Source organism: Pseudomonas sp. HY13-MNA-CIBAN-0226 (genome assembly GCF_040310305.1).
Lineage (GTDB): Bacteria > Pseudomonadota > Gammaproteobacteria > Pseudomonadales > Pseudomonadaceae > Aquipseudomonas > Aquipseudomonas gregormendelii.
This window is the reverse complement of sequence record NZ_JBEOPS010000027.1, coordinates 1-88,585: the sequence shown is the minus strand read 5'-3', so window position 1 is coordinate 88,585 and position 88,585 is coordinate 1. Positions and strand designations below refer to the sequence as shown.

The window sequence follows — 88,585 nt, the reverse complement described above, 5'->3', positions numbered from 1 at the left end:
CTTGAAATACAAAACGCCCGATGCGGTGCATCGGGCGTTGGGGTGAAACAGATGTAAACCTATTTCAGGACTAGACACCGCGAGCTGTTACCGCCCGATCGCCCGTGCCGCATCCGCAGTGTACTGGTCCGGCGTGAATTTGCCTTCGTTGAGGATCGGACCTTTCTTCGCCTCGTTGGTCATGCCGTAGCCGGTATATTGGCCGGAGTTCAAGTCCATGAAGAACTGCGAACCAGCCTGCCAGCCACTCATGTCAGGATGGTAGTAATAGTTGACCATGGCGTGTTTCCACAGCTGCCCACGGGCATCGTAGTTGTCGGCCATCACCGAGTTCCAGGTGTCTTCGTCGATGAACAGCACACGTTTGCCATAGACATGACGGAAGCCTTCCTTCAAGTCGGCTTCCACCACCCACACGCGGCGCAACTCGTAACGCATGAAGTCAGGGTTGGGATGATTGGGTGTCAGGAGGTCGGCATACTTGACCGTCCCGGTATTAGGCTTGAACGCGTTGGCCGGGGTATAGATCTCGCGCTTGCCGATCAGTTTCCAGGAGAAACGCTCCGGTGAACCGTTGAACAAACGGTCCTCGTCGACGGTCATGGTGCCGTTGGTGCCGATCATCGGCTGATCGTAACCATAACCCGGCAGTTGCCGCACGCGCCTCGTCGATGGGCTGTAGGACCAGGCCTGACGCGCATCGGTGCCATAGTTGTAGGGTTCATGGGCAATGCTGAGGGTGCCGTTGTCCCGGGCCGGTTTCAGGGTCATGTTGTTACTCATGGCCGAGAGTTTCTCTTCGGTGCGGGAATCGGTGGTGGGTGAGTTGGCCAACGACAGGTTGCGCGCGTAGGCACGACCCCAGCCAATGCTGCCATTGGGCAGGACCGAGGCCAGGTCGGAGGTTTTTTCCTCCGTGTAGGCTCGGGCCGGAAGTTGGTGGTTCCACAACACTTCCACGCCGCTTTTGGGGATCGGGAACGGCACCTGGCCAATCCCGGTGAAACCGTCGCCGTCGTTGACCAGCTTGGCGTGCAACGCGTTGTCCATCGCACGGCGGCAGACGTAATCGGGGTAACGAAAATCCCGATGGCCTGGGTAAATATTCATCTTGTAGGTGGTCGGGTACTTCTTCAGCAGTGCCTTCTGGCCTTCGGTCAGGTGCGCCTCGTACTGGCTCATGTTCTGCGCGGTGATCACCAGGATCGGCTTCTCCGCCGCATAAGGATCAACTGGCTGGTCCCCGGAAAATTTCACATGGTTCCAGCCCGGTACTTCGCCCAGGTACTTGCCGGTGTAGGGTGGAATCGTGCCCTCGGCGTTGCCGGCTTGCTCGGCGCCGACACAGGTCAGCTCCTTGCCCAGCTTGGCCGCTTCCTGAGGTGACACTGCGGCGTGCGCATAAACCATCAGCCCGCTATTGGCTGTGACTGCGACCGCGAGCATGAGACCGGTTGTTGTTATTTTCATGTAATGCCTCCTACGCTGATAAGGCTGTGTGAGATGGACCCATTGTTCGTGTTCTGGCGGTCCCGACATCGTCCGGAAAGACTAAGGTGCAATCAGACGCCCAACTTTTCTTGCAGCTGTGCCTTGAGCACCTTGCCGGTGGCATTGCGTGGTAATGGTTCAAGTACCCGATAGACCTGGGCCGGGACTTTGTAGGCGGCCAGGCGCTCGGCAATGAATGCGCAGACTTGTGCCTCCTGGGGCAGCGTCGAAGCCTGGCCGTGGACGGCCAACCCCACCGTCTCCCCCAGCAGCGGGTCGGCAATGGCAAATGCCGCCGCTTCGAGAACCCCGGGTAAATCGAGGACACACGTCTCGATTTCCGCGGCGGAAATTTTCTCGCCACCACGGTTGATCAAATCCTTCACCCGGCCGGTGATGTAGAGAAACCCTTCCTCATCGAGGTAACCGATATCGCCGGTGTCGAGCCAACCGTCGTGCAGGCTTTGCGCAGTGGCTTCGGGCAGGTTCCAGTAGGCGCTCATCAAGGTTGGGGAGCGCAACCAGATCACCCCACGAGTCCCGGCCACCTGGGGCTGGCCAGGGCTTTCGCCGATATGAATATCGACTATCGGCAGCGGCCAGCCAGCGGTCTGCGGCTTGTACACGAACGGATCACCACCGATGGCAGCGCCGATCCCGTTGCTTTCGGTCAGGCCGTACCCGGCACCGCCAATCACGTCGGGCTTGAGCTTGAGCATGTTGTCCAGCACCCCGGCGGACGAAGCTGCACCTCCCAGTCCAAGACCGAAGAGGCTGGCGGTGTGCTCGCCGCCAAAACGTGGCGAAGCAAGCAGTTGCTGCATCATCACCGGTGCCCCGTTGAACTGGGTGCAACGCTCATCGCGAATGAGGTCGATGGCTTGTTCGACATCCCACTTGTACATCAGCATCAAGCGCCGGCCGCCGCGCAGTGCCGACAGGAACTGCGCATGCAAGCCGCTGACATGGAACAGCGGTACTGCCGCCAATGTGGTAGGTGCATAGCCACTGTTGATCACCACGCCGATACGCTCGGGTGAGCTCATGGCGCAAAACGCACCCTGGAAATCCAGGGCATACAGTGCCTGGCAGATTGCCCGGTGACTGGACACGGCGCCCTTGGCGCGGCTGGTGGTGCCCGAGGTGTAGAGGATCAGTGCTGGCGCGTCAGGATCGATTTCCAGCGTGGGTGCCGGCAATATCGGGGCGTTGATCAAGTCTTCGAATCGCAGGCAGTACTCGGGCGACGAAGCTTCCTGCGCCCCGACGACTATCGTGCCTCGCTGCTCACGGGCCAAATCTTCATGCAGGGTATTTAACCGTGCTTCATCACACACCAGCAGGCGCGAATCGCTGTCTTGCAGCGCGTACTGCAGTTCGTCGCGCAGCCCCCAACTATTGAGCGGCACACACACCGCACCACAGCGCACGATCGCGGCGAACGCCACGAGCCACGCTGGCTGGTTACGCATTGCGATGGCCACGCGCTCGCCGGGCTGCAGTCCGAAACGAGCCACCATTTGCCCGGCCAGTCGATCAACCTGATCGAAGAACTGGTTGAAGGTCAGGCGTTGCGCTTGCCAGACCAGGAATTCACGGTCACCGTGGACCCGACCGGCGTCGAAAACCTGCGTCAAATCGCGCGCGGCGTGCCGGAAGTAACGTGGAGCGCCGTCATCGGACGTCACCACCTCAAACGGCGCACCGGGGGCGATCAGTTGTCGCCACGCGGTTTGCCAGCGTTCAATGCTCATTTGTGTATCTCCAGAACAACCGAGAGACCTGTGGGAGCGGGCTTGCCCGCGAAGAGGCTGGCACATTCAACATCCTCATTGCCTGACACTCCGCGTTCGCGGGCAAGCCCGCTCCCACAGGGTTTCAGGCGTGGGCGCAGTAGCGTTCGCAATGGAAATCCCGATCCCCCAGGCAGCTCTGCGCCACACGAACGCGCTTGAGGTACAGGCCGACATCGAGCTCGTCGGTAACGCCTATGCCGCCGTGCATCTGCACGGCTTCATTGGCGACTTTGAGCGCGGTGTCGCCGGCTTTCCATTTCGCCAGGCTGACCAGTCGAGCACGTGCCCGAGCGTCATGACCGGCGTCATCCAGGGTCGCCAAAGCGGCCATCAGGGCGCTGCGGCTCAGCGCAAGATCGATGTACATTTGCGCAGCGCGGTGTTGCAGCGACTGGAAAGTGCCAATCGGCGTATCGAACTGCACCCGGGTCTTGAGGTACTCCAGGGTGGTTTCGAACAGTTGCTCGGCCATCCCCAACAGCTCCGCCGCGAGGCAGGTGCGGCCGCGATCCAGTGCGGTTTCCAGCACGGCCCAACCCTCATCCAGGTTGCCCAGCAAGGCATCGCTGCCCACGCGCACCTCGTCCAGTCGCAGGCGGGCGCTGTTGCGCGAATCGATCACCCCCAAGGCGCTGACGGTCACCCCCGGGCTATCGGCCGGCACCAGGAACAGACTGATACCTTGAGTGTCGCCTGGCTGGCCGCTGGTGCGGGCCGCCACTACATAGGCATCGGCGCCCAGCCCGTCGATCACCCAGAATTTGTCGCCCTGCAGGCAATAGCCCTGTCCATCGGCCTTGGCCGCCAGGGCGATGTGGCTCGGGTTGTGGCGAGAACGTTCGTCCACGGCCAGGGCCAGGCGCTGCTCACCACCGATCACAGCTTGCAGCCAACGTGTCTGTTGCGCCGAGTTGCCCGCCAGAAGAACCAATGACCCACCGAGTACCACACTGGACAACAGCGGCGTGGCGGACAGATTGCGCCCTACGGATTCGAAGATTGGACCGAGCCCCTTGCAACCGAAATCCAGACCGCCAAAGTCTTCCGGAAAAGGAATCGCGCTCCAACCCAACTCCACGGCTTCACGCCACAGCTGCGGTTCGAAGCCAAAAGCTACGGCCTCATCGCGCAATCGGCGCTGGGCACTGACCGGGCTGCGGGCGGCGAGAAAGTCCCGGGCGCTGTCGGCCAGCAAACGCTGTTCATCGCTATAACGCAGGCTCATGCAGCAACTCCTTTTTTGGCGTCCGGCAAGCCCAGCACGCGCTTGGCGATAACGTTCAACTGGACCTCCGAGGACCCGCCGGAAATGGTCAGCGCATAACTGTTCAACCAGGAGCGGGTCACCGCCAGTTGCTGCTCGCTGAACGCACCACTCTCCCAACCAAAGGCGTGCCCGGCCATGGCATCGAGCAGCACTTCGAACTTGTCGCGCTCCTGCTCGGTGTGCACCAGTTTCATGATCGACATCAGGCCGCCGATGTCGTCGCCGGCCCGCGCCTCCTCACCCATGCGCTGCACGGTCAGGTTGTAGGCCTGTTCATTCATCGCACAGGCCGTGGCCCGGGCCTGCAGGGCATGTTCGCCCTGGGTCTGTGGCGCCGGCACGTACTCGCGCATCAGCGCCAGCAGGTCGAAGTGCGACGGCAGGCTGAACTCACCGAACTTCGACATCGCCTTGCGTTCGTGCTGCAGCAGGTATTTGGCCAGAGTCCAGCCGCCGTTCAACGGCCCGATCAACTGGCTCTTGGGGACTTTCACCGCGTCGAAGAACACCTGGCAAAATGCCGATTTGCCGCTGATCAAATCGATCGGCTGCGGCTTGACGCCCGGGCTGCGCATGTCCAGTACGATCAGGCTGATGCCTTCGTGTTTCGGTGCACTGAAATCGGTGCGTACCAGGGCATACATCCAGTCGGATTTGTCGCCGTAGGAGGTCCAGATCTTGCTGCCGTCGACGATGAAATGATCGCCTGCATCGCGAGCGGCCATTTTCAGGCTGGCCAGGTCGGAACCGGCGTTTGGTTCGGAGAACCCCTGGCACCAGCGCACTTCACCACGGGCAATGGGAGGCAGCAGATCGCGTTTCTGTTGCTCACTGCCAAACGCCAGCAGCACCGGCCCGAGCATCCAGATACCAAGGTTGATCTGTGGCGGCCGGCACTTGATGCGGCGCATCTCGCTTTCGAGCACCGCCAGTTGCTCGTCACTCAGCCCCGCCCCGCCGTATTCCTCAGGCCACTCGGGACAGAACCAGCGCTTGTCGCGCATGCGTTCAAACCACAGTCGTGCGTCTTCGCACGGAAACTGCGGGTTCTGGCTGCCCCACACGACATCGCCTTCAGCCATACCGGTGCGCATTGACAGCGGGCAGTTAGCCTCCAGCCAGGCACGAGTGTCGTGCCGAAATTGCTCGATAGTGCTCATGAAAGTCCCCTTCGACCCGCGCCGGAACCGGGCCGAGTACGTTTTTGTTGTTGATGGACCAGCGTCAGCGTTGGGTGCGCGGCATGCCGAGGCCAAACTGGGCGATCAGCTCACGCTGGATTTCATTGGTGCCGCCGCCAAAGGTCAGGGTCGGTGAGCTGCGCAACTCGAATTCCAGCTCTCCCTGCAGCAGGGTCGCTGCCGAGCCACTGCGCATTGAGCCGTTGGCGCCGAGGATCCCCGCCAGCTTGCGCAGGATCTCGATGGCCGACTCCGAGCCGAACACCTTGGTGGTCGAGCTCAGCGCCACGTCCATCCGATCGCGGTCCAGGTCGGCAGCAATGCGCATATTGATCAGGCGCATCGCTTCCAGGCGCGCGTAACACTCGGCCAGCGAGCTGCGCACCCAGGCCTTGTCCATCGCTCGACGGCCCTGTTCGTCACAGGCCCGCGCCCACAGATAGACCCGGCGAAACAGCGCCACGACCTTGTCCGACCAGGTGCCAAGGCCGAGACGTTCGTGGTTCAGTTGCGAGGTGATCAACTTCCAGCCGCCGTGCAACTGGCCCACCAGCATTTCGTTGGGCACCCGTACGTTGTCGTAGTAGGTGGCCGTGGTCGGAATGCTCGTGGTGGGGATCAGGGTATGAGAGAAACCCGGCGTCGTAGTGTCGACGATCAACAGCGATATGCCTTTATGCCTCGCCTGAGTCGAATCGGTCCGGGCCGCCAGCCAAACGAAATCGGCCGATTCGGCACCTGAGGTCCACAGCTTGTTGCCATTGACCAGGAAGCCTTCGTCGTCCTGGCGGGCACTGGTTTTGAGCACGGCCAGATCGCTGCCAGCGTCGGGTTCGGAGTAACCAATGGCAAACATGATTTCACCGGCCGCAATGCCAGGCAGAAAACGTTCCTTCTGCAGCTCGCTGCCATGGGCCATCAAGGAAGGGCCGACGGTGCTGATAGTGACGAACGGCAGTGGCGCGCCGGCGATGTTGGCTTCTTCAAAGAAGATCAACTGTTCGGTGGCCGCGTAACCCTGGCCGCCGTGGGCCTTTGGCCAACCGACCGCGAGCCAGCCGTCGCGGCCCATCTGGCGGATGGTCTGGCGAAATAGATCACCGCCTTCCTTGCCCCGCAACTGGTCGCGCATGTCCGGGGTCATCAAGGCCTGGAAATAGTCCCGCACCTTATGGCGCAGGGCATGTTGTTCGGGAGTGAGGTCAACGAACATCTGCTGCTCCTTAGGCTGCGCCGAGAATCAGGCCGCTGGTGGGTACGCCGGTGCCGGCGGTGACTAGTACGTTTTGCACATCCGCCACCTGGTTGACTGCCGTCCCACGCACCTGGCGGACCGCTTCGGCGATCCCGTTCATGCCGTGGATGTAGGCCTCACCCAGTTGCCCGCCGTGGGTGTTGATGGGTAGCTTGCCGCCACGGGCGTGATGCCCGGCGCGGATGAATTCCTTGGCTTCACCCCGTTTGACGAAGCCGAACTCCTCCAGCTGTGGCAGCACGAACGGAGTGAAATGGTCGTAGATTACTGCCGTCTGGAAAGACTCCGGGCCGAGGCCTGACTGGCGATACAACTCGCGGGCCACCACGCCCATTTCCGGCAGCCCGGTGATGTCGTCGCGGTAGAACGAGGTCATGCTCTGCTGGCCGTGGCTGATGCCTTGGGAGCCAGCCTTGATGGTCACCGGTTTCTGCCGAAGGTCACGGGCGCGCTCGGCGGAGGTAATCACCATCGCCACGGCGCCGTCGGACTCCTGGCAGCAATCGAGCAAGTGCAGCGGCTCGCAGATCCAGCGCGAGGCCTGGTGTTCTTCCAGGGTGATCGGCTTGCCGTGGAAAAACGCCTGGGGATTGGTCGACGCAAAATCCCGCGCGGCCACAGCGATCCGGCCAAAGTCTTCGCTGGTGGCGCCATAGGTGTGCATGTAGCGCTGGGCGAACATCCCGACCCAGGCTGCCGGCGTATGGAAGCCGTGGGGCATGTACCAGCCGTAGTTGACGTTGTCGAATATCGGCGAAGCTGCAAAGCCGTAGTTGCCGGTACCGAAGCGGTACCAGGAACGCTCGTTCATGGCCCGGTACACCACCACCACTTTCGCCACCCCGGTGGCTACCGCCATCGCCGCGTGCATGACCGGCCCACAGGCAGCGCCGCCGCCATGGGGCACCTGAGAGAAGAATTTGACGTCCTTGCACCCCAGCAGACGGGCAATTTCGTACTCCGGGACCTTGTCCACCGAGTAGGAGCTGAAGCCGTCTACCTCCGACGGATCGATGCCGGCATCCTTGAGCGCACTCAAGGTGGCCTCCATGGCCAGGCGCAATTCGGTGCGTCCGGAGTTCTTGGAAAATTCGGTCGCGCCCAGACCAACGATCGCGGCACGCCCGGAAATCGATGAATCAGTCATCTGTGTCTCTCCGGCTGTCAGGGCAGGACCAGCGCGACCGTGCCGGTCACGTGGTTGCCCATGGAATTTTTGCCGCTCAAAGTGATTTCCACCGAGCGGGTGTCCGCATCGACTGCGCTGACGCTGCCACTGAACGTCATGCAGTCGCCGGGATAATTCGGTGCGCCGAGTTTGATTTTCAGTGCGCTGAATTGCGCCAGCGGCCCGGCCCACTGTTCGATGAATCGCTGCACCAGGCCATTGGTGGTGAGGATGTTCATGAACACGTGGGGCGAACCCAGGGCTCGGGCCGCCTCCGCGTCGTGGTGACCGGGAAAGTAGTCACGGGTGGCAATCGCACCACCGTTGATCAGGGTCACCGTGATCGGCACCGCAAGCTGCGGCAGTACTTCGCCGGGGCGCACGTCTTCAAAGCGCTTGGTGTTCTTCGAGGTCATATTTCCATCCCAGCTTGTCGTTATCGTTGAGCCAGTCGCCCAGGCGTTCCAGGTTTGCCGCCGAGCCACCCAAGGCAAGGGACAAGCCGCGACTCCAGTAGAGAAAACGGTGGATCGGGTACGTCAGATCGACGCCGATGCCGCCATGTACGTGCTGCGCGGTGTGACCAATGCGGTGCCCCGCTTCACAGGCCAGCCAGGCAGTGGCCAGCGCTTCACTGGGCGCCGGCATATCGGCATCGATGCGATAGACCAGTTGCCACAAGGTCGTACGCAAGGCTTCGACGGCGATATGGGTATCGGCCATGCTCATCTGCACCGCCTGGAAGCTGCCGATTACCCGTTCGAACTGCCGACGCTCGCTGACGTAGGCCACGGTGCGGCGGATCTGCTCTTCGCTGACACCCAGCTGCAAGGACGCCAATGCCGCTGTGCAGCGAAGTTCAAGCCAGGCGACAGCTTCAGCCGGTAACAGCGAGGTGGCGCTCACGGTCAAACCCTGGATGTGTAAGTCGGCCACCGCTTCGCCGTGGGTCAGCACCGCCGACACCCGTCGTATCTCGGGCGCCGAAAGGTCGAGCAGCAGCAAGCGCGGCTGGTTTTCGGCTTCTACCAACACCAGCGCCGCCTGGGACTGATCACCCAACGCCAAGGCTGCAACCCGGCCGTCGATCAACCAGCCGTCGGCGCAAGCACGGGCTCGTAGTTCGATGCCGAGCGCACTGCTCAAACCATCGACAGACAGACTCAGCAGCACCTCGCCGGATGCCGCCCTGGCAACCCACCCTCCATTGTCGACGGCGTCAAACCGGGCCAGGGTCGCAGCGGCCAGTTGATGACGCCACAAGGGCACCTGGGCCAGGGCCTTACCCTGGGCTTGCAGCACCAGCATCAACTCAGTCATGCCCAGGCCGCTGCCACCGTGCTCTTCGGGGATTGCCAAGGCATGCAGGCCGGTCTCGACACACAACGTCCACAACGGCGCCATCATCGCTTCGCCGCTGGTGTCCCACTGGCGCATGTAGTCATCATGGCAATGGTCGACAAACAGGCCATCGGCCATTTGCGCAATGGCGCGCTGGTCTTCGCTCAATTCGAAATCCATGGTGGCTCCTATGCCTCTACCGGCCGGAATAACGGCAGGGTCTGTTGGTCATCGAAGGACTGGAACTCGACCTGCAAACGCTGGCCGATCTGCAGTTGCTCGCGCTCGATGCCGACCAGCCCGGCGATCAGGCGCACACCCTCCTCCAGTTCGATCAGGCCAATCGGGTTGGGGTAATCGAACGGCGGCACTTCGGGGTAGTGCATCACCACGAATGAATACAAAGTGGCGCGACCGCTGGCCTGCAGGGTGTCCCAGTCGAAGCTGTGGCACTGGATGCAAACGGGTGCCGGTGGATGCCGCAGGGTCTGGCAGGCCGTGCAGCGCTGGATCAACAACTGCCCCTTCTCGCAGCCTTCCCAGAAAAACCGCGTGTCGTCGCTGATTCCCGGCAACGGGCGCTTGGCCTTGACCGGTGCCGCTTCCACCTTGGCTGGAGCCTGGGCGTTCGCCGCACGGAACTTGAATACGCGAAACAGCAACTCCCCCACCGGCTCGTCGCCGCCGGCTTTTTCCACGAAGTGGCTCATTATCAGAGTGACGAAGAAGCCGGTGCCCAGGGCGGTGGTTTTCTCATCGCCAACTGAATCCAGGCGCGTGGTGTAGTAGAGTTTTTCCCCCAGGCGCAGCGGGCGGGTGAAGCTCAGCTCGGAGTTCACCGCCACTGTGGAGGCATAGCCGTAGGCTTCCATTTCCTTGAGCACCTCGTAAGGGTTCTCAGTGGTGGAGCCGGGCGGATAGTTATTGGCGTGCAGGCCTTCCATGGTCCAAACCTGCAACATCGCAGGCGGCGCGATCAGGCCCTCATGTTCGGTACCCAAGGCAAAGCCCGGGTCGGTGTACAGCGGGTTGTCCACGCCCATGACTTCGCACCACTGGCGAATCATCGGGGCATTGACCTCGTCCCAGGCATACACCCGGCCGTACTGGCGCCCTACCAGGGCGCGCACATTGGATAGCAGTTGTGGATCAGCCAAAGTCGTCTCCTTCACATTGAAGGCGGCTACCGAACCCGGTTGCCGCATTAGGTCGATCAGGTGGGCAGAACTTGCGCAGCACCGAGAAACGCCGGGCGTTCACCACCGCCATGCAGCAACAGGTTGCAACCACTGGCATAGCTGGCCAGCGGTGATGCGATGTAGAGGCATGCGTTGGCAATGTCCTCGGCCACCGCCATGCGTGCAGCCGGGATGCCGGCAGAGACGGCAGCGATACCGGCCTGCGTGCCGTAGTGCAGATGCGCCTGCTCGGTCAGCACCAGCCCCGGGCTGACTGTAACCACCCGCACCTTGGGGCCCCACTCCACCGCCAACGATTGCACCAACGCCAGCACGCCGGCCTTCGCCGCGCCATAAGCGGCCGTACCTGGCGAGGAACGCAGCGCACTGATGCTGCCGATAAAAATGATGCAACCACCCTGCACCTGTGCCTGCATCAGGCGATTGGCGTGCTGGGCGACATTGAGTGGCGCGATGAGATTCAGCCCGATAATGCTTTCATGAAATCTGGGCGAGGCCGTGGCGGCGTCGGCGGCAGGACTGCCTCCGGCGTTGTTGACCACCACATCGAGGCGTCCGAAATCTCGCTCGATGGTGGCGAATAGTCGTTGCAGGGAATCCTGGTCACGTACATCGGCGGCAATGAAGGTCGCATGCTTGCCTCCCGCTGTCGGCACCTGCTCAGGTTCGCGCCGGGCACAGACAATCACCCGTGCGTTCGCGGCCAGAAATCCAAGCGCGATACCAGCGCCGATGCCCTTGGTGCCACCGGTGATCAGCACCACCTTGCCGCTGTAATCAAGACCCGAATGCAGCTCCATCATGTGCTCCTTTTCTACTGACAAGAGCCACTCTAGGGACGAACCGCAGGCCAAACTACGTCTGAACGGACGATGAAAATTCAGCGCCGTGAACAGGACACTGGCGCCATTGATACCCTCTCTGGTCTTCGAGAATGCCCATGTCCGACTCATCTGCTGCACCGGTTCTGCTCGAACGCCCGCTGCCCGGCGTCGCCCTGCTGCGGCTCAACCGCCCCCAGGCGACCAACGCCTTGAGCCTGGAATTGCAGGCGCTGCTGTCGCGCTATTTCAGCCAGCTGGCAATTGATCCCGAGGTGCGGTGCATCGTCCTTACGGGCGGTGACAAGGTGTTTGCTGCCGGTGGCGACATCACCAGCATGGCCGGGGTCGGCCCCATCGATATCTACAAGCGCCACACCGAGCGGGTCTGGGGGCCGATCCAGCACTGTCCGAAACCAGTGATTGCGGCCGTCTGCGGCTACGCCTACGGCGGTGGTTGCGAACTGGCGATGCACGCCGACCTGATCGTTGCCGGACGCAGCGCGCGCTTCTGCCAACCGGAAATTCGTATTGGCATCATGCCCGGCATCGGTGGCACCCAACGGCTGGTGCGGGCGGTAGGCAAGGTCAAGGCGATGCGCATGGCACTCACCGGGCAACCGATCAGTGCCGAGGAAGCCTGGGTAGCCGGGCTGGTCAGCGACCTGGTGGACGATGACCAGGTCCAGGCCCACGCACTGGAACTGGCACGCGTCATCGCGGGGATGCCGGCGTTGGCCGCCGAGCAGATCAAGGAGGTGATCCTGGCGGGCATGGACGCCCCGCTGGAAGCCGGCCTGGCGCTGGAGCGCAAGGCCAATGCGCTGCTGTTTGCGTCACGGGATCAGAAGGAAGGCATGCAGGCATTTATCGACAAGCGTCCGGCCCGGTTCGAGGGGTACTAGACGCTCGTCTGTCGGCCTCATTTCTATAGCTCTTGCGATCCCCCGTAGGAGCTGCCGAAGGCTGCGATCTTTTGATCTTCCATTCGGCCCTATCAATCCGATCCAGCGCCCAGTCCTCTGTCAGCTCGAAGAACAAAAAATCAAAAGATCGCAGCCTGCGGCAGCTCATACGGAGTGAACATCAGAAGTGGGTTTCAGGAGGCGCTAGATACTCATCACCATCTGCCCACTATCAACGCGCAACTCTACCCCATTGATCGCCCGGGCTTCGTCGCTTGCCAGGAACAACACGCTGGCTGCCACGTCTTCCGGGCGGCACATGCGGTTCATCGGGTCGCTGTCGATGGTGAGGCGGTTGGGGTCGACGCCTTCCGGGAAGCCGCCGCGGGTCATATCGGTGAGTACCCCATCGGGGTGCAGGGTGTTGCAACGGATGCGGTACTTGCGCCGTCGGCACATCACCGCCACCGAGCGCGACAGCGCCGCCACCGCCCCCTTCGAAGCGCTGTAGGCCAGGTAATCGTCGCGCCCGGCCAGGGCCGCGATGGACGACAGGTTGATGATCGAGCCACCGCTGTCCTTCATCAACGCGATGCCTTCGCGACAGCCCAGGAACACGCTGTCGGCGTTCACGCGCATGACTTTGTGCCAGTCAGCCAGACTGGTTTCTTCGATCGATCCGGCGATCAGGATACCGGCGTTGTTGACCAGGATATCCAGGCGTCCGTAGCGCTTGCGCACATGTTCGATGACCTGGCGCCACTGGTCTTCGTTGCTGACGTCGTGGCGGATAAAGGCGGCCGTCGGCCCGATTTCCGCTGCCAAAGCCTGGCCGGCCTCGACGTCCAGGTCGCTGATCAGTACCTGGGCACCTTCGGCTGCCAGCAGGCACGCGCTGGCGGCGCCGATGCCCTTGGCGCCGCCGGTGACCAGCGCCACCTTGCCGTGAACCCGTCCATTCTTGCTCGTTTGCTCGAGGGGCATCATGGGGTCTCCTGTGCGTGGGTGTTTTGCGGTTGCTGGTTGTATGCGCGGACGACGGCGGCGCCGGCTCGACGGCCGGAGAACACGCAGTCCGCCAGGGACAGGCCACTGATGTACAGGTGCGACGGTATGCCCAGGGCGCTGCGTCCGGCGGCGTACAAGCCGCTGATCGCCTGGCCTTGCTCGTCCAGCACCGCGCCGCTGCGCTCATCCACGCGCAATCCACCCAGGGTCAGGGCGCCCAGGGGAAATACCGGATTGGTCACGGAGATATCGCAGGCATAGAACGGCCCTTGTTCAAGCACCTGGCGCCCACCCTCGGACTTGCCGAACGGCTCCGGCGCCTCGCCACGGGCGGCGGCGTTGGCGGCCAGCACAGAGTCGCGCAGCACGTTGGGGTCCATGGACGTCGCACTGGCCAGCTCAGTCAGGCTCTTGCCCTTGCGCACCTTGAACAGCATCAGGGCCAGGGCCGGAAAACTCTGGAACCACCAGTAGCCGCCGAACAGCGCTTCGCGGATGGCTTTCTTGCGCAACGGCGCATCCAGCACCAGCCACGCCTTGCCCCCCTGCTCTTCCATCAAGGGCTGGCCGAGGGTGGCGCCGTAGACTTCTTCGTTGCAGAAGCGCAGCCCCTCGCGGTTGACCACGATGCCTTTGTGCCAACTGTACGGCGGGTTGATGAAGCGCCACGCCGATACTCGCTCAAGCCCAGCCCCCTGACCACCGACACTGGCACCCAGCCGCAAGCCGCTGCCATCGCAGCCGGTGGCGCCGACCTTGAAATTGCGCCGGAATTTCGGCGCGTGCTGTTCGAGCAATTGGCGGTTGAAGATGAAGCCACCAGTGCTCAGGATCACCCCGCGGAGCGCTCGCACCCGGCGAGGCTTGGCGAAATCCCGTTCCAGTTGGCAGACCTTCTTGCGCAGTTTGTTGCAATAGCCAGGGACGAAGTTCTGCAGACGTTCGGCGCGGGCGGACAGTCGGGCATGCAAGTGGGCTTGCTTGCTGCCTTTGGGCATGCACCAAAACTCGGCACCCAGTACCTGCCCCTGGGCATCGGTGACCAGTCGTCGCGCCGCCGCCTGCAACAGCGTTCTCGCTCCGGCCTTCAGGCACGCTGCTTTCAGGTGGGAAAAAAGTACCGCCCCGCCCTGCCCCTTGCCCACGGTGCGATGCCCTCGTGGCGCAGGCGGCAAGGGGCCACCGTGGTCAGGCACCAATTCGTTACCCGAGTAATAGAGGAAGTAGCCGTCGGGCGGATAAGAAGTCTTTCCCCCGCCCGGTGGCATCTGGTGGGCGTAGGACGCGCCGTGGCTTTCCAGCCACTGGAGGTTGCTCACGCTGTCGGCGCAGAAGCGCCGCAGCGTGTCATCGCTGACTACGGAGCGGGTTTCGTGCTTGAGGTAGTCGAACATGGCTTGGGGACTGTCGTTGAAGCCCGCCGCCTGTTGATGGCGCGTGCCGCCCCCGGCATAGACCACCCCGCCGCTTTTGGCGCTGGCACCGCCGCCGGTGAAGCGGTCGGCGATCAGCACGTCGGCACCCTCGGCCCGAGCTTCAAGCGCCGCGCAGGCACCGGCAGCACCCCAGCCGACGACCAGTACATCGCATTGTTCGTCCCAGGTTACGCTGTTGCCATCGGCCACCTGCAAGGATGGCATTACGTCGGTGCTGGGGACGTTATCCGTCATTGACATCACGCCTCCTGCAGCTGACGGGCCAAGTGGTTGGCGGCGACATAACCAAAGGTCATCGCCGGCCCGAGGGTGCCACCGGCTCCCGGGTAGCTGGTGCCCATCACCGAGGCAGAGCAATTGCCAATGGCGTACAAGCCGGCGATGGTCGATCCGTCATCGCGTACCACCTGGGCATGTTCGTTGGTCAACAGACCGCCCTTGGTGCCGATGTCACCGGCGTCCAGGCGCATGGCGTAGTAAGGCCCTTTGCGCAGCGGCGCCAGGCAAGGGTTGGGCTTGATGTTGCAGTCGCCGTAATAGCGGTCGAAGACATTGCCGCCACGGGCAAAGTCGATGTCCACACCGCTTTCTGCGTAGCCGTTGACCTTGGCCACGGTGGCTTCAAGGCCAGCACCGTCGACGCCGATCTGCCGGGCCAGGCCGCTCAGGGTGTCGGCTTTCCAGTACAGGTTGTTGAGCCACTCTTTGCGCAGGCGGCTATCGGGCATGACCTGACCAGGCATCAATGGCCCCATGGCGTAGTTGAAACGGAAGTGCGCGTCGAAGATCACCCAGGCCGGCACCGATCTCCCGTCGGTACTCTGGTTGTCCCGATGCATGGCGTCGACGAACTCCAGATACGGTGCCGCTTCATTGACAAAGCGCTGCCCCAGACCGTTGACCACGATAGCGCCGGGGAACGCACGCTCGGCGAAGATCCCCCGGGGCTTGTCCTCTCCCGGCACGGCAATGGTCGGCGCCCACCAGGCCCAATCCATCAACGCGGTGGCGGCGCCTTGCGCCATGCCGGCTTCGAGGGCGGCCCCAGTGTTGTTGCCAGGCGGTGTCGCGCTCCAGGCCTTACGGGTGGGCTTGGGCAAGTACTGGTCGCGCAGCGCCTGGTTCTGTTCAAAGCCACCCGAGGCAAGGATCACCCCCAGGCGGGCCTGCAATTGCAGCTCGGCACCGTCACGCATCACCGTGACACCGCTGACCCGGCCGCTTTCGGTGACCAGGCCACAGAAATCGGTGTTAAGCCAAAGCGGTACGTTGCGGTCCATCAGCGAGCGGCGCAGGGAGGCCACCAGCGAACTTCCCAGGGATGCACGGCGGTCCATCTTGCTTTTGCGTCGCCATTTGAAGTCCAGCTTGTAGCGCAACATCAGCTTCATGATCAGCAAGCGCCAGCCGAAACTGCGGGCCATGGCTTTGTGTGCATCGCGCGCAGTCCAGGCGATGCGCCCCATCAGCAGGGTTGAAGGCGACGGTTTGCGCAGGTTCGCGAGTTCCTCGCCCAACAGGCTGGTATCGAAAAACTCCGGGTCCAGTGTTCGTCCACCGGCCAATGCCCCGGGCAGGTGTGGATAGTAATCAGGGTATTTCGCCGCCACCGCGTAGCGCACCCGGCTTATACGGGTGAGCTGTTCGATCATCTTCGGCGCGTTGTCCAGGTATGCGCGCAAGCGAGTGTCGTCGACATGCTCGCCCGCCGCCGCTTGCAGATAGGTCAGGGCCGTTGCGTAGCTGTCATTGCCGTTCATGCGAGCGAAATAGTGGTTGTTCGGAATCCAGATACCGCCGCCGGAGATCGCCGACGTGCCGCCGTACTGGTCGCTTTTCTCCACTACCAGCACCCGCATACCCTGGTCGGCGAGAAACACCGCCGAAGTCATCGCACCTGCGCCCGAACCGACGACGATCACGTCATAGTGGGTCTGAGACTGAACTTGAGCCGTCATTGTTGTTATGCCATTAGCTGAGGTCAGAAAGAAACCGCCGACCACGCAGGGTGCGCTGGCGGAGTGCAGCCCATGATCAGGGCTGCGGGGGGATTGGCTCATCGTCAAATTGGACTAGGGGTTGCCTGTGGAGGCGAGTCAGCTCGCGTTAGCGGTGGATCAGTCAACAGGATGTTGAACTTCAGCGCCCATCGCCAGCAGACTGGCTCCCACAAAGGTGCGGAACTGCAAGGGCGTGGAACTAAAAGGTGGCACGCCTGGCGACCCACGGATGGGCTTGTTCCAGCTGGTTGGACAGGCGCAGCAGCACGTCTTCGCCACCCAGGCGCGCAGTGAACATCATGCCCACCGGCAGGCCGTCGTCACTCTGGCCAAGCGGCAGAGAGATCGCCGGCTGGCCGCTTACGTTGGCGAGTACCGTGAAGCCGGCGCTGCCCATAGCGTTGTGGGCGTAACTGTCCCAGGGCTGGTCCAGGGACAACAGCCCCAGCTTCGGCGTCAGGCTACCGGTGACCGGCGACAGGATCACGTCGTAGCGTTCGAAATGGTGTTCCATGGTCGCGCCGATGCTCTCGAACGATTGCCGGGCGCGGTACAGATCCTCACCACTGGTATCCTTGGAACGTTCCAGATTCACCAGGGTGATTTGCTCCAGGTCCTGCGCCGTGGCAGCGCGTCCGAGCACCTGCTCACGGTCGTGGATCAAGGTTCGCACGGCCGTCCCGATCACCATGCCATGGGCGCCGAACAACTGGCGGGGATCGACCCTCAGCTCCAGCTCGTCGATCTCATGCCCCAGCGCCAGCAGTTGCTTGATGGTCTGTTCCAGAGTCGCGGCAATCGCCGGTTCAAGCGGCGCGCCGGTCAACGATTGGCGCACGACAGCCACGCGCAACTTGCCCGGTTCGCGTTGCAACTCTTCTACGTAGGGTCGGACCAAGGGCGGGCACCAATACGCACTGCCGGCCTCATGGCCCTGGCCGACATCAAGGAACAGTGCGGTATCGCGCACCGTGCGTGAGACGACGTTGGCCACACTGGCGCCAAACCAGCTCTCGAAATGCAGCGGTCCGCTGGGGGTTCGATACCGGCTGGGCTTGAGTCCGACCAGGCCGCAGTACGAAGCAGGAATGCGGATCGAACCGCCGCCATCGGTGGCATGGGCCACGGGCACGATCCCCGCCGCCACCGCTGACGCCGCGCCTCCGGAAGAACCGCCGGCGCTCATGGCCAGGTTCCAGGGGTTACGCGTCTGGCCCCAGGCCAGGGATTCGGTGGTGGTGGTCAAGCCGAACTCAGGGCATGTGGTCTTGCCGAATGGCACCGCACCGGCCTGCTCATAACGGGAGATCAGGACACTGGTGCGGCTGGCCGGTGGTGAGTCCTTGAACATCCGGCAACCGTTGCTGGTAATGGTGCCCTGCAAGGAAGTGTTGAGGTCCTTGAGCAGCAGCGGCACTCCGGCCAGGGCGCCCCGATTTTCAGTGCCCGCCGCGCGACGCTGGGCCAGCAAGGTGCGAGCGTAACCTTCATGCAGCATGTTCACTGCATTGACCTTGGGGTTGGCTTCGTTGTAGCGAGCCAGGGCCGCCGCCATCAGGTCCTCGGCACTCAGTTCGCCGCTGCGGATCGCCTGGCTCATCGCCCAGGCGTCCAGGCCCTGGTAGTCGCTGGCCGAAATCCCCGCCGCGCGGACGTTTGCATAGCGCCCCAGAAGCCCGACGCCAACAGCCACGGCACCGGCCTTGAGTACGCTGCGACGGGGCCAGCCGGCTTCAGAGGTTGTCGAAGGATTGAGCGGTGAGTGTTCGTGATTAGCCATGATAGTGATGACGCCCTGATTGATCATTATTAGTCGGATGTAACACCGGCCAGCATGGCCGCCAGGTAGTGCTCACCGTAGGGCGGCAACAGGCCCCACTCGCGGCGCGGGTCGTGGGCCGAAGCCTTGAACACCGTGCGCATGTGACTGAATTCAAGAAATCCTTCGCGACCATGGTAATGGCCCATGCCCGACGCGCCGACACCGCCAAATGGCGCATCGTGCAGGGCGGCGTGCATCATCACGTCGTTGAGGGTGACCCCGCCGGACAGGGTGTGTTCCAGCACGTGGCGCTGCTCCTGCGCATCTTCGCCGAAGTAGTAAAGCGCCAGCGGACGTGGCCCTGCATTGATTTGCGCGATGACCTGATCGAGGTCGTCATACCCCAGCACGACCATGGCCGGACCAAAGATTTCCTCTTGCATGATCGAGCTCTCCGGGGCCGGATCAACCACCACCCGCAGCGGGCGACGGCGGTCCTGGGTGTCCACGGCCAGGGGTTCGGGCAGGCATTCGACGCGCGCACCGCGTGCCTGCGCGTCCTCGACCAGGCTCTCGACCCGCTGCAGATGTCGCTGATTGACCACTGCTACCACATCCGGGTTGCCCGCTACGGTTGGGTTGAGATCGCGATAGGCGCTGCGCAAGGCTTCAAGGAAGGATTCGAGGCGGGCCTTGGGTACGTGCACCAGGTCCGGGTTGATGCAGATTTGTCCACCATTACTGGCCTTAGCCGCGGCGATGCTGAAAGCGGCCTTGTTCAAGTCGGCGCTGGCAGAGACGATTACCGGCGACTTGCCACCCAGTTCCAGGGTTACCGGCACCAGGTTTTTCGCAGCACTGCCCATTACCTGCCGGCCAATCGCCGTGCTGCCGGTGAACACCAGGTGGTCGAAGGGCTGGCTGCTGAAGGCCTCGCCCAGCTCCGGCCCGCCGTTGACCACTGCAACGACCAACGGATCGAGGTGTTCAGCGCACAGATCCGCCAACAGTCGAGCGGTGCGTGGCACCACCTCCGAGGGCTTAAGGATGGCCCGATTGCCGGCCGCCAGAGCCGATGCCAACGGGCTGAGCAAGGTATACAGCGGAGCATTCCACGTACCGAGGATGCCTACCGTGCCCTTGGGTTGGTACATGACCCAGGCGGTGGCGCCAAGCTGGTCATAAGGGCTGAACATCTGACGGGGTTCGTCCGGCATCCAGTCCTGCAGATGATCGCGGGCATGTTTAAGCGAGGCCAGTGCGCCCAGCACATCATTCATCAATGAGAAACCGGCAGGCCTCCCGCCGAAATCCTGGTCAATGGCCTGAGTCAATGCGGCGTGGTTGTGGACCAGCAAGTCGATGACCTGCTGCAGGCGCTGGCGTCGGGTTTCGCCGCTGACTCTCCCGGCACTGGCGAAAGCACTCTTCTGTCGCGCCAGCAGGCTGGAAAGGTCTTCGACGCAAGACGTGGCTGAACTCATTGTTATCCCCTTGCAGGTCGGCTCATTGGCCGTTAAGCGCCCCATGCGCCTGGCGCCACCCTAGCCTTGCGGACATCTGCGCCGCCTCGTCCAATCGGACGAGCCCCTGCAATAGTGTTAGTCCGTTGAGACGATGTTGGGCATTTGCAAACGCCCAATACTGGCCATACGAAAACTCCACTCCATGAGGCCAGTCATGGCAATGCAAAGCATCAGCTTCGATCCCCAGGCATTCCGCGCCGCGCTCGGCACGTTCACCACCGGGGTCACGATCATCACCACCCAGACCGAAGACGGCTCTCCGGTTGGCATCACCGCCAACAGTTTCAACTCGGTGTCGCTTAACCCGCCGTTGGTACTCTGGAGCCTCTCCAAGCAGGCACGCAGTCTGCCGATCTTCAGCAGCGGCAAGCATTGGAATGTGCACGTGCTGTCCACGGAGCAGGAGACACTGTCGGGACGTTTTGCCACTCAGGGCGAGGACAAATTCGCCGAGATCGAACTCGACAATGGCATCAGCGAGGCACCGCTATTGCAAGATTGCACGGCGCGTTTCCAATGCCGCACGGCGTTCCAGTACGAAGGCGGTGACCATGTGATCTTTGTCGGTGAGGTACTCGCCTTCGATCACAGCGACCGCGCGCCGCTGGCGTTCCAAAGCGGCCAGTACGCCCTGGCAACGCGTAAGCCACGCAGCGAACTGCGACTGGCGACCACCCCGCCACCGCCCGAGTGCAGCTATACCGAGGACTTGCTCGGTTACCTGTTGGGACGTGGGCACTATCAAGTGCTGAACGTCTTGCGCAAGCTATTGAACAGTCAGCAGCTGGACGAACAGACGTTTTTTGTTCTTTCCATACTGTGTATCCGCGACAACCTCACCCTTGAGGAAATCAACACCTTTGTGAACTACACAGGCCGCGAAGTCACCCTGGCCAGCATGCGTTTTCTCGAACGCCAGCGCCTGGTGGCGTTCGAGGGCTCGGCAGAGTCCTTGCGGTTTGTCCTCACGGCCCAGGGCCGCGAAGTTTCGCTGCATCAAGTCGCTTTGGCCAAGGCCGTGGAAGAAGATCTTGCCGTCAAGCTCGGCGCGGCCGACGCTCAAGCCTTGAAGGTGTTGCTCAAGCGCCTGATCGTCGTAAGCGACCCCGGCCTGCCGGATCTGTGGGCACCACGTTGACTGCCCGCGCAGGTTTGTTGCCACCGGCCAGGGTCGGCTGGGGCAGCCATGGGTTGCTGTTGTTGCTGGCGATGGTATTTGCCGACAATTTCGTCGGTCGACAAATACTGGCGGTCATGGTCGAACCGATCAAATCCGAATTTGCGGTCAGCGACACCGCCATCGGGTTGATCTCGGGATTGGCGTTCGCGGCAGTCTATGCACTCATGGGCCTGCCAGCGGGTCGCCTGGTGGACCGCATGCCACGTATACGGCTGCTGGCAATGTCCTGTTTGCTCTGGGCCTTGGCGACCATGGCTTGTGGCCTGGCCGGCAGCTTCCTGGCGCTGGCCTTCGCGCGCATGCTGGTTGCAGTCAGCGAGTCGCCGACAACTTCGGCCTCGCTGTCGTTGATCGCAGACCTGTACCCACCACAACGGCGTTCATTTGCCATCAGTTGCTTTACCGCCGCACCGACCTTCTCCTCGATCATCGGGTTAAGCATCGGTGCCTGGGTGGTGGAGCACTATGGCTGGCGCAGTGCGTTCATTGCCCTTGGGGTGCCGGCGCTGGTGTTCAGCGCCATCCTCGCGCTTTTCGTACGCGACCCTCAACGCGGTCGTTGGGATGTTACACAGTCCCACACCCCTCACGCCCTGCTGGGCATGGGCGCTGAAGCGCGCAAGCTGTGGGCGCTGCCAGCGTATCGTTGCCTGATCCTCGCAGGTGGACTGACCACACTCAGTTCCTATGCCATTGGCATGTGGAACACCAGCTTCCTGGTGCGCTCACACGGCCTGTCCCTGCAACACGCCGGATTGCTGGCAGGAGTGATCTGCGGAATTTCGGCGGGAATCGGTGGTTTGTTCAGCGGCTGGTTGAGTGACCGCCTGTGCCGGCGCAATCCACACTGGCAAGTTTCAATCCCGATTTTCGGCCACTTGGCGGCTATCTGTGCGCTGGTCCCCTATCTGCTCTGGTCCGACTCCCTGCTGGTGCGCCTGGGTGATGTGCCGATTCCAACCGCCATGCTCTGGTGCGCGCTTTACGCATTCTTTGCCGTCTGGTGGGTCGCCCCGTCCTACAACCTTGTCACCCAACTGGTGCCACCCGGTCGACGGGGTAGCGCCATGGCTTTACAAACCATCGTCAGCACTTTGCTCGGCGTCGGTATCGGGCCACTGGCAACCGGCTTGATCAGCGATATGTTGCTTCCGCTGTTTGGCCAGGAGTCACTGCGATATGCGCTGCTGTTGGTGAATCTGCCGGTCATCTGCTCGGTGCTATTGCTGATGCGGACCGCGAGCCATGCGTCAAGCACGGGTTATGGCCACGGGGGTTAAGCTGAGCTGTGCGAGCAATTCGTCCGAAGACATGACATCGGCATATTCATCACCCAGTATTGCCAAAGTCAGTGCCTGAACCGTTGTCGCGTCCCAGCACTCCCCATGCGCCCCGACGACAGGCACGGCGGTCGTAGCGTCTGAGGGAAGGATGATCCTGTAGCCAAGGGCTTTCCCCGCACGAACGGTGGCGTCGATACTGTTATGAACCACCACCCCCGTCAGCACTAAGCGCTTCACTCGCATCCTGGTCAGCACGGCATCCAGTTCGGTACCAATGAACGCGCAGTTTTCCTGTTTGGTGATGACCGGTTCTCCCTGGATCGGGGCAACTTCTTTCTTGATGCCATTCCATGGGCCATGCACGTAATAGCTGGACGCAGGCGCCTGTTCATCGTGCTTCACGTGCAAAACGGGCCAACCGTTTGATCGCCATAGGCCAAGCAGGCGCTGGATCACTGCCAAGTACCCAGGATTGTTTTTTCCATCCCAGTTTGGGCGATCGATCGCGTCCTGAACGTCAAGGATGACAAGGGGGATCAGGCTGATTTCATCCTTCATGTGATGTCAGTCCCTTCAAGTGGAGCGCGAGTCGGCTGCCGGCCACCGCACCGCCTTGGATTGCTGGTCAATATACGTGCACCACTGCTCGGAGCTTCGATCAGGGACGTTTGCCCTGCCCCGCACCTCCAGCTTGAATTCGATCACGGATTTCCATTCCTCAGAGCCTATATCCGGCCCGTGCCCTTGCGCATCGGCGGTCAGCAGTTTCTTGTCGATCGACTGGTACCATGCCTCAGAGCACGGCGATTGCGCCTGGACAAAACCTGCGGCGCCAACAAACAACAATGCCAGATACTTGCTCATGTGCAGTCCTTTTTGATCTCGCCAGGTACCCAGTTTTCACCAGATTCGCGCCAAAAGTGTAAACCTGGATACCTGTGGACGCACGTCACCTTGAGCCTGTCTCTAAACGGTTGCGCGGCTCACTCCACCAAAAGGCCTTGCTCGTCCTCACATCTCCACCTGAGTCCCCAGTTCGATCACCCTGTTGAGTGGCAATTTGAAGTACTTCAGATTGCTATTGGCGTTCTTCAGCAGAAACGCGAACAGACCCTCTCGCCAGCGTGCCATGCCCATGCGCTTCGTTGGGACCACCGTCTCACGGCTGAGGAAATAGGTCGTGCGCATCGGGCTGAAATCCAGCTCATTCAAATGACAAAGACTTAAGGCGGTAGGCACGTCCGGCTCTTCCATGAAGCCGAAGTGGAGGCTGACCCGGAAGAACCCGTCGCCATAGGCTTCAACTTCAAACCGCCTATCTGCACTCACTCGAGGACTGTCCTCGGACACTACGGTGAGCAATACCACTTGCTCGTGCAGCACTTGGTTATGCAGCAGATTGTGCAAGAGTGCATGGGGAACCGCATCGGCCCTGGCCGTCAGGAAAACCGCAGTCCCCTGCACACGATGCGGCGGCTGTGAACGGATACTGCTGATGAACAGCGGCAAAGGCAGCGCGGTCTCATCCAGCCGCTCGACGATGATTTTCCGCCCGCGCTTCCAAGTCGTCATCAAGATAAACAGACCAATACCGGCGATCACCGGGAACGCGCCGCCCTGGAAAATCTTAGGCGCGTTGGCAGCGAAGTACAGGCTGTCGACCAGCAGAAACCCGATCAGCATGGGTATCGCCAGCCACCGAGGCGTTTTCCAAAGGAGCAGCACGACAGCCGAGGACAAGATGGTGGTGATCAACATGGTGCCCGTCACCGCGACCCCATAGGCAGCGGCCAAGGCACTGGACGACTCGAACCCGATCACCAACAGCACGACACCGACCATCAGCGCCCAGTTGACCGTGCCGATGTAAATCTGCCCCTGCTCCTGGCTGGAGGTGTGCTGGATAAACATGCGAGGGACGTAACCTAGCTGGATAGCCTGGCGCGTCAGGGAGAAAGCGCCGGAGATCACGGCTTGCGACGCGATGATGGTTGCCAGGGTGGACAGCGCGACCATCGGCAGCAGCGCCCAGCTCGGCGCGAGCAGATAGAACGGGTTGCGCACCGCTTCCGGGTTTTCCAGGATCAGGGCACCCTGGCCAAAATAATTGAGCACCAGCCCCGGCAACACAAGAATGAACCAGGCGCGGGAAATCGGTTTGCGACCAAAGTGGCCCATGTCGGCATACAGCGCCTCAGCGCCAGTCAATGCCAGCACGACGGCGCCCAAAATCGCCACACCCATTCCCGGATGAACCACGAAGAACTGCACTGCCCAAACAGGGTTAAGCGCTTGCAGCACTTCGGGACGCTGCAAAATACCGTGGATCCCGAGCGCGCCCAATACCACAAACCACAGCACCATAATCGGACCAAACAAGATGCCGATGCGGGCGGTGCCGTGTTTTTGTATCAGGAACAGCGCCACCAGCACGACCACTGACAGGGGCACCACCCAATGTTCTATGCCATCAAAAGCCAGCTGCAGCCCTTCAACCGCCGACAGCACCGAAATCGCCGGGGTAATCATGCTGTCCCCGTAAAAAAGTGCCGCCCCGAACAGGCCGAGCAGCACCAGTACCTTGCTCATGTGGGGATAAGGGCTGGCCGCGCGGCGGGCCAAAGCCGTCAATGCCATGATGCCGCCTTCGCCCTGGTTGTTGGCACGCAGGATGAACAGCACGTATTTGATCGAGACGACCCAGATCAGTGACCAAAAGATCAACGACAGGATCCCCAGCACGCCGTCGTGGTTTACCTGAACGCCGTAGTGGCCGGAAAACACTTCTTTAAGCGTGTAGAGGGGGCTGGTGCCAATGTCGCCATATACCACGCCGACAGCGGCGACGAGCATGCCCACTCCTGACGTTTTGGATGGGTAATTTTCGTTTGCAACGGTCACTGTCTCACTCAAGGGGCGCTTCTCTCAATCATCGGGGAGTACTGCACGCCTTCCTTGCGCAATGCCTCTGCTCCAGGCCTATCGGGAAGGAAAGGCCTGGGCGATTAAAAAATCGCCGCCAGTATCGTGTCCGGCAAAAACGCTGACTGTAAAAAAAACGTAAAAAAATTTCGTCAGCCACCGCCTTTGCAGCGTCACCCCAATGATCGAAGGCGGACAGCATTTCTTCCTGACTGGCATTGCGCACCCATGGCGCGTCGCTTGGCCAGGTGGGATCAGGGTGCCCATCCCTGGGCGTGACCTTTTCTACTGCGGTACGGCTTGTTTGGATGAAGTTGTTCGACGGCTCGCAGAGTTCTGGATCAGGAACACCAGAATAGCGATGGCACCGATCAGACCGGGTACCGCAAAGATGAGAAAGCTTGCCTGTAACGGCAATGAAGAAGCATGCAATGCGCCCCCCAGCAATGGACCGATGATGGCGCCGGTCCGACCGATACCCATGGCCCAACCCAGCCCTGTAGACCGAATATGCGCTGGGTAGTACTGCACCGTGCAGGCGTTAGCCAGGATTTGCGTGCCAATGGTGCACGCCCCTGCAATGGCGATGAGCAAATACAGGACGGGTAAAGGTGCTTTCAGCGCCAGCAGGCTCAGGGCGATCGCCCCGCAAGTGAAAAAAGCGAACAACACCTTGGCGATGCCAATCCGGTCTCCCAGCCAGCCTCCGGCCACTGCACCGATGATCGCGCCGCCGTTGAGCGCCAACAGAAACGCCAAGCTGGAATTCAGACCATAACCGGCGGCAGTCATCAGTTTCGGCAGCCAGGAGCTCAATGCATATACCATCAGCAAGCAACAGAAAAACGCCAGCCACAGCATCAGGGTATTCAACTTGCGCCCGTCCTGGAACAGTTGCGCAATGGACACCGTCGTCCCTTTGGCGACCATCGGGTTCAACTGGTCACCGGCGGTGGGTGCATATGACGGCGTAGTGTGTGCCAGCAGTCTTTGGGCCTCGACGGTCTGCCCGGTGCGCAGCAGGAAATCCATCGACTCCGGCAATTGCCGAATCAGAAACGGCAAGGCCAACAGCGGAATCAGCGCCACATAGAACACCGCCTGCCAGCCCCATTGGGGAATCAGCACCATGCCCAGGCCCGCTGAGAGCATCCCCCCTAGCGAATAGCCACTGAACATGATCGCCACCAGGGTGCTGCGGGATTTCTTCGGTGCGTACTCGTTCATCAGCGCGACCACGTTGGGCATGACGCCGCCGATCCCCAGGCCAGCGATGAATCGGCACAAGGCGAAGGCCTCGGGGCTCCGGGCCAGACCGTTCAGGGCTGTGACTACGCTGAAGATGGCAACACACATCATGATGGTTTTACGTCGGCCTATGCGATCCGACAATGAACCGAAAAACAATGCCCCCAGCATCATGCCCACCAGCGCGCAACTGCCCAGCGCCCCGGCCTGCAACGAACTCAAGCCCCACTCGGCCATCAGTGAGGGCAACACGACCCCATAGATGACCAGGTCATAACCGTCGAAAATGATGATCAGTGCGCACCAGAACAGCACGCGGGCATGGAAGGCATTAAAACGCGCCCCGTCAATCAGGGCCGAGACATCAATCGTACGCATGGCATCGCTCTTCTTGTCATTGTTATAGAGCCGGAGGATCTGTCGCCCCCCGGAAATCGCGCGGTGTCCAATGGTGTTAAGCAGAGCATTGAGCACTGGACATGGGTTCGATGATGGGCAAACCCGCGCCCGTGATAAATGCAGCCAGGTGAATAGGTATTATTTCGAACGTGAATAAACCTCGGACGAAACAAAAGCCCCACTGATATCCAATGGACGCGCCCCTCTGGCACTTGTTAGGCTTTGGCTCTTGCAGCGGCCATTTCAGAGCGGTGCAGACCCCAAGGGTGGGCAAAGATTTACGGCCCTTATGAGCACGCAATCTGCACGAGACGTTATGGAATTACGTGAACTTGATCTCAATCTGCTGCTGGTATTCAACCAGTTGCTCATCGACCGCCGGGTATCAACGGCGGCCGATAGCCTTGAGTTGACCCAGCCCGCTGTGAGCAACGCGTTGAAGCGCTTGCGTGTCGCTTTGAATGACGAGCTGTTCGTTCGCACGTATCAGGGAATGGAGCCCACGCCCTACGCCCTGCAGTTGGCTGAGCCGGTGGCCATGGCCATCCAGACCTTGCGCGATGCGCTGAGCCGTCAGGACACCTTCGACCCGCGCAACTGCAATCGCCGATTTACCATGGCGATGACCGACATTGGCGAAATCTACTTCATGCCGCGGCTGATGGACGCCCTGGCTGAGCGCGCGCCGGGATGCTCGATCAGTACCCTGCGCAACACCTCCAATACCCTGGCCGAAGGCTTGCAGAACGGTGCAATTGACCTCGCAGTCGGCTTGCTTCCACACCTGCAAGCCGGATTTTTTCAGCAGCGCCTGTTTCACCATCGCTATGTCTGCGTATGCCGCAAGGACCACCCCGCGACCCGGGAGCCGCTGACGCTTGAGCGTTTCTGCAGTTATGGCCACGTTCGGGTCGTCGCGGCGAACACCGGTCACGGTGAAGTAGATACGTTCCTGGCGCGGGCCGGCATCGAGCGCAACATACGCCTGGAGGTTCCGCATTTCGTCGCCGTCGGCCACATACTTCAACGCACCGACTTGATGGCCACAGTGCCTGAACGATTTGCCAGCAGTTGCGAACAACCCTTCGGGCTCGCAGTTTTACCGACGCCAGTGGAACTGCCCAACATCGAAATAAACCTGTTCTGGCATGCGCGCTATAACAAGGATCCCGCCAATCGCTGGCTGCGCCAGCTGATGTTTGAGTTGTTTTCTGATTAGTGGCTGACAATCACCCGGCCGGTTATGGATGGCCGCGTTAAAAACGCAAAATCTCCAACGTAGCGCGCAGCCCCGTGGGCGTGCGGTTTTCCAACCGGACCTGCCCTCCCAGGCGATCGGCAATCGCCTGGACGATGTTCAGCCCCAGACCCGCGCCCTGATCATTGCCGCGGCTGTAGAAGCGTTCGAACAGCCTGTCGCGATCTTCCTCATTGATCCCCGGCCCCTCATCCTCAACAGACAATTGGTAGTGATCGCCCTGTTTACTCAGCCTGACAGTGATCAAACCGTGCTTAGGCGAAAAGTTGGCGGCATTGGTCACCAAATTGTTCAAGGCGATGTCGATGGCGGCGGGATCGACCCTGACGGGGCCGATGTCGTCGCTGACATCGAAGGCCAGTTCCAGCCCCTTGTTCAACAACCAGGGCGTCAACTGCACCAGGCTGGCACGCACGGTGGCCGCCAGATCAATGGCCGGTGATGGCGGTATCGCTGATTGCGGTTCAAGGCGGGCCATGGTCAGCAATTGGTTGACCAGTCGGGTGGTACGGTCCACGCCGGCGATCAAATGTTCCAGGGACTCACGGCGATCCTCTTCGCTCCCCGCCTCCATCAGGTTCTGTGCATGGACCCTGAGCACCGCTAACGGCGTACGCATCTCATGGGCCGCATCAGCGATAAAACGCCGCTCGCGCCCCATGACTTCCTGGATCTGCGCGAGCATGCGATTGAGCGCCGCTTGCATCGGTTCCAGCTCGCTGGGCAGCGGGGTCAGTTGCAGCGGCTCCAGCGAGCCGCTATGCCGAGCCCGCAGCGTGGCCGCCATGTCGGCCAGGGGCTTGAGGCCCCAGCCAATGGCCATCCACACCATCGCTGCCAGAATCAGGCTGCCCAGCACATTGGGCAACAGGGTATGGCGCAGGATCCGGTCCACCAGGTCCGAACGCACATCGTCCCGTTCACCCACCCAGATCCGTAGATCCGTCTGTTTGTCCTCCAGCATGAAGGCGCGCCAGTGGCGGTTGTTCAGGTCCACCACATCACTGAAGCCTGGGGTGACTGGCGGTGTGCCAAAAGACGGTGCACTGGCGGTGTGCACCAGCACCTGGCCCTGACGATTCCAGACCTGAAAGGCAATTTTGCTTTCATAGGGATGGCCATCGACCTTGGGCACCGCCTCGCCCAAGGCCTTATTGAACGCCTGGTACAGTTCGGCGTGTTCCTTGCTGGCCAGCGGCATGCGCATCACGCCCTGCAGCAGCCGGGCGTTCTGGGCTAGCTGGGCGTCGTAGACTTCGGCGATTTCGTGATTGCTGTCGTTCCAGTTGAACACGGTGATCACTGCCAGGCCGGCGAGCATCAGGCCGATGATCAGCGTCAGCGTGCGACGCCGGATGGAGGTCATCGACGTTCCTCCACCAGGTAACCAACTCCGCGAATGGTACGGATCAGGTCAGTGGAGAACTTTTTGCGCAGGTGATGAATGTGCACTTCCAGCGTGTTGCTTTCGGCCTCTTCGTTCCAGCCGTAGAGCAACTGCATCAGGTGATCGCGGGTCATGACCCGGCCCGGTGGCGAGAGAAGTTCGTGGAGCAGTTGATACTCCTTGGGCGTCAGTGCCACCGGTTCACCCATATAGCTGACTTGCTGCGTGCCCGGATTGAGGCTGATGCCAGCGTGTTCGATGAGCATCTGCGCACGCCCGGCGCTGCGCCGCAGCAAGGCCCGCAGACGCGCCTTGAGTTCGGCCAGATCGAAGGGCTTGATCAGGTAATCGTCGGCACCGGCATCCAGCCCGGCGATACGGTCTTCGGTGGCGTCCCGCGCCGTAAGAATCAACACCGGCAGGTTGGAGCCGCTGTCACGCAGGCGGCGCAGCACTTCCAGCCCGTCCATGCGTGGCAGGCCGAGGTCGAGCACCGCCAGGTCGAAGGATTCGCTGAGTAGCGCGTGCAAGGCACTGCTACCGTCCTGCAACCAGTCCACGGTGTACCCTTCGCGGCCGAGGGCCTGATGAATGCCTTCACCCAGCGCCACGTCATCCTCAATCAGTAATAAGCGCACACGGACTCCTGTCAGTCTATTTTCTTGTTCACGTCCACCAGCAGCGCTTCGATCTCTTTGCGCCGTCCGGCGTCGGCCAGTTCCCGTCCTGGCCTTGGGGCAGCCTGCAGGGCTTTTTGCAGCGCACCCCGGGCTTCGCTGTAGCGTTTTTGACGGTAGAGGTGATCGCCCCAGAAGTACAGACTATCGATGCCGTCAGGGTTCAGTTGCAAGGCCTGCTTGAGCAACTGATCGGCCCTGTCAGCGTCACCGAAACCGATCGGCCAGCCTGGCACACGGTCGTACAGTGCGCCGAGGCTGGTGTAGGCCGAGCCTTGCAAGGCTTTGGGGTCCAGGGCCAGGGCTTTCTCCAGATCGACTTTTGCATCCTTGACCTTGCTCAATGCTCCGAGCCCGCCCTGGGCACCGGCCCAACTGCTGGTGACGATTCCGGACCAGATCCAGGCTTCGGCCACGGACTGGCGGTCGTGCGTGAACGCCGACGCCTGGCCGGCCAGCTTTTCAAAAGCGGCGGTACGTTGATCGGCGGGCATTTCATATTGAATGTGTGCCCAGCTTTGCTGGATGCCACTGAGACGTTGTTGATCGGCGGCATCAAGCGCCCAGGCGTTTGCGCTCAAGGCGCCCATCAGCAGGCAGGCGAAGATTTTTTTCATGGCTTGAGGTTCTCGTTATCAGGCTTCTGACTCAGACGACGGATCAGTGGCAGCTGCTTGCGCAGGCCGCGATCCACCAGGTTGGGCAACAGGCTGTTCAGGCCCACGAAGAAGCGTTCCGGCCAGCCCAGGTACAGGTCACGGTGGTCACCGGCAATGGCGTGCATCACCGCCGAGGCAACTTTTTGCGGATCATCGACGTTGGATTTGAGGGCATCATTCAACGCCTGCGCTGCCGCGCTGTTCATGCTGGTGCGGGTGGCTCGTGGTGCGACGTACAACACCCCGACCCGGGTGTCGGCGAGCTCACGACGCAGGGCTTCGGAAAACCCCCGCAGGGCAAACTTGGTGGCGCAATAGCTGGCGTAGCCGGGGTAACCGATCGAGCCATAGGTCGAGCCGACGTTCACCACCATGGCGCTTTCAGCCTGCTTGAGCAGCGGCAGCAGCAACCTGGTGAGGCAGATCGGCGCGCTGACGTTCACCGCCAGCATGGCGTTGATGTCGCTGTCATCGAGCTGTTCAAGCATGGCGAAGTGATTGATCCCGGCGGCGTTGATCAGCAGGTTCAGACCCCCGATGCCTTCGGCGGCGGCCAGTACTTTACGGCGGTCGGTGAGGAACGTCAGGTCGGCGCCGACCCAGGACAACTGCTGTGGGTAGCGTTCCAGTAAAGGCACCAGCGGTTCCCGGTGCCGAGCCACGGCCAATACCCTGGCGCCACTGGCGCACAGGGCCGTGGCGATTGCCAGGCCGATGCCGCCACTGGCGCCGGTCAGCACCACGCGGGCTTCAGACAGGCGCATGGGGGGTCTCCCCGTCGCGCGGCAAGCCGCGGAACATATCGGTGTACAGCGCGTACACCACTTTGGAGGCATGAATCACGGCAGCCTGGTCAGACGGATCATCAAGGGTGTTCATCAAGCGGCGATAGGTCTGCATGTGCTCGATATCCAGCGAGCCATGGGAGCTGAGGTAACTGAACGCGCTTTGCGGCAAGTCCAGGCGTTCGCGGATGCTCTCGGCGGCGTGGGTGGCCAGGGCGATACTGGTGCCTTCCAGCACATTGACCATGCCAAACAGGCCCACCGGATTGCCCCGGGCAATCAGGTCGTAGAGGTAGCTGACCATCAATTCGATCGGCAAGGAGGGACGACCGTCGCGCACCGCCGCCTTGTCGCCACCGCAGGCTTCGATATCGTTGAGAATCCACTGTTCGTGGCCGTATTCGTCTTCGATGTACTCGCACACTGCTTTGCGCAGCCATTCCAGACGCGACGGCAGGCGTGCACCGCAGGCCATCATCAACGGCACGGTATGGCGCACGTGGTAATAGGCTTGCGCCAGGAAGGCCCGGTAGCTCTCCAGGCTGACCTTGCCCTCCAGAGCATCGCGAATGACCGGCAGGTTGAACAGCGCGTGGCGTTCGTGTTGAGTGGCTTCTTGCAGGTTGTCGAAAAAACTCATGACGCAGATTCCTCTGAAAAAAAAGCGTTAGTCAGTTGCGCGCGGTACTGCTCGACGATGGCGTCCCGGCGTGGTCGGCCATTGGCAGTCAGCAAGCCGTTGGCGGAGGTGAACGGTTGAGCGAGACGGGTCCAGTGGTGAACCTGGGCGTAATTGGGCAAGGCCGCGTTGGCCTGAGCCACGGCGGCGGCCAACTCCGCGTCTGTGCAATCGAGGCGATGAGGCCAAAGCAGCGCGTGATTGCCCGGCATGGCCTCGCCGTAGACAAAGGCCTGGGCGATATCGCGGCGTTGAGTCAGTTCGGACTCGACCCATTCGGGGTTCACATTGCGGCCATAACTGGTGACGAACTGGTGTTTCTTGCGTCCCTTGAGGTACAGAAAGCCCTCGGCGTCGAATTCACCGAGATCGCCGCTGGGCCACCACTCATCGCAGTGCTCAGCCTGGCCGAGGTAACCCAGCAGGGTCGAGCCCTTGATCAGCACTTCGCCGTCGTCGGCCAGACGGATCTCCACGTGGGGCAGAGGCCGCCCGACGCTGCCGGCGCGACGTGCCTCTGGCCGGTTCAGGCACACCACCGACGCGCACTCCGACAGCCCGTAGCCTTCATAAACCGGCAGACCGGCCCGTCGCGCCCGGTGCAGCAAATCTTCACTCACCCGGGCGCCGCCCACTGCGGCAAAACGCAACGAGTAGGGGCTGAAGGCTTTTTGCTCGGCGGCGCTGACCAATAACAACAGCAACTGCGGCACCAGAATCACACTCTCGGGCGCACGGGTGGCCAGGCAACCGAGCAGTCGCGGCACATCCACACCGCTGGCCCCCTCGATACCGAGGGTTTTCTGGCTGGGCAGGCTCAGCTTCGCACCGGCGTACAGCGCCGCATAGCAGCCGATGTTTTCCAACAGGATCGCCAGTGGCAAAAGCGCAAGGTGATGCTGTAGATCAGTGGGCTTGCTTGCCTGATCGAGTTCGCGGGCGACCCGCAGGATACTTTCGGCACTCAGGCACACGCCTTTGGGAGTGCCGGTGGTGCCCGAGGTGAAGGTCAGTTTGGCGGTGCCCTCGGGCATTCGGTTCGGGCCGTTGAAAGTGCGCCGCCAGAATTCACCGTTCTTTTCGTAGCCGCCCGTTTGCAGTTCCGCTTCCAGAGCCGGCTCGGCAATCACCAGGGCAGCCTGGCTTTGCTTGAGACAATGTTTACGTTGAGCTGGCGTGAAGAAAGGGGGCAACGCCAGGCAGGTCAAGCCTTCGAACAACACGGCCAGGTCCCACAGCATGGCGTCGACACCATTGTCCAGGGCCAGTGCAACAACCTGGACGTTTTCATCCCGTAGACGCTGCTGGCGGTACATCACTTCCGCGTAGAGCGTCGCGTAGTCCAGCTTCAGGTGATCCCCCCAAATAGCGATGGCATTGGTCTTGCGTTCGGCATGGGAGCGCAGGGTCTGTTTGAAACGCTCGATTTCAGGCGACATGGCTGGATTCCTCGATGGACGCTGGCAACCCCAATCGGCTGAACATCCCTATGTTGCGCAAATGAATGAAGCCGGCGCGGATGTTGCCAACGTGCACCCAGGGTTTGCTCTCGTAGTAGCTGCCCCAGCTGTGGCGGTCCTCGCCCAAACGCGCGGGATCGGCGGCGCAAAGGGTCACGGGCTTCAAGCCCAGACGGTGAAAGCTGTTCACCAGGCCGATGTTGCCGGTGAACGCCACCCATTCCAGGCCGCCCATGGCCAGCAGATAGGTAATGGCGATGATGCTCATGCGTGCACTGCCAGTGTCGCTGGCGGCCAGGTTGCCCACTTCAACGATGCCCCTGCGGGCGACTTCACAGTCGGCAGCGGCACTGATCAGCGGGTCGACCGGCTCGTCCAGGTAGCGTTCCAGAAACAGCGGTTCACGGCTCGCCAGGCGCACGCCGGCCACTGCACACAGTTCACCTGAGGCGTTGTTCATGCCGAACAGCTCCGGCATGAAGTGACGGATGTCCGCGCCGTGGGCCCTGCGGAAGCGTTTCTGGATAAAGGCTTCCAGGACGGGGCGCAGGGGCTCGTCCGGCAGAGCGCGGGCCAGACTCAGCTGCGGGGTTTCGGCTTGGCCGAAATGCAGGGGCAGAGCGATGTTCCAGTCAATATCGGGCATTGGAAGACGCCTCCCGGGAAAGTGTGGGAGAAGTATCCGAGGCATTTCTTAACGGAGTCTGAAGGTGGCCAAAAGATCGGCAGGGGCAGTCTTCAGATTGCCTTAAGACTGGATAGGCAGGCTGGCGTCATTCCGTTCGCTTACCGAACGAAACCGGACCGCGCAAATGATTGTGCAGCCACACCAACGTCCAAGAGGCCTGTTATGACTCGCGATTTACTCGCTCACAACCGCTACGCAAAACTCTCGATCACCTTGCACTGGCTGATGCTCGGGCTGTTTGTCGGGGTCTATGCCTGTATCGAGATCAGGGGCTGGCTGCCGCGCCAGCACCCGTTGAAAGGACCACTACTGGGTACCCATGCGCTTTTTGGACTGGCGATTTTTTCCTTGGTGTGGGTGCGCTTACTCGGTCGTTTACAAAAACGTCCGCCCATCACGCCTCGCCCCCCCGCGTGGCAGACTGCGCTGGCCCACCTCACCCACCTGGCGCTCTATGTGCTGATGATCGTCACGCCCCTGCTCGCCTGGCTGATGCTCAGTGCCGCCGGTAAACCAATACCGTACTTTGCTTTTACCCTGCCCTCGCCTATCGCACTCGATCCTGATTTGGCGAAGCAATTCAAAGAATGGCATGAATGGCTGGGTAACGCCGGGTACTGGCTGATTGGCGTGCACGCCTGCGCCGGGATTTTCCACCATTACTGGATGCGCGATAACACCCTGACCCGGATCCTGCCCAAGCGCTTTGTGCGCTAGTGTCTGACGGCAATCATTCCAACCTTCAGCACTACTGAACCGCTGACCTGGTCCAGCCAGGGCAACGGCTTGACTCCGCTTGGCCTGTCAGGTGCAGAAATCGAGGGCGCCTGGCCTTCATCGCCCTGGTGCACGACAACGGACAATTGATTGAGGTGGGCGTCAGTCGTTATGCGGCCACGGGTGAACAGCAATGTGAATGCGCCATTACGGTCGCCGATGAATGGAATCACCTGGGACTGGGTACACTGCTGATGGAACATTTGATCAAGGCGGCGCGCCACAACGGTTACCGGCAGATGTATTCGGTCGATTCCGCCAGCAACGCGCCCATGCGTGACCTCGCCAGATCGCTTGGGTTTGAAACTTACACTGACCCTGATGACCGCCACCAGGTCATTCATCGTCTGCAACTGTGAACCGTCGCCCCGCGATCTTTCGGCCAACGGTTGATCAGGATTGATGGGTTATGTGAAGGGCGACTTGATCTCTATCAGCTTGCGTAGAGGCCTCATTCAGAGCAACCAGATCCCAGCCCACATAGCCAGTGTGAGCAGGACCTGACCCGGAATTACGTAAAGGGCGAACCGGCTTCCACCACTGACCCACGCCACCGCGCATTTGCTCAGCGAATTACTGCTGATGGCGATCAGTACAGGCACGGCAATGGCGTCGAATGGCAACTGACCCGATTTGGCCAGGGAGGCAATCGACGCCGTCGAAGCATGGGCATCGGCGAAACCGGTGAAGGTCGCCGTCACCATCACCCCCGCTTCCCCGTAGTACCTGAGCATCACCGAGGACAGGAAAGTGATGCCGGTCACGGTCAGGGTCACCACCAGCGCCAGCTTGAGATTGAACGCACCGCCGACCTTGATCGGCTGGCTGGCGTTCGTCGCGGTTTTCGGAAACATCAGGCACAGGCCATACAGGGCGGTAGCAAGCGCGCCGCATACCAGTGGACCGAAAACCGGCCGCAGCAGACCGGTGTCGACCGCACCCAGGATCAGGCCCGCTTGAACGAAGGTCGCGAGGTTGGACCAGATCGCGGCGGCGCTCAGGAGCTTGACGTTGACCGGCTCCCTGGCGGCGATATGGCCCATCGCGGCGATTGTCACAGTACTGGACGCGAATCCGGAGGCAATGGCGCTGATCGCATAGCCATAGCGGGTGCCCAAGGCACGAACCGCGACATGCCCCACTGCCCCAACCACCATCAGCAGGACGGTCAGGGTACAAATGGTACGCAGGTTGATCGCCCCATACGGACCGATATAGCGATCAGGCGCCAGCGGCAGCACCACCAGGGCGGCCGTCAGCAGGACCAGTGCGTCGCGCATTTCGCCATCGGTTAACTGGCTGCGGGCGAAGTGGTGCAACTTCTCGCGGTAGGCCAGCAATCCGGCCATCACCACCGCCATGGTCACCGCCAGTTGTGGCTGACTGCTGCAGAGGGCCCCCAGTACCAAGACGGTGAGCAAGGCCACTTCACTGGTCACCCCCGGGTCGTCGCTTAAGCTGCGCCAGTAGGCGACCGTCACCAGCCCCCCAAGGGTGATCGCCAGGGCCGCGACCAGCAGGCCGCCAGCCACCTGCATCGCCCCATAGCCCAGCAGCGCGGTAATCGCGAAAGTGCGCAACCCGGCGCAGGCACGGCTTTGCCCCTCGCCTTTGTGCCGCTCGCGCTCAAGACCGATGAGCAGGCCAATTCCAAGCGCAGCGGCGGCTCCCGTGAGGCCCGGGCTCTCGATCATGAGGCGCTCATTCGCCTGGGCAAAGCACGTTCGATCCTCACGGTGTGATCGCCACTTTCATCACCCCGTCCCGCTGGTGGGCAAACAGGTCATAGGCGGCTTCAATATCATCGAGTTTGTAGCGGTGCGTCACCAGGGGTGACAGATCCACGCCCCCGCTGTTGACCACCGCCATCAGGCGACGCATGCGCTCCTTGCCGCCGGGGCACAGGGTGGTGACGATGCTGTAGTCCCCCAATCCTGCGGCGAAGGCATCCAGCGGAATGCGCAGATCGCTTGAATAAACCCCCAGGCTGGACAAGCGACCGCCGGGACGCAGCACCCGCAGGGCAGATTCGAAAGTCCCTTGGGTGCCCAATGCCTCGATGGACACATCGACACCTCGGCCATCGGTCAGGGCCATGATCTGATCGACCACGTTGCCGTCCTTGAAATTGACCACATGGGTCGCGCCCAGCTGCCGCGCGACGCTCATGCGTTCGGGTACGGCGTCAACGCCTATGATCGTGGTCGCGCCCTTGAGGCGGGCGCCAGCCACCGCGCACAGGCCGATCGGCCCGAGGGCAAACACGACAACGGTATCGCCAATGCTCACTTCACCGCGCTCGGCCCCGGAAAATCCGGTGGACATGATGTCCGGGCACATGAGTACCTGCTCATCGCTGAGGCCGTCGGGAATGGGACACAAATTGGCGATTGCGTCCGGCACCAGCAGGTACTCGGCCTGGCACCCGTCAATGATGTTGCCGAATTTCCAGCCGCCTGTGGCGCGAAACCCGTGGCGGGTATCCGGGCCGTCCTGGGAAGCGCAGCCGCACAGGCAGGCGTAACTTTGGCCGCTGGGGGTGATGGCTCCGGCAATGACCCGTTGCCCTTCGACGAAGCCGCGCACCTGAGAGCCCAGTCGTTCAATCACACCAACCGGTTCGTGCCCAACGGTCAGCCCTTTGGCCACTGGGTATTCACCGCGCAGGATGTGTACGTCGGTGCCGCAAATGGTCGTGGTGGTGATACGGATCAGCGCATCCAGTGGGCCCACCTCGGGAATGGGTTTGTCCTCCAGCACGATCCGGTTTTTCTCAACGAAAACTGCTGCTTTCATGGTCGCCATGCTGATTGCTCCTTTGTCCGTGTGCGCCAAAGTTCAGCACAGCCAGCAGATTGCACCGCAATGACCGATGAAAGGTTGATAACGATCAACAGTTACTGGCTTTGACGACCGCATGCTTGACAACATTTATGCTCATGACCTCTCGCCCATCAGTTCGGACGAGTTTGGCTTCAGCAAACGGGTCATAGATCTTTGCGGGAGCTGCGGATACGCTGTAGTCCTTCCTGATGACTGCCCCAGATTGCCAGAACAATGACCCGCGAATCACTTTCAAGCCGTGAGGTATGCCAGATCCTGAGAGACCTGGCCCTGGGTACGCGGTCTATCCAACGAATCAGCCGTCAGGCCTCTCCGGGAATTGACGCGGGCCAGATCCGTGTTGAAGTCGATGGCTGGGTGCTCAACCTGTGCCAGGACCAGGGCACCCTCACCCGCTGTGAATCCTGCATCGCTGCGGATGGCCGCTCGGCCACGTTTGCCGACTGGCATCGTTATGGGACTGATCCCGTGGAGCTGCTGAGTACCTGGGAGCGTGCGCAAGTCGAGGGGCTGTTGGCCGACCCGCAAAGCGTCGAGGCACGTGCGATATGATGAGAGGTGCGAGCCAAGCGTGACAGGTGAACTAATCTGTAAAGGTTCAAGCGTCGTAACTCCAACGCACACTCGCCGCAGTGGGGTTCACCATGAAAATCGTCTTCGCCCCTTGCATTACCCTGATCCTTTGCGCGGTCTCGTCAAGCGCAGCAGCCGAGACCATCACCCCTCTCAAAGGACAGACGCAGGCAATCATCCAGCAGGACGTCAGCGCCTGCCAGTCCCAGGCTGGCAGCACAACGAGCTCGAGCACGACGCCGCAATCAGGTGGGCGTGTACGCGGAGCCGCGACTGGCGCCGTTGCCGGAGCTGCGGTTGCCGGCGCGCGGGGTCGTCAGCACGATGAGTTCTATGATCGGGTGGACGACGACGTCAAACAGCAATACCGCCAGAACCAGGCCAAGGATGCAGCGGTGGCTGGCGCAGTGGTGGGCGGGTCCCGCCAGCGCCAGGATCGTCGCCAGGACCGCCGCAGCGCAGAGCAGAATACGACGGCGGTGTCATCCGCCTACAGCAGTTGCATGCAGCAGCGTGGTTATCAGGTAACGCCATAAGGATTCTCGCGGACACACCTTGGCCAAGGCGAACGCAGCCGCAACCCCGGCCGCGTCGCCTATGGATCAATGCGGTGGTTGTAGACGTTGGCCAGGAACGACAGGTGCGACTCCGGGTACACCGGCGGCGGGCTGGTTTCGGCTTTGCGGCAACCCTGCGGGACCGGCACCCGTGGGCGACCGAATGGCGCCACTCCATGGCTGCCTCTGGTCACCGCAGCCTTCAGGGCTGACGGCTGCTGACGGCCTCTGCGCCCTGCTGGAACATGGCGTCGAAACGCGGTTTGTTGGCCGCGTAATATGCCGCTACCACCTTGTCGGACGAACTCTGCCGAGCCTCCATCATCAGCGCCTCCAGGTCCGCCTTGGGCACCGAATAGTGGGCGAAGAAATACGCCACTTCGGGGTACTGCTCGCTAAAGCCCTTGCGCGCCACAGCGTGGATTTGCTCGGCGCCGCCAAAGATCTGCTTCGGATCATCCAGGTAGCGCAACGGCCACTTGGAGAACATCCAGTGCGGGCTCCAGGCATTGACCAGCGACCATTTATCGCGCTTCAGATTGCGATCCAGCTCATTGAGCATCCCGGTCTCAGAGGACGCCACCAGCTTGTAGCCCTCAAGTTTGTACTCATCGATGGCCTTGACCGTCAGCTTGTACTGGCCGTTACCCACTTCCGAGGTGAGGATCTTGCCTTCCAGCCTGGCCCGGACCTCAGGCTTGTTCAGGTCTTCGACGCTGGCCACCTCGCTCAACGGCACCGAACTCGGCACCGCCATGCCGATACGCCCCTCATACAGCACCCCAAGGTCTTCGAGCCGGTCTTTGTACTTGTCATAGAACGCCTTGTGCGTGCTCGGCAGCCAGACCATCGGGATCAGGTCGATCACTTTCCATGCGGCGAAAATTCCCGATGTGGCCACGGCGCGCTATGCGATTGCCTCGGGCAAGGTGGACATGGTGGGCATGACCCGGGCGCACATGACCGACCCGCACATCGTGCGCAAGATCATCGAGAAGCGCGAAGAAGACATCCGCCCGTGCGTGGGCGCCAACTACTGCCTGGACCGCATCTACCAGGGCGGCGCCGCCTATTGCATCCACAACGCGGCGACCGGTCGCGAGACCACCATGCCCCACGACATTCCCAAGGCAGCGGTCAAGCGCCGGGTGGTCGTGGTGGGTAGCGGCCCGGCGGGACTGGAGGCGGCGCGAGTAGCAGGGGAACGAGGCCATGACGTGACCGTGCTGGAAGCGGCGGACCAGCCTGGCGGGCAGATACGCCTGACGGCCCTGAGCGAGCGCCGGCGCGAAATGATCAGCATCATCGACTGGCGCATGGCGCAGTGCGAACGCCTGGGGGTCAAGTTTCATTTCAACACCTGGGCCGAGGCCGACACCGTGCAAGCCTTCGAACCAGACGTGGTCATCGTCGCGACCGGAGGCCTGCCGCATACCGAAGTCCTGCGCGAGGGCAACGAACTGGTGGTCTCGACCTGGGACATCATCTCCGGTGACGTCAAGCCCGGGCGCAATGTGCTGATTTTCGACGACGCGGGGGATCACGCCGCACTGCAAGCCGCCGAAGTCATCGCCAGGAGCGGCGCGACCCTTGAAATCGTCACGCCCGACCGCTCATTTGCCCCCGAAGTCATGGCCATGAACCTGGTGCCCTACATGCGCAGCCTGCAGGATCTGGACGTCACCTTTACCGTGACCTACCGGGTTGAGAAGGTGCACAAGCGCGATGGGACGCTGGTTGCGATTTTTGGCAGTGATTACGGACAGGTCCACAAGCAGCGAGTCGTCGATCAGGTAGTAATCAACCACGGCACCCTGCCCCTGGATGACCTGTACTTCGAGCTGCGCCCGCTCTCCAGCAATGGCGGAGCAGTCGAGCAGCATGACCTGATCGCCGGTAATGCGCAGCACCTCGTCACCCACCCCGAGGGGCGCTTCCAGTTGTTCCGCATTGGCGACGCAGTCTCGGCACGCAATACCCATGCGGCCATCTATGACGCACTGCGGCTGGTGAAGGACATCTGAAAACGGAGACCTGCGCGCAGGCTTTTGCCGCTTCTACATGCCCCGGCGTGCGACCTGCGCGCCGGCTTCCACCGCCCGCCCCACCAGCGACTCGAACTCATCATCGACCATCGACTGCAGGGCTGCCGCTGTCACGCCCCGGTACGCCAGCAACGAATCGATCAGCTGTTGCGGATCGTGCCGGACCAACATTTGCCCGCCACCCACGACAACGCCTTGAGCAGCTCGTTGCGCGATATCCGGAGGAATGCCTGCAGCCACTGCTTGCCGTGTCAGCGCCAGTTGCAGCATGGCCGGGAGTGCCGGGCCGGTTCCCGACAACGCACTGAGATAATCGACACAGGCTTCATCAGGCACTGCGTCTGCGCTGCCTACGCATTCGAAAAGACCTTGAATCCACAAGGCTTCCTGTTCATCCAGGCTGACGTTGCTGCACCAGGGCGTGAACGACTGCCGAATTTCCACCGCCGCATTGGGCATCGCCCGCACCACGACTTGCGCCCCGGTCGCCAGACTGATGGCTTGCGCCGACACGCCCGCCATCAGCGAGATCACCTGCTTGCCCCGAGCGTTGATGCGCAGTTCCCGAAACTGCTCCGGGCGAATCGACAGCACGACGATATCGCTCTCATCCACCAGGTGCTGATTGTCAGCGAGCAGCCGTACGCCTGGTTCAAACGCAGTCACGCCCGAGCGATTGGAGATCAACAGATGCTGCGGCGCGATGAACTGACTGTCGAGCAGAGCCTCGGCCAGGGCTCGCCCCAGCCAGCCGGTACCGCCGATGATTCCCACGGTCTTACTCGTCATCGATCGGGGTTCCCTCGAAGGTTTCAGCCAGGGGCACGAACACGCCGGGTTCTGTTTGCGCGTAGCCAAAGGTCCCGTAGAAACGGTCAAGCTCACGCCGCTTGGGCGCCTTGCCGGTAAACACGCTGACGTACTGTGGAATGCGTCTGAAGCGCACCACGATATCTTCGGTAGTCTTCATCGAGATGTAGCCGATCTGCGTGAGGTAGATCGTCCTGGCGCGTACATCGGCCCCTTCGTTGTCGTAGCCAAATCGGCGGAACATCGCCGCCAGTGCGCCGATGCGCGCCTCATCGGCCAAGGCGATTTCTCCAGACACTTCATCCGACTGCAGCGCCCAGCTGCGCACCGCGAACTCGAATTGTGAATCGAACAGCTCCGGGTTCAGCCAGCACTTGAAAACGTTGAGAATCGCCTCGGAAATACTCTCTGCGTAACTTTCGCACTGGCTGAGCATGCCGCCGGTGTTCTTGTCCCGCCAACGGGCGAGCAGCGCCGCTAGCAGTTGTTCGCGGTCCTCGTAGAACCAATAGAAGCTGGTGCGGGACAAATTCAGGCGCTTGGCCAGCGGCATCACCCGCACGGCGTCCACCCCCGACTCCTTCAGCGCGTCATAGGCAGCATCCAGCCAGACATCAACCGAGCCCCGCCAGCCCGCATCCTGCGCCTTGGTCTTCGCTCGTCCTGCCTGGGACACTGGGGTGCACCTTTTACTGAAAATTCCTGATCACTGTACACCCGCAGATCCATGGCGTACACGCGATGTACATAAGCGTACATTTTAAAGACGCTCTGCACGCAGTCCTTGAAGTTATCAGAACGAGACAAAACCGCCAAACGTGGGTCAGGCGGCTAAAAACAAAAGCCCGCTTTCGCGGGCTAATGTGGGTGTGTGCTGCAACTTAAGCGGTTGCACGCAAATCAGGCGCGCACCGGAATTACTTGGCCAGCCACGACTCGACTTTTTCGGAGCCGTACTTGGCTTTCCATTCTTTCAGGGTCTTGTGGTTGCCACCTTTGGTTTCCACAACTTCACCCGATTCCGGGTTTTTGTAGACTTTGACCTGACGCGGCTTGCGCGTGCCGGTTTTGGCTTCGGCAGCAGGTGCACGGCGACCGGCTTGCGGGTCGAGCAGGTTAACGATGTCTTTCAAGCTGTAACCATACTTTGCAAGGAGCGCGCGCAGTTTGGTTTCGAATTCAATTTCCTGCTTGAGGCCAGCATCACCTTTCAATGCTTCCAGCGCCTGGAGTTGTTCTGCCAGGTGTTTTTCCAGTTGGCGAAATTCTGCGAGTTTGGACATGGGAGATCTCTACGTGATGAGTTCCCTAACATTACACCAAAAAATAGAGTTTGAATTAGTTACAGATGACTTAGTTGTCATTCAACGAAAATTTGAATCCCCCGGACACTCCGTGGTCATCTATCGGGAGAGCACGAAGACGACAAAGCAGCGGAGGAATTTATGAGCCTTGCAATGACAATCTTCAGCATGATCGCCTCCTGGATGGCGATAGCTATCGCCATGTTGTGGGGAATGTTGCGGATCGCGCGCCGACATCAAGCGACAGGGAGCTGGACCCATGAACCCCACCACCCCGGACGGCCGCTACTTTGTCGTCAAAGGTCAGCTGTGGCGATGTTCAGACCCGTCGCTGGCCGCTGACAAGCGCCAACTTCTGGTCAATCAGTTGATGAACGCGCGACGCCAGGTCAAGGCTGCCAAGGCCCGCGGCGATCTCGAACAGTTGCAGTCCGCCCGGGCGGGTGTCAACTCGGCCAAAGTTGCACTTGGGGAGCGTGGCCCGGTGTGGTGGGATGATGGCAGCCCCGACTACAACCGCTTTAAAGTTGCCAACACACCCTATGCCCAGTGGTACTTGGCAGGCAGTTTCTAGATACCGCTGTTAAACTCCGGCTCATATCGTCGATGCAGGCTTTGTGTTTGAAGCCGCAAAAGCAGTACCTGAGGATCCAGGCACTTCAAGCCACACGTGCATGACCAATGCTGGGTGAGTTTGAAATAATCATCACAACCTTTACCCAGGAATAGCCGTCCATGATCTTCAGCCACCGCATGCTGCTGGCCAGCGCCGGTTTGACAGTGTTAGTCGTCGCCATTCACGCCTCAGCCCAGGAGGGACCGTCTTTCAAGTGCACTTGCGTAAAGCCAGGCTCGATGGAAGAACTTACCCCAACGCGGTATCAAGAAACATCATCACCCCAAAGCCCATCATCAACCCAAGCGTAGCTGGCGTTTCATGGCCGTTGCGGTGGGTTTCGGGAATCACTTCGTGGGACACCACGAAGATCATCGCCCCGGCCGCCAGACCCAAGGCTACGGGATAGCCGAGGGCAAATGCCGATGAAACGCCCAGGCCGATGATCGCGCCCAACGGTTCCATGAGCCCGGAACCTATCGCCACCAGGGCCGACTTCAAAGCCGAGATGCCTGTGACCCGCAGCGCCAGCGCAATGGCAAGCCCTTCGGGAATATCCTGGATGGCGATGGCCGTGGTCAGGGGCAAACCCACCTTCATGTCGCCGTCCGCGAAACTGACGCCGATGGCCATGCCCTCGGGCAAGTTGTGCAGGGTGATGGCCAGGACAAACAGCCAGACCCGGTTGAGGCGTTCTACCTCGGGGCCGCGCCGACCGCTTTTCTGGTGCTCGTGGGGCACAAAACGATCAAGGCCGACCATCAAGGCCACGCCCAGCCCCATGCCCAGCACCACTACCGCGGCAGACACCAGTTTGCTGCCGGTGATGGCGTCGGCGGCGGCGATGCCTGGAAGGATCAGCGAAAAGGAGCTGGCCGCCAACATCATTCCCGCAGCAAAGCCGAGCATGATGTCCTGGGTACGGACCGCGACGTCCCGCAGTACCAGTGCCATTAATGCGCCCAGTGCCGTAGCGGCAAATCCGGCGGTGCCGCCCAGCATGGCGTAATGCAGAACGTCCGAGTCGGCTTCGGTCAATGCACTGTAGCCACTGAACAGCAGCAGGCAGGTCACGACGATTAACGTCAACCAAAACAGCAACCCCGACCAACTGCTGCCACGGGCCAATTCAAGCCAGGAGCGCGAAGCGCCGCTGCTCGATGAGACGGGATCGGACATAAAAACTCCTATCGATGGTTGGCCCGCTTATTGGGCGCCCGGGAGGCGACCGGTAGCAACTGTTTTGAGCTGCGCAGCGCTTCCTGCTCGAAAGAAAGGGCACCAGCTGTGGCGAGCTGAGTTGACTCATCCGGTGACTCACCGAATGCGCCGCCCACAGATATCTGAAGCAATTGCACGTGGGATAATTTGATAAAGATTGATGGCTGGCGACCGGCGGCAAATATCCACTCGATGGCTGTCAGTCGTCGGTAGTTGCTTAACTCAATGCAAACTTTCAATCGCCCCTCTAATCTATTTGCAGCGCCCGCTAAAGACCCCACCATGGACGAGCCATGACGGCACACCACAACTTCAAGATCGCGTTGCTGCTCAGTGGCCTGGCGCTTGCCATGGTCGGCGTCCTGACCTTTCAATTGATTCATTGGCAAGTCGCCGACAGCCGCAAGCAAGCGGCACTGTGCGAAGACGCCAAGCAGACCATGAAGAACCTTGAGATCCGCGCGCGGGCGCTCGCCTCCGGCATGACCGTCGAGGCTTATGCCAAGGCTGAAGCCGATGAAGTGGCGGCACTGATCGAGCGACTGGATGCAGCCCGTAATGATGCCGAGGTCGATGCCGTGATCGACGCGCACGCGGCAGCCCTGGAGGCCAAGGGGGCAGCCATCGACGCGCAAGTGGGGACAGGGGGTGACCAGGCGTTCCTTGAGCAGCGGCTGGTGCGCCAGCGAATCCCGGTGGACGTCAAACAGGAGTTGCGCCGCGCCGCGAAAGCCGTCAGCGACGCGTGTCACTGAGGCGTTTACGCATCCATTTCAGGGCAGCGCATCGATGCTGGCGGGTGGTTGCAGGCCGCCGCACCCAGGGCTTGGCCTAGCGATGTCAGGTACTCGCCAAAACCGCCGGTGCATTTGTAATCCTTGCGTGCGCTGGTCACCACCGGGTTGGACGCGGTCCAGACGATACGCGCACGGATGCGCTCAAGGTCGGCCACCAGGTGTACGTCTTCATGGGCAGCCAGGTGTTGAAAGCCGCCGGCGTTTTTATAAGCCGCAGCGCTCAGCCCCAGGTTCGCGCCGTGGATATGCCGGTGATTCTCGATGAACTGATAGCGCTCCAGGTAGCGGCTGCGAACGCCCTCCCCGTGCTCATCCCAATTGTCCACTTCAACCGTGCCGCACACGGCGTCAGCCATGCAGTCGAGTTGGCGGGCGATCCAGTCGGCCGGTACAACCGTATCGGCATCCGTGAACGCCAGCCATTGCACACCCGCCTCCAGCAGTACCTCGGCCCCTGTAGCCCGCGCCTTGCCGACGTTCCTGAAACAGACATCGAGTGTCGGCACGTCCATGGCGCGCACCCGCGTGCCGGTGGCATCCGAACAGTCGTCCAGCACCACCAGGATGCTGACTTCGCGCCCCTGCAACTGCGGGTGGCGTGCCGCCACAAGGATGGACGCCAGGCAAGCGCTGATGTGTTGTTCTTCGTTGTGGGCGGGTATGACAACACCGATCATTGGCGTCCCCTCGGATGGGCGAAGTGTGGGCTCTGCAGTTATCGACACTTCGCGTCATCAGAAGGTTTAAAGAATGTACGGCCTCAGGGCAGCGGCCCCTGTTGCGGCTCTGGTTCCGGTCGGTCCTGCACCCACTGCCAGAACAGTTGATACCCCACTGCCAGCACTACCGGCCCAACGAACAACCCGATGATCCCGTTGGACACCATGCCGCCCAGGGCGCCGATCAGGATCACCGGCATCGGTACATCGACGCCGCGCCCCAGCAGCAAAGGCTTGAGCACGTTGTCTACCAATCCGGCGACGAACACGTAGATGGAAAAGACGATCGTCCCGGTGCTCGCGCCCTCGGTGGTGAGCACAAAGGCAATCACCGGCAGCGTGATCAGGGTCACCGGCAGCTGCATGATGCCCAGCAGCAATACCGCCAGCGCCAGCAGGCCGGCACCGGGCACGCCCTTGAAGACAAAACCCAACCCCACCAGCAGCATCTGGATAAAAGCGATGCCCACCACGCCGAGGGCCACTGCACGAATCGTCGCCGTGCACAGCTCGGCGATTTTCGGGCCCTTGGCAGGGCCGCTAACCCGCGCGGCGATCTGCACCGCGCTGCGGCTGCCGCCTTCGCCGTAGGCCATGAAAACTCCGGCGATGATCAGGGCGAAAATGAACATCAGGAAACCCATGCCGACCCCGGCCAGCTTGCTCAATAAACCGAGGCTGAAATGCTTGATCTGCGGCAGGTATTTGGCGGTCAGGTCAGGCAGGTTGGTGGAGGCCTGCAGCCAGAGTTCCGTCAGCGGCTTGCCGACCAGCGGCCAGTCGGCCACCGCGGCATTCGGCGGCGGCACATGGAAGGCGCCGCCCTTGACCAGCACCATCGCTCGCTCGACTGAGTCGGCAATGGAGGTGCCCAACAGGTAGATCGGCACCATAAGGATCACGATCGCGGCCAGCACGAGCAGGGTCGCGACGTGCCCCGGCTTGTGTCCGCCTCGCCTCATCAACCGCGTCTGCAGCGGGTAGAGAGTGATCGCCAGGATCAGCGACCACAGCATCAGGTCGCGGAACGGCCTGAAGATCTCGAAGCAGAACAGCACCAGGACGGTAATCAGCCCTGCTCGAATCAGCACGTCGAGCAGGGTGCGGGTCAGCGCCTTCTCGTTTATCGGGGTGGGCACCATTGACGGGCTCCATGCAGGTGGCGAAAGTGGTTCGCTCAGCATAGACCCACAGTGGGCGGTGTGAGAGGTCAGCGTAGTTTCAGCGGATCGACCAACCCGGCCGCGATGGCCATGCCGACCAGGTCAGGCAAGGTGGTGGCTTGCATGCGTTTCATCACGCGGGATCGGTAGAGGTCGACGGTCTTGGCGCTGACCCCCAGCTGCTCGGCTATTTCCCGGGTGGTATAGCCTTGCACCAGCGGCACCAGCACGTCGCGCTCGCGTGGGGTGAGCGTGAGCAGTCGCGCCTTGAGGGCTTCATGGCCCTGGACGCCAGAACGATTAACGGCGCTGTTGCTGAGCGCTTGTTGCACGCTGTCCAGCAATAACTGCTCGTTGTAGGGTTTCTCGATGAAATCGTGCGCACCAGCCTTGAAGGCGCGCACCACGATCGGCACATCGGCGTGGCCGCTGACAAAGATTACGGGCAGGCTCAGGCCACGGGTGCGCATTTCTTCCTGTACGTTCAGGCCGCCCATCCCCGGCATGCGCACGTCAAGCAGCACGCAGGCGTCGAGGCTGGCATCGCAGGCGTCAAGAAAGGCAACCCCGCTGGTAAATGCCAGGGCCTTGAGGCCAACGGATTCGAGTAGCCACACCGTGGAATCGAGCATCCCCTGGTCATCGTCGACCACGTACACCACGTGCTCCATCACAGCTGCCATTGCGTTATTCCTGTTGTTGTTTGGTCGGGCCGGCAAGCGGCAAGCGGCACATCATCAGCAGCCCGCGGGGTTGGCGCCTGGCCTGCAGCGCCCCACCGAAGCCTTCGATGATGCTGCGGCTCATGGACAGGCCCAGACCCAGGCCATCGGCCTTGCTGGTGTAGAACGGCGTGAATATCTGCTCAAGTTGTGCCTCGCTCACCCCCGGGCCCTGGTCCTGCACACTGAATTCCACGGTCGCACTGCCGCACAGTCCCGCGGCCATGACGATCAGCGAAGGCTGGCCGGGATGTTGTTCGCGATTGGCATCGATGGCATTGCGCAGAATGTTGAGCAGGACCTGTTCGAGCAATACGCGGTCGGCATAAATTGGCGGCAGATTATCCGGCAGCCGATCCTCGATTGTCACTTGGCAATTGCTCGCTTCCCAGGCGCACAAGCGCATCGCCTCGCGGGCGACATCGGCGATGTCCAGGGCTTGCATGCGGCGCTGGCCCTTGCGCAGGAAGGCCCGCAGGCGACGGATCACCTCGGAGGCATGGGTGGCGTGGTGGGTGATGCGCTCCAGCCCCTGGGCGACGCGTTCGGCAGCCTGGGGATTGGAGCCCAGGGACTGCAGGTAACGTTGGCTGGCGTTGGCATAGTTGACCACCGCGGCCAGTGGCTGGTTGATTTCATGGGCGATGCCTGAGGCCAGTTCACCCAGGGTGACCAGCCGCGCCGTGTGCGCCAGTTCGTCCTGGTGGCGGCGCTGCTGGGTCTCGCGCAGTTCGCGTTCGGTCATGTCCCGCGCCACCAGCGAGTAATAACGCTCCCCCCCCGCCGCGCGGTGGGCCAGCAACACCAGGGATACCGGAACACCTGCGCCCCCAGCCGGCGGCAGCAGCCGGGCATCGGTGCTCCACACCCCATCACGCTCGGCTGCGGCCCAGCCCTGGCGTTGCACGCGCAGCAGGTCGGCGCTGGCAAACAGGTCCTCCATGGACGGCATCGGTTGTGGCGGGTTGATGCCCAGGATGCGACGCGCAGCGGGATTGAGGTAGGTAACGTGCCCGTCGGGGTCGATGAACAGCACCGGGTCAGTATTGGCTTCGACCACTTCGGCCAGGCGGCGATTGTTTTCTTCGGCCTGGACCCGGGCGGTGATGTCACGGGAGACGCTGACCACTTCGACGACGGTGCCGGTGTAGGTCTCGCGGATGGCCCGGCTCGCGGTTTCGAACCACAGGTAGTGGCCGTCCCGATGACGAATGCGATAGGTCATGGTGTGATAACCGTCCTGCTCCAGCGCGTCACGCGCCCTTTGCACCAGGCTCGCCAGGTCCTGGCCGTGGAACAGGCCCTGGGCCATTTGCCCGCGCAGTTCTTCGGGCCAGTAGCCAAGCAGAGTCCAGGACGCGGGCGAGGCATCCAGAAAGCGTCCGTCAGGGGAGTGCCGGGAAATCAGGTCGGTGGTGTTTTCGATGATCAGCCGGTACAGGCGGCGCGCCGTGGCGGCCTCTCGCTCAGCCAGCACCTGCACGGTGGCGTCGCGACAACGGGCGAGCACGCGGTTGTCCTGAGGGTCTGGAATAAAGGTCCAGATCAGCACCTGGTCCTCGAACTGGGCTTCGACGCCCTCGATGGCGCGCTGCTGGTCGAGACAGGCGCGCACCAGCACCCGATGATTGACCGGCAGAAAACCCAGCACGTCGGTCAGGGGTTTTTCCGCCAGCAGGGCCAGCAGCGCCGCATTAAATTCCTGCGGACGGCCCTGGGCATCGAGCAGCAGGCCCGGTTGTGGGTCGTGCCCCAATAGCGGCGAGCCACGCAACATGCCGTTGACGCTACTGAGCAGGGTCGTCAGCAAGTCGCGAACCCAACCCAGCCAGTCAAAACTCACCCCTTCGCAGACTTCCACCAGCAGCAACCCGGCCTGCCCCGGCTGTAATGCCAGGTCGAACACCTGCCCGTGGCTGATGGCAGCGCGGCGCAGGCGACCGGCCAACCAGCAATCGAGCCGGCGCACTTGCGCCAGGTCCAGGCGCCCGGCAGCCGTCAAGGTCTCGAACAGCAGCCGGTCACTGGCCAGCACCGGATCGCCCTGCCCCGGCGGGAAATGCTGGGCGCCGCCCTCATGGCTGTAAATGCCGGCCAGCGGTTGCCAGCTCAGGTACACCGCACGCCGCACTTCGGGACAGTCTTGCAAGGCCCGACACAAGGCGTCGGCGCGGGCGGCCATCGGCACGCCCTCGCGTTGCAGGCGCAACCAGCTGTGCAGTCGAACAGGAGTCGGGGTCATCGCGGGTCCGCATCGGGGTGGCGTCCAAGGATATACCGGCACTGGCGGCTCGGCGGCATTCATTTAGAGCAGGATGAATATAATATAGTACATATACTATACGCTATAGGTTGTACTTCCATATCGATGGCTGAATGTTATATAAAGCAAACCAGACATAAAAGATGCACGCGGCGGCGACGCCGACGAGCCATCTGTAGAGCTAACAATCAGCCACCGAGTATCCGAACATGTCGATCTATGAACAAGGGCTAGGCCCTTCGGCGGTCAATCACATCGCTTTGTCTCCGCTCAGCTTCCTCGAGCGTACTGCCAACGTCTATCCCCACTACCCCGCCGTGATCCACGGGTCGATCCGCCGCACCTGGGCGCAGACCTACACCCGCTGCCGGCGCCTGGCGTCGGCATTGGCCGGGCGCGGCATCGGCAAGGACGACACGGTGGCGGTGATGCTGCCAAACATCCCCGAGATGCTTGAAGTGCACTTCGGGGTGCCGATGATCGGTGCGGTGCTCAACCCCCTCAACGTGCGCCTGGACGCCGAAGCCATCGCGTTCATGCTCCAGCATGGTGAAGCGAAAGTGCTGATCACCGATCGGGAATTCCATGACGTGATCCACGCCGCCATCGGCATGCTCGACCATCCGCCGCTGGTCATCGACGTCAACGACCCGGAATACGGCGAGGGCCAGGCCGTCAGCGAGCTGGACTACGAGGCGCTGCTGGCCGAAGGCGATCCGGCGTTCGACTGGAAATGGCCGGTCAATGAGTGGCAAGCCATCTCGCTGAACTACACCTCCGGCACCACCGGCAACCCCAAGGGGGTGGTCTACCACCATCGCGGCGCCTATCTCAACGCCTTGGGCAACCAGATGACCTGGGCGATGGGCAATCACCCGGTGTACCTATGGACCCTGCCGATGTTCCATTGCAACGGCTGGTGTTACCCCTGGACCATCACCGCCCTGGCCGGGGTGCACGTGTTCCTGCGTCGGGTCGACCCGCAACGAATCCTTACGCTGATCCGCGAACATCAGGTCACTCACCTGTGCGGTGCGCCGATCGTGCTCAACGCACTGGTGAACATGCCAGAGTCGGCCAAGGCCGCGATTGATCATCCGGTCTACGCGATGGTCGCCGGCGCGGCACCGCCGGCCAAGGTCATCGGTGCCGTTGAACAGATGGGCATCAAGGTCACTCACGTCTACGGCCTGACCGAAACCTACGGCCCGGTAACACTCTGCGCCTGGCACGCCGAATGGGATGAGCTGCCTCTGGAAGAACGGGCGCAGATCAAGTCCCGCCAAGGCGTGCGCTATCCGACGCTTGAAGGGGTCATGGTCGGCGACTCGAAAACGCTCGAACCGACGCCGCGCGACGGCCAGACCATCGGCGAGGTGTTCATGCGCGGCAACACCGTGATGAAGGGTTACCTGAAAAACCCGACGGCCACCGCCGAGGCATTTGAAGGTGGATGGTTTCACACCGGCGACCTGGCGGTGTGTCATCCCGACGGCTACGTCGAGATCAAGGACAGGCTCAAGGACATTATTATTTCCGGTGGCGAGAACATTTCCACCATCGAACTGGAAGGCGTGCTGTATCGCCATCCGGGTGTGATGGAAGCCGCAGTCGTTGCACGTCCTGATGAGAAATGGGGTGAGACCCCCTGCGCCTTCATCACGCTCAAGGCCGATTACCAGGATGTGCGCGAGGCCGACATCATCAGTTTCTGCCGCGAACACCTCGCCGGTTTCAAAGTCCCGCGCACGGTGATCTTCACCCTGCTGCCCAAGACCTCGACCGGGAAGGTCCAGAAGTACGTCCTGCGCGACAGGGCCAAGGCACTCTAACCCGAACCAGCACTACCCCTCAGGCGGCAGGTCGATTTCCTGCCGCTTCGGGCTCGTGCAAGCCGAATTTGGCCTTTCACTCCGATAACAACAAGACAAGGTGGAGCTTCCCATGATCGACATCCATTCAACCGATACCCAGCGCTGTGAACGCATACGCGGCAATCCGAAATTCCTCCAGCTGGTCAGCAGCCGTTCACGCCTGGCCTGGTCGCTCAGCGCAGCGGTGCTGGGCACCTACTACATGTTCATGGCGGTGGTGGCGTTCTTCCCACAGTGGTTGCACGCCCCGCTCGCCGAGCACCGGATGATGACCCTGGGCATGCCGGTGGGCGCAGCGATCATCGTGTTTTCCTGGTTGCTGACGGGATGGTACGTGTACCGCGCCAACACCCGCTTCGACGCGCTGGGCGCAGCCATTCTCGAGGAGAGCAAGTGATGAGCATCCTGCGTAAATTCCTGATTGGCGCTGCCGGCCTTTTGCCTGCGAGCCTGGCACTGGCCGCGCCCCTGACCGGCGTCGCCGAAAAGCAGCCACTGAACCTGCATGCGATCGGCATGTTCTTCGTGTTCGTCCTGGGGACGCTGGCGATCACCTGGTGGGCCGCACGCCAGACCAAATCCACCTCTGACTTCTATACCGCAGGCGGTGGCATCACCGGCTTCCAGAACGGCCTGGCGATTGCCGGCGACTACATGTCCGCAGCCACGCTGCTGGGGCTGTCGAGCCTGGTATTTGCCAAGGGCTATGATGGCTTCATCTACACCATCGGCTTTTTTGTCGGCTGGCCGATCATTACTTTCCTGATGGCCGAGCGGTTGCGCAACCTGGGGCGCTACACCTTCGCCGACATTGTTTCCTATCGGCTGGACCAGAACAAAGTACGGATTTTTGCCGCGTTCGGTTCGCTGACCGTGGTGTGCTGCTACCTGATCGTGCAGATGGTCGGTGCCGGTCAGTTGATCAAGCTGCTGTTCGGTCTCGACTACCCGGTGGCCGTGGTGATCGTCGGTGCATTGATGCTGGTGTACGTGATCTTCGGCGGCATGATCGCCACCACTTGGGTACAGATCATCAAGGCCGTGTTGCTGCTCGCAGGCGGAACGACCCTGGCGGTGATGGCCATGTCGCAGTTCGGGTTCAGCTATGAAGCCCTGGCAACCCGGGCGGTCGAGGCACATGCCAGCGGCTGGAACATCATGGGCCCAGGCTCGATGCTCGCCGACCCGATCAACACCGCCTCCATGTCCCTTGGCCTGGTGTTTGGCATTGCTGGCCTGCCGCACATTCTGATGCGCTTCTTCACCGTGCCCAATGCCAAGGAAGCGCGCAAGTCGGTGTTCTACGCAACCGGCTTCATTGGCTTCTTCTTCCTGGTGGTCTGCACCCTGGGTTTCGCCGCGATGGTGATCATCGGTACCGACCCGCAGTACTACGTCAACGGCGAAGTCGGCGGCACCCTGATAGGTGGTGGCAACATGGTTGCCATGCACCTGGCCAAGGCAGTGGGCGGTAACCTGTTCTTCGGTTTCCTCTCGGCGGTGGCCTTCGCCACCATCCTGGCGGTGGTGTCCGGCCTGGCACTGGCCGGCGCTTCGGCGATCTCCCACGACCTTTACGCCACGGTCTTCAAGAAAGGCAAGGCGACCGAGAAACAGGAAATGCGCGTTACCCGCATGGCCACCGTCGGTCTTGGCATCATCGCAATCCTGCTGGGCATCCTGTTCGAGAAGATGAACGTCGCGTTCCTGGTGGGCCTGACGTTCGGCATCGCCGCGTCGACCAACTTCCCGGTGCTGATCATGGCCATGTACTGGAAAGACCTGACCACCAAAGGCGCGATCATCGGCGGGTTTGCCGGTCTGATTTGCGCCTTGGTACTGGTGATCCTGTCGCCTGCAGTTTGGGTGACCGTGCTGGGCCATGCCCACGCCATCTACCCCTACGACCACCCTGCCCTGTTCTCCATGCCGCTGGCGTTCCTGGTGATCGTCGTGGTGTCCAAACTCGACCGCAGCGTGCGGGCCGGCAAAGAGCGTGATGCCTACGCCGACCAGTTTGTCCGGGCCCAGACCGGCCTGGGTGCCGCCAGCGCGTCCAGCCACTGATTGAACGGGCGCGACCGTCCATGACGGACCGCGCCCATCGCCTAACCCTGTGAGGTTCACGTAATGCCCGAATTCAAAGCCCCGCTGCGCGATATGCGCTTTGTGCTGCATGAAGTGTTCGAAGCCCCGGCCTTGTGGGCGCGCCTGCCAGCCCTGGCCGATAACGTCGACGCCGCCACCGCCGATGCCATTCTCGAGGAAGCGGCCAAGGTCACCTCGCACCTGATTGCACCGCTTAATCGCAGCGGCGACGAAGAAGGCGCCCAGTGGCAGGATGGCCAGGTCAGCACGCCGACCGGTTTCAAACAGGCGTACGCCACCTATATCGAAGGAGGCTGGGTGGGCCTGTCGGGAAACGCCGAGTTCGGCGGCATGGGCATGCCGAAGATGCTCGCCGTGCAGTTCGAGGAAATGCTCTACGGTGCCAACTCCAGCTTCGCCCTGTACTCGGCACTGAGTTCCGGTGCCTGCCTGGCGCTGGATGCACACGCCAGCGACACCTTGAAAAACCTTTACCTGCCGCCCATGTACGAAGGTCGCTGGGCCGGCTCCATGTGCCTGACCGAAGCTCACGCCGGCACCGACCTGGGCCTGATCCGCACCCGCGCCGAACCCCAGGCCGACGGCAGTTTCCAGATCACCGGCAGCAAGATCTTCATTACCGGCGGCGACCAGGACCTGACCGAAAACATCATCCACCTGGTGCTGGCCAAGCTGCCTGACGCACCCGCCGGGCCAAAAGGCATCTCGCTGTTTGTGGTGCCTAAAATTCGCGTCAACGCCGACGGCTCCCTCGGCGCCGCCAACGCCGTCAGTTGCGGCTCGATCGAACACAAGATGGGCATCAAGGCTTCGGCCACCTGCGTGATCAACTTCGACGGCGCCAGCGGCTGGCTGGTGGGCGAGGCCAACAAAGGCCTGGCAGCCATGTTCACGATGATGAACTACGAACGGCTGTCCATCGGCATCCAGGGCATCGGTTGCGCTGAAGCGTCCTACCAGAGCGCGGTGACCTACGCCCGCGAGCGCGTGCAAAGCCGTGCCCCCACTGGCGCCATGGCCCCCACCCAGGTGGCCGACCCGATCATCGTCCACCCGGATGTGCGTCGCATGCTGTTGAGCATGAAAGCCATGACCGAAGGTGGCCGGGCGTTCGCCAGTTACGTGGGACAGCAACTGGACCTGGCAAAGTTCTCCGACGATGCCAGCGAGCGCGACAGTGCGCAAAACCTGGTGGCCTTGCTGACGCCAGTGGCCAAGGCGTTTTTCACCGACAGCGGCCTGGAAAGCTGCATTCACGGACAACAGGTTTTCGGTGGCCACGGCTACGTCCGCGAGTGGGGTCAGGAGCAATTGGTTCGCGACGTTCGCATCGCGCAGATCTATGAGGGCACCAACGGCATCCAGGCGCTTGACCTGCTCGGGCGCAAAGTGGTGGCCAATCATGGCGTGGTACTGCGCCAGTTCACTGACGAGATCCGCCGCTTCACGGACCAGCCCGACGCGCCCTACGCGACACAACTGCTGGATGCGGTACGGCGCCTGGAAAACCTCAGTGATTGGGTACAGGACCGGGCCGAGACCAACCGCAACGAAGTCGGCGCCGCGTCGGTGGAGTACCTGCACCTGTTCGGTTACGTCGCCTATGCCTGGCTGTGGGCACGCATGGCGCACGTGGCCGGCAAGCAGCGCAGCACCGATGAGGCGTTCTATGGCGCGAAGATCGCCACCGCCGACTTCTACATTCACCGCCTGCTGCCGCGCATCCTGAGCCTTGAGCAGTCCATACGCGCCGGCAGCGCCTCGCTGTACGGCCTGACGGCTGAGCAGTTCTAACGATTGAACCGCGCGCGGCGCCTTGCTCCTCTCATTCAGGCGTCGCGTTTTTTATTCAGCAGCCCTCGCCAGCTCGGCGAGGGTCGCCAGATCCGATTTCTCATAATAAAAACAAAGGGGCTTCACCATGGATCGTCACACCTGCAATCTCGCGACCCGACTGCTGCTGGCCGGTGGCGTCATCAGCCTCTCGGCCCCCGCTGCCGCTGATTTCATCAAGGACAGCAAAGCCAGCGTGGAATTGCGCAATTTTTACTTCAACCGCGACTTTCGCCAGGACAGCGCCGCACAATCGAAGCAGGAAGAATGGGCCCAGGGTTTCCTGATGCGCTTCGAATCGGGCTTCACTGCCGGGACCATTGGTGTCGGGTTCGACGCCATCGGCCTGCTCGGGGTCAAGCTCGACTCCAGCCCTGATCGTGCCGGCTCCGGTTTGCTCAAGCGCCATGCCGATACCCGCCAGGGCGCCCATGACGAGTACGCTGAAGTGGGCCTGACGGCCAAGGTTCGCGCGGCAAAAAGTGTACTGAAGCTGGGGACACTGTTGCCCAAGCTGCCAACCGTGCTGGCGAACGACTCACGCCTGTTGCCGCAGACCTTCCAGGGCGGCCAGTTGAGTTCGCTGGACATCCAGGGCCTGACCGCAGACGCCGGGCGCCTGACCCAGGTCAATCAACGTGATTCCTCGAACTACGAGGACATGGGCATCACCCGTACGGGCGCCAAGGGCATCATTACTCGCCACCTGGCCAGCGACAGCTTCGACTTCGCCAGCCTCAACTACAAATGGACGCCTGATCTGGCCACCGGATACAGCTACGGTCATCTGGATAATTTCTACAGCCAGCATCTGGTCAACCTGACGTACGTCCTGCCGATCACCGTGGGCCAGTCGTTAAAAACCGACCTGCGCTTCGCCCGCTCCACCGACGACGGCGGCAGCAATGTCGACAACAATGCCCTGGGCGCGATGTTCACCTACACCCTGGGCGGTCATGCCTTTGGCCTCGGCTACCAGGGCATGAGCGGCGACACCGGTTATGCCTACATAAACGGCACCGACGCGTTCCTGGTGAACTTCGTGCAAATCGGCGACTTCGCCAGCAAGGACGAAAAATCCTGGCAGGCGCGCTACGACTACAACTTTGCGGCCATGGGTATTCCCGGCCTGACCTTCATGACCCGCTACCTCACCGGCTCGGACATCGACCTGGGCAACAACCGGCCTGAAGGCAAGGAATGGGAGCGCGATACCGATATCGGCTACGTGGTGCAGAGTGGGCCGCTGAAGAATGTCGGGCTGAAATGGCGCAACGCGACAGTGCGCTCGACCAACTTTGGCAGTGACCTGGATGAAAACCGCCTGATTGTCAGTTATACCCTGCCGATCTGGTAAGCAATGCCTCGTCCCCACCCTTAGGGGACGATTTACCGGGGGCGCACCGGCTGGTAAAGGCGCTCTCGAGGGCACGGGCGATGAGAGTAGGATAAGATGCCTGCAAACCAGGCTCGCCGCGAGACGCCCCGCATGACCGATATCACCCCCCGCCTGATCAAGAAGTACCCCAACCGCCGACTCTATGACACCCACACCAGCAGTCACCTGACGCTGGCGGACATTCGTCAACTGGTCGTCGACAAGGTGCCGTTCCAGGTCGTCGACGCCAAAAGCGGCGAAGACCTGACGCGCAGCATCCTGCTGCAGGTGATCCTGGAAGCTGAAAGCGGTGGCGAGCCGATCTTCACCAGCGAGATGCTGATGGGCATTATCCAGTTCTACGGGCCCTATCAGGGTGTGCTCGGCAGTTACCTGGACAAGAGCATCCAGACCGTTATCGACATCCAGTCCCAGACGGGCGCGCAGTCTTCCGAAGCCTGGAGTACCTTCATGCACCAGCAGGCTCCCGTGATGCAGGACTTGATGCGCCAGTATGTCGATCAGTCCAAGGCGCTGTACCTCAATACCCAGAATCTATTTGGCATGTTTGGCGCAACGCCGGATGCCAAAGGCGGCCCGAAAAAAAATGGCGACGGGGAATAAACCCGTCGCCATCGGTGCAGCTGGCCTGAACTGACTTACTTGTTACCGCTGGTAGCCTTGCCGCCGGCTCCTGGCGCGGCTTTTCCCGGCGCTGCGCTCGCGGCGTCGAAACCACTCTGAGCCACATCGGCCGCCTGCTTCGCGGCTTTTTGTGCGCTTTCAAAGACCGTACCGGCGTTGGCCAGGCCCGACTTGAAAGCGGCAACTACCGGTTCCGAACCCGCTGGCGCGTTCTTGCTCAAGGTTTCCACGAACTCTTCAACCTGCCGGGTGCCGGATTCGACCTGGCTGGAGGTCAGTTTGGCGATGTCCGACTGGGTGTCGACGATCAGCGCCTGGACCTGACGGTTGAACTCGGCCAGGCGTTCGCCCTGTGCACTTGGTTGGGTCAACGAAGCCTGCAGCTCGGCAAAACCCTGAGGATCACGCACAGACAGCAACTTGCGAACGCCTTCGAAGTGTTCCTCGGTGGAGTCGCGCAGGGCCTTGAACTGCAACTGGCTCAGCTGCTCGACGCTGGCGAAGACTTTGCCGCTGATCTGCTGCAAAAGGTCGAGGTTGGCTTTCTGGGCGGTTTGCAGTTTTTCCGGGTTGAAAAAAGACATGCTGGAATCTCCTGGTACTGAATGCCCTGAGAGGGCCAAGGGCGCGACGGCGATCCTGCCAGTCATCGCGATAGCGGCGATATTGCAGTGCACAAATCTGTTTGGCAATGAGTATTTTGTGCAGCGCACAATAAATCGTGGTGACCTTGAGTGTTTTGACGATAGACTCCAGCCACTGAGCGCTTCCGACAAGCCCCCATTAATCGCAGCAATGTTTTCGGAGCGCTTTCCATGCAGGTCGGCAGGAGCACACCATGAACCAGGCAGGAAATATTGCAGCGCACGATAAAGACCTTACAGCAGCGCCCGGTCTGTTCGATCACCTGAGTCATCTGCAGCAACTCAACCTGCACAATGTGCTGGGCGCCGTGAACGCGCGCCAGGCCAGCACCCTGGCGTCCTCACGGTTGGAACAACTCAGGCAGCCCTCGGCTGCCGACTGGCAGGACTACCTGACCGACCTTGGCCAACGCAGCCTGTTGTTCTGGGATACCTTGCGCCAGCGCGGCGACAACACCCTGGCTCACGAACGCGCCGGGCGTCCACTGCTGCTCAAGTTCGAGTACGAAGTGCTACAGGCCGGCGAGCAACTGCCCCGCCCGGTCAACTATTCGCTGCTCAAAATCGTCGATGCATCGGCACCAGCAAGCGACCCCGACCAGCAGCCAGTGGTGATCATCGATCCGCGGGGCGGCCATGGCTCGGGCATTGGCGGCTTCAAACAGGATTCGCTGATCGGCGAGAGCCTGCGCGCCGGTCACCCCACCTACTTCATCTCGTTCAGTCATGCGCCAAGCCCCGGGCAAACCCTGGCAGACATCGTTCAGGCCGAAGCGCAATTCATCGAGATGGTCAGCGCCAGACACCCCGACAGTGCCAAGCCGGTGGTCATCGGCAACTGCCAGGCAGGCTGGGCCTTAATGAGCCTGGCGGCCTCCAGGCCGGAGCTGCCGGGCTTGATCATCATCAATGGCGCGCCGCTGTCCTATTGGGCTGGCACCCATGGGCGCAATCCGCTGCGTTACTGCGGCGGGCTGTTGGGCGGTGGCTGGATGGCGCGCCTGGGCAGCGACCTGGGCAACTCGCGTTTCGACGGCGCCTGGCTGGTAAGCAATTTCGAAAGCCTGGACCCGGCCAATGCCTGGTGGGGCAAGTATTATCACCTGTTCAGCGAAGTCGATGGCGAGGCCGAGCGCTTCCTCGACTTTGAACGCTGGTGGGGCAGCCCGACCCTGCTCAACGGCGAAGAAATCGAGATGATCGTTGACCAACTGTTCATCGGCAATCAGCTGTCCGGCGGAGTCGGGCGCAAAAGCAATGGCCTGGACCTCAAGCGCATCGAAGTGCCGGTGGTGGTGTTCTACTCCTGTGGCGACAACATCACTTCGCCGCAACAGGCACTGGACTGGATCACCGACCTCTATCCCAGCGATCTCGCCCTGGACGACGCCGGTCGCACTATCGTTTATCTGCGCCATGCCAGCATCGGGCACCTGGGCATCTTTGTCTCCGGCGAAGTGGCCCGGCGCGAGCACCGCGAGCTGCTGGGAGCGGTCGATACCATCAATGCCCTGCCCCCTGGCCTGTATGAAATGTTGATCGAGGACCTGCCAGAAGATGCGCCGAATCCCTATCGCGTCAGCTTCGAACCGCGCAGGATCGCCGACATTCATGGCGATGTTGAAACACCGCAGGCTGACGATCGCGAATTCGCCCTGGTCGAACGCACCTCGACCTTCAACAACAACCTCTACGATGCCTGCGTTCGTCCGTGGCTGCGCCAGTTGATCAACGAACCCGGCGCCGAACTCATCCGCCGGGCCCATCCTTTTCATCAGCAGCAATTGCTCTGGAGCAGCCTCAACCCTGCCTTGTGGTGGGTGGCGGCAGGCGCGGCCAAGGCCCGCCGGGATCGCCAGTGCGTCCGCGCGAACAACCCGTTGCTGGCGTGGCAGGACTTGTATTCGGATCAACTGCAGGATTCCCTGAACGGCTACCGCGACCAGCGTGATGCTGCCCAGGAAATGAGCTTCTATGGGGTGTATGGCGCCCTCAATGGTCTGCTCGGCGATCGTTGACGCACCAGGGCCGCGTCAGACCGGCGCGGCTCGCTCGATCTCGAACGATTGATCGGCGCGGTACTGCCCCGGCGTCATGCCAAACCAGCGGCTGCAGGCCTTGTTGAAGCTGCTGTGGTCATGAAAACCCAGCAGATACGCCACACGCTTCATGTTGAAGTGGGAGTGACGCAGGTAGAAATCCGCCAATTGTCGGCGCACTGCATTCTGCACATCCTTGAATTGCGTCCCATCCTTTTCCAGGGCCCGTTGCAGGGTGCGCTTGCTGAAATTCAGCGCTGCAGCAATGGATTCCATGTCGCAAAGCCCCTGCCCCTGACTCAAGCGCTCGGTGATCAGCGCGCGAATCCTGCCGACGATGGTGAAGCCGAACAGCAGGTCCAGTTGCGCCTCGGCAAAACTGTCGTGCAGGACCGCCAACGCTTCGTTGGCCATGCTCAACGGCCGCAGCAGCTCCTGGCCGTCGAACAGGATGCTGTCGTAAGCCGAGCCAAACTGCAGGTCGCAGCCAAACAGGCGTTTATGTTCCGAGGTGTCCTCGGGTTCGGGATAGCTGAATTCCACACTCAGCGGTTGCGGTAATTTGCCATCACCCAGCCAGCGGCAGATGCCGAGCAATGATGCCAGACCGGCATCGGCGTACTGCCGGGGCTTGATCGAGCCCGATTGTTGATGATCGAGGGAAGCCAGGCGATAGTGTCCCTGCTCCGGGACGAAAAACAGGCTGAAGCCGGTGCCGATCAATGGGCTGAATCGCACCAGGCGCTCAAGGGCGCGTTTCAGGTTGAGGCTGGACATCATGGTGTAGCCGACAATCTGGAAGCTGCCTGGATGAAAATGCCCGTACGCCTTGAGGCCGATGTCCGGGTCCGCGGCAGCCTGGGCCGCCAGTTGCCACAGGCGATAAATCACCCTGCGCTCGCACAGCGCTCCAGGGACACTGGCGAGGCTCATGTCCAGCCCGGCGACCTGGCACAGGCTGGCAACGTCGAGTCCCTCGGCCGAGAGCGTATTGACCAGCACATTGGCATAGCCCGAGCTCATTCTGTACATGGCGTTCTCGATGACGTAAGTACTGGGCGCTTTCAAGGGATGATAAGCGGCGGCCTGGTTGGGGGTATTGATCTGCGTCGGTTTCTGCGACCCATTGATCCTTGACCGCACACTCGCGGACCAGGCCGCTGGCACCGGCAACACCACTTGGCTGCTTGGCGCCGTTGGACACCAGACAGTCACCTGGCAACACTTCCGCACGGCCCGCCCATCACCAACAATCCCCCATCTTGCAGCGCAAAACAACAAAAGCAACGGACGTCAGGAAGTCGGTTGGTCGTATTGCGTTGTTCACGACTGTTATGGGTGGAAATTAATGGACAGCAAAGCGCAAACCTTCAACAGTTACTGGTCCGGCCAGGTGCCCTTTATCGCCAATTTTGCACTGCAACAGTTACGCCTGTGGGTCAGCACCAATCCCTGGTTCACCGGGCAGGATTACCACGCCTGGTTCGACCTGCCTCGGGCAACGCTGGACACCCTCCAATCCGACTACCAGCAGCAATGGGCAGAACTCGGCCAGCGGGTGCTGAGCGGGCAGCCCTTCAGTTTCCAGGACCGGCGTTTCGCCAGCGACAATTGGAGCCAGCCGCTGTACGGCTCCCTCGCCGCGTTTTACCTGCTCAACGCCGGCTTCCTGCTCAAGCTGCTTGAACATTTGCCGATCGAAACCAGGAAGCCGCGCCAGCGCCTGCTCTATCTGGTGGAGCAAGCCATCGCAGCGGGCGCACCGAGCAATTGCCTGGCAAGCAACCCCGACGCGCTGCAACGGGTGGTCGAGACAGGGGGCAGCAGCCTGCTGACAGGTTTGCTGCACCTTGCAAGCGATCTGCAGGAAGGCAAGATGCGCCAGTGCGACCGCGATGCATTTCAAGTAGGCGTCGACCTGGCCAACACGCCGGGTGAGGTGGTGTTCGAGAACGAGTTGTTCCAGCTGATCCAGTACTACCCGCAAGCACAAACCGGCTACCGGCGCCCCGTCTTCATCGTCCCGCCGTCGATCAACAAGTTCTACATCCTCGACCTGCGCCCGGACAACTCCATGGTCGGTCACCTGCTGCAGCAAGGCCATCCGGTGTTCCTGATGTCCTGGCGCAACTTCGATCAGGCGCATGCCGGCACTACCTGGGACGATCTGATCGACACCGGCATCGTCAAGGCGCTGCAGGTCACCCGTGAAATCAGCGGCGAGCAGCGCCCCCATTGCGTAGGTTTTTGCATCGGCGGCACCCTGCTCAGCACGGCACTGGCGGTGCTGGCGGCGCGCGGCGACCGGGAGATTGCCAGCGTGAGCCTGCTCACCACCTTCCTCGACTACCTGGATACCGGCCCCATCGACATATTCGTCGACGAACAACTGGTGGCTTACCGCGAGCGCACCATTGGCGGCAGCAACGGCCCGATCGGCCTGTTCAAGGGCGAGGACATGGGCAACACCTTCTCGCTGCTGCGCCCCAACGACCTGTGGTGGAACTACAACGTCGACAAATACCTCAAGGGCCAGAAACCCAATGCCCTGGACCTGCTGTTCTGGAACAACGACAGCACCAATCTGCCTGGCCCCATGTACTGCTGGTACCTGCGGCATACCTATCTGCAAAATGACCTCAAGTCCGGCGAACTGGAGTGCTGCGGAGTCAAGCTGGACCTGCGCGCGATTGACGCGCCCGCCTACATCCTCGCGACCCACGACGATCACATCGTGCCGTGGCGCAGCGCCTACGCCAGCACCCAATTGCTCAGCGGCCCCACCCGATTCGTGTTGGGGGCATCCGGCCATATTGCGGGCGTAATCAATCCACCTGCCCGTGAAAAACGCCACTACTGGACCCAGGAGCAGATCACCAGCGACCCTGACGTCTGGTTCGACAATGCCCGGCAGCAACCCGGAAGCTGGTGGAACGACTGGTTTGCGTGGCTGGCCGATCAATCCGCCGAGCGCGAGCCGGCGATGCAGCAGATGGGAAATGCCCAATACCCGCCACTGGAGCCGGCCCCTGGACGCTATGTGATGCAGTGATTGCAGACAAAGGCGCCCAAGGCTCGCCCCCACGAGGGTTGGGCGTTTATCATGGGCGCCATACCACCCCTGCCTTCTATGAGCACCTGCATGACTTTCGATTTCGATCAGGTCCACGACCGCCACGCTACCGGCAGTACCAAATGGAGCCGCTACCCCGACGATGTCTTGCCTATGTGGGTCGCCGACATGGACTTCGCCGCGCCGCCGGTGATCATCCAGGCGCTGCAAAAACGCCTGGAACATCCTCTGCTGGGGTATAGCGTGTGCCAGGATAATCTGCGCGAGGCCATCGTTGCCGATCTGTGGCACAAATATGCCTGGCGCGTCGATCCTCAGGCCCTGGTGTTCCTGCCGGGCGTGGAGTCGGGTTTCAACATGGCATTGAAAGCGCTGGTCAAGGCGCAGCAGAATGTCGTGGTGCAGGTGCCCAATTACCCGCCGCTGCGCCATGCACCGGGCCACTGGGGGCTGAACAAGGTTGAACTGGGGTTCGACTTGCAGGCCGATGGCAGCTTCACCACGCCGCTGGACAGCTTGCGCCAGTCATTGCAAGGCGGCGGCGCCCTGCTGTTGAGCAACCCGCACAACCCGCTGGGCAAAGCTTTTCCGCGCGAAGAACTGCAAGCGATTGCCGACATCTGCCTGGAGCAGGACGCCTGGATCATCTCCGACGAGATCCACGCCGAACTGTGCTTTGACGGTCGGGTGCACGTGCCCACGGCGTCCCTGAGCGAGGCCATCTCCCGGCGCACCATCACCTTGATGTCGGCGAGCAAGGCCTACAACATCGCCGGCCTCAAGACCTCGTTCATGATCATTGATGACGCGGCTGTGCGTGCCCAGGTCAATCACGCGCGCTGTGGCATGGTCGACAGCGTCAACCCGCTGGGGCTGGAAGCCACGCGCGTCGCCTACAGCGAAGCCGCACCCTGGCTGGCCGAGCTCAAGACTTACCTGCAGGCCAACCGCGACTGGCTGGTGGACGCGGTTCGCACGCGCCTGCCGGGTATCAGCATGAACGTGCCGCAAAGCACCTACCTGGCCTGGCTCGATTGCTCGGCGCTGGGCCTGGCCAATCCGCAGCAGTTTTTCCTGCAGCAGGCCAAGGTCGGGTTGAGTGCAGGGCTGGACTTCGGTGACGACCACCAACAGTTCGTGCGCCTCAACTTCGGTTGCCCGCGTTCGTTGCTCGAAGAAGGTATCGCCCGGATGGAACGCAGCCTCAACACTTGATCAGTTGATCAACTGTGGGAGCAAAGCTTGCTCCCACAGAACCTCACCAGCTGCTGGACCTCCACCTACAGAACCTCGCCAGCTGCTGGACCTCCATCACAGAATCCCGGCAGGTGCCCAACCGGCCAGATAATTGGGTAATATGTCGCCCCTTCCCCGCAGCCCTGCTCTGCACCTGCCGAATAAGCCGACTCCATGCCTTTCGAACTCAGCGTTGACCTTACCACCCTGGCCATTCTCGCCGTCGTAGCCTTTATTGCCGGTTTCATCGACGCCATTGCCGGCGGTGGCGGGCTGTTGACCACTCCGGCCCTGCTCACGGCCGGGTTGCCGCCGCACCTGGTACTGGGCACCAACAAGCTCAGCTCGACCTTCGGCTCGGCCACGGCCAGTTTCACTTTCTACCGGCGCAAGCTGTTCCACCCGCGCCAATGGGTGCACGCGATTGTCGGCACACTGATCGGCGCGCTGACCGGCGCCGTGGTTGCGCACTACCTGCCGGCCGAATGGCTGAACAAGATGCTCCCGGTGATCGTGTTTGCCTGCGGCCTGTACCTGTTGTTCGGGGGCACGCCCAAGGCGCCGCTGGACAGCAACGCGCCGATCAGGAAAAAGTGGCAGTCGACCCAAGGCTTCACCCTCGGTTTCTACGACGGCGTGGCCGGGCCAGGCACGGGCGCGTTCTGGACCGTGAGCAGTCTGCTCATGTATCCCATCGACTTGGTGAAGGCCAGTGGCGTGGCGCGCAGCATGAACTTCGTCAGCAACATTGCGGCGCTGTCGGTGTTCGTGTTTTCCGGGCAGGTGGACTGGATCATCGGCCTGAGCATGGGCCTGTCGGTGATGGTCGGGGCGTTTTTCGGTGCTCGCACCGCCATCAGCGGCGGCGCGAAGTTCATTCGCCCGGTGTTCATCACCGTGGTGCTGGGCTTGACCGTGCGGTTAGCCTGGCAGCACTGGTTCAGCGTGGCCTAAACGCCGCGCCACATAAACGTCGATCAGGTAACGGGCAATCGAGCGTGACGCTGGCAACGGCGGCAGCTCGTGCACGTTGAACCACTGGGCGTCTTCGATCTCGTCCTCCTGGCAGACAATTTCGCCCCCGGCGTATTCCGCGTGGAAGCCCAGCATCATCGAATGCGGGAACGGCCAGCACTGGCTGCCCAGGTACTGGATGTTCTTCACTTCGATCTGCACTTCCTCGCGCACCTCGCGCACCAGGCACTCTTCGGCCGACTCCCCGGGCTCGGCAAACCCCGCCAGCGTGCTATAGACCCCGGCAACAAAACGCGGTGAGCGCGCCAGCAGGATTTCATCGCCGCGGGTGATCAGTACGATCATGCTCGGGGAGATGCGCGGGTAGCTGCGCAAATCGCAGGGCTGGCAATACATCGCGCGTTCCCGAGGCACCTGCACCATCGCCTGCCCGCAATTGCCACAGAAACGGTGCTCGCGTGCCCAGGTGCCAATTTGCGCGGCGTAGCCCAGCACCTTGTAGAGCGTGTGATCGCCTTCGAGCATGAAGGCGCGCAAGCCCTTCCAGCCACAGCCGGGCACTTCACTGGTGCTCCGCAGCTCCAGCAGATAGACCGGCTCGCCGTCGAGATGGCCGATCCCATGCTCGGCGAGGATCGGCAGGTCCTGGCGCTTGAGCCATTCCCGAGGGAAGAGCGCGCCATTATCGTCATACAGAAAGCCTTCGGGGCTGCGAGCCACGGCCCAGCCCCCGGGTTTGTCGGTGTCCAGTACTGCAGTGGTCCAACGTGAAGTCATGGTTAACTCAATCCAGAAATTCGGGTTTCTGTTTGCTCATGTGGGCCGCCATGGCCACGCGCAAGTCAGTGGATTGGAGCATTGCAGCGTTCCAGGTGGCAACGTATTCCAGGCCATCATCGATACGGTGGTCGCGCATGTAGCTGATCATCTCCTTGGTGCCGGTGATGGCGATCGGCGACTTGCTGGCGATTTCGCGGGCAATGCCCAGCACGCCGTCGAGCAGGCTGTCCTTGTCGCTGTAGATGCGATTGACCAGGCCGATGTCGCGCGCTTCCTCGGCGCCAAATGAGCGGCCAGTGTAAGCCAGTTCACGCAGCATGCCGTCACCGATGATGCGCGGCAAGCGTTGCAGGGTGCCAACGTCGGCCGCCATGCCGATGTCGATTTCCTTGATCGAAAACTGTGCGTCCTGCGCGGCATAGCGCATGTCACAGGCGGCAATCAGGTCGATCGCGCCGCCCAGGCAATAACCCTGGATGGCCGCGAGCACCGGTTTGCGGCAGTTATCGACAGCCGTGAATGAGGCTTGCAGGGCCAGGATCTTGCGTCGCAGCAGGCGCGCATTGCGTCCGACGTCCTTGCCCAGCTCGTTGGCGACGCCGGCCAGCATCATCAGGTCGATGCCCGAGGAAAAGTGCTTGCCTGCACCACTGATCACCACTGCGCGCACTTCGTCGGTGTCGTCGATCCACTGGAAGATCTCGATGATCTCGCTCCAGAACGCCGCGTTCATCGAGTTGATCTTTTCTGGACGATTGATCTGCACATGGGCGACTTTATCCGCCAGTTCTACGGTGAACGCGGTGTACTGGGACATGGCAGTGATCCTTTACCTGGCAAAAAAGAGGCCCGAACTATAACAAGGCACCCGGTGCTGCAGTAAGGCAGCGCTTCAGCCAAATGCGGGACTGGCCAACCCGCACCACAACAGTGCAACGAAACTGTCACACCTGGTCCATTATTGTGACTAGCCGGTCACATTGTGAGGCGTCACGCACAATAAAACTGCCCTTCGTCGGTGCGATCACCCTTCGTCAGGCTCAGCCGTTACCCTTTGAAAAGGATTGTCGAACAATTTTCCCAAATGGACTGGCCCGCTCTAGGTTCTGGCCTAGACTCCTTTTTGCCGGTTAAAACCGGTTAGTCACAACCGGGAAAATTAGAAGAAACTTTTGCCGCTGGCGCAAGGTCAGCTTAAAGGTGGGTGTGTTGCGACTGGTTCGATCTTTGCAACAGCCCTCTCCAGCCACTGTGCTTTATCGCGTTGGCAGCGTTTGCTCACCGATGCGTAGCGCGTTTGCGCCCGGCCATAGGGACAGGCCATCGAACATCGTTGGTGCCAGACCGAGAATTAGATCAACAACACGGGAGATTCATATGATCAGTGCGGCTTTAGATATTCAGGGAGAACGTGCTCATCAGCAGGTCGGCGAGTCGAGCACCGTAGTCAATGCGCAATCCGCTGCACCGGTTAACGTGACCAGTCCACGCAAACTGCCACCGGTAACCAGTCAGAATCCGAACAAGAAACGCGTCTTGTTCGTGACCTCCGAGATCGCCGATCTGGTCAAGACTGGCGGCCTGGGCGACGTTTCCGCCGCTCTGCCGCGGGCGATGGCGCATCTGCACGACGTGCGCGTGCTGATCCCCGGGTACCCGCAGGTGCTCCACAGCGAAAACCCGATTCACATCATCGGTGAGCTGGGCGGTCATGCTGCCCTGCCGCCTTGCAAGATCGGGCGCATGGACATGCCTGATGGCCTGGTCATCTACGTACTGATCTGCCCCGAGCTTTACGAGCGCGAAGGTTCGCCCTACGGCGCCAACAACGGTCGCGACTGGCCGGACAACCATATTCGCTTTGCCCGCCTGGGCCTGGCCGCTGCAGATATCGCAGCCAACCTGGCGCAGATTCACTGGTGCCCGGACCTGGTGCATGCCCACGACTGGCCAGCCGGCCTGGCGCCGGCCTACATGCATTGGCGTGGACAGCGCACCCCGACGCTATTCACCATCCACAACCTGGCCTATCAAGGTGTCACCAGCCTGGGTTCGTGCCCTGAACTGGGGATTCCCACCCATGCCCTGCAACAGGAAGGCATGGAGTTCTACGGCAAGATGTCGTTCCTCAAGGCTGGCATGGCTTACGCCAGCCACATCACTACGGTCAGTGCGACCTACGCCCAGGAAATCACTACGCCGGACTTCGGCTGTGGCCTCGACGGTTTCCTCGCTGCCAAGACCCAGCAAGGCCTGCTGAGCGGCATTCCAAACGGCATCGACGAGAGCTGGGACGCGGCGACCGATCCGCATCTGTTCTGCCCGTTCACCATTGGCGACTGGGACGGCAAGGCGGTGAATGCCGACCATGTACGCGAGCTGTTTGGCCTGGACGATTCCGAAGGCCCGCTGTTTGCGGTGGTTTCGCGGCTGGTCTACCAGAAAGGCCTGGACCTGACCGAAGCCGTCTCCGAATACATCGTCAAATCCGGCGGCCAGATCGCCATCATCGGTCGTGGCGAACCGGAAGAAGAGCAAGCCATGCGCGAGCTGGCCCTGCGCTTCCCCGGCCAGATCGGCGTGCGCATCGGCTTCAATGAAACCGACGCCCGGCGCATGTTTGCCGGCAGCGATTTCCTGCTGATGCCTTCGCGCTACGAACCCTGCGGCCTGAGCCAGATGTACGCCCAACGCTTCGGCTCCTTGCCGGTGGCACGCAATACCGGTGGATTGGCCGACACCATTGAAAACGGCGTCACCGGTTTCCTCTTCGACGAATCCACCGCAGAAAGCTATCAGGAGGCCCTGAGCCGCGCGTTCAAGGTATTTGCCTACCCGGACCTGCTCAACGCCATGCGCTGCCGTGCCATGGCTGCACCCTTCAACTGGTGCAAGGCCGTTGAACCCTACGCCGAACTCTACGAACAACTGGTCGCCAAGGCGCTGGGAAAATCGCACCGACAATAAGAGGTTTTTACCAGATGCCGTTACGGACCCTTGAAACCTGGCCCCACGGCGCAATTATGCTGGACGCACAACACACGCGTTTTGCCTTGTGGGCGCCAGATGCGTTTGACGTCAGCGTCGAACTGGAAGATGGACAATCCTTACCGCTGCTGCCCCAGGCCCATGGCTGGTTCGTGATCGAGACGCGCTGCCCCCCCGGCACGCGTTACCGCTACAACATCGACGGCGAGTTGCAAGTGCCTGACCCGGCATCCCGGGCACAGTCCGGCGACCTGCACCTGCACAGCGTGGTGGTCGACCCCGTTGCCTATCAGTGGCAACACACCCGCTGGCAAGGTCGGCCGTGGCACGAGGCGGTGATCTACGAGCTGCACGTGGGTGCACTCGGTGGCTTCAGTGGCGTCGAGCAGCACCTGGCGCGGCTGGTCGACATGGGTATCACTGCAATTGAGCTGATGCCCCTGGCGCAATTCCCCGGGGAGCGTAACTGGGGCTACGACGGGGTCTTGCCCTACGCGCCCCAAGCCTCCTACGGCACTCCGGAACAACTCAAGCACCTGATCGATACCGCCCACGGCCTTGGCCTGGCGGTGATTCTCGACGTGGTCTACAACCACTTCGGCCCGGATGGCAATTACCTGCATCGTTACGCCAAGGGCTTCTTCAACGAAGACAAACACACGCCCTGGGGGGCCGCCATCGACTTCCGTCGCCGCCAAGTGCGCGACTTCTTCATCGACAACGCCCTGATGTGGCTGATGGAGTACCGCTTCGACGGCTTGCGGCTCGACGCCGTGCACGCCATCGAAAGCCCGGATTTCCTGCAGGAACTGGCACAACGCATCCGCCAGCAGACGGCTCCCGGAAGGCACGTGTGGCTGATGCTGGAGAACGAACACAATCAGGCCAGCCTCCTCGAGGAAGGATTCGATGCCCAGTGGAACGACGATGGCCATAACGCCCTGCACGTGTTGATCACTGGTGAAACCGATGCGTATTACGCCGACTACGCCGAACAGCCGACCCGGCAATTGGCGCGCTGCCTGAGCGAAGGCTTTGTGTTCCAGGGCCATGTCAACCGCCACGGCCAAACCCGCGGTGAACCCAGCGGCCACCTGGAACCCACTGCGTTCGTGCTGTTCCTGCAGAACCACGACCAGATCGGCAATCGTGCCTTCGGCGAACGCCTGCACCAGCTCGCACACCCGGATGCCCTGCACGCTGCTACCGCGTTGCTGCTGTTGTCGCCGATGATTCCGCTGATGTTCATGGGCGACGAGTTCGGTGCCGAAGAGCCATTTCTGTTCTTCACCGATCACCACGGCGAACTGGCAGAGGTGGTACGCGAAGGCCGGCGTAACGAGTTCGCAGCCTTCAGTGCATTCGCTGACCCGGAAAAACGCGAGCGCATCCCCGACCCTAATGCACCGCAGACATTCGAAGCATCGATTCCAGACCTGACACCCGCTGAAACCCCGGCCATCCATGCGTTGTATCGGCGCCTGCTAAGCCTGCGCCATGCGCAGATCGTGCCGCGCCTGCCAGGCACGCGCTCCCTGGGCGCCCAAGTGTTGGCCCACGCCGCGGTGAGCGCACGATGGCGCATGGGCGATGGCAGTGAGCTACGCATTGACCTGAACCTCGGCAACACGCCCGTGGTCCACACTTCTCAGGCCGGTGCCCAGGTGTTGTTCGAACACCCGGCACACGCGACCAGCCTGTTGGATCAGGGGCAACTCGCCCCGTATAGCGCGCTAGTCAGCCTCAAGGCCGCAGCCCCTTTGCTACCCCCGGATGGAGAGCGCCAATGAGTGATGCGCAACTGGAAATACTTGCCAGCCGCGCCGGTCTGGCAGTCGACTGGATCGACGCCAACGGCCGCCCGCAAAAAGTTGCCCCTGCAGTACTACGCAATGTCCTGACCGGTCTCGGCCACCCCGCCGGCACCGCCCTGGAAATTGACGCCAGCCTGCTGCAGTTGCAGGAAGTCCAGCAAACCCGCCACCTGCCGCCGATGCTCACGGCGGATGTGGGTGTCGGGGTCGATCTGGCGCGCTACTTCGAGCCCGAGACCCCGTGTGAAATCCACCTCGAGGACGGCTCTCGGCTCAACCTGAAGCTGGATGCCAATTCAGTGTTGCCGGGCCTGGTACCGGTCGGTTATCAACACGTCAGCATCGATGGCCAGCAATTTACTTTGGCCGTCGCGCCAGCCCGCTGTTACAGCGTCGGCGATGCGGTAGACAACCCGATTCCCCGCGCCTGGGGCTTGAGCGTGCAGTTGTACTCCCTGCGCCGCCCGGGCGATGGCGGTTTCGGTGATACCCAGGCCCTCGAAGACCTGGCCCGAGTGGCCGGGGAACGGGGTAGCGACGCCTTGGCGATTAGTCCGCTGCACGCCATGTTCAGCAGCGACACCCAACGCTACAGCCCGTATTCGCCGTCCAGCCGCCTGTTCCTGAACAGCCTGTACGCCGCGCCCGGCGCCATTCTGGGTGAGCGGGCGGTGCGCGCCGCCATCGACGCCACCGGCCTGGCCGCCGAGTTCAAGCACCTCGAAGAACTGGCGCTGATCGACTGGCCGGTTGCCGCCGAGGCCAAGCATCGACTGTTGCAGGCATTGTACGAAGGGTTTGTGCAGGGTGAGCATCCATTGCATCCCGACTTCAGCAGCTTTCGCCACGCCGGCGGCGAGGCTCTGGAAAATCATTGCCGTTTCGAAGCCATCCAGGAGTCTCGCGCAGCCAAGGGTGAAGCGCTCGACTGGCGCGAGTGGCCCGAGCAATGGCAAGACCCGCGCAGCGCTGCGCTGGCCGAATTTGCCGAAGAAAATGCCGGACGCATCGGCTTTTTCGCTTTCTGCCAATGGCTGATTACCCGTTGCCTGGAACGCGCACAAACAGCGGCCCGCGGCAGCGGCATGAGCATCGGCCTGATCGCCGACCTTGCTGTAGGCGCCGATGGCGGTGGCAGCCAGGCCTGGAGTCGCCAGGATGAGTTGCTCGCGTCCCTGACAGTGGGCGCGCCACCGGACATTTTGAATCGCACCGGCCAGGGCTGGGGCATTTCCGCGTTCTCGCCGGAAGGTCTCGTGCGCAACGGCTTTCGCGCATTCATTGAAATGCTGCGGGCCAACTTTGCCCACGCCGGCGGCCTGCGCATCGATCACGTGATGGGCCTGCAACGGTTATGGGTGATCCCCAATGGCGCGTCGCCTGCCGATGGTGCCTACCTCTACTATCCGGTGGATGACCTGCTGCGCCTGCTGACCCTGGAATCCCATCGGCACCAGGCCATCGTCCTCGGTGAAGACCTCGGCACAGTGCCTGAGGGTCTGCAGGAAAAACTCATCGCCCGCTCGATACTCGGAATGCGGGTGTTGCTGTTTGAACAGGATAACGCGCAGTTCAAGTCGATCCTCGATTGGCCGGACAATGCCCTGGCCACCACCAGCACCCATGACCTGCCGACGCTCAACGGCTGGTGGCACGGCCGCGACATCGACTGGAATGCCCGCCTCGGCATGACCGACGCCAGCAGTGAAATCGAATGGCGTCGCCACCGCGAACGTGAGCGTGAAGGCTTGCGCCGAGTGCTGGGCGAAGACCCGCAGAACTTTCGCGAAGAGTCCCATGAAACCGACCAGGTGCTCGACGCCAGTGTGCGCTTCCTGGGCCATACGCGCGCGCCATTGGTGCTGTTGCCGCTGGAAGACGCCTTGGGCATCGAGCAGCAGGCCAACCTGCCCGGCACCATTAACACCCATCCAAACTGGAGCCGGCGTTTGCCGGGCTACAGCGAGGCATTACTCGATGACCCCGATGCCGCCCGGCGTCTGGAACTGCTCGCCTGTGCGCGACTTCAAGCCGGTGAGCGTGACCAATGAACCAACCATTAATCCAACCGTTGCGCGCGACTTTGCGCTTGCAGTTCCATAAAGACTTCACCCTGGATCAGGCGGTGCCCCTGGTGCCTTATTTCGCCAGTCTGGGCATCAGCCACGTGTACGCCTCGCCCCTGCTCGCAGCGCGCGCCGGGTCCATGCATGGCTACGATGTGGTGGACCCGACCCAGGTCAACCCGGAACTGGGCGGCGAACCTGCGTTGCGCCGCCTGGTAGCGGCCTTGCGTGAACAGAACATGGGGCTGATCCTCGACATCGTTTCCAATCACATGGCCGTCGGCGGCAGTGACAATCCCTGGTGGCTGGACTTGCTTGAATGGGGACGCCTGAGCCCCCACGGCGAGTTCTTCGATATCCAGTGGCATTCCCCCGACCCCTTGATGGAAGGCCAGTTGCTGCTGCCGTTTCTGGGCAGCGACTACGGCGTGGCATTGCAGGAAGGCACCTTGCCCCTGAGATTCGATCCCCAGCGCGGCTCGTTCCATGTCGAGCACTACGATCATCACTTCCCGATCTGCCCGAACAGCTACGGCGAGTTGCTCAGGAGCGATGACGAGCCGCTCAAATTCCTCGCCGATCGCTTCTCTGCCCTGAGCTACCAGACCGACGCCCACAGCCTGGCAGTACCGCTCAAGGAAGAGCTGCGCGAACTGGCCAGGGACCCGGCCATCCTGCAGCGCATCGAGCAGAATCTGCAAGGTTATGACTCGCAGACACCTGAGGGTTTTGAGCGCCTGCACTTGCTGCTCGAGCGCCAGAGCTACCGCCTTGCCAGTTGGCGAACAGCGGGTGATGACATCAACTGGCGGCGCTTTTTCGACGTCAACGAACTCGGTGGCCTGCGCGTCGAGCGTCCGGCCGTCTTCGAGGCGACCCACGCGAAGATTTTCGAGCTGGTGGCCGAAGGCCTGATCGACGGGCTGCGCATCGACCATATTGACGGCCTGGCCGACCCGCGTGGCTATTGCCGCAAACTGCGGCGTCGGGTCGACTCGCTGTCGCCCGAGCGCCACCTGCCAATCTACGTCGAGAAGATCCTCGGTGAAGGCGAAGCGCTGCATCGCGACTGGTCGGTGGACGGCACCACGGGCTACGAGTTCATGAACCAGTTGTCGCTGTTGCAACACGATCCCGAGGGCGCCCAACCTTTGGGTGAACTGTGGAGCAAGTACAGCGAACGGCCTGCGGACTTTTGCCAGGAAGCCCAACTGGCGCGCCAGCAGATCCTCAACGGTTCATTGGCCGGCGATTTCGAAAGCGTGGCCCAGGCACTGCTGCAAGTGGCCCGGGATGACCTGATGACCCGCGACCTGACTCTGGGTGCGATCCGCCGCGCGCTGCAGGAATTGATCGTGCATTTTCCGGTGTACCGCACCTACATCAGCCCGCTTGGACGTTCCGACGAAGACGATGTGTTCTTCCAGCAGGCCCTGGCAGGAGCGCGGCAGACCCTCGGCGAGGCCGACTGGCCGGTGCTCGACTGCCTGGCCGGCTGGCTCGGTGGCAAGCAATGGCGTGAGCGCCCCATCGGGCGCTCGCGCAAGATTCTCAAGCATGCCTGCGTACGCTTCCAGCAACTGACGTCACCGGCGGCCGCCAAGGCGGTCGAGGACACGGCGTTCTATCGTTCGGCAGTATTGCTGTCGCGCAACGACGTGGGCTTCAGCACCGAACAGTTCAGCGCGCCCGTCGCTGATTTTCACCAGGCTTGCCTGCAGCGCTTCGAAGCCTTCCCGGACAATCTGCTGGCTACGGCCACCCATGACCACAAACGCGGTGAAGACACCCGCGCGCGACTGGCCATATTGAGCGAGCGCAGCGCCTGGTATGCCGAACAGGTGCCGCTGTGGCAAACCCTCGCCCGGCCGTTGCGTGACGACGAGCAGATGCCGTCTGCCGGCGACGAGTTGATCCTCTACCAAGCCGTCCTCGGCAGCTGGCCGCTGGACCTGCGCAGTGACGATCAGGCGGGCCTCGAGGACTACGCCAAGCGCCTTTGGCAGTGGCAACAGAAAGCCTTGCGCGAAGCCAAATTGCAAAGCAGCTGGAGTGCGCCCAATGACGCCTACGAGCGAGCGGTCCAGGTCTTCATCGAGCGCTTGCTCCTGAGTGCCGAGGGTGAACTGTTGCGCTCGGCCCTGGCCAAGGCCGCCCAGGCACTCGCGGCACCGGGTGCCCTGAACAGTCTGGCGCAAACCTTGCTGCGCATGACGGTGCCTGGGGTGCCGGACTTGTATCAGGGTAACGATGACTGGGACTTTTCGCTGGTGGATCCGGACAACCGCAGGCCCGTGGATTACCACAGCCGGCAGCAAGCCATGGCACAACCCCGGGAGCTGACCGAGCTGCTGGCGGCCTGGCGCGATGGGCGCATCAAGCAGACGCTGATTCGCCGCACCCTCAACCTGCGCGCCGAGCATGCCCAACTGTTTGCCCGTGGCAGCTATCAGCCACTGGAAGTGGTCGGTAGCCAGGCCCACAGAGTGCTCGCCTTCATGCGTGAACATGCAGGTATCAGGGCGGTAGTGATCGTACCGATTCGTTGCGCCGAACTGCTGAAAAACAGTGCCCAACCCTTGGTCGATGCGCTGCAGTGGGGCGACACCCGGGTCAAATTACCGTTTGAGGCATCCGCAGAAAATCTGAAGGGACTTTTTCCTGGCGCCACAGTCACAAATCACAAGGAGCTGAACATCAGCACCGCGCTGGGCGAATTCCCGGTCAATCTTTTTATCCAATTTTCTACCCAAGCTTGAGTTCAGTTCAGGAGCATAGCGATGAGTACCGACGATAAACGCGTTCGCGAATTTGCCTATCAGATCTGGGAGTCTGAAGGACAACCCGAGGGCCAGGAAGCCCGTCATTGGGAGATGGCTCGCAAACTGGCCGAAGCTGAAGCGCTGGCCCCCAGCAAGTCGCCCAAGGCGGCTGGCAGCAAAGGTGTTGCTGGCAAGGCTGCCAAGCCCAACGGCAAGCTTGAAGACAAACCTGCTGCCAAGCCCAAGGCCGCCGCCAAGGCCAAGCCTGCAGCCGCTTCTTCGGTGATACCGCCAGGCGAAAAGGCTCCCGAGAAAAAGCCGCGAGCGACGAAAAAACCTGCGGTCTGACGACTGACTTTCTGATTTGACTGGATTCATGGCGAGCTTGCTCGCCATGTCGGGGTCGTTCGCCCTGAAAACACTATCGCCACACCGTACTCGACCCCATTTGCAGGAGCATTTATGAGCAGTCCAAAAAAACCCGCGACAGAACCTCACGCCGAGGCCTCGCGAATTCGTGAGGGCCTGCCCTTCCCGCTCGGTGCTACCTGGGACGGCCTGGGTGTCAACTTCGCGTTGTTTTCCGCCAACGCGACCAAGGTTGAACTGTGTATTTTCGATGATTCGGGCGAGGTCGAACTCGAACGCATCGAATTGCCCGAATACACCGACGAGATCTACCACGGCTACTTGCCCGACGCCCATCCCGGGCTGATCTACGGCTACCGTGTGTATGGCGCCTACGACCCGGCCAATGGTCACCGCTTCAACCACAACAAATTGCTGATCGACCCCTACGCCAAGCAACTGGTCGGCGAGCTGAAATGGTCCGAAGCATTGTTCGGCTACACCATCGGCCACCCCGACGCCGACCTCAGCTTCGACGAACGCGACAGCGCGCCCTTCGTACCCAAGTGCAAGGTCATCGATCCGGCGCACACCTGGGGCCACGACCACCGCGTCAGCGTGCCGTGGGACAAGACGATCATCTATGAGACCCATGTCCGTGGCATCAGCATGCGTCACCCTTCGGTTCCGGAAAACGTGCGGGGCACCTTTGCCGGCCTGATGGTGGACGACGTGCTGGAGCACATCCGCAAACTGGGTGTGTCGTCGGTCGAACTGCTGCCGATTCACGCCTTCGTCAACGATCAGCATCTGCTGCACAAGGGCATGACCAACTACTGGGGCTACAACAGTATTGCGTTTTTCGCCCCGGACCCGCGCTACCTGGCCAGTGGCAAGATCGCCGAGTTCAAGGAGATGGTTGCGCACCTGCACGAAGCCAATCTGGAAGTCATACTCGATGTGGTCTACAACCACACCGCCGAGGGCAACGAGCAAGGCCCGACCCTGTCCATGCGCGGCATCGACAACGCGTCGTACTACCGCCTGATGCCCGACGACAAGCGCTACTACATCAACGACTCCGGCACCGGTAACACCCTGGACCTGAGCCACCCCTGCGTCCTGCAGATGGTCACTGACTCTTTGCGTTACTGGGCCACGGAAATGCACGTGGACGGTTTCCGCTTCGACCTGGCGACCATCCTCGGGCGCTACCACGACGGTTTCGACGAGCGCCACAGCTTCCTGGTCGCCTGCCGCCAGGACCCGGTACTGCGCCAGGTGAAAATGATCGCCGAGCCATGGGATTGCGGCCCCGGCGGTTATCAGGTCGGTGGCTTCCCGCCAGGCTGGGTCGAGTGGAACGACAAATTCCGTGACACAGTGCGCTCCTTCTGGAAAGGCGATGACGGCCAGCTGGCGGATTTCGCCAGTCGCATGACGGCATCCGGCGAGATGTTCAACCAGCGCGGCAGACGCCCATATTCGTCGGTGAACTTCATCACCGCCCACGACGGCTTCACCCTCAACGACCTGGTGTCGTACAACGACAAGCACAACGAGGCCAACGACGAGAACAATCAGGACGGCAGCAACAACAACCTGTCCTGGAACCACGGCGTCGAAGGACCGACCGACGATCCGGAAATCAACGCGCTGCGCCAGCGGCAGATGCGCAACTTCTTCGCCACGCTGCTGCTGTCCCAAGGCACGCCGATGCTGGTTGCGGGTGACGAGTTCGCGCGCACCCAGGACGGCAACAACAACGCCTATTGCCAGGACAGCGAAATCGGCTGGGTCAACTGGGACCTGAGCGAAGACGGCAAGGCCCTTCTGAAATTCGTCAAGCGCTTGATCAAGTTGCGCCTGGCCTACCCGATCCTGCGTCGCGGACGCTTCCTGGTGGGCAACTACAACGAGGACATCGGCGTCAAGGACGTCACCTGGCTGGCCCCGGATGGCAGCGAGATGTCCATCGAGCAATGGGAAGACGCCCATGGACGCTGCCTCGGCATGCTGCTGGACGGCCGCGCCCAGGAAACCGGGATTCGCCGCAAGGGAGCAGATGCCACCCTGCTGCTGGTGGTGAATGCGCATCACGACATCGTCAACTTCACCTTGCCGGAAGTCCCTGAGGGCGTGTTCTGGACGTGCATGGTCGACACCAATCAACCCTCGATCCGTGGTCAGGAACGCTTCGAGTTTGGCCATGAATATTCCGTGACTGGCCGCTCGCTGCTGTTGTTCGAACTGCAGCGTGAGGAAGACGAGTGAAATGGAGCTCAAGACCTGTCTTGATCGCCAGTCGACGGACTACGACGGCACCCGGGCACTAGGACAGTGCCTGGAGCAACTGGTGGAGGCAGGTCTGGATCGACTGCCGCTACCGGGGCAAGGCCACACGCTGGAGCGATTCCAGCGGTTGGCCGAGGTGGGCGGGCATGATCTGCGGTTGTGCAAATTGTATGAAGGGCACACTGACGCGCTGGCGATTTTCCAGCAACTCGGTGCGTTTGCGCCGCCGCCTGGCAGTACCTGGGGCATGTGGGCGGCCGAACCGCCGAATGCCCGGGTTCGGCTGACTCATTCAGCGCAGGCCGTCGCGCTCAATGGTCGCAAGGCCTGGTGCTCCGGCGCCGCCGTGCTCAGTCATGCGCTATTGACTGCCTGGGACGAACAGGACCGTCAACAACTGGTGGCAGTCGCCCTTGATCAGCCAGGAGTCACCGTGACCGATGTGGGCTGGCAAGCGGTCGGCATGGGTGCAACCGGCAGCGTCGAGGTCCTCTTCGACGACGCCCAGGCGACCGCCATCGGTAACCCCGGCGATTACCTGCAACGCCCCGGATTCTGACAAGGCGGGATCGGCATTGCCGCCTGCTGGTATGGCGCGGCCTGCAGCATTGCCGAGCGGTTGCGCGAGCATTGTGCGCAGCGCGCTGAACCCCACGCCCTGGCCCATCTGGGCGCCGTCGACAGTGCCTTGCAAGGCGCTGCCGCGGTGTTGCGTGCCAGCGCCCTGGCGATAGATGCCGCCCCTCTCAAAGACGCCGAATTGCTCGCCCGACGCGCCCGTGCAGTGGTTGAAAACGCCGCCGAGCAAGTCATTCATCATGTCGGCCGCGCGCTGGGCGCCGGCCCTTATTGCAAAGACCGACAGTTCGCGCAACTGAGCGCCGACCTGCCGGTTTTTCTGCGCCAGAGTCACGCCGAGCGCGATCTCGCGGGTCTGGGCCACTTAATGCGTGAAGGGACATGGACGTTATGAAAACCAATCCAATTGTCGGCCAGGGCACGCCGCTGTATCAGTGGCAAGCCTCCAGTCAACTGGCGCAGCTACCGGTGATCGATGTTCTGCAATTGGTCCCCGAGGGCTCTCGCGCGGTGATCATTGCACCACACCCGGACGACGAGATCCTCGGCTGCGGCGGTTTCCTGCAGCTGCTGGCCGAGGCGGGCCGTGACCTGCAGTTGATTTCGGTGACCGATGGCAGCGCCAGTCATCCGGGTTCAAAACGCTGGCCGGTGGAACGCCTGAGCACCGTCCGCCCCCAGGAGTCGGTGGAAGCGCTGCGGCGGCTCGGGTTGCCATTGCACAGCTTGAGGTGGTTGCGCGGTGGTTTTGCCGACAGCCAGGTGGCGGCCAGAGAGGACGAATTGAGCACATTTATCGAGCGTCATCTACGCGCCAGTGATGTGGTGTTCACCACCTGGCGCGAAGACGGGCACTGCGATCACGAAGCGGTGGGGCGTGCCAGTGCCGAAGCGGCGCAGCGTGTCGGGGCGACTTTGCATGAACTGCCGGTGTGGACCTGGCACTGGGCAACGCCTGAAGACCGCAGTGTTCCCTGGCATCGAGCGCGCAAGATCCTGTTGTCGCCGCCGTTGATTGCCCGCAAACGCCACGCGATCCATGCCTTCGCCAGTCAGCTCGAGGGCGACCCACAGATCGGTTTGCCACCGGTGCTCGCGCCCTACGTGCTGGAGCGGCTGCTACAACCCTTTGAGGTGGTGTTCGTATGAGCGTCGATGACCGATATTTTGACGGTTTGTTTGCCAACAGTGACGATCCCTGGGCATTCCGCCAGCGCTGGTACGAACAACGCAAACGGGCCATTACCCTGGCTGCGCTGCCCCGTCCGCGCTACCGCGCCATTTTCGAACCGGGGTGCGCCAACGGCGAATTGAGCGCCGACCTCGCCACCCGCTGCGACCGCCTGCTGTGTTGCGATACCGCCAGTGCCGCCGTCGCCCTCGCGCGTACGCGTTTGAGTCCGTTCAACCATGCGCAGGTGCATCAGGCACGTTTGCCCGAGCAATGGCCGAGTGAGAAATTCGACCTGATCGTAATCAGCGAGCTTGGCTACTACCTGGACGCCGAAGACCTCAAGCGCCTGATCGAACAAGCCTCGCATTCCCTCACGGCCGACGGTCAACTGTTGGCATGCCACTGGCGCCCGCCTATCGAAGGTTGTCCCCTGAATGCCCGCCAGGTGCATGACCTGCTGCACGAGCACCTGCACCTGCCGCGCCTGGTGTTGCATCAGGAAGCCGACTTCCTGCTGGAACTATGGAGTCGCGAACCACGTTCTGTGGCCACCCTGGAAGGCCTGCGAAGCAGCACCTGACGACGCCCCCACCTGTAGGAGCGAGCTCGCTCGCGATGGTGTTAAACGGTAACGCGGGCGACCTGATGCCGCGCGGCGCTCTCAGGTCATTCACAAACACGCTCGCTCCTGCATGGGAGATCAACATCGGCAAAAAATACGTACCAGATAGAACATGCACGCGACGAATCGCAATACATGAGCAATACTCCTTGCGCGGCAATCCATGGTTTGGAGCGTGCGCACCCACGCTCATACACCCGGAACAAGGACGTAGCCCGATGAAAACCGTTTCCTTCAGCGAAAGCAGCCTGCCTGCGCAGATCTGGAACAGCGCGGCGCAACTGGACAATATCCCCGTCATCAACACCCAGACCCTCGTTCCACCGGGCGCTCGCGCGGTGGTGATCTCGCCCCATCCTGGCGACGAAGTGATGATGTGCGGCGGCCTGCTGCAACTGCTCAGCGCCCTGGGCCATCCCCTGCAATTACTTTCCATGACCGACGGCAGTGCCAGTTATCCGGGCTCGCAACAGTGGTCGGAAAAACGCCTGAGCGTGTTTCGCTCCCAGGAAAGCGTCGAGGCCTTGCGCCGCCTGGGCATGCCGATGCACAGCCTGAAATGGATTCGTGGCGGCTTTACCGATAACGCCCTGGCAGAACACGAAGCCCAGCTGGCCGATTTCATCGCCCGCTACCTGCGCCCCGGCGACGTGGTATTCAGCACCTGGAGCGAGGACCGCCATCTGGATCACGATGCCGTGGGCCGTGCGGCGGCCAAGGCCGCGAAAAGAGTCGGCGCGGCCTTCAACGAAGTACCCATTCGCGCCTGGCACCGACCGATCCGAGACCGCGAGCAAATCCCTTGGCACCGTGCGCGCAAGGTGCGCCTCGACACCTGGACCGTGGCGCGCAAGAGCCACGCCACCCATGCCTATGCCAGCCAGCTCGATGGCGAGCCCGCCTTGGGCCTCGCCCCCCTGCTACCCCGGGTGCTGCTGGAACGAATGCGCCTGCCTTACGAAATCGTCTTCGTCTGACACCAATCCCTGTGGGAGCAAGGCTTGCCCGCGATGACGGTGGCAAATGCTCCACCACAAACCAGTTCCCAGGGCCAAGGGCCTGGACAACAATCGATCGCCGATTTTCGCTGAACTGCGCGCGCCCCCATCAGTCGCATAGATATGGAACCGACTACAAGGAGTCAACGTGACCAGTGATCCAACGCAGCAGGCACTTGAAGACATGCCGCTGACTACGCCACCGGCCATCCACCGCCTCAGAGTGCTGACGGTCAACACCCACAAGGGCTTCACCGCACTGAACCGGCGCTTCATCCTTCCGGAATTGCGCGAAGCGGTACGCAGTACCTCGGCCGACCTGGTATTTCTCCAGGAAGTGGTGGGCGAACACGAGCGTCATTCTTCACGCTTCAACGACTGGCCACAGACTTCCCAGTACGAATTCCTCGCCGACAGCATGTGGAGTGACTTCGCCTACGGTCGCAATGCCGTCTACCCCGACGGTCATCATGGCAACGCATTGCTGTCCAAGTACCCCATTCGCGAATACCGCAACCTCGACGTGTCGATCACCGGCCCCGAACGACGGGGCCTGTTGCACTGCGTACTCGATGTTCCGGGGCATGCCGAAGTCCATGCGATCTGCGTCCACCTGAGCCTGCTGGAAAGTCATCGCCAGCTGCAGCTCCAGTTGCTGTGCCAACTGCTTGAGTCCCTCCCCGATGATGCACCGGTGATCATCGCCGGGGACTTCAACGACTGGCAGCTGCAAGGCAACGCCGCCCTCGCCCGGCGCGACTATCTGCATGAAGCCTTTGAACGCCATCACGGTCGTCCCGCCAAGACCTACCCGGCGCGGTTCCCCCTGTTGCGCCTGGACCGCATTTACCTGCGCAATGCCAGCAGCCATGACCCGCGAATACTGGGAAACAAGCCCTGGACGCACCTTTCTGATCACTTGCCGTTGGCGGTGGAAGTGCATCTGTAAGTCATAAATAAATCCGACCTGCTGTCATTTGTGTCAGTGGTTGTCGGCGATTTCTGTTGGTACGGTATCAATTGAAGCGTTGCACGCCTTTACACACCTGGAGATATGCATGGACATTGCGACAGGTTTGCCTAAGTACGTATCAGTGACTACCGTTTCAGTGCCCTCGCCGTTTCCATTTGTCTAAGCCTTGGATCGCCACAATTCGCTCAAGCCAGCTGTACATTCACGCCCACCGCCGGCAACGATAACCATGTCTGCGACAGCGGCATCGGCGGCGCACTGACCGATCTCACCGGCAACAACACCCTGAGCTTTCCCACCAGCGGCACGGGCCAAATCATCGGCAACGTGAATTTTGGTGCGGGCAATGATGGCCTGGTCATGAATTCCGGGACATTGACTGGCACCCTGAACCAGGGTGATGGTTCAGACACGGTGTTGATCACCAACGGCGTGATCACCGGCGCGGTGAATCAGGGCAATCAGATCGATGACTTCGTCATGAGTGGCGGGCGGATCCAGTCCCTGGCCCAAGGCGACGGCCGCGACACCTTCCTGATGACCAATGGCACCATAGTCGGGGCCTTCGAGGACGGGGACGTGGCGAGGATGTCCGGCGGCACTATCGGTCGAGTCGACATGAAGCTCGACAACAACATCTTCGACATGTCTGGCGGCGAGATCATCGGCAATCTGGTGACCGGCTTCGGCCTCGACACCATCATCATCTCCGGCGGCAAAATCGGCGGCAACGTCAGCGTCAGCGGTGGCAATGACAGCATCACTGTCACCGGCGGCGAAATCGTCGGGGAGATTCGCGCCAGCGTCGGTAATGACATCCTCAACTGGAACGGCGGCGGGATCATCCGTTCGGCGATCCTGATGGGCGAAGGCAATGACCTCGCCACCCTTTCCAACCTCACTGAAACCAGCCTGGCACCGACGCCGAGCATCGACGGTGGTCCCGGTACCGACACCTTGAATTTCAGTCAGACCACCACAGCCGTCGCCTCCCGCTACATCAACTGGGAGTCGCTGAACCTGAGCAATAACTCGCGCCTTGACCTGGCCAGCGATTCGCTGATCCTGGGTGACAGTACCAGTGGCACCGGCGTGATCAACGTCGACGCCAGCAGCACCCTCACCTCGGTGCAAGGCAGCATCGCGCCGTTCACTGCGGGCCAGCTCGCGACCTTGAACAATGCCGGGACCATCGACCTTACCAGCGCCAATTCGCGCGGCAATGACACACTGACGGTACAGGGCAATTACGCCGGTAACGGTGGCAAGCTGCTGCTGCAAAGCGTGCTGGGCGATGACAGCTCCCCCAGCGATAAACTGGTGGTCAATAACGGTACCTTGACCGGCAACACCGTCATTACCGTGCAGAACCTGGGCGGAGTCGGCGGGGTCACTCAACAGAACGGCATCCAGCTGGTTGAGGCACAAGGCTCGGCCGTGGCCAGCAACGGAGCCTTCGCCCTTAACGGCGGCCTGATTTCCGCAGGCGCTTTCGATTACCGTCTGTTCAAGGGCGGGGTCACCGCCGGTACGGAAAACAGCTGGTACCTGCGCTCGGCGGTGGTCGCCCCTGCGGTGACGACCATCCCCAATCCGGATCCGGCGTTGCCGCCTATTACGGTACCCGTCGTTGCGATACCGGTCGCCGCGCCCGCCCCTCCGGCTCCCACTCCTGAACCGGGAAGCCCGCCGCTACCAGCACCGGCACCGCTGCCGCCGTTGCCCGAAGCCGTTGCGGGTGCCGCGCCGATTCCCCTTTACCGTCCCGAAGTCGCCACTTGGTCAGTGCTGCCTCCTGCTGCGGCCCAGTTGACCCTGACAGCGCTCGGCACTTTCCACGATCGCCAGGGCGATCAACGCCTGCTCACCGAAACCGGGGCGTTTGGTGCGGGCTGGGGCCGGGCTTACGGAAAGAATCTCGACCAGACCTGGTCAGGCACCGTAACGCCGCGCTTCGATGGTTCGCTCAAGGGCTTTCAAGTGGGCAATGACCTCTACGGCTCCCAAACCTCGGGCGGGCACACGCAGCGAATCGGGTTCTTCGTGGGGCACACCGGCATGAAGGGCAATGTCGACGGCTTCAACGAGGGCTTTGAAGACAAACGCGCCGGCAAGATCGACCTGCGTGGCGACCATGTCGGCTTGTACTGGACATTGGTGGGCAACAGCGGCTGGTACTTCGATAACGTGATCATGTCGACTCGCTTTGATGGCGACAACCGCTCAGAGCGTGGCCTGAAACTGGATACCCGTGGCCACGGGCTCACAGTGTCCAGTGAAGTCGGTTATCCCATTGCCCTCAATGACACCTGGGTGCTCGAGCCCCAGGCGCAAATCATTCATCAGAAGATCTCTCTGGACAGCCAGGACGACGGGATTTCCAGGGTTTCCTTCGACTCCGACGGCGCATGGACCGGGCGCCTGGGTGCAAGGCTAAAGGGCAGCTATCAGGTCGGCGGTCGCCCGCTCGAACCCTACCTGCGGGCGAACCTGTGGCATACGTTATCCGGGACAGACACGGTGACCTTTGACGACGTCGACAGGGTCATCACTGAACAGAAGGCCTCCTCCGCCGACATCGGTGTGGGCCTGAACGTGAGCCTGGCTTCATCCGTCAGCGTCTACGCCGGTGCCGACTACAGCACCAATATCGACAGCCAGGACTTGCGCGGACTGTTTGGAAATGTCGGCGTGAGAATTAGCTGGTAGCCGTCATATAAAGGCTCTGGCGCGCGGTTTTTTGACGATGCCTCGTACAAACAACCACTTGCAAGCGCGGCGGAAATCAGTCACTTATAGGGCTTAAATTAGCCCTACCATTTATCGGCCATTTTCTTGACGCGATGTCAAGGGTCTTCTTAGCTACAGGTTACTACCCCCGGAAAACTACCAGGAACAAGCCTCACACCGCTCATGCAGGGGCCGGTGCAGGTTTGGCCTACTCCATTCGGTCGCCCCTCATTCGGGGTAGGAGAGACGCCAAAGCGAGACAGCGCATGCGATTGCAAGGTAGACCGCCATGAGAACATCACTCCCCCCGCTTGAGATCAAAGCCACTTTCTACACCCTTTCGAGTTCGCTGCTGTTGTGCTCATCGGTGGGAGCACAGGCCGGGCCGGCGGAAGATGAGACCTTGCCCTGGTATCGCCAGGACGTCCCAACGATGTCACTACCTGCAATCAATATCACGGCCCCCTACCCCGGGCATGTCAGCGCAGCATCCGACGCCCGCAGTTCACGCCTGACCATCGAAGACGCCGCACCCTCGACCTGGGACCAGCTCTACGGCAAGCCTTCGCGCCAGGCCCAGGACGACGTGCTGGCGCAAGGCTTTTCCGGGCCCGGTGCCAGCGAGTCCTGGGGCCCGGCGCTACTGACGTTGCAAAGTGCCGGCGGGCATACCCAGCGCGTTGGGCTGATCGGCGGCGTCAGCCAGTTCCAGAGTAACGGTAATGGCCTGCTGACCAGTCGCACCCAGGCCGACCCCGCCACGGACACCCTCAACCTGCAAGGCCAGAGCCTTGGCGCCTACTGGAGCCTGACCGGAGCGCAAGGCTGGCACGTCGACCTGACGGCCAGTGGTGGCCGGGTCAACGGCTTCAGCCGCAACGAACAGGGCGTGAGGCAAGTGACTGAAGGCAGCGCGTTGACACTCTCGGTGGAAGGCGGATTCCCCATTGGGTTAAGCGATAACTGGGTGGTTGAACCCCAGGCGCAACTGATCAATCAACGTATCACCCTCGACACGCCCTACTCGGGTTCAGGCAATGCTTCGGCCAGCGACCTAAACTCATGGAGCGGCCGGGTCGGAGCGCGGTTGAAAGGGAGTTACGACATCAATGGCCTGGGAGTCGAGCCGTATGTGCGGACCAACTTGTGGCACACGGTTTATACCGGCAACACGGTATCGCTGGATCAGGTCGACAAAATCAGCAGCAGCCGCAAGTCGTCAACCGTGGATTTGGGGCTGGGATTAGTGGCGAAGGTGACACCGGCGGTGAGCCTGTATGTCAGTGCCGATTACAGCAGTGATGTGGATGACAACGATTTGAACGGGTTGATCGGCAGTCTGGGCGTGCGGATGCGTTGGTGAGGTTTTTTTTAACAGCAAAAGATCGTCCGAACGCGGCCCGAGCCTGCGGCAGCTCCTACAGGGCATTGCGTGTAGGAGCTGCCGCAGGCTCGGGC

The 88,585-nt window shown here is 61.6% G+C and carries 72 protein-coding genes and 4 pseudogenes; 34 read left to right on the top strand and 42 right to left on the bottom strand.

Annotated elements, in window-relative coordinates; all coding sequences use genetic code 11:
* Window positions 1–87: 87 nt before the first annotated feature.
* The 10 genes from AAEZ05_RS25405 to AAEZ05_RS25360 all read right to left on the bottom strand — a co-directional run bounded on the left by AAEZ05_RS25405 (window position 88) and on the right by AAEZ05_RS25360 (window position 11,498).
* Window positions 88–1,470, bottom strand: coding sequence for a DUF1329 domain-containing protein (locus AAEZ05_RS25405; RefSeq protein ID WP_045058544.1), 1,383 nt, complete (start codon window positions 1,468–1,470; stop codon window positions 88–90).
* Between the two features lie 92 nt (window positions 1,471–1,562).
* Window positions 1,563–3,245 carry a class I adenylate-forming enzyme family protein gene (locus AAEZ05_RS25400; protein ID WP_350597731.1) on the bottom strand — a complete coding sequence of 561 codons (1,683 nt, stop codon included), beginning with the start codon at window positions 3,243–3,245 and terminating at the stop codon, window positions 1,563–1,565.
* 124 nt (window positions 3,246–3,369) lie between these two features.
* Window positions 3,370–4,512: an acyl-CoA dehydrogenase family protein gene (locus AAEZ05_RS25395; RefSeq protein WP_350649402.1), complete on the bottom strand. Its 1,143-nt coding sequence runs from the start codon at window positions 4,510–4,512 to the stop codon at window positions 3,370–3,372.
* On the bottom strand, window positions 4,509–5,714 hold the full coding sequence (locus AAEZ05_RS25390; protein ID WP_045058547.1) for an acyl-CoA dehydrogenase family protein: 1,206 nt from the start codon (window positions 5,712–5,714) through the stop codon (window positions 4,509–4,511). The genes AAEZ05_RS25395 and AAEZ05_RS25390 overlap by 4 nt, the downstream gene beginning before the upstream one ends.
* 64 nt (window positions 5,715–5,778) lie before the next feature.
* On the bottom strand, window positions 5,779–6,948 hold the full coding sequence (locus AAEZ05_RS25385; RefSeq protein ID WP_205892367.1) for an acyl-CoA dehydrogenase family protein: 1,170 nt from the start codon (window positions 6,946–6,948) through the stop codon (window positions 5,779–5,781).
* A gap of 10 nt (window positions 6,949–6,958) precedes the next feature.
* Complete coding sequence (locus AAEZ05_RS25380) at window positions 6,959–8,137, bottom strand: lipid-transfer protein (protein WP_045058549.1); 1,179 nt, start codon at window positions 8,135–8,137, stop codon at window positions 6,959–6,961.
* Between the two features lie 17 nt (window positions 8,138–8,154).
* The gene (locus tag AAEZ05_RS25375; RefSeq protein ID WP_045058550.1) at window positions 8,155–8,574 is read right to left on the bottom strand and encodes a MaoC family dehydratase; all 420 of its coding nucleotides are present in this window, start codon (window positions 8,572–8,574) and stop codon (window positions 8,155–8,157) included.
* Entirely contained in the window at window positions 8,546–9,679 is a 1,134-nt protein-coding gene (locus AAEZ05_RS25370; RefSeq protein WP_205892365.1) for an acyl-CoA dehydrogenase family protein, read from the bottom strand. Before AAEZ05_RS25370 ends, AAEZ05_RS25375 begins: the two co-directional genes overlap by 29 nt.
* Window positions 9,680–9,687: 8 nt before the next feature.
* Window positions 9,688–10,656: a bifunctional MaoC family dehydratase N-terminal/OB-fold nucleic acid binding domain-containing protein gene (locus AAEZ05_RS25365; RefSeq protein WP_205892364.1), complete on the bottom strand. Its 969-nt coding sequence runs from the start codon at window positions 10,654–10,656 to the stop codon at window positions 9,688–9,690.
* 56 nt (window positions 10,657–10,712) lie between these two features.
* Window positions 10,713–11,498 (bottom strand): SDR family oxidoreductase, encoded by a 786-nt coding sequence (locus tag AAEZ05_RS25360; protein ID WP_045058553.1) that lies wholly within the window; start codon window positions 11,496–11,498, stop codon window positions 10,713–10,715.
* Window positions 11,499–11,638: 140 nt separating this feature from the next.
* Between AAEZ05_RS25360 and AAEZ05_RS25355 the strand changes: the two genes are divergently transcribed.
* Window positions 11,639–12,424: an enoyl-CoA hydratase gene (locus AAEZ05_RS25355; protein ID WP_350649398.1), complete on the top strand. Its 786-nt coding sequence runs from the start codon at window positions 11,639–11,641 to the stop codon at window positions 12,422–12,424.
* Between the two features lie 204 nt (window positions 12,425–12,628).
* Here the strand turns inward: AAEZ05_RS25355 and AAEZ05_RS25350 are convergent, their stop codons facing one another.
* From AAEZ05_RS25350 to AAEZ05_RS25330, 5 genes are all read right to left on the bottom strand, one after another.
* Complete coding sequence (locus AAEZ05_RS25350; RefSeq protein WP_045058555.1) at window positions 12,629–13,411, bottom strand: SDR family oxidoreductase; 783 nt, start codon at window positions 13,409–13,411, stop codon at window positions 12,629–12,631.
* Window positions 13,408–15,108 (bottom strand): FAD-binding protein, encoded by a 1,701-nt coding sequence (locus AAEZ05_RS25345; protein ID WP_350649396.1) that lies wholly within the window; start codon window positions 15,106–15,108, stop codon window positions 13,408–13,410. The genes AAEZ05_RS25350 and AAEZ05_RS25345 overlap by 4 nt, the downstream gene beginning before the upstream one ends.
* A complete protein-coding gene (locus AAEZ05_RS25340; RefSeq protein WP_350649394.1) occupies window positions 15,108–16,826 on the bottom strand; it encodes an FAD-binding protein in 1,719 nt (572 codons plus the stop codon). The genes AAEZ05_RS25345 and AAEZ05_RS25340 overlap by 1 nt, the downstream gene beginning before the upstream one ends.
* A 241-nt stretch (window positions 16,827–17,067) precedes the next feature.
* Window positions 17,068–18,648 carry an amidase gene (locus AAEZ05_RS25335; protein ID WP_045058669.1) on the bottom strand — a complete coding sequence of 527 codons (1,581 nt, stop codon included), beginning with the start codon at window positions 18,646–18,648 and terminating at the stop codon, window positions 17,068–17,070.
* Window positions 18,649–18,677: 29 nt separating this feature from the next.
* On the bottom strand, window positions 18,678–20,114 hold the full coding sequence (locus AAEZ05_RS25330) for a coniferyl aldehyde dehydrogenase (RefSeq protein ID WP_045058558.1): 1,437 nt from the start codon (window positions 20,112–20,114) through the stop codon (window positions 18,678–18,680).
* Between the two features lie 196 nt (window positions 20,115–20,310).
* Between AAEZ05_RS25330 and AAEZ05_RS25325 the strand changes: the two genes are divergently transcribed.
* Together AAEZ05_RS25325 and AAEZ05_RS25320 are read left to right on the top strand one after the other, a co-directional pair.
* Window positions 20,311–21,294, top strand: coding sequence for a flavin reductase family protein (locus AAEZ05_RS25325; protein WP_045058559.1), 984 nt, complete (start codon window positions 20,311–20,313; stop codon window positions 21,292–21,294).
* Window positions 21,291–22,616, top strand: a complete 1,326-nt coding sequence (locus AAEZ05_RS25320) for a spinster family MFS transporter (RefSeq protein ID WP_350649391.1) — start codon at window positions 21,291–21,293, stop codon at window positions 22,614–22,616. Before AAEZ05_RS25325 ends, AAEZ05_RS25320 begins: the two co-directional genes overlap by 4 nt.
* Here the strand turns inward: AAEZ05_RS25320 and AAEZ05_RS25315 are convergent.
* The 4 genes from AAEZ05_RS25315 to AAEZ05_RS25300 form a co-directional block, all read right to left on the bottom strand.
* Entirely contained in the window at window positions 22,587–23,177 is a 591-nt protein-coding gene (locus AAEZ05_RS25315) for an isochorismatase family protein (protein WP_350649389.1), read from the bottom strand. The genes AAEZ05_RS25320 and AAEZ05_RS25315 overlap by 30 nt on opposite strands.
* A 15-nt stretch (window positions 23,178–23,192) precedes the next feature.
* The gene (locus AAEZ05_RS25310) at window positions 23,193–23,483 is read right to left on the bottom strand and encodes a hypothetical protein (RefSeq protein WP_350649387.1); all 291 of its coding nucleotides are present in this window, start codon (window positions 23,481–23,483) and stop codon (window positions 23,193–23,195) included.
* Window positions 23,484–23,630: 147 nt separating this feature from the next.
* Entirely contained in the window at window positions 23,631–25,472 is a 1,842-nt protein-coding gene (locus tag AAEZ05_RS25305; RefSeq protein ID WP_045058562.1) for a potassium transporter Kup, read from the bottom strand.
* Between the two features lie 354 nt (window positions 25,473–25,826).
* Entirely contained in the window at window positions 25,827–27,167 is a 1,341-nt protein-coding gene (locus AAEZ05_RS25300) for an MFS transporter (RefSeq protein ID WP_350649385.1), read from the bottom strand.
* 337 nt (window positions 27,168–27,504) lie between these two features.
* Between AAEZ05_RS25300 and AAEZ05_RS25295 the strand changes: the two genes are divergently transcribed.
* Window positions 27,505–28,407, top strand: coding sequence for a LysR family transcriptional regulator (locus AAEZ05_RS25295; protein WP_350649383.1), 903 nt, complete (start codon window positions 27,505–27,507; stop codon window positions 28,405–28,407).
* Window positions 28,408–28,444: 37 nt separating this feature from the next.
* On the opposite strand, the gene AAEZ05_RS25290 is transcribed toward AAEZ05_RS25295, so the two are convergent.
* The 7 genes from AAEZ05_RS25290 to AAEZ05_RS25260 are packed head-to-tail and all read right to left on the bottom strand — an operon-like array spanning window position 28,445 to window position 34,739.
* Complete coding sequence (locus AAEZ05_RS25290) at window positions 28,445–29,812, bottom strand: sensor histidine kinase (protein ID WP_045058565.1); 1,368 nt, start codon at window positions 29,810–29,812, stop codon at window positions 28,445–28,447.
* Window positions 29,809–30,471, bottom strand: coding sequence for a response regulator (locus AAEZ05_RS25285; protein ID WP_045058566.1), 663 nt, complete (start codon window positions 30,469–30,471; stop codon window positions 29,809–29,811). Before AAEZ05_RS25285 ends, AAEZ05_RS25290 begins: the two co-directional genes overlap by 4 nt.
* 11 nt (window positions 30,472–30,482) lie before the next feature.
* Entirely contained in the window at window positions 30,483–31,127 is a 645-nt protein-coding gene (locus AAEZ05_RS25280; RefSeq protein WP_045058567.1) for a tetratricopeptide repeat protein, read from the bottom strand.
* Entirely contained in the window at window positions 31,124–31,933 is an 810-nt protein-coding gene (locus AAEZ05_RS25275; RefSeq protein ID WP_045058568.1) for an SDR family oxidoreductase, read from the bottom strand. The genes AAEZ05_RS25280 and AAEZ05_RS25275 overlap by 4 nt, the downstream gene beginning before the upstream one ends.
* Window positions 31,920–32,594 carry an iron-containing redox enzyme family protein gene (locus tag AAEZ05_RS25270; RefSeq protein WP_205892352.1) on the bottom strand — a complete coding sequence of 225 codons (675 nt, stop codon included), beginning with the start codon at window positions 32,592–32,594 and terminating at the stop codon, window positions 31,920–31,922. The genes AAEZ05_RS25275 and AAEZ05_RS25270 overlap by 14 nt, the downstream gene beginning before the upstream one ends.
* A complete protein-coding gene (locus AAEZ05_RS25265; RefSeq protein WP_350649381.1) occupies window positions 32,591–34,072 on the bottom strand; it encodes an AMP-binding protein in 1,482 nt (493 codons plus the stop codon). The genes AAEZ05_RS25270 and AAEZ05_RS25265 overlap by 4 nt, the downstream gene beginning before the upstream one ends.
* Window positions 34,062–34,739, bottom strand: a complete 678-nt coding sequence (locus AAEZ05_RS25260) for a thermostable hemolysin (protein WP_205892351.1) — start codon at window positions 34,737–34,739, stop codon at window positions 34,062–34,064. The genes AAEZ05_RS25265 and AAEZ05_RS25260 overlap by 11 nt, the downstream gene beginning before the upstream one ends.
* Window positions 34,740–34,943: 204 nt before the next feature.
* Between AAEZ05_RS25260 and AAEZ05_RS25255 the strand changes: the two genes are divergently transcribed.
* Both AAEZ05_RS25255 and AAEZ05_RS25250 read left to right on the top strand, forming a co-directional pair.
* On the top strand, window positions 34,944–35,498 hold the full coding sequence (locus AAEZ05_RS25255) for a cytochrome b (protein ID WP_350649379.1): 555 nt from the start codon (window positions 34,944–34,946) through the stop codon (window positions 35,496–35,498).
* A 98-nt stretch (window positions 35,499–35,596) separates the two neighbouring features.
* Window positions 35,597–35,917, top strand: a pseudogene (locus tag AAEZ05_RS25250) (GNAT family N-acetyltransferase); the annotation flags it as partial.
* Between the two features lie 96 nt (window positions 35,918–36,013).
* Here the strand turns inward: AAEZ05_RS25250 and AAEZ05_RS25245 are convergent.
* Together AAEZ05_RS25245 and AAEZ05_RS25240 are read right to left on the bottom strand one after the other, a co-directional pair.
* Complete coding sequence (locus AAEZ05_RS25245) at window positions 36,014–37,252, bottom strand: MgtC/SapB family protein (protein WP_045058573.1); 1,239 nt, start codon at window positions 37,250–37,252, stop codon at window positions 36,014–36,016.
* A 37-nt stretch (window positions 37,253–37,289) separates the two neighbouring features.
* The gene (locus tag AAEZ05_RS25240) at window positions 37,290–38,363 is read right to left on the bottom strand and encodes an NAD(P)-dependent alcohol dehydrogenase (protein WP_045058574.1); all 1,074 of its coding nucleotides are present in this window, start codon (window positions 38,361–38,363) and stop codon (window positions 37,290–37,292) included.
* Window positions 38,364–38,615: 252 nt separating this feature from the next.
* Here AAEZ05_RS25240 and AAEZ05_RS25235 point away from each other — a divergent pair, with 252 nt between their 5' ends.
* Both AAEZ05_RS25235 and AAEZ05_RS25230 read left to right on the top strand, forming a co-directional pair.
* Window positions 38,616–38,954 carry a DUF7693 family protein gene (locus AAEZ05_RS25235; RefSeq protein ID WP_045058575.1) on the top strand — a complete coding sequence of 113 codons (339 nt, stop codon included), beginning with the start codon at window positions 38,616–38,618 and terminating at the stop codon, window positions 38,952–38,954.
* A gap of 92 nt (window positions 38,955–39,046) precedes the next feature.
* Window positions 39,047–39,511, top strand: a complete 465-nt coding sequence (locus AAEZ05_RS25230) for a YMGG-like glycine zipper-containing protein (protein ID WP_045058672.1) — start codon at window positions 39,047–39,049, stop codon at window positions 39,509–39,511.
* 59 nt (window positions 39,512–39,570) lie between these two features.
* Here AAEZ05_RS25230 and AAEZ05_RS25225 read toward each other — a convergent pair whose 3' ends face one another.
* Complete coding sequence (locus tag AAEZ05_RS25225; protein ID WP_205892375.1) at window positions 39,571–39,726, bottom strand: hypothetical protein; 156 nt, start codon at window positions 39,724–39,726, stop codon at window positions 39,571–39,573.
* Window positions 39,727–39,734: 8 nt separating this feature from the next.
* Window positions 39,735–40,397, bottom strand: a pseudogene (locus AAEZ05_RS25220) (glycine betaine ABC transporter substrate-binding protein); the annotation flags it as partial.
* 1 nt (window position 40,398) lies between these two features.
* Between AAEZ05_RS25220 and AAEZ05_RS25215 the strand changes: the two are divergent.
* Window positions 40,399–41,556, top strand: a pseudogene (locus tag AAEZ05_RS25215) (FAD-dependent oxidoreductase); the annotation flags it as partial.
* Between the two features lie 33 nt (window positions 41,557–41,589).
* On the opposite strand, the gene AAEZ05_RS25210 reads toward AAEZ05_RS25215, so the two are convergent.
* From AAEZ05_RS25210 to AAEZ05_RS25200, 3 genes are all read right to left on the bottom strand, one after another.
* The gene (locus AAEZ05_RS25210) at window positions 41,590–42,366 is read right to left on the bottom strand and encodes a pyrroline-5-carboxylate reductase family protein (RefSeq protein ID WP_350597696.1); all 777 of its coding nucleotides are present in this window, start codon (window positions 42,364–42,366) and stop codon (window positions 41,590–41,592) included.
* Complete coding sequence (locus tag AAEZ05_RS25205; protein ID WP_045058577.1) at window positions 42,356–43,063, bottom strand: TetR/AcrR family transcriptional regulator; 708 nt, start codon at window positions 43,061–43,063, stop codon at window positions 42,356–42,358. The genes AAEZ05_RS25210 and AAEZ05_RS25205 overlap by 11 nt, the downstream gene beginning before the upstream one ends.
* Window positions 43,064–43,304: 241 nt before the next feature.
* Window positions 43,305–43,670 (bottom strand): histone-like nucleoid-structuring protein, MvaT/MvaU family, encoded by a 366-nt coding sequence (locus AAEZ05_RS25200; protein ID WP_045058578.1) that lies wholly within the window; start codon window positions 43,668–43,670, stop codon window positions 43,305–43,307.
* A 280-nt stretch (window positions 43,671–43,950) separates the two neighbouring features.
* On the opposite strand from AAEZ05_RS25200, the gene AAEZ05_RS25195 reads away from it, so the two are divergent.
* Window positions 43,951–44,265 (top strand): hypothetical protein, encoded by a 315-nt coding sequence (locus tag AAEZ05_RS25195; protein WP_350649376.1) that lies wholly within the window; start codon window positions 43,951–43,953, stop codon window positions 44,263–44,265.
* A gap of 291 nt (window positions 44,266–44,556) precedes the next feature.
* Here the strand turns inward: AAEZ05_RS25195 and AAEZ05_RS25190 are convergent, their stop codons facing one another.
* On the bottom strand, window positions 44,557–45,486 hold the full coding sequence (locus AAEZ05_RS25190; protein ID WP_045058583.1) for a ZIP family metal transporter: 930 nt from the start codon (window positions 45,484–45,486) through the stop codon (window positions 44,557–44,559).
* Window positions 45,487–45,821: 335 nt separating this feature from the next.
* On the opposite strand from AAEZ05_RS25190, the gene AAEZ05_RS25185 reads away from it, so the two are divergent.
* Complete coding sequence (locus AAEZ05_RS25185; RefSeq protein WP_045058584.1) at window positions 45,822–46,283, top strand: hypothetical protein; 462 nt, start codon at window positions 45,822–45,824, stop codon at window positions 46,281–46,283.
* Window positions 46,284–46,288: 5 nt separating this feature from the next.
* Here AAEZ05_RS25185 and AAEZ05_RS25180 read toward each other — a convergent pair whose 3' ends face one another.
* The 4 genes from AAEZ05_RS25180 to AAEZ05_RS25165 all read right to left on the bottom strand — a co-directional run bounded on the left by AAEZ05_RS25180 (window position 46,289) and on the right by AAEZ05_RS25165 (window position 51,171).
* Window positions 46,289–47,002 (bottom strand): glycosyltransferase family 2 protein, encoded by a 714-nt coding sequence (locus AAEZ05_RS25180; protein ID WP_350649373.1) that lies wholly within the window; start codon window positions 47,000–47,002, stop codon window positions 46,289–46,291.
* Between the two features lie 83 nt (window positions 47,003–47,085).
* Window positions 47,086–48,186 (bottom strand): AI-2E family transporter, encoded by a 1,101-nt coding sequence (locus AAEZ05_RS25175; protein WP_045058586.1) that lies wholly within the window; start codon window positions 48,184–48,186, stop codon window positions 47,086–47,088.
* Window positions 48,187–48,254: 68 nt separating this feature from the next.
* The gene (locus AAEZ05_RS25170) at window positions 48,255–48,890 is read right to left on the bottom strand and encodes a response regulator transcription factor (RefSeq protein ID WP_350649371.1); all 636 of its coding nucleotides are present in this window, start codon (window positions 48,888–48,890) and stop codon (window positions 48,255–48,257) included.
* Window positions 48,891–48,894: 4 nt separating this feature from the next.
* Window positions 48,895–51,171, bottom strand: coding sequence for a PAS domain-containing sensor histidine kinase (locus tag AAEZ05_RS25165; protein ID WP_045058588.1), 2,277 nt, complete (start codon window positions 51,169–51,171; stop codon window positions 48,895–48,897).
* A gap of 230 nt (window positions 51,172–51,401) precedes the next feature.
* On the opposite strand from AAEZ05_RS25165, the gene AAEZ05_RS25160 reads away from it, so the two are divergent.
* The 6 genes from AAEZ05_RS25160 (at window position 51,402) to phaR (ending at window position 59,010) form a co-directional block, all read left to right on the top strand.
* A complete protein-coding gene (locus AAEZ05_RS25160) occupies window positions 51,402–53,024 on the top strand; it encodes an acyl-CoA synthetase (protein ID WP_045058589.1) in 1,623 nt (540 codons plus the stop codon).
* 112 nt (window positions 53,025–53,136) lie between these two features.
* Window positions 53,137–53,463, top strand: a complete 327-nt coding sequence (locus AAEZ05_RS25155; protein WP_045058590.1) for a DUF485 domain-containing protein — start codon at window positions 53,137–53,139, stop codon at window positions 53,461–53,463.
* The gene (locus AAEZ05_RS25150) at window positions 53,463–55,133 is read left to right on the top strand and encodes a cation acetate symporter (protein WP_350649368.1); all 1,671 of its coding nucleotides are present in this window, start codon (window positions 53,463–53,465) and stop codon (window positions 55,131–55,133) included. The genes AAEZ05_RS25155 and AAEZ05_RS25150 overlap by 1 nt, the downstream gene beginning before the upstream one ends.
* Before the next feature lie 63 nt (window positions 55,134–55,196).
* Window positions 55,197–56,969, top strand: a complete 1,773-nt coding sequence (locus AAEZ05_RS25145) for an acyl-CoA dehydrogenase C-terminal domain-containing protein (RefSeq protein WP_045058592.1) — start codon at window positions 55,197–55,199, stop codon at window positions 56,967–56,969.
* 127 nt (window positions 56,970–57,096) lie between these two features.
* Entirely contained in the window at window positions 57,097–58,365 is a 1,269-nt protein-coding gene (locus AAEZ05_RS25140) for an OprD family porin (RefSeq protein WP_045058593.1), read from the top strand.
* 96 nt (window positions 58,366–58,461) lie between these two features.
* Window positions 58,462–59,010, top strand: coding sequence for a polyhydroxyalkanoate synthesis repressor PhaR (gene phaR / locus AAEZ05_RS25135; RefSeq protein ID WP_122839770.1), 549 nt, complete (start codon window positions 58,462–58,464; stop codon window positions 59,008–59,010).
* A gap of 35 nt (window positions 59,011–59,045) precedes the next feature.
* Here the strand turns inward: phaR and AAEZ05_RS25130 are convergent, their stop codons facing one another.
* Window positions 59,046–59,615, bottom strand: a complete 570-nt coding sequence (locus tag AAEZ05_RS25130) for a phasin family protein (protein ID WP_045058594.1) — start codon at window positions 59,613–59,615, stop codon at window positions 59,046–59,048.
* 254 nt (window positions 59,616–59,869) lie between these two features.
* On the opposite strand from AAEZ05_RS25130, the gene AAEZ05_RS25125 reads away from it, so the two are divergent.
* Window positions 59,870–61,693: a DUF3141 domain-containing protein gene (locus AAEZ05_RS25125; protein WP_502947794.1), complete on the top strand. Its 1,824-nt coding sequence runs from the start codon at window positions 59,870–59,872 to the stop codon at window positions 61,691–61,693.
* Window positions 61,694–61,708: 15 nt separating this feature from the next.
* Here the strand turns inward: AAEZ05_RS25125 and AAEZ05_RS25120 are convergent, their stop codons facing one another.
* Window positions 61,709–62,746: an AraC family transcriptional regulator gene (locus tag AAEZ05_RS25120; protein WP_045058675.1), complete on the bottom strand. Its 1,038-nt coding sequence runs from the start codon at window positions 62,744–62,746 to the stop codon at window positions 61,709–61,711.
* 316 nt (window positions 62,747–63,062) lie between these two features.
* On the opposite strand from AAEZ05_RS25120, the gene phaC reads away from it, so the two are divergent.
* The 3 genes from phaC (at window position 63,063) to AAEZ05_RS25105 (ending at window position 66,977) form a co-directional block, all read left to right on the top strand.
* Window positions 63,063–64,766 (top strand): class I poly(R)-hydroxyalkanoic acid synthase, encoded by a 1,704-nt coding sequence (gene phaC, locus AAEZ05_RS25115; protein ID WP_205892337.1) that lies wholly within the window; start codon window positions 63,063–63,065, stop codon window positions 64,764–64,766.
* A gap of 90 nt (window positions 64,767–64,856) precedes the next feature.
* The gene (locus AAEZ05_RS25110; RefSeq protein ID WP_045058597.1) at window positions 64,857–66,002 is read left to right on the top strand and encodes a MalY/PatB family protein; all 1,146 of its coding nucleotides are present in this window, start codon (window positions 64,857–64,859) and stop codon (window positions 66,000–66,002) included.
* Between the two features lie 195 nt (window positions 66,003–66,197).
* Window positions 66,198–66,977, top strand: a complete 780-nt coding sequence (locus AAEZ05_RS25105; protein WP_045058598.1) for a TSUP family transporter — start codon at window positions 66,198–66,200, stop codon at window positions 66,975–66,977.
* On the opposite strand, the gene nudC is transcribed toward AAEZ05_RS25105, so the two are convergent.
* Both nudC and AAEZ05_RS25095 read right to left on the bottom strand, forming a co-directional pair.
* On the bottom strand, window positions 66,945–67,775 hold the full coding sequence (gene nudC, locus AAEZ05_RS25100) for an NAD(+) diphosphatase (RefSeq protein ID WP_045058599.1): 831 nt from the start codon (window positions 67,773–67,775) through the stop codon (window positions 66,945–66,947). The genes AAEZ05_RS25105 and nudC overlap by 33 nt on opposite strands.
* 7 nt (window positions 67,776–67,782) lie before the next feature.
* On the bottom strand, window positions 67,783–68,595 hold the full coding sequence (locus tag AAEZ05_RS25095) for a crotonase/enoyl-CoA hydratase family protein (protein WP_045058600.1): 813 nt from the start codon (window positions 68,593–68,595) through the stop codon (window positions 67,783–67,785).
* A gap of 560 nt (window positions 68,596–69,155) precedes the next feature.
* Here AAEZ05_RS25095 and glgA point away from each other — a divergent pair.
* From glgA to AAEZ05_RS25030, 13 genes and pseudogenes are all read left to right on the top strand, one after another.
* The gene (gene glgA, locus AAEZ05_RS25090) at window positions 69,156–70,745 is read left to right on the top strand and encodes a glycogen synthase GlgA (protein WP_045058601.1); all 1,590 of its coding nucleotides are present in this window, start codon (window positions 69,156–69,158) and stop codon (window positions 70,743–70,745) included.
* 14 nt (window positions 70,746–70,759) lie between these two features.
* Window positions 70,760–72,556 carry a malto-oligosyltrehalose trehalohydrolase gene (gene treZ / locus AAEZ05_RS25085; RefSeq protein WP_350649363.1) on the top strand — a complete coding sequence of 599 codons (1,797 nt, stop codon included), beginning with the start codon at window positions 70,760–70,762 and terminating at the stop codon, window positions 72,554–72,556.
* Window positions 72,553–74,631, top strand: coding sequence for a 4-alpha-glucanotransferase (malQ, locus tag AAEZ05_RS25080; RefSeq protein ID WP_045058603.1), 2,079 nt, complete (start codon window positions 72,553–72,555; stop codon window positions 74,629–74,631). Before treZ ends, malQ begins: the two co-directional genes overlap by 4 nt.
* Window positions 74,628–77,405, top strand: a complete 2,778-nt coding sequence (locus tag AAEZ05_RS25075) for a malto-oligosyltrehalose synthase (protein WP_350649361.1) — start codon at window positions 74,628–74,630, stop codon at window positions 77,403–77,405. Before malQ ends, AAEZ05_RS25075 begins: the two co-directional genes overlap by 4 nt.
* 21 nt (window positions 77,406–77,426) lie before the next feature.
* On the top strand, window positions 77,427–77,756 hold the full coding sequence (locus AAEZ05_RS25070) for a DUF2934 domain-containing protein (RefSeq protein WP_350649359.1): 330 nt from the start codon (window positions 77,427–77,429) through the stop codon (window positions 77,754–77,756).
* A gap of 114 nt (window positions 77,757–77,870) precedes the next feature.
* Complete coding sequence (glgX, locus tag AAEZ05_RS25065; protein ID WP_350597656.1) at window positions 77,871–80,030, top strand: glycogen debranching protein GlgX; 2,160 nt, start codon at window positions 77,871–77,873, stop codon at window positions 80,028–80,030.
* 1 nt (window position 80,031) lies between these two features.
* Window positions 80,032–81,024 (top strand): annotated as a pseudogene (locus tag AAEZ05_RS25060) (acyl-CoA dehydrogenase family protein).
* Window positions 81,021–81,779, top strand: coding sequence for a PIG-L deacetylase family protein (locus tag AAEZ05_RS25055; RefSeq protein ID WP_350597652.1), 759 nt, complete (start codon window positions 81,021–81,023; stop codon window positions 81,777–81,779). Before AAEZ05_RS25060 ends, AAEZ05_RS25055 begins: the two are co-directional and overlap by 4 nt.
* A complete protein-coding gene (locus AAEZ05_RS25050) occupies window positions 81,776–82,384 on the top strand; it encodes an SAM-dependent methyltransferase (protein ID WP_045058609.1) in 609 nt (202 codons plus the stop codon). The genes AAEZ05_RS25055 and AAEZ05_RS25050 overlap by 4 nt, the downstream gene beginning before the upstream one ends.
* A gap of 260 nt (window positions 82,385–82,644) precedes the next feature.
* Window positions 82,645–83,403, top strand: a complete 759-nt coding sequence (locus AAEZ05_RS25045; protein ID WP_045058610.1) for a PIG-L deacetylase family protein — start codon at window positions 82,645–82,647, stop codon at window positions 83,401–83,403.
* A gap of 169 nt (window positions 83,404–83,572) precedes the next feature.
* Window positions 83,573–84,373 (top strand): endonuclease/exonuclease/phosphatase family protein, encoded by an 801-nt coding sequence (locus tag AAEZ05_RS25040; RefSeq protein WP_350597647.1) that lies wholly within the window; start codon window positions 83,573–83,575, stop codon window positions 84,371–84,373.
* 384 nt (window positions 84,374–84,757) lie between these two features.
* A complete protein-coding gene (locus AAEZ05_RS25035; protein WP_350649357.1) occupies window positions 84,758–87,106 on the top strand; it encodes an autotransporter family protein in 2,349 nt (782 codons plus the stop codon).
* 310 nt (window positions 87,107–87,416) lie between these two features.
* The gene (locus AAEZ05_RS25030; RefSeq protein ID WP_350649355.1) at window positions 87,417–88,490 is read left to right on the top strand and encodes an autotransporter domain-containing protein; all 1,074 of its coding nucleotides are present in this window, start codon (window positions 87,417–87,419) and stop codon (window positions 88,488–88,490) included.
* The last annotated feature ends 95 nt before the right edge of the window (window positions 88,491–88,585 follow it).

Excerpts from the sequence above, each read along its gene's own strand:
- AAEZ05_RS25405 (WP_045058544.1), bottom strand. The coding sequence starts at position 1,470 with ATGAAAATAACAACAACCGGTCTCATGCTCGCGGTCGCAGTCACAGCC.
- AAEZ05_RS25400 (WP_350597731.1), bottom strand. The coding sequence starts at position 3,245 with ATGAGCATTGAACGCTGGCAAACCGCGTGGCGACAACTGATCGCCCCC.
- AAEZ05_RS25395 (WP_350649402.1), bottom strand. The coding sequence starts at position 4,512 with ATGAGCCTGCGTTATAGCGATGAACAGCGTTTGCTGGCCGACAGCGCC.
- AAEZ05_RS25390 (WP_045058547.1), bottom strand. The coding sequence starts at position 5,714 with ATGAGCACTATCGAGCAATTTCGGCACGACACTCGTGCCTGGCTGGAG.
- AAEZ05_RS25385 (WP_205892367.1), bottom strand. The coding sequence starts at position 6,948 with ATGTTCGTTGACCTCACTCCCGAACAACATGCCCTGCGCCATAAGGTG.
- AAEZ05_RS25380 (WP_045058549.1), bottom strand. The coding sequence starts at position 8,137 with ATGACTGATTCATCGATTTCCGGGCGTGCCGCGATCGTTGGTCTGGGC.
- AAEZ05_RS25375 (WP_045058550.1), bottom strand. The coding sequence starts at position 8,574 with ATGACCTCGAAGAACACCAAGCGCTTTGAAGACGTGCGCCCCGGCGAA.
- AAEZ05_RS25370 (WP_205892365.1), bottom strand. The coding sequence starts at position 9,679 with ATGGATTTCGAATTGAGCGAAGACCAGCGCGCCATTGCGCAAATGGCC.
- AAEZ05_RS25360 (WP_045058553.1), bottom strand. The coding sequence starts at position 11,498 with ATGGAGCTGCATTCGGGTCTTGATTACAGCGGCAAGGTGGTGCTGATC.
- AAEZ05_RS25355 (WP_350649398.1), top strand. The coding sequence starts at position 11,639 with ATGTCCGACTCATCTGCTGCACCGGTTCTGCTCGAACGCCCGCTGCCC.
- AAEZ05_RS25350 (WP_045058555.1), bottom strand. The coding sequence starts at position 13,411 with ATGATGCCCCTCGAGCAAACGAGCAAGAATGGACGGGTTCACGGCAAG.
- AAEZ05_RS25345 (WP_350649396.1), bottom strand. The coding sequence starts at position 15,108 with ATGTCAATGACGGATAACGTCCCCAGCACCGACGTAATGCCATCCTTG.
- AAEZ05_RS25340 (WP_350649394.1), bottom strand. The coding sequence starts at position 16,826 with ATGACGGCTCAAGTTCAGTCTCAGACCCACTATGACGTGATCGTCGTC.
- AAEZ05_RS25335 (WP_045058669.1), bottom strand. The coding sequence starts at position 18,648 with ATGGCTAATCACGAACACTCACCGCTCAATCCTTCGACAACCTCTGAA.
- AAEZ05_RS25330 (WP_045058558.1), bottom strand. The coding sequence starts at position 20,114 with ATGAGTTCAGCCACGTCTTGCGTCGAAGACCTTTCCAGCCTGCTGGCG.
- AAEZ05_RS25325 (WP_045058559.1), top strand. The coding sequence starts at position 20,311 with ATGGCAATGCAAAGCATCAGCTTCGATCCCCAGGCATTCCGCGCCGCG.
- AAEZ05_RS25315 (WP_350649389.1), bottom strand. The coding sequence starts at position 23,177 with ATGAAGGATGAAATCAGCCTGATCCCCCTTGTCATCCTTGACGTTCAG.
- AAEZ05_RS25310 (WP_350649387.1), bottom strand. The coding sequence starts at position 23,483 with ATGAGCAAGTATCTGGCATTGTTGTTTGTTGGCGCCGCAGGTTTTGTC.
- AAEZ05_RS25305 (WP_045058562.1), bottom strand. The coding sequence starts at position 25,472 with ATGCTCGTCGCCGCTGTCGGCGTGGTATATGGCGACATTGGCACCAGC.
- AAEZ05_RS25300 (WP_350649385.1), bottom strand. The coding sequence starts at position 27,167 with ATGCGTACGATTGATGTCTCGGCCCTGATTGACGGGGCGCGTTTTAAT.
- AAEZ05_RS25295 (WP_350649383.1), top strand. The coding sequence starts at position 27,505 with ATGGAATTACGTGAACTTGATCTCAATCTGCTGCTGGTATTCAACCAG.
- AAEZ05_RS25290 (WP_045058565.1), bottom strand. The coding sequence starts at position 29,812 with ATGACCTCCATCCGGCGTCGCACGCTGACGCTGATCATCGGCCTGATG.
- AAEZ05_RS25280 (WP_045058567.1), bottom strand. The coding sequence starts at position 31,127 with ATGAAAAAAATCTTCGCCTGCCTGCTGATGGGCGCCTTGAGCGCAAAC.
- AAEZ05_RS25275 (WP_045058568.1), bottom strand. The coding sequence starts at position 31,933 with ATGCGCCTGTCTGAAGCCCGCGTGGTGCTGACCGGCGCCAGTGGCGGC.
- AAEZ05_RS25270 (WP_205892352.1), bottom strand. The coding sequence starts at position 32,594 with ATGAGTTTTTTCGACAACCTGCAAGAAGCCACTCAACACGAACGCCAC.
- AAEZ05_RS25265 (WP_350649381.1), bottom strand. The coding sequence starts at position 34,072 with ATGTCGCCTGAAATCGAGCGTTTCAAACAGACCCTGCGCTCCCATGCC.
- AAEZ05_RS25260 (WP_205892351.1), bottom strand. The coding sequence starts at position 34,739 with ATGCCCGATATTGACTGGAACATCGCTCTGCCCCTGCATTTCGGCCAA.
- AAEZ05_RS25255 (WP_350649379.1), top strand. The coding sequence starts at position 34,944 with ATGACTCGCGATTTACTCGCTCACAACCGCTACGCAAAACTCTCGATC.
- AAEZ05_RS25245 (WP_045058573.1), bottom strand. The coding sequence starts at position 37,252 with ATGATCGAGAGCCCGGGCCTCACGGGAGCCGCCGCTGCGCTTGGAATT.
- AAEZ05_RS25240 (WP_045058574.1), bottom strand. The coding sequence starts at position 38,363 with ATGGCGACCATGAAAGCAGCAGTTTTCGTTGAGAAAAACCGGATCGTG.
- AAEZ05_RS25235 (WP_045058575.1), top strand. The coding sequence starts at position 38,616 with ATGACCCGCGAATCACTTTCAAGCCGTGAGGTATGCCAGATCCTGAGA.
- AAEZ05_RS25230 (WP_045058672.1), top strand. The coding sequence starts at position 39,047 with ATGAAAATCGTCTTCGCCCCTTGCATTACCCTGATCCTTTGCGCGGTC.
- AAEZ05_RS25210 (WP_350597696.1), bottom strand. The coding sequence starts at position 42,366 with ATGACGAGTAAGACCGTGGGAATCATCGGCGGTACCGGCTGGCTGGGG.
- AAEZ05_RS25200 (WP_045058578.1), bottom strand. The coding sequence starts at position 43,670 with ATGTCCAAACTCGCAGAATTTCGCCAACTGGAAAAACACCTGGCAGAA.
- AAEZ05_RS25195 (WP_350649376.1), top strand. The coding sequence starts at position 43,951 with ATGAACCCCACCACCCCGGACGGCCGCTACTTTGTCGTCAAAGGTCAG.
- AAEZ05_RS25190 (WP_045058583.1), bottom strand. The coding sequence starts at position 45,486 with ATGTCCGATCCCGTCTCATCGAGCAGCGGCGCTTCGCGCTCCTGGCTT.
- AAEZ05_RS25185 (WP_045058584.1), top strand. The coding sequence starts at position 45,822 with ATGACGGCACACCACAACTTCAAGATCGCGTTGCTGCTCAGTGGCCTG.
- AAEZ05_RS25180 (WP_350649373.1), bottom strand. The coding sequence starts at position 47,002 with ATGATCGGTGTTGTCATACCCGCCCACAACGAAGAACAACACATCAGC.
- AAEZ05_RS25175 (WP_045058586.1), bottom strand. The coding sequence starts at position 48,186 with ATGGTGCCCACCCCGATAAACGAGAAGGCGCTGACCCGCACCCTGCTC.
- AAEZ05_RS25170 (WP_350649371.1), bottom strand. The coding sequence starts at position 48,890 with ATGGCAGCTGTGATGGAGCACGTGGTGTACGTGGTCGACGATGACCAG.
- AAEZ05_RS25165 (WP_045058588.1), bottom strand. The coding sequence starts at position 51,171 with ATGACCCCGACTCCTGTTCGACTGCACAGCTGGTTGCGCCTGCAACGC.
- AAEZ05_RS25160 (WP_045058589.1), top strand. The coding sequence starts at position 51,402 with ATGTCGATCTATGAACAAGGGCTAGGCCCTTCGGCGGTCAATCACATC.
- AAEZ05_RS25155 (WP_045058590.1), top strand. The coding sequence starts at position 53,137 with ATGATCGACATCCATTCAACCGATACCCAGCGCTGTGAACGCATACGC.
- AAEZ05_RS25150 (WP_350649368.1), top strand. The coding sequence starts at position 53,463 with ATGAGCATCCTGCGTAAATTCCTGATTGGCGCTGCCGGCCTTTTGCCT.
- AAEZ05_RS25145 (WP_045058592.1), top strand. The coding sequence starts at position 55,197 with ATGCCCGAATTCAAAGCCCCGCTGCGCGATATGCGCTTTGTGCTGCAT.
- AAEZ05_RS25140 (WP_045058593.1), top strand. The coding sequence starts at position 57,097 with ATGGATCGTCACACCTGCAATCTCGCGACCCGACTGCTGCTGGCCGGT.
- phaR (WP_122839770.1), top strand. The coding sequence starts at position 58,462 with ATGCCTGCAAACCAGGCTCGCCGCGAGACGCCCCGCATGACCGATATC.
- AAEZ05_RS25130 (WP_045058594.1), bottom strand. The coding sequence starts at position 59,615 with ATGTCTTTTTTCAACCCGGAAAAACTGCAAACCGCCCAGAAAGCCAAC.
- AAEZ05_RS25125 (WP_502947794.1), top strand. The coding sequence starts at position 59,870 with ATGAACCAGGCAGGAAATATTGCAGCGCACGATAAAGACCTTACAGCA.
- AAEZ05_RS25120 (WP_045058675.1), bottom strand. The coding sequence starts at position 62,746 with ATGTACAGAATGAGCTCGGGCTATGCCAATGTGCTGGTCAATACGCTC.
- phaC (WP_205892337.1), top strand. The coding sequence starts at position 63,063 with ATGGACAGCAAAGCGCAAACCTTCAACAGTTACTGGTCCGGCCAGGTG.
- AAEZ05_RS25110 (WP_045058597.1), top strand. The coding sequence starts at position 64,857 with ATGACTTTCGATTTCGATCAGGTCCACGACCGCCACGCTACCGGCAGT.
- AAEZ05_RS25105 (WP_045058598.1), top strand. The coding sequence starts at position 66,198 with ATGCCTTTCGAACTCAGCGTTGACCTTACCACCCTGGCCATTCTCGCC.
- nudC (WP_045058599.1), bottom strand. The coding sequence starts at position 67,775 with ATGACTTCACGTTGGACCACTGCAGTACTGGACACCGACAAACCCGGG.
- AAEZ05_RS25095 (WP_045058600.1), bottom strand. The coding sequence starts at position 68,595 with ATGTCCCAGTACACCGCGTTCACCGTAGAACTGGCGGATAAAGTCGCC.
- glgA (WP_045058601.1), top strand. The coding sequence starts at position 69,156 with ATGATCAGTGCGGCTTTAGATATTCAGGGAGAACGTGCTCATCAGCAG.
- treZ (WP_350649363.1), top strand. The coding sequence starts at position 70,760 with ATGCCGTTACGGACCCTTGAAACCTGGCCCCACGGCGCAATTATGCTG.
- malQ (WP_045058603.1), top strand. The coding sequence starts at position 72,553 with ATGAGTGATGCGCAACTGGAAATACTTGCCAGCCGCGCCGGTCTGGCA.
- AAEZ05_RS25075 (WP_350649361.1), top strand. The coding sequence starts at position 74,628 with ATGAACCAACCATTAATCCAACCGTTGCGCGCGACTTTGCGCTTGCAG.
- AAEZ05_RS25070 (WP_350649359.1), top strand. The coding sequence starts at position 77,427 with ATGAGTACCGACGATAAACGCGTTCGCGAATTTGCCTATCAGATCTGG.
- glgX (WP_350597656.1), top strand. The coding sequence starts at position 77,871 with ATGAGCAGTCCAAAAAAACCCGCGACAGAACCTCACGCCGAGGCCTCG.
- AAEZ05_RS25055 (WP_350597652.1), top strand. The coding sequence starts at position 81,021 with ATGAAAACCAATCCAATTGTCGGCCAGGGCACGCCGCTGTATCAGTGG.
- AAEZ05_RS25050 (WP_045058609.1), top strand. The coding sequence starts at position 81,776 with ATGAGCGTCGATGACCGATATTTTGACGGTTTGTTTGCCAACAGTGAC.
- AAEZ05_RS25045 (WP_045058610.1), top strand. The coding sequence starts at position 82,645 with ATGAAAACCGTTTCCTTCAGCGAAAGCAGCCTGCCTGCGCAGATCTGG.
- AAEZ05_RS25035 (WP_350649357.1), top strand. The coding sequence starts at position 84,758 with ATGAATTCCGGGACATTGACTGGCACCCTGAACCAGGGTGATGGTTCA.
- AAEZ05_RS25030 (WP_350649355.1), top strand. The coding sequence starts at position 87,417 with ATGAGAACATCACTCCCCCCGCTTGAGATCAAAGCCACTTTCTACACC.